The organism is Streptomyces phaeofaciens (genome assembly GCF_014648915.1).
Lineage (GTDB): Bacteria > Actinomycetota > Actinomycetes > Streptomycetales > Streptomycetaceae > Streptomyces > Streptomyces phaeofaciens.
The window spans coordinates 1-101,211 of the sequence record NZ_BMSA01000032.1; the positions used below are offsets into that span (position 1 = coordinate 1).

The 101,211-nt window shown below is 71.7% G+C and carries 94 protein-coding genes and 2 riboswitches; of the genes, 62 read left to right on the plus strand and 32 right to left on the minus strand.

Annotated elements, in window-relative coordinates:
- Positions 1-121: 121 nt before the first annotated feature.
- On the plus strand, positions 122-520 hold the full coding sequence (locus IE275_RS37625; protein WP_189717169.1) for a cytochrome c oxidase subunit 4: 399 nt from the start codon (positions 122-124) through the stop codon (positions 518-520).
- A gap of 131 nt (positions 521-651) precedes the next feature.
- The gene (locus tag IE275_RS37630; RefSeq protein WP_189717170.1) at positions 652-1,908 is read left to right on the plus strand and encodes a L,D-transpeptidase; all 1,257 of its coding nucleotides are present in this window, start codon (positions 652-654) and stop codon (positions 1,906-1,908) included.
- A gap of 47 nt (positions 1,909-1,955) precedes the next feature.
- Here the strand turns inward: IE275_RS37630 and IE275_RS37635 are convergent, their stop codons facing one another.
- Entirely contained in the window at positions 1,956-2,357 is a 402-nt protein-coding gene (locus IE275_RS37635; RefSeq protein WP_189717171.1) for a response regulator, read from the minus strand.
- A 178-nt stretch (positions 2,358-2,535) separates the two neighbouring features.
- Here IE275_RS37635 and ctaE point away from each other — a divergent pair, with 178 nt between their 5' ends.
- The 6 genes from ctaE to IE275_RS37665 all read left to right on the plus strand — a co-directional run bounded on the left by ctaE (position 2,536) and on the right by IE275_RS37665 (position 9,694).
- Positions 2,536-3,156 (plus strand): aa3-type cytochrome oxidase subunit III, encoded by a 621-nt coding sequence (ctaE, locus tag IE275_RS37640; protein ID WP_189717172.1) that lies wholly within the window; start codon positions 2,536-2,538, stop codon positions 3,154-3,156.
- Between the two features lie 77 nt (positions 3,157-3,233).
- Complete coding sequence (gene qcrC / locus IE275_RS37645) at positions 3,234-4,046, plus strand: cytochrome bc1 complex diheme cytochrome c subunit (RefSeq protein ID WP_189717173.1); 813 nt, start codon at positions 3,234-3,236, stop codon at positions 4,044-4,046.
- Entirely contained in the window at positions 4,043-5,110 is a 1,068-nt protein-coding gene (gene qcrA / locus IE275_RS37650) for a cytochrome bc1 complex Rieske iron-sulfur subunit (protein ID WP_189717174.1), read from the plus strand. Before qcrC ends, qcrA begins: the two co-directional genes overlap by 4 nt.
- Positions 5,107-6,744, plus strand: a complete 1,638-nt coding sequence (gene qcrB, locus IE275_RS37655; RefSeq protein ID WP_189717175.1) for a cytochrome bc1 complex cytochrome b subunit — start codon at positions 5,107-5,109, stop codon at positions 6,742-6,744. Before qcrA ends, qcrB begins: the two co-directional genes overlap by 4 nt.
- A gap of 141 nt (positions 6,745-6,885) precedes the next feature.
- Entirely contained in the window at positions 6,886-7,950 is a 1,065-nt protein-coding gene (gene trpD, locus IE275_RS37660; protein WP_189717176.1) for an anthranilate phosphoribosyltransferase, read from the plus strand.
- Between the two features lie 75 nt (positions 7,951-8,025).
- Positions 8,026-8,142, plus strand: a riboswitch (SAM riboswitch).
- 175 nt (positions 8,143-8,317) lie between these two features.
- Positions 8,318-9,694, plus strand: coding sequence for an aminotransferase class V-fold PLP-dependent enzyme (locus tag IE275_RS37665; protein WP_189717177.1), 1,377 nt, complete (start codon positions 8,318-8,320; stop codon positions 9,692-9,694).
- 52 nt (positions 9,695-9,746) lie between these two features.
- Here the strand turns inward: IE275_RS37665 and IE275_RS37670 are convergent, their stop codons facing one another.
- Together IE275_RS37670 and IE275_RS37675 are read right to left on the minus strand one after the other, a co-directional pair.
- Complete coding sequence (locus IE275_RS37670) at positions 9,747-10,028, minus strand: Lrp/AsnC family transcriptional regulator (RefSeq protein ID WP_099928230.1); 282 nt, start codon at positions 10,026-10,028, stop codon at positions 9,747-9,749.
- On the minus strand, positions 10,025-10,753 hold the full coding sequence (locus IE275_RS37675) for a rhomboid family intramembrane serine protease (RefSeq protein ID WP_189717178.1): 729 nt from the start codon (positions 10,751-10,753) through the stop codon (positions 10,025-10,027). Before IE275_RS37675 ends, IE275_RS37670 begins: the two co-directional genes overlap by 4 nt.
- 169 nt (positions 10,754-10,922) lie before the next feature.
- Here IE275_RS37675 and IE275_RS37680 point away from each other — a divergent pair, with 169 nt between their 5' ends.
- The 5 genes from IE275_RS37680 to IE275_RS37700 all read left to right on the plus strand — a co-directional run bounded on the left by IE275_RS37680 (position 10,923) and on the right by IE275_RS37700 (position 16,317).
- The gene (locus IE275_RS37680; RefSeq protein WP_020129990.1) at positions 10,923-11,162 is read left to right on the plus strand and encodes a hypothetical protein; all 240 of its coding nucleotides are present in this window, start codon (positions 10,923-10,925) and stop codon (positions 11,160-11,162) included.
- A 71-nt stretch (positions 11,163-11,233) separates the two neighbouring features.
- Positions 11,234-12,577 carry an NYN domain-containing protein gene (locus IE275_RS37685; protein ID WP_189717179.1) on the plus strand — a complete coding sequence of 448 codons (1,344 nt, stop codon included), beginning with the start codon at positions 11,234-11,236 and terminating at the stop codon, positions 12,575-12,577.
- A gap of 212 nt (positions 12,578-12,789) precedes the next feature.
- Positions 12,790-13,830, plus strand: coding sequence for a C40 family peptidase (locus IE275_RS37690; protein WP_189717180.1), 1,041 nt, complete (start codon positions 12,790-12,792; stop codon positions 13,828-13,830).
- Positions 13,831-14,064: 234 nt separating this feature from the next.
- Entirely contained in the window at positions 14,065-15,087 is a 1,023-nt protein-coding gene (locus IE275_RS37695; protein WP_189717181.1) for a C40 family peptidase, read from the plus strand.
- Positions 15,088-15,126: 39 nt separating this feature from the next.
- On the plus strand, positions 15,127-16,317 hold the full coding sequence (locus tag IE275_RS37700; protein WP_189717182.1) for a hypothetical protein: 1,191 nt from the start codon (positions 15,127-15,129) through the stop codon (positions 16,315-16,317).
- On the opposite strand, the gene IE275_RS37705 is transcribed toward IE275_RS37700, so the two are convergent.
- Entirely contained in the window at positions 16,305-16,835 is a 531-nt protein-coding gene (locus IE275_RS37705; RefSeq protein ID WP_189717183.1) for a PadR family transcriptional regulator, read from the minus strand. The genes IE275_RS37700 and IE275_RS37705 overlap by 13 nt on opposite strands.
- Before the next feature lie 120 nt (positions 16,836-16,955).
- Between IE275_RS37705 and IE275_RS37710 the strand changes: the two genes are divergently transcribed.
- On the plus strand, positions 16,956-18,281 hold the full coding sequence (locus IE275_RS37710) for an MATE family efflux transporter (protein WP_189717184.1): 1,326 nt from the start codon (positions 16,956-16,958) through the stop codon (positions 18,279-18,281).
- Here IE275_RS37710 and IE275_RS37715 read toward each other — a convergent pair.
- Positions 18,239-19,480 carry a glycosyltransferase 87 family protein gene (locus IE275_RS37715; RefSeq protein WP_189717256.1) on the minus strand — a complete coding sequence of 414 codons (1,242 nt, stop codon included), beginning with the start codon at positions 19,478-19,480 and terminating at the stop codon, positions 18,239-18,241. The genes IE275_RS37710 and IE275_RS37715 overlap by 43 nt on opposite strands.
- 84 nt (positions 19,481-19,564) lie before the next feature.
- Between IE275_RS37715 and IE275_RS37720 the strand changes: the two genes are divergently transcribed.
- On the plus strand, positions 19,565-20,707 hold the full coding sequence (locus tag IE275_RS37720; RefSeq protein ID WP_189717185.1) for a glycosyltransferase family 4 protein: 1,143 nt from the start codon (positions 19,565-19,567) through the stop codon (positions 20,705-20,707).
- A gap of 79 nt (positions 20,708-20,786) precedes the next feature.
- Here IE275_RS37720 and IE275_RS37725 read toward each other — a convergent pair whose 3' ends face one another.
- Positions 20,787-22,583, minus strand: a complete 1,797-nt coding sequence (locus IE275_RS37725; protein ID WP_189717186.1) for an AMP-dependent synthetase/ligase — start codon at positions 22,581-22,583, stop codon at positions 20,787-20,789.
- Between the two features lie 339 nt (positions 22,584-22,922).
- On the opposite strand from IE275_RS37725, the gene IE275_RS37730 reads away from it, so the two are divergent.
- From IE275_RS37730 to IE275_RS37755, 6 genes are all read left to right on the plus strand, one after another.
- Complete coding sequence (locus IE275_RS37730) at positions 22,923-23,678, plus strand: metallophosphoesterase family protein (protein ID WP_189717257.1); 756 nt, start codon at positions 22,923-22,925, stop codon at positions 23,676-23,678.
- 132 nt (positions 23,679-23,810) lie between these two features.
- Positions 23,811-24,263, plus strand: coding sequence for an SRPBCC family protein (locus tag IE275_RS37735; RefSeq protein ID WP_189717187.1), 453 nt, complete (start codon positions 23,811-23,813; stop codon positions 24,261-24,263).
- Positions 24,264-24,332: 69 nt separating this feature from the next.
- Positions 24,333-25,496: an ArsA family ATPase gene (locus tag IE275_RS37740; protein WP_189717188.1), complete on the plus strand. Its 1,164-nt coding sequence runs from the start codon at positions 24,333-24,335 to the stop codon at positions 25,494-25,496.
- A 103-nt stretch (positions 25,497-25,599) separates the two neighbouring features.
- Positions 25,600-26,121, plus strand: coding sequence for a DUF5304 domain-containing protein (locus IE275_RS37745; protein ID WP_189717189.1), 522 nt, complete (start codon positions 25,600-25,602; stop codon positions 26,119-26,121).
- Between the two features lie 133 nt (positions 26,122-26,254).
- Positions 26,255-27,208 carry an ROK family glucokinase gene (locus tag IE275_RS37750; protein WP_189717190.1) on the plus strand — a complete coding sequence of 318 codons (954 nt, stop codon included), beginning with the start codon at positions 26,255-26,257 and terminating at the stop codon, positions 27,206-27,208.
- Between the two features lie 128 nt (positions 27,209-27,336).
- Complete coding sequence (locus IE275_RS37755; RefSeq protein WP_189717191.1) at positions 27,337-28,080, plus strand: endonuclease/exonuclease/phosphatase family protein; 744 nt, start codon at positions 27,337-27,339, stop codon at positions 28,078-28,080.
- 39 nt (positions 28,081-28,119) lie between these two features.
- Here the strand turns inward: IE275_RS37755 and IE275_RS37760 are convergent, their stop codons facing one another.
- Both IE275_RS37760 and IE275_RS37765 read right to left on the minus strand, forming a co-directional pair.
- Entirely contained in the window at positions 28,120-28,833 is a 714-nt protein-coding gene (locus IE275_RS37760; protein WP_189717192.1) for a hypothetical protein, read from the minus strand.
- Positions 28,826-29,605, minus strand: coding sequence for an alpha/beta hydrolase (locus IE275_RS37765; protein ID WP_189717193.1), 780 nt, complete (start codon positions 29,603-29,605; stop codon positions 28,826-28,828). The genes IE275_RS37760 and IE275_RS37765 overlap by 8 nt, the downstream gene beginning before the upstream one ends.
- A 160-nt stretch (positions 29,606-29,765) precedes the next feature.
- On the opposite strand from IE275_RS37765, the gene IE275_RS37770 reads away from it, so the two are divergent.
- The 5 genes from IE275_RS37770 (at position 29,766) to IE275_RS37790 (ending at position 34,600) form a co-directional block, all read left to right on the plus strand.
- The gene (locus tag IE275_RS37770; RefSeq protein WP_189717194.1) at positions 29,766-30,524 is read left to right on the plus strand and encodes a lysophospholipid acyltransferase family protein; all 759 of its coding nucleotides are present in this window, start codon (positions 29,766-29,768) and stop codon (positions 30,522-30,524) included.
- A gap of 28 nt (positions 30,525-30,552) precedes the next feature.
- Entirely contained in the window at positions 30,553-31,776 is a 1,224-nt protein-coding gene (macS, locus tag IE275_RS37775) for a MacS family sensor histidine kinase (RefSeq protein ID WP_189717195.1), read from the plus strand.
- Positions 31,773-32,450: a response regulator gene (locus IE275_RS37780; RefSeq protein WP_189717196.1), complete on the plus strand. Its 678-nt coding sequence runs from the start codon at positions 31,773-31,775 to the stop codon at positions 32,448-32,450. The genes macS and IE275_RS37780 overlap by 4 nt, the downstream gene beginning before the upstream one ends.
- 53 nt (positions 32,451-32,503) lie before the next feature.
- The gene (locus IE275_RS37785) at positions 32,504-33,532 is read left to right on the plus strand and encodes a 6-phosphofructokinase (protein ID WP_189717197.1); all 1,029 of its coding nucleotides are present in this window, start codon (positions 32,504-32,506) and stop codon (positions 33,530-33,532) included.
- A 72-nt stretch (positions 33,533-33,604) separates the two neighbouring features.
- Entirely contained in the window at positions 33,605-34,600 is a 996-nt protein-coding gene (locus IE275_RS37790; protein WP_189717198.1) for a 2-hydroxyacid dehydrogenase, read from the plus strand.
- On the opposite strand, the gene IE275_RS37795 is transcribed toward IE275_RS37790, so the two are convergent.
- Complete coding sequence (locus IE275_RS37795) at positions 34,552-36,465, minus strand: anthranilate synthase family protein (protein WP_189717199.1); 1,914 nt, start codon at positions 36,463-36,465, stop codon at positions 34,552-34,554. The two genes, IE275_RS37790 and IE275_RS37795, sit on opposite strands and share 49 nt — an antisense overlap.
- 94 nt (positions 36,466-36,559) lie before the next feature.
- Positions 36,560-36,616: a trp operon leader peptide gene (locus IE275_RS47320; protein ID WP_071528813.1), complete on the minus strand. Its 57-nt coding sequence runs from the start codon at positions 36,614-36,616 to the stop codon at positions 36,560-36,562.
- Between the two features lie 96 nt (positions 36,617-36,712).
- Here IE275_RS47320 and IE275_RS37805 point away from each other — a divergent pair, with 96 nt between their 5' ends.
- Positions 36,713-38,065 (plus strand): class II 3-deoxy-7-phosphoheptulonate synthase, encoded by a 1,353-nt coding sequence (locus tag IE275_RS37805; protein ID WP_189717200.1) that lies wholly within the window; start codon positions 36,713-36,715, stop codon positions 38,063-38,065.
- 161 nt (positions 38,066-38,226) lie between these two features.
- Positions 38,227-38,460 (plus strand): (2Fe-2S)-binding protein, encoded by a 234-nt coding sequence (locus tag IE275_RS37810; protein ID WP_189717201.1) that lies wholly within the window; start codon positions 38,227-38,229, stop codon positions 38,458-38,460.
- Between the two features lie 64 nt (positions 38,461-38,524).
- Here the strand turns inward: IE275_RS37810 and bfr are convergent, their stop codons facing one another.
- Positions 38,525-39,004: a bacterioferritin gene (gene bfr, locus IE275_RS37815; RefSeq protein WP_189717202.1), complete on the minus strand. Its 480-nt coding sequence runs from the start codon at positions 39,002-39,004 to the stop codon at positions 38,525-38,527.
- A 175-nt stretch (positions 39,005-39,179) separates the two neighbouring features.
- Here bfr and IE275_RS37820 point away from each other — a divergent pair, with 175 nt between their 5' ends.
- On the plus strand, positions 39,180-39,812 hold the full coding sequence (locus tag IE275_RS37820; RefSeq protein WP_189717203.1) for a sulfite oxidase-like oxidoreductase: 633 nt from the start codon (positions 39,180-39,182) through the stop codon (positions 39,810-39,812).
- 22 nt (positions 39,813-39,834) lie between these two features.
- Here the strand turns inward: IE275_RS37820 and IE275_RS37825 are convergent, their stop codons facing one another.
- The 6 genes from IE275_RS37825 to thiO all read right to left on the minus strand — a co-directional run bounded on the left by IE275_RS37825 (position 39,835) and on the right by thiO (position 45,589).
- On the minus strand, positions 39,835-40,341 hold the full coding sequence (locus tag IE275_RS37825; RefSeq protein ID WP_189717204.1) for a DUF4396 domain-containing protein: 507 nt from the start codon (positions 40,339-40,341) through the stop codon (positions 39,835-39,837).
- Between the two features lie 76 nt (positions 40,342-40,417).
- Positions 40,418-41,296 (minus strand): deoxyribonuclease IV, encoded by an 879-nt coding sequence (locus tag IE275_RS37830; RefSeq protein ID WP_189717205.1) that lies wholly within the window; start codon positions 41,294-41,296, stop codon positions 40,418-40,420.
- 34 nt (positions 41,297-41,330) lie between these two features.
- On the minus strand, positions 41,331-43,271 hold the full coding sequence (pknB, locus tag IE275_RS37835) for a Stk1 family PASTA domain-containing Ser/Thr kinase (protein ID WP_189717206.1): 1,941 nt from the start codon (positions 43,269-43,271) through the stop codon (positions 41,331-41,333).
- A 132-nt stretch (positions 43,272-43,403) separates the two neighbouring features.
- A complete protein-coding gene (locus IE275_RS37840; RefSeq protein ID WP_189717207.1) occupies positions 43,404-44,198 on the minus strand; it encodes a thiazole synthase in 795 nt (264 codons plus the stop codon).
- Positions 44,199-44,201: 3 nt separating this feature from the next.
- Complete coding sequence (thiS, locus tag IE275_RS37845; RefSeq protein ID WP_189717208.1) at positions 44,202-44,426, minus strand: sulfur carrier protein ThiS; 225 nt, start codon at positions 44,424-44,426, stop codon at positions 44,202-44,204.
- Positions 44,423-45,589, minus strand: coding sequence for a glycine oxidase ThiO (gene thiO / locus IE275_RS37850; protein ID WP_189717209.1), 1,167 nt, complete (start codon positions 45,587-45,589; stop codon positions 44,423-44,425). Before thiO ends, thiS begins: the two co-directional genes overlap by 4 nt.
- Positions 45,587-45,699, minus strand: a riboswitch (TPP riboswitch). (Overlaps the previous gene by 3 nt.)
- Before the next feature lie 52 nt (positions 45,700-45,751).
- Between thiO and IE275_RS37855 the strand changes: the two genes are divergently transcribed.
- From IE275_RS37855 to IE275_RS37880, 6 genes are all read left to right on the plus strand, one after another.
- On the plus strand, positions 45,752-46,102 hold the full coding sequence (locus IE275_RS37855) for an avidin-fold protein (protein ID WP_189717210.1): 351 nt from the start codon (positions 45,752-45,754) through the stop codon (positions 46,100-46,102).
- Between the two features lie 32 nt (positions 46,103-46,134).
- Positions 46,135-47,376: an NAD(P)/FAD-dependent oxidoreductase gene (locus IE275_RS37860; protein WP_268255329.1), complete on the plus strand. Its 1,242-nt coding sequence runs from the start codon at positions 46,135-46,137 to the stop codon at positions 47,374-47,376.
- Between the two features lie 97 nt (positions 47,377-47,473).
- Positions 47,474-47,839, plus strand: a complete 366-nt coding sequence (locus IE275_RS37865; RefSeq protein WP_189717211.1) for an Rv2175c family DNA-binding protein — start codon at positions 47,474-47,476, stop codon at positions 47,837-47,839.
- Between the two features lie 73 nt (positions 47,840-47,912).
- Entirely contained in the window at positions 47,913-48,560 is a 648-nt protein-coding gene (gene thiE / locus IE275_RS37870) for a thiamine phosphate synthase (RefSeq protein ID WP_189717212.1), read from the plus strand.
- Between the two features lie 127 nt (positions 48,561-48,687).
- A complete protein-coding gene (metF, locus tag IE275_RS37875; RefSeq protein ID WP_189717213.1) occupies positions 48,688-49,611 on the plus strand; it encodes a methylenetetrahydrofolate reductase [NAD(P)H] in 924 nt (307 codons plus the stop codon).
- 56 nt (positions 49,612-49,667) lie between these two features.
- The gene (locus IE275_RS37880; protein ID WP_189717214.1) at positions 49,668-50,684 is read left to right on the plus strand and encodes an SCO2102 family sporulation regulator; all 1,017 of its coding nucleotides are present in this window, start codon (positions 49,668-49,670) and stop codon (positions 50,682-50,684) included.
- An 84-nt stretch (positions 50,685-50,768) separates the two neighbouring features.
- On the opposite strand, the gene IE275_RS37885 is transcribed toward IE275_RS37880, so the two are convergent.
- The 5 genes from IE275_RS37885 to IE275_RS37905 form a co-directional block, all read right to left on the minus strand.
- Positions 50,769-52,271: a phytoene desaturase family protein gene (locus IE275_RS37885; protein WP_189717215.1), complete on the minus strand. Its 1,503-nt coding sequence runs from the start codon at positions 52,269-52,271 to the stop codon at positions 50,769-50,771.
- Between the two features lie 81 nt (positions 52,272-52,352).
- Entirely contained in the window at positions 52,353-52,967 is a 615-nt protein-coding gene (locus IE275_RS37890) for a DUF4126 domain-containing protein (RefSeq protein ID WP_189717216.1), read from the minus strand.
- A gap of 399 nt (positions 52,968-53,366) precedes the next feature.
- Complete coding sequence (locus IE275_RS37895; protein ID WP_189717217.1) at positions 53,367-53,993, minus strand: TetR/AcrR family transcriptional regulator; 627 nt, start codon at positions 53,991-53,993, stop codon at positions 53,367-53,369.
- Between the two features lie 44 nt (positions 53,994-54,037).
- Positions 54,038-56,122 carry a YhgE/Pip domain-containing protein gene (locus tag IE275_RS37900; RefSeq protein WP_189717218.1) on the minus strand — a complete coding sequence of 695 codons (2,085 nt, stop codon included), beginning with the start codon at positions 56,120-56,122 and terminating at the stop codon, positions 54,038-54,040.
- Entirely contained in the window at positions 56,094-56,996 is a 903-nt protein-coding gene (locus tag IE275_RS37905) for an ATP-binding cassette domain-containing protein (protein WP_189717219.1), read from the minus strand. The genes IE275_RS37900 and IE275_RS37905 overlap by 29 nt, the downstream gene beginning before the upstream one ends.
- A 174-nt stretch (positions 56,997-57,170) precedes the next feature.
- Here IE275_RS37905 and IE275_RS37910 point away from each other — a divergent pair, with 174 nt between their 5' ends.
- The 3 genes from IE275_RS37910 to IE275_RS37920 all read left to right on the plus strand — a co-directional run bounded on the left by IE275_RS37910 (position 57,171) and on the right by IE275_RS37920 (position 59,416).
- Positions 57,171-57,734, plus strand: coding sequence for an SAV_6107 family HEPN domain-containing protein (locus IE275_RS37910; RefSeq protein WP_189717220.1), 564 nt, complete (start codon positions 57,171-57,173; stop codon positions 57,732-57,734).
- Positions 57,735-57,911: 177 nt separating this feature from the next.
- On the plus strand, positions 57,912-58,739 hold the full coding sequence (locus IE275_RS37915) for a methyltransferase (protein WP_189717221.1): 828 nt from the start codon (positions 57,912-57,914) through the stop codon (positions 58,737-58,739).
- Between the two features lie 275 nt (positions 58,740-59,014).
- Positions 59,015-59,416, plus strand: a complete 402-nt coding sequence (locus tag IE275_RS37920; RefSeq protein ID WP_189717222.1) for an SCO2097 family morphological protein — start codon at positions 59,015-59,017, stop codon at positions 59,414-59,416.
- Between the two features lie 254 nt (positions 59,417-59,670).
- Here IE275_RS37920 and IE275_RS37925 read toward each other — a convergent pair whose 3' ends face one another.
- From IE275_RS37925 to IE275_RS37940, 4 genes are all read right to left on the minus strand, one after another.
- Entirely contained in the window at positions 59,671-62,208 is a 2,538-nt protein-coding gene (locus IE275_RS37925; protein WP_189717223.1) for a transglutaminase TgpA family protein, read from the minus strand.
- On the minus strand, positions 62,205-63,578 hold the full coding sequence (locus IE275_RS37930; RefSeq protein ID WP_189717224.1) for a DUF58 domain-containing protein: 1,374 nt from the start codon (positions 63,576-63,578) through the stop codon (positions 62,205-62,207). Before IE275_RS37930 ends, IE275_RS37925 begins: the two co-directional genes overlap by 4 nt.
- The gene (locus tag IE275_RS37935) at positions 63,578-64,606 is read right to left on the minus strand and encodes an AAA family ATPase (RefSeq protein WP_189717225.1); all 1,029 of its coding nucleotides are present in this window, start codon (positions 64,604-64,606) and stop codon (positions 63,578-63,580) included. Before IE275_RS37935 ends, IE275_RS37930 begins: the two co-directional genes overlap by 1 nt.
- 249 nt (positions 64,607-64,855) lie before the next feature.
- The gene (locus IE275_RS37940) at positions 64,856-65,464 is read right to left on the minus strand and encodes a beta-class carbonic anhydrase (RefSeq protein WP_189717226.1); all 609 of its coding nucleotides are present in this window, start codon (positions 65,462-65,464) and stop codon (positions 64,856-64,858) included.
- Between the two features lie 361 nt (positions 65,465-65,825).
- Here IE275_RS37940 and rsmH point away from each other — a divergent pair, with 361 nt between their 5' ends.
- The 16 genes from rsmH (at position 65,826) to IE275_RS38020 (ending at position 83,849) form a co-directional block, all read left to right on the plus strand.
- Complete coding sequence (gene rsmH, locus IE275_RS37945) at positions 65,826-66,827, plus strand: 16S rRNA (cytosine(1402)-N(4))-methyltransferase RsmH (RefSeq protein WP_189717227.1); 1,002 nt, start codon at positions 65,826-65,828, stop codon at positions 66,825-66,827.
- Positions 66,828-66,891: 64 nt separating this feature from the next.
- Entirely contained in the window at positions 66,892-67,452 is a 561-nt protein-coding gene (gene ftsL, locus IE275_RS37950; protein WP_189717228.1) for a cell division protein FtsL, read from the plus strand.
- A gap of 5 nt (positions 67,453-67,457) precedes the next feature.
- Positions 67,458-69,419 (plus strand): peptidoglycan D,D-transpeptidase FtsI family protein, encoded by a 1,962-nt coding sequence (locus IE275_RS37955; protein ID WP_308435754.1) that lies wholly within the window; start codon positions 67,458-67,460, stop codon positions 69,417-69,419.
- A 47-nt stretch (positions 69,420-69,466) separates the two neighbouring features.
- Positions 69,467-71,122 carry a UDP-N-acetylmuramoyl-L-alanyl-D-glutamate--2,6-diaminopimelate ligase gene (locus IE275_RS37960; RefSeq protein ID WP_373299370.1) on the plus strand — a complete coding sequence of 552 codons (1,656 nt, stop codon included), beginning with the start codon at positions 69,467-69,469 and terminating at the stop codon, positions 71,120-71,122.
- A 4-nt stretch (positions 71,123-71,126) separates the two neighbouring features.
- A complete protein-coding gene (locus IE275_RS37965; protein ID WP_189717231.1) occupies positions 71,127-72,542 on the plus strand; it encodes a UDP-N-acetylmuramoyl-tripeptide--D-alanyl-D-alanine ligase in 1,416 nt (471 codons plus the stop codon).
- The gene (gene mraY / locus IE275_RS37970) at positions 72,539-73,612 is read left to right on the plus strand and encodes a phospho-N-acetylmuramoyl-pentapeptide-transferase (protein ID WP_189717232.1); all 1,074 of its coding nucleotides are present in this window, start codon (positions 72,539-72,541) and stop codon (positions 73,610-73,612) included. The genes IE275_RS37965 and mraY overlap by 4 nt, the downstream gene beginning before the upstream one ends.
- Complete coding sequence (gene murD, locus IE275_RS37975) at positions 73,594-75,027, plus strand: UDP-N-acetylmuramoyl-L-alanine--D-glutamate ligase (RefSeq protein WP_189717233.1); 1,434 nt, start codon at positions 73,594-73,596, stop codon at positions 75,025-75,027. Before mraY ends, murD begins: the two co-directional genes overlap by 19 nt.
- A gap of 119 nt (positions 75,028-75,146) precedes the next feature.
- On the plus strand, positions 75,147-76,511 hold the full coding sequence (ftsW, locus tag IE275_RS37980) for a putative lipid II flippase FtsW (RefSeq protein ID WP_189717234.1): 1,365 nt from the start codon (positions 75,147-75,149) through the stop codon (positions 76,509-76,511).
- A gap of 6 nt (positions 76,512-76,517) precedes the next feature.
- Positions 76,518-77,615, plus strand: a complete 1,098-nt coding sequence (gene murG / locus IE275_RS37985) for an undecaprenyldiphospho-muramoylpentapeptide beta-N-acetylglucosaminyltransferase (RefSeq protein ID WP_189717235.1) — start codon at positions 76,518-76,520, stop codon at positions 77,613-77,615.
- Positions 77,616-77,652: 37 nt separating this feature from the next.
- Entirely contained in the window at positions 77,653-78,447 is a 795-nt protein-coding gene (locus IE275_RS37990) for a cell division protein FtsQ/DivIB (protein ID WP_189717236.1), read from the plus strand.
- A 278-nt stretch (positions 78,448-78,725) separates the two neighbouring features.
- Entirely contained in the window at positions 78,726-79,922 is a 1,197-nt protein-coding gene (gene ftsZ, locus IE275_RS37995; protein ID WP_189717237.1) for a cell division protein FtsZ, read from the plus strand.
- Positions 79,919-80,647: a peptidoglycan editing factor PgeF gene (gene pgeF / locus IE275_RS38000; protein ID WP_189717238.1), complete on the plus strand. Its 729-nt coding sequence runs from the start codon at positions 79,919-79,921 to the stop codon at positions 80,645-80,647. Before ftsZ ends, pgeF begins: the two co-directional genes overlap by 4 nt.
- Before the next feature lie 5 nt (positions 80,648-80,652).
- Entirely contained in the window at positions 80,653-81,372 is a 720-nt protein-coding gene (locus tag IE275_RS38005; RefSeq protein WP_189717239.1) for a YggS family pyridoxal phosphate-dependent enzyme, read from the plus strand.
- Positions 81,373-81,500: 128 nt separating this feature from the next.
- A complete protein-coding gene (locus IE275_RS38010; protein ID WP_189717240.1) occupies positions 81,501-82,142 on the plus strand; it encodes a cell division protein SepF in 642 nt (213 codons plus the stop codon).
- A gap of 62 nt (positions 82,143-82,204) precedes the next feature.
- Positions 82,205-82,489, plus strand: coding sequence for a YggT family protein (locus tag IE275_RS38015; RefSeq protein ID WP_030794121.1), 285 nt, complete (start codon positions 82,205-82,207; stop codon positions 82,487-82,489).
- A 52-nt stretch (positions 82,490-82,541) separates the two neighbouring features.
- Complete coding sequence (locus tag IE275_RS38020; protein WP_189717241.1) at positions 82,542-83,849, plus strand: DivIVA domain-containing protein; 1,308 nt, start codon at positions 82,542-82,544, stop codon at positions 83,847-83,849.
- Between the two features lie 175 nt (positions 83,850-84,024).
- Here the strand turns inward: IE275_RS38020 and ileS are convergent, their stop codons facing one another.
- Positions 84,025-87,156 carry an isoleucine--tRNA ligase gene (gene ileS, locus IE275_RS38025; RefSeq protein WP_189717242.1) on the minus strand — a complete coding sequence of 1,044 codons (3,132 nt, stop codon included), beginning with the start codon at positions 87,154-87,156 and terminating at the stop codon, positions 84,025-84,027.
- 603 nt (positions 87,157-87,759) lie between these two features.
- Between ileS and IE275_RS38030 the strand changes: the two genes are divergently transcribed.
- The 6 genes from IE275_RS38030 (at position 87,760) to IE275_RS38055 (ending at position 93,612) form a co-directional block, all read left to right on the plus strand.
- On the plus strand, positions 87,760-88,923 hold the full coding sequence (locus IE275_RS38030) for a TraR/DksA family transcriptional regulator (RefSeq protein ID WP_189717243.1): 1,164 nt from the start codon (positions 87,760-87,762) through the stop codon (positions 88,921-88,923).
- A gap of 67 nt (positions 88,924-88,990) precedes the next feature.
- On the plus strand, positions 88,991-89,590 hold the full coding sequence (gene lspA, locus IE275_RS38035) for a signal peptidase II (RefSeq protein WP_189717244.1): 600 nt from the start codon (positions 88,991-88,993) through the stop codon (positions 89,588-89,590).
- 64 nt (positions 89,591-89,654) lie between these two features.
- Entirely contained in the window at positions 89,655-90,599 is a 945-nt protein-coding gene (locus IE275_RS38040) for an RluA family pseudouridine synthase (protein WP_189717245.1), read from the plus strand.
- The gene (locus IE275_RS38045; RefSeq protein WP_189717246.1) at positions 90,596-91,072 is read left to right on the plus strand and encodes a GNAT family N-acetyltransferase; all 477 of its coding nucleotides are present in this window, start codon (positions 90,596-90,598) and stop codon (positions 91,070-91,072) included. The genes IE275_RS38040 and IE275_RS38045 overlap by 4 nt, the downstream gene beginning before the upstream one ends.
- Positions 91,073-91,141: 69 nt before the next feature.
- The gene (locus IE275_RS38050) at positions 91,142-92,728 is read left to right on the plus strand and encodes a Na+/H+ antiporter (protein WP_189717247.1); all 1,587 of its coding nucleotides are present in this window, start codon (positions 91,142-91,144) and stop codon (positions 92,726-92,728) included.
- Between the two features lie 143 nt (positions 92,729-92,871).
- The gene (locus IE275_RS38055) at positions 92,872-93,612 is read left to right on the plus strand and encodes an SDR family NAD(P)-dependent oxidoreductase (protein WP_189717248.1); all 741 of its coding nucleotides are present in this window, start codon (positions 92,872-92,874) and stop codon (positions 93,610-93,612) included.
- Positions 93,613-93,615: 3 nt separating this feature from the next.
- On the opposite strand, the gene IE275_RS38060 is transcribed toward IE275_RS38055, so the two are convergent.
- A complete protein-coding gene (locus IE275_RS38060; protein ID WP_189717249.1) occupies positions 93,616-94,731 on the minus strand; it encodes a mechanosensitive ion channel family protein in 1,116 nt (371 codons plus the stop codon).
- A 98-nt stretch (positions 94,732-94,829) separates the two neighbouring features.
- On the opposite strand from IE275_RS38060, the gene IE275_RS38065 reads away from it, so the two are divergent.
- Positions 94,830-95,399, plus strand: coding sequence for a dienelactone hydrolase family protein (locus tag IE275_RS38065; RefSeq protein WP_189717250.1), 570 nt, complete (start codon positions 94,830-94,832; stop codon positions 95,397-95,399).
- A 64-nt stretch (positions 95,400-95,463) separates the two neighbouring features.
- On the opposite strand, the gene IE275_RS38070 is transcribed toward IE275_RS38065, so the two are convergent.
- The 4 genes from IE275_RS38070 to IE275_RS38085 all read right to left on the minus strand — a co-directional run bounded on the left by IE275_RS38070 (position 95,464) and on the right by IE275_RS38085 (position 100,320).
- On the minus strand, positions 95,464-97,143 hold the full coding sequence (locus IE275_RS38070; protein ID WP_189717251.1) for an alkaline phosphatase D family protein: 1,680 nt from the start codon (positions 97,141-97,143) through the stop codon (positions 95,464-95,466).
- A 152-nt stretch (positions 97,144-97,295) separates the two neighbouring features.
- Complete coding sequence (locus IE275_RS38075) at positions 97,296-98,135, minus strand: thioredoxin domain-containing protein (RefSeq protein ID WP_189717252.1); 840 nt, start codon at positions 98,133-98,135, stop codon at positions 97,296-97,298.
- A 98-nt stretch (positions 98,136-98,233) separates the two neighbouring features.
- Positions 98,234-98,926 (minus strand): hypothetical protein, encoded by a 693-nt coding sequence (locus tag IE275_RS38080; protein WP_189717253.1) that lies wholly within the window; start codon positions 98,924-98,926, stop codon positions 98,234-98,236.
- A gap of 68 nt (positions 98,927-98,994) precedes the next feature.
- Entirely contained in the window at positions 98,995-100,320 is a 1,326-nt protein-coding gene (locus IE275_RS38085) for a DUF2252 domain-containing protein (RefSeq protein WP_189717254.1), read from the minus strand.
- 203 nt (positions 100,321-100,523) lie between these two features.
- Between IE275_RS38085 and IE275_RS38090 the strand changes: the two genes are divergently transcribed.
- A partial coding sequence (locus IE275_RS38090; protein ID WP_189717255.1) for a PHP domain-containing protein occupies positions 100,524-101,211 on the plus strand: 688 nt, incomplete at its 3' end.

Below are 101,211 nucleotides of genomic sequence, written 5' to 3' on the forward strand. Positions count from 1 at the left end.
TGCCGCGGATCCGCAGTGAATCCCCGGCCTTCGACCTGCACCACCCCGAGATCGCGGCGCTCGAGCAGCTGGAGCACGCCGGTCCCGCCGGTGCCATCTCGGGCAGCAAGGAGGCCGGCAAGTGAAGATCCAGGGCAAGATGTTCATCTGGCTGAGCGTCTTCGTCCTCGCCATGGCGGTCGTCTATGGCGTGTGGTCGAAGGAGCCGGCCGGCACCACGGCCCTCTTCCTGGCCTTCGGCCTGTGCATCATGGTCGGCTTCTACCTGGGCTTCACCGCCCGGCGGGTCGACACCGGTGCGCAGGACAACAAGGAGGCGGACGTCGCGGACGACGCCGGCGAGATCGGGTTCTTCAGCCCGCACAGCTGGCAGCCGCTCTCCCTGGCCGTCGGTGGCGCGATCGCCTTCCTCGGCGTGGCGGTCGGCTGGTGGCTGCTGTACTTCGCCGCCCCGATCATCATGATCGGAATCTTCGGCTGGGTCTTCGAGTACTACCGCGGTGAGAACCGCACCCAGTAGCACGCGCCGAGCGCACTGGAGCCCGGACACTCCGTCACGGAGGGTCCGGGCTCCGTCTTTTGCCGCAATGTGTGTCCTCCATCCGTGGCGCCCAGCGCGCCGCTGTTGACGTGGCTCCCTAGCGTGAAGTCATGAGCCACTCACCCCGCCCCCGCACCGTTGTCGGCTGCACATTGCTGGTGACCGCACTGGTCGCGGGCGTCAACGCCTGCGGCTCGGACGACAACCCCCTGGCCGCCCGGCCCTACGACGCGACCGAGCTGATCTCCTTCAACGGGCCCGAGGACGAAGGCCGCAAGGCCGACCCGGACAAGCCCCTGGAGATCACCACCGCGGACTCCGACGACCGCATCACGGACGTCATCGCCGTGGACGCGGACGGCCGCTACGTGGCCGGCGAACTCTCCGCCGACGGCAGCCGCTGGCACAGCACCGAGCCGCTGGCCGCCGAGGCCCACTACACGGTCCGGGTGAGCACCGAGGACGACGGCGGAGCCCCCGGCCGCCGGGTCGTGGCCTTCGACACCGGCCGGCCCACGGGCAAGAAGCGTCTGACGGTGGAGTTCGGCCCGGAGACGGGCGAGTACGGCGTCGGCCAGCCCGTCACCGCCAAGCTGAGCGAGCCCGTCAAGGACCCCGCCCAGCGGGCCGTCGTCGAACGGGGCCTCAAGGTCGGCTCCGCGCCCGCCGTGCAGGGCGCCTGGTACTGGGTGGACGACAAGGAACTCCACTACCGGCCCAAGGAGTACTGGCCCGCCCACGCCACCGTCCGCGTCCACAGCAACCTGGACGGCATCAAGATCGGCGACCGGCTGTGGGGCAGCCGGACCAAGGACCTCGAACTCTCCATCGGGGACCGGGTCGTCGCGGTCACGGACGCCTCCGCCCACTCGATGACGGTCTACCGCAACGACGAGGCGATCAACACCATCCCCGTCACCACCGGCAAGCCCGGCTTCGAGACCCGCAACGGCGTCAAGGTCGTCCTGGGCAAGGAGTACTTCGTACGGATGCGCGGCACCACCATCGGCATCGCCGAGGGTTCGGACGACTCGTACGACCTCGACGTCTACTACGCCACCCGGGTCACCTGGAGCGGCGAGTACGTCCACGCGGCCCCCTGGAGCGTCGGCTCCCAGGGGTACGAGAACGTCAGCCACGGCTGCACCGGGATGAGCACGTCCAACGCGGCCTGGTTCTTCCGTACCGTCCGCCGTGGCGACGTCGTCAAGGTGGTCAACAGCTACGGCCGCACGATGGAGACCTTCGGCAACGGCTTCGGCGACTGGAACGTCGACTGGAAGAAGTGGACGACGGGCAGCGCCCTGACGAACACCCGGCAGGTGGTCCACCAGGACACGGCGACGCTGCAACCCGCGGCCGTGTGACCCCGGTCAGAGGCCCCGGGAGGCCTCCGACCGCCCCTGGAGGCCCCTCAGGCGCTCTGGAGCCTCTTCTGGCGCAACAGGGAGGCCAGTGCCTCCGCGAACTCCACCGGGTCCACCGGCAGCGTCACAGCGGCGTCCGCACGGCTCCACGTGGCGAGCCACGCGTCCTGAGGCCGGCCGATCAGCAGCAGCACCGGCGGGCACTGGAAGACCTCGTCCTTGATCTGACGGCACAGCCCCATGCCCCCCATGGGCGCGGCCTCGCCGTCCAGGACGACGACGTCGATGCCGCCCCTGTCCAGCTCGCGCACGACCGCCGCGTGCGTGGCGCACTCCAGGAACTCCACCACGGGCACATCGGGAGCCGGCCGGCGGCCGGTGGCCAGCCGTACCTGCTCGCGGGTGTTGGAGTCGTCGCTGTAGACCAGCACCGTGGCGGTCGCCTGCATGCTTCCTCCGTGACATCGGCGTCGTACGGACAGAACCGTTGCGGCGGATGCTACTCCCTTGAACACCTCGTCAACACCGCTTGGAACACGACTTCGATGGGCCATCCGGGCAGTACACGAGGTGCGAACACTCCGAACGGCACCCCCCGGAGTGAGGGCGGGATAAGCGACCGACATAATGTCGGTCGTGGCGACAGCAACGACAGTAGAAACCGGGCACGCGCACCCGTCGGTCAATCGGCCGAACCTCACCAGCGTCGGAACGATCATCTGGCTGAGTTCCGAGCTGATGTTCTTCGCGGCCCTCTTCGCGATGTACTTCACCCTGCGATCGGTGACGGGGGCCGAGTACTGGAAGGGACAGGCCGAGTTCCTGAACTTCCCGTTCTCGGCGACGAACACCACGATCCTGGTGCTCTCCTCGCTCACCTGCCAGCTCGGCGTGTTCGCCGCCGAGCGCGGTGACGTGAAGAAGCTCCGGGGCTGGTTCATCGTCACCTTCATCATGGGTGCGATCTTCATCGGCGGTCAGGTGTACGAGTACACCGAGCTGGTCAAGAAGGACGGGCTCTCGCTCTCCTCCGGCCCGTACGGCTCGGCGTTCTACCTGACCACCGGTTTCCACGGCCTGCACGTGACGGGCGGCCTCATCGCCTTCCTGCTGGTCCTCGGTCGCACCTACGCGGCCAAGAGGTTCACCCACGAGCAGGCGACCGCCGCGATCGTCGTGTCCTACTACTGGCACTTCGTCGATGTCGTCTGGATCGGCCTCTTCGCCACGATCTACATGATCAAGTAGTCGGGACCGTTCTCCGCGCCGAAGAGGCGCACATCCCAGAAGCATCGACGCAGAAGATCCTGACACCGGGGTAATCCGTGAAAAAGCTCTCCGCACGACGACGCCATCCGCTGGCGGCGCTCGTCGTCCTACTCCTCGCGCTGGCGTGCACGGGGGGGCTGTACGCCGCGTTCGCGCCCGCGAGCAAGGCGCAGGCAGATGAAACCGCCCAGTCCCTGGCCATCGAAGAGGGCAAGAAGCTCTACGCCGTAGGCTGCGCCAGCTGCCACGGCACCGGCGGTCAGGGCAGCTCCGACGGTCCGAGCCTGGTCGGCGTGGGCGCCGCGGCCGTCGACTTCCAGGTCGGTACCGGCCGGATGCCGGCCGCGACCTCCCAGGGCGCCCAGGTGCCGAAGAAGAAGGTCATCTACACGCAGGCGCAGATCGACCAGCTGGCCGCGTACATCGCCTCCCTGGGTGCCGGCCCGACCGTCCCCACCGAGGCCGAGTACGGCCCGGAGGGTGCCGACATCGCCAAGGGTGGCGACCTGTTCCGCACCAACTGCGCGCAGTGCCACAACTTCACCGGCAAGGGTGGCGCCCTCACCAACGGCAAGTACGCGCCGGACCTCGAGGACGTGGACCCGAAGCACATCTACGAGGCCATGCAGACCGGCCCGCAGAACATGCCCTCCTTCCCCGACACGACGCTGTCGGAGCAGAACAAGAAGGACATCATCGCGTACCTGCACGCGGTCAACAGTGACGAGACGGTGAACCCGGGCGGTCTGGAGCTGGGTGGCCTCGGCCCCGTCAGTGAAGGCCTGTTCGCCTGGATCTTCGGCCTCGGCGCACTGATCGCGGTCGCCGTCTGGGTCGCCGCTCGGACCGCAAAGGCCAAGAAGTCATGAGTAGCCAAGACATTCCAGAAGAGAACGTGCCCGCTGAGCGGGACGCCCACGAAGGCGCGCACGGCGCGGTTTCCGTCGCGGACGAGAAGAACCCGTTCGCCGACCCCGGCCTGCCGCCCCACGAGCACCGGATCCAGGACATCGACGAGCGGGCCGCCAAGCGGTCCGAGCGTGCGGTCGCGTTCCTGTTCACGGTGTCGATGCTCGCCACTGTCGGCTTCATCGCGTCCTACGTGACGATCCCGGCCGACAGGTCGATCTTCGTGTTCCCGATCGGTCATCTCAGCGCGCTGAACTTCGCGCTGGGTCTGACGCTGGGCACGGCGCTGTTCACCATCGGCGCCGGCGCGGTCCACTGGGCCCGCACCCTGATGTCCGACGTCGAGGTCGCCGACGATCGTCACCCGATCGCGGCGCCTCCCGAGGTGCGCGCGAAGGTCCACGCGGACTTCAAGGCGGGTGCCACGGAGTCGGCGATCGGCCGTCGCAAGCTGATCCGGAACACGATGTTCGGCGCGCTCACCCTGGTGCCGCTCTCCGGTGTCGTGCTGCTGCGCGACCTCGGTCCGCTGCCCGAGGACAAGCTGCGTCACACGCTGTGGGCCAAGGGCAAGCTCCTCGTCAACATGAACACCGACGAGCCGCTGCGTCCCTCGGACGTCGCCGTCGGTTCGCTCACCTTCTGCAAGCCCGAGGGCCTGGAGGAGCACGACGAGGACTTCCAGAACGAGATCGCCAAGGCGGCCCTGATGATCGTCCGGCTCCAGCCGGACGACATCAAGGACAAGCAGGAACTCGAGTGGTCCCACGAGGGCATCGTGGCCTACTCGAAGATCTGCACCCACGTCGGCTGCCCGATCTCGCTGTACGAGCAGCAGACGCACCACGTCCTGTGCCCCTGCCACCAGTCCACCTTCGACCTCTCCGACGGCGCCAAGGTCATCTTCGGCCCGGCCGGTCACGCCCTGCCGCAGCTGCGCATCGGCGTGAACGACGAGGGCTACCTCGAGGCGCTCGGCGACTTCGAAGAGCCCGTCGGTCCTGCTTTCTGGGAGCGCGGATGAGCACGACAGAGACCACCGAGTCCCGCGAACGCGGGAAGGCGCCGGCCGGCGAACGCATCGCCGACTGGGCCGACGGCCGGCTGGGGATCTACTCCCTGGCCAAGGCCAACATGCGCAAGATCTTCCCCGACCACTGGTCGTTCATGCTGGGCGAGGTCTGCCTCTACAGCTTCCTGATCATCATCCTGACGGGTGTGTATCTGACGCTGTTCTTCCACCCGTCGATGAACGAGGTGGAGTACCACGGCAGCTACGTCCCGCTCCAGGGACAGCTGATGTCCGAGGCGTTCAGCTCGACCCTGCACATCTCCTTCGACGTGCGCGGCGGTCTGCTCATCCGGCAGATCCACCACTGGGCGGCGCTGATCTTCCTCGCCGGCATGTTCGTGCACATGATGCGCGTGTTCTTCACGGGCGCGTTCCGCAAGCCGCGTGAGATCAACTGGCTGTTCGGCTTCCTGCTGTTCGTCCTGGGCATGTTCACCGGTTTCACCGGTTACTCGCTCCCGGACGACCTGCTCTCCGGCACCGGTGTCCGCTTCACCCAGGGCGCCATCCTGTCGATGCCGATCGTCGGCACGTACATCTCGATGTTCCTGTTCGGCGGGGAGTTCCCGGGCCACGACTTCGTGGCGCGGTTCTACTCGATCCACATCCTGCTGCTGCCGGGCATCATGCTCGGCCTGGTCGTGGGCCACCTGATCCTGGTCTTCTACCACAAGCACACGCAGTTCGCGGGCCCCGGCAAGAGCAACAAGAACGTCGTCGGCATGCCGCTGCTGCCGGTGTACATGGCCAAGGCCGGAGGCTTCTTCTTCCTGGTCTTCGGTGTCATCGCGGTGATCTCCGCGATCACGCAGATCAACCCGGTCTGGGCGATCGGCCCCTACCGTCCGGACCAGGTGTCCACCGGCGCCCAGCCCGACTGGTACATGGGCTTCGCCGAGGGTCTGATCCGCTTCATGCCGGGCTGGGAGATCAACCTCTGGGGCCACACGCTGGTCCTGGGCGTGTTCATCCCGCTGGTGCTGTTCGGTGTCGTCCTCGCGGCGCTGGCGGCCTACCCGTTCATCGAGTCGTGGATCACCGGCGACAAGCGCGAGCACCACATCCTGGACCGTCCGCGCAACGCGCCGACCCGGACCGCGCTGGGCGTCGCCTGGGTCACGATGTACATGATCACGCTGGTGGGCGGCGGCAACGACCTGTGGGCCACGCACTTCCACCTGTCGATCAACTCGATCACCTGGTTCGTCCGGATCTTCTTCTTCGTCGGACCGGTCATCGCGTACATCCTCACCAAGCGGATCTGCCTCGGCCTTCAGCGCCGGGACCGGGACAAGGTGCTGCACGGTCGGGAGACCGGCACCATCAAGCGCCTGCCGCACGGTGAGTTCATCGAGATCCACGAGCCGCTCTCCCAGGAGCAGCTGCACACGCTCACGGCCCACGAGCAGTACGAGCCGGCCGCGATCGGTGCCACCGTCGACGAGAACGGTGTCGAGCGCAAGGTGAAGGGTTCCGAGAAGCTGCGCGCCAAGATCAGTGACGCGTACTTCGGCGAGGACCAGCAGATCCCGAAGCCGTCCGTCGAGGAGTACAAGGAGATCACGAGCGGCCACGGCCACCACTGATCGCCAGGCGTCGCCACGCCTTGAGTGAAGGGCCCCGTCCGGTCTTCGGACGGGGCCCTTCGCCGTGCCGTGCGGCTGGATAGGGTGGGATCACACTCTTCTCCGAGTCCCCACTCGGTCGTACGACACCCAGGAGCGGCTATGAGCGCTGTGACCCCCGCTGGAGGCGACACCGCGGCGGGCCGTTCCTGGCCCGCCCTGCTGAACGGCCTGCTGGCCGGCCAGGACCTGTCGGCGGACGACACGGCCTGGGCGATGGACCTGATGATGCGCGGCGAGGCGACCGACGCGCAGATCGCGGGCTTCGCGGTGGCACTGCGGGCCAAGGGCGAGACGGTCGCGGAGATCAACGGGCTCGTGCGGACGATGTACGAGCACGCCAACCTGATCGAGGTGCCGGGCCGGACCGTCGACATCGTCGGCACCGGCGGCGACGGCGCCAAGACGGTGAACATCTCCACGATGTCGTCGATCGTGGTGGCCGGCACCGGCGCGAAGGTCGTCAAGCACGGCAACCGCGCCGCGTCCTCCGCGTCCGGCGCCTCGGACGTCCTGGAGAAGCTGGGCGTCAATCTGGAGCTGACGCCGAAGCGGGTGGCCGAGGTCGCCGAGGAGGCCGGGATCACCTTCTGCTTCGCCATCAAGTTCCATCCGGCGCTGCGTCATGTGGGCGCCGCGCGCGGCCAGTTGGGCATCCGTACGGTGTTCAACGCACTCGGCCCGCTGACCAACCCGGCGAAGGTGAGAGCGCAGGCGGTGGGGGTCGCCGACCCGCGCATGGCGCCCATCGTCGCCGGTGTGTTCGCCGAGCGCGGCCACTCCTCGCTCGTCTTCCGCGGCGACGACGGCTTCGACGAGCTGACCACCACCGCCACCTCCCGGGTGTGGGTCGTGCGCGACGGCGAGGTCGTCGCGGAGACCTTCGACCCGCGGGACGTCGGCATCGAGCTGGTCCCGGTGGAGGCCCTGCGCGGCGGGGACCCGTCGTACAACGCGGAGGTCGCGCGGCGGCTGCTGGAGGGCGAGCCGGGCCCGGTGCGGGACGCCGTCCTGCTGAACTCCGCGGCGGCCCTCGTGGCCCTCGACCCGGGCGCGGGGACGCTGACCGAGGAGATCGGCGCCGGCATGGCGCGCGCGGCCGAGTCCATCGACTCGGGCGCGGCCAGAGCGGCGCTGGAGCGCTGGGTGGCGGCCAGCAACGCGTAGGGCCTGTCGTCGGACGTCCCGCGATCCGGACACGGGTTGCGGGACGGCGATCACGTCCCGTAAGTTTTTGCACCAGGTCATGAGTGACAGTCATGAGGCCCCGGCCGACTGTCCGGCAACCCTCCGTCCGTGGCGGGGTGCCCCGGGTGAAGACCAGGCCGTGGACAGCAAGGTCCACGGCAAGCGCGGACCCCTCACGCCTTTCGAGTAGGCACAGCCCAGGGGTCCTGGTCATCGAGGGAGCCTTCTGTGAGCAAGCGAATGCGATAGGGCGCCGAGCCCCGCCTCCGCACACCCTTTTCCTTTTCCCGCGCCGTCGACGCATCGTCCGGCGTGTGATCTCGCCTGCCTCTCACAGGAGTTCGTCATGTCCGTCTCCACCGCTGCCACCGACCAGACCGTTTGTGCCCCGCTGCCCGTTCTGGGCCGGGATGTCACCGTCCCGCTCGTCACCGGTGGCGAGGTCACCTACGCCGCCCTCGACTACGCGGCCAGCGCCCCCGCCCTCCAGCGCGTCTGGGACGACGTGGCGGCCTACGCCCCGTACTACGGCAGCGTCCACCGCGGTGCCGGCTACCTCTCCCAGCTCTCCACGGACCTCTTCGAGAACGCCCGCGCGACGGTCGCGGAGTTCCTCGACTGCCGGGCCGACGACCAGGTGGTCTTCACCCGCGCCACCACCGACTCCCTGAACCTGCTAGCCCGGGCCCTGCCCGCCGGCTGCGAGGTCTTCGTCTTCGAGACCGAGCACCACGCCTCGCTGCTGCCCTGGAAGGACGCCCGGGTCACCTACCTCGACGCCCCCCGCACCCCGCAGCAGGCCGTCCGCACCCTGGAGGAGGCCCTCGCCGCCCGCACTGTGCCGATCGAGGGGGGCCACGGCCCCGCCCTGGTCTGCGTGACCGGCGCCTCCAACGTCACCGGCGAGCTGTGGCCGGTACGGGAGCTGGCGGCGGCCGCGCACGCCCACGGTGCCCGGATCGTCCTGGACGCGGCCCAGCTGGCCCCCCACCACCCGGTGTCCGTCCGTGACCTCGACGTCGACTGGGTCGCCTTCTCCGGCCACAAGCTGTACGCGCCCTTCGGCGCAGGCGTCCTGGCCGGCCGCGCCGACTGGCTGCGCGAGGCCGACCCGTACCTCGCGGGCGGCGGCGCCAGCCGCCGGGTCACCCGGCGCGAGGACGGGGGAGTGGACGTGGAGTGGCACGAGAGCGCGGCCCGCCACGAGGCCGGCTCCCCGAACGTGATCGGCGCCTACTCCATCGCGTCGGCCTGCAAGGCGCTCACCGAGGCGGGCTTCGACACGCTGGTGGCCCGCGAGCGGTACCTGATCGAGAAGGTGCGCACGGGCCTCGCCGAGGTCCCGGCGGTCCGCGTCCTGTCGCTCTTCGGCGACGACGCCCCCCGGGTCGGGGTGATCTCCTTCGTCGTCGAGGGCTGGAACAGCTCCCACTTCGCCGCCGCGCTCTCCGCCGAGTACGGCATCGGCGTCCGCGACGGCCTCTTCTGCGCCCACCCGCTGGTCCGCACCCTGCTGGGCGGCGCCCCCGAGAACCAGGGCGAGTGCGGCGCCCCCGAGGCGGCCCCGGGCGAGAAGTCCCTCAACGCCATCCGGGTGAGCTTCGGCGCCGGCACCCCCGACGAGCACGTGGACCGTTTCGTCACGGCGGTGCGCGAACTGGTGACCGAGGGTGCGCGGTGGACGTACCGGACGCAGGACGGCCGCTGCGTCCCGGCGGTCTGAGAGGCCGTTGCGCCGGGGGCGGTGCGGCCGTGCGTGGGCGGTGCCGCTTCGGTCAGGAGTCCAGACCGATGGCGAACGCCGCCTCCAGGTCGTGCTGCGAGTACGTACGGAACGCGACGTGCGTGTCCGTGGCCTCCACGCCGGGGATCTTGCTGATGCTGCCGGGGATCACGTCGGCCAGGTCCTCGTGCTGCTTCACCCGCACCATGGCGATCAGGTCGTAGGTCCCGGTGACCGAGAAGACCTCGCTCACGCTCTCCAGCGAGGCGATCCGCTCGGCGATCTCGGGGATCCGGTCCACGCTGGTCTTGATGAGGACGATCGCGGTGATCACGGCTGGTTCTCTCCCTCGGGAGCCGGAGCTGGGGCGGCCTTCACTCTAGCCGCAGGTCGAAAACGCGCCCACGCGTAGCCGAAGCCCAGTCCGAAGCCCACCAGATGCGCCAGATACGCCACCCCGGGCCCCTGGGGCGCCCGCCCCGCCGCCACCCACTGGAGCGCCGCCCAGAAGGGCAGCACGATCCACGCGGGGAACCGCAGCGGCAGGAAGAACAGGAACGGCAGAAGACTGGTCACCCGCGCCCCGGGGAACAGGTACAGAAACGCGCCCAGTACCGCGGAGATCGCCCCCGACGCTCCGACCAGTGAGGACGGCGACTCGGCGTTGGCGGCGGCGTACCCCAGCAGCGCGAGGTAGCCGCAGCCGACGTAGAAGAGCGTGAACTGGACGCGGCCCATCCGTTCCTCGGTCATCGCGCCGAAGACGAAGAGGAAGAGCGTGTTGCCCAGGAGGTGCACCCAGCTGCCGTGGATGAACAAGGCCGTCGCCGGGGTCAGGGCGGCCTCCGGGGAGCCCTCGAAGAGGTCGACCGGGATCACGCCCCAGCGCCGGAAGTAGGCCCGCTGCGCGGCGAGCAGCCCGTCGCCGGAGCCGTACGCCGGATTCAGGCCCGCGGCCGGGCCGGTCAGGAAGATCACACAGCACAGGGCGATCAGCGCGTGGGTCACCGGAGCCCTCCGGAACGCGCTGCCGACGGGTCCGCTCCAGTCGCCGATCATGGACACAGAGCATGACGTAACGGGACGCAACTGCCCGTACCGCCTCGCCGCCCTGGACGGATGGGCGGCGACTACCCGCCAGGCCGTAGGGTTACGAGCCATACGCGGCGGGGAGTCTCCGGCGCGACGCCCTCGCAAGACCGACACTAGAAAGAAGCGGACAGTCACCATGACGGTTCCCCTGCCGACCGCCGCGACGCGGTGGCGCTGCACCCTCTGCGGCAATCTCACCCGGTTCGACGTGACGCGCTCGTCGAAGGTCGTCGAGTACGTCCACCTCGACCTGGCGGGAGAGCCCAAGGTGGAGGAGCGCGAGGTGGTCAGTGAGACCATCGAGTCGGTGCGGTGCCGCTGGTGCAACGCCGTGGACCAGGTGGAACTCGTGGATCGGCCGGGCGCCGGCTCCTGACCATGGGGGTCCCCCCGCTCGAGCGAAGTCGAGAGTGGGGGAGGGCCCCGGACAGTATTGGGGTGTGACGGATGGTGGAGAGCGCAGGCGGGGGGCCGGGCGACGGCGCCGCCGAGATGCTCGACCGTCCGCTGCCCGACGGCGTGCGCCGACGGGTCGTACAGATCGTCTCCGACGGCTTCGGCGGGCTGACCGTCGGTGAACTGCCCGCACAATTGCGGCAGTACGCCCGGTTCGCCCCGAATCGCCGGGCCAAGTTCGCGGGCAACGCGATGGCGGCGGCCCTGGAGACCGATCCGCTGTTCCGGCAGCGCATCGCCGAGAAGTTCAGAGAGGCCCAGCCGGAACTCTCCGGCGCCCTCGACTCCGGCTCGCCGACCCCGGCCGCGGACCCGCTCGACGTGGCGGCCGCGGCCTACGTACTGCGGCCCACCGGCTGGGTGAAGCTGGTGACCGCGGCCGGCGAGGAGGCCCAGCGGGCGGACGCCGAGCGGGCCGACGAGGAGAGCCGGGCCGAACTGGAGCGGCTGCGCGAGGAACTGGACCGGGCCCGCGAGCACACCCGGACGGACACCGAGCGGCTGCGCGCCGAGCTGGACGCGGCGAAGAAGGAGGCGGAATCCCTTCACCGCAAGCTGCGTTCGGCCCTCAGTGACGTGAAGCGCGGCGAGGCGGCCCTGCGCAGGATCCAGGCCGAGATCGAGTCGGTGCGCACCGAGGGGCAGGCGCAGGTGTCGTCCGCCGAGAGCGAGTCGCGGCGGCTGAAGGCGCGGCTCGGGGAGGCCGAGGCCGCCCTGGAGGCCGCTCGCCGGGCGGCCCGTGAGGGGCGCAGCGTCGAGGACATGCGGGTACGGCTGCTGCTGGACACCGTGCTCGACGCGGCCCAGGGGCTGCGTCGCGAGCTGGCGTTGCCGCCGGTGTCGGTGCGGCCGGCGGAGACCGTCGACGCGGTCGAACCGGGCCGGATGACGCCCAAGGACATCGCCGCGCGCGCCCTGTCGGAGAACGATCCGGCCATTCTCGATCAGTTGCTCGCGCTGCCCCAGGCGCATCTCGTGGTCGACGGCTACAACGTCACCAAGACCGGCTATCCGCAGATGCCGCTGGAGAAGCAGCGGCTGCGGCTGCTGGGGCAGCTCTCCCAGCTCGCCGCGCAGACCGGCGCCGAGGTCACCTGTGTCTTCGACGGGGCCGAGCTGGCCGCTCCGGTGCTGCTCGCGCCGCCGCGCGGGGTGCGGGTGCTGTTCTCCAAGCCGGGTGTGACCGCCGACGAGCTGATCCGCCAGCTGGTGCGGGCCGAGCCGCCGGGCCGGCCGGTGATCGTCGCCTCGACCGACCGCGAGGTGGCCGACGGCGTCGCCAAGGCCGGTGCCCGACCCGTGGCTTCCGCGGTACTTCTGAAGCGGCTGTCCTGAAGGTCGAAGTTGCAGGTTTAATGCCCGAATTGGCGGGATCGTCACGCAACGTAGTGTCAACCCTGCATCACCACCGGTGAGTTGCGGGAAAAAACTGCGTCGCGTGATGCGATTTTTGCCCCTGGGGATTTGAACTGATCACAGCTGGGTCACTAAGGTCTGGTGCTCGAACCTCCACACGGGTGATCACCCAAAAGAAGGAGCCCGTCTCCGTGGCGTCCCACCGTCGACCGAAGCAGCCGAGTCGCACTCGCGTGACCGTGCTGACCACCGCAGCCGCCGCTGCCGTCGCCCTCAGCGCCCAGGCCGCCAACGCGGCACCGAGCGAGAAGCTCAGCAAGGACGAGGTCAAGACGAAGGTCGACAAGCTCTACGAAGAGGCGGAGCAGGCCACCGAGAAGCTCAACGGGGCCACCGAGAAGCAGGAGAAGCTCCAGAAGGAGATCTCCACCATCCAGGACAACGTCGCCCGCGGCCAGGAGGAGCTCAACGAGCTGCGCGACTCCATGGGCCTGGCGGCGGCCGCGCAGTACCGCACCGGCACCATCGACTCCTCCCTCCAGCTCTTCCTGTCGTCGAACCCGGACGACTACCTGGACAAGGCGTCCACCGCGGACCAGCTCAGCGCCCAGCAGGTCGAGTCGCTGAAGAAGATCCAGGAGAAGCAGCGCGAGCTCGCGCAGGACCGCGCCGAGGCCTCCGACAAGCTCAAGGACCTCGCCTCCACGCGGACCGAGCTGGGCAAGAAGAAGAAGGAAGTCCAGGGCAAGCTCGCCGAGGCGCAGAAGCTGCTCAACTCCCTGACGGCCAAGGAGAAGGCCGAGCTGGCCGCCGAGCAGGACCGCGCCAACCGCTCCTCCTCCGAGCGCGTCGACCTCGGTGACACCGGGTCCGCCTCCAGCCGTGCCGCCGCCGCGTTCAGCGCCGCCCAGTCCAAGCTCGGCACCCCGTACGTCTACGGCGCCACCGGCCCGTCCTCCTTCGACTGCTCGGGCCTCACCTCCTGGGCCTACGCCCAGGCCGGCGTCGCGATCCCGCGCACCTCCGAGTCGCAGACGACCATCGGCACGAAGATCTACTCGACGAGCGACCTCCAGGTCGGCGACCTGGTCTTCTTCTTCAACGACCTGCACCACGTCGGCCTGTACGCCGGCAACGGCCAGATCATCCACGCGCCGCGCACCGGCACCGTCGTCCGGTACGAGTCGATGTCCACCATCGGTGGCCCGTTCATGTTCGGCGTCCGCGTCTGACCCGGATTCCCGCGAGGGGGTCCCTCACCCCCACGGGTCCGTTCCAAGATCAGGACACGACACCGCCCGAACGGGCGAATTACGACACCCCGAAGTGACCCCACGCCCCGCCGGTGACCTGCGTCAGCGGCGGGGCGTCACTGTGCGTGCCCTCCCGAGGTCTTTGGTCACCCCCTGGACACGGGGCTACTGTCTGCCGCGTTTCGTCAGCCAGTGGGAGGAGCGCGGCTTCCTGTGGGGTCTCATCGCCGCCTTGCACCGTCCGGGTTCGACCGGGGCGCCGGCAGCGCCCTGTGCGTGCTGTCCGCCGCGGCCGCCGCTCTCGGCGCCCTGTCCGCCGTACCGGCCACGGCCGCTCCGCACGACGACACCCGGGCCGAGGTGGACCGGCTCTACGAGGAGGCCGAGCAGGCCACCGAGGCGTACAACAAGGCCGGCGAGCTTGCCGGCACCCTGCGCGAGCAGGTCGGCGATGCCCGGGACGCCATCGCCCGGCAGCAGGCGCGCGTCAACGACCTGCGGGAGGAGCTCGGTTCGCTGGCGGGCGCGCAGTACCGCTCAGGGGGCCTCGACCCGTCCCTGGAGCTGCTGTTCTCCGACGACCCGGACGACTACCTCGACAAGGCGTCCGTCCTCGACCGCATCACCGCCCACCAGGCCGGTGAACTCCTGGAACTCAAGGGCGCCCTGCGCGAACTCGCCCAGGACCGGGCCGAGGCCGCGGGCAAGCTCGCCGAGCTGGAGAAGAGCCGCAAGGCCGTGGTGAGCCACAAGCGCAGCGTCGAGCGCAAGCTCGCCAGGGCCCGGCAGCTGCTCAACTCCCTGGCGCCCGCGGAGCGGGCCGCCTACGACCGGGCCTCCCGCTCCGGCCGCTCCGCCATGTCCGGCCCCGAGGGCGCGGTTGCGGCCTCGGGCCGGGCGGCCGCCGCGCTCGCCGCCGCCCGTTCCGCGCTCGGCAGGCCGTACGTCTGGGGCGCCAACGGCCCCTCCGGCTTCGACTGTTCGGGCCTGGTGCAGTGGTCGTACGGGCAGGCCGGGGTCTCCCTGCCGCGCACCTCGCAGGCCCAGGCCCACGCGGGACGGCGGGTGCCGCTCTCCCAGGCCCGGCCCGGCGACATCGTCACCTACCGCTCCGACGCCAGCCATGTCGGCATGTACGTCGGCGACGGCCAGGTCATCCACGCCCCCTACCCGGGCGCGCCGGTGCGCTACGACCCGGTCGGGATGATGCCGGTCTCCTCGGTGACCAGGCCCTGACCGGCGCCCGGCCGGGCGGGGCGCCGTACGATCGGGAGGATGGCTGGTCACAGGCGGGTGCGCGGATCCGGGGTGGTGGCGCTCTGTCTGCTGCTCGTCGCCCTGGTGTCCTGCGGCGGCCGGCCCACGACCCAGAGCGCGCGGGCCGAGGTCCAGGCGGTGCTCGACCGGCGGGCGGCCGCCGTCCTCGGCCACGACGCCCGCGCCTACGCGGCCACCGGCACCGCCATCCCCTACGCGCGCCTGCGGGCCGTACCGCTGGCTGCCTGGTCGTACCGGGTGACCGCGGTGCGCCGCGACGGCGACACCGCGAGCGCCGACGCCGAGCTGAGCTACCGCGTCGAGGGCTACGACAAGGCCCCGGTGACCACCGGCCGCACCCTGCGGCTCGCCCTGGACACGGGCGGGCGGTGGTCGGTGACCTCCGAGCAGCCCGCGCGGGAGGCCGGCGAACAGCTGTGGGACCAGGGCCAGGTGATCGCGGTGCGCGGGGCGCACAGTCTCGTGCTCGGGGCCGGGCAGGGCGAGGAGCGGCTGCGGGAGTTCGCGGAGCTGGCGGACGGCGCGGTGCCGGCGGTGTCGGCGGCCTGGGGCACCGGCTGGGCCGGGCATGTCGTCGTCCTCGTCCCGAAGTCGCTCCGGGACATGGCGGGGCTGCTCGGCTCGCCCGCCTCCTCCTACCGGGGCATCGCCGCCGTCACCACCGGGGAGACCGGCGGCGGGACCGGGGCGCCCGCCGACCGGATCGTGGTCAATCCCGAGGCCTACGCCATGCTCGGCCAGACCGGCCGGCAGGTCGTCATCACCCACGAGACCACCCACGTGGCCACCCGTGCCCACACCAACGCCGCCACCCCGCTGTGGCTGTCCGAGGGGTACGCGGACTGGGTCGGCTACCGCGAGACCGGCCGCACCCCCCTCCAGGCCGCCTCCGAACTCCGGAGCGCTCTGGCCCGGGGGGAGCTGCCGGCGGGGCTGCCCACCGACGAGGACTTCGGTTTCTCCGGTGACTCGGGCCGGCTGGCCCGGGCGTACGAGGGTGGCTGGCTGGCCTGCCGGATGATCGCCGAGCGGTGGGGCGAGGTGCGCCTTGACGCGTTCTACCGGGCCGTGGGGGCGCACCAGGAGCGGCCGGGGGCGGTCGAGGGCGCCCTGAAGAGCGTGCTGGGCACCTCGACGGCGGACTTCACGGCGGACTGGCGGGCGTATCTGACGGATCAGCTCGGCTGAGCCAGCACGTCGAGGGCCTCCTGGAGCCAGGCCCGCTCGGCTTCGCCGGTCGCCCGCGCCACCCGCAGCATGCCCTGCCGGAACAGGTCCCCGGTCTCCTCCGCCCGTACGGGCCTGCCGTCGTCGTAGAAGAAGCTGGTGGGCGTCAGCAGGAAGTCCAGCCGGCGGCGCAGGACGGCCGCCTGTTCCTCCCGGTCGGGCAGGTGCCGCAGGAACGCCAGGACCGTGTTGAAGCGGACCTGGTCGGTGATCTCGGCCTGTCCGGGGTGGCGGAGCCGCTCCAGCAGGTCCTCGCGGCCCAGGTCGGTGAGCGACAGCACCCGGCGCGGGGCCGCGCTCGCGCCCTGTTCGGTGTGCTGGTCGAGCTTGCCCGCGGCGACCAGACGGGTGAGGGCGGGGTAGAGCGCGCCGTCGCTGACCGGGCGGACATGGCCGGTCAGCGCCTTGAGGCGCTCCTTCAGCTCGTAGCCGTGCAGGGGCTCCTCGGCGAGGAAGCCGAGGATCGACAGCTCCAGCATGGTTCTCCCTTGCGGTCGGCGATATGCCCATGCTACCTCTTATCGAGCTACCTCGAATAGAGGTACCTCTGTGCGAGGTACTTCGCGGAGAGGCGGCCCGACACGAGGGGGATCACCGTCATGGACCGTCACCGCGCGCAGCTCGTCTCGCTCGCCCGCCCCGTCTACTGGTCGCTGCTCGCCTCGGTCGCCGCCGGGATCATCAACACCGTCTGGGTCTCCCGGCTCGGCGGCCCGGCGGTCGCCGCCGTCGCGGTCGCCACCAACACCGAGAACGTGCTGCTCGGCGTCGCCCTGGTCTTCGCCTCCGGGACCACCGTGCTGGTCGCGCACGCCCGGGGCGCCCGGGACCCGGGGGCCGTGCGCGCGGCCGTACGGGGTGGCTGGGCGCTGTGCGCGGTGGTCACACCCGTGGTCGCGGCCGGCGGATACCTGCTGCGCGAGCCGCTCGCCCGGCTCGTCCTGGGCGGCGACGGCGGCCCGGCGCTGCCGCTCGCGGTCTCCTACTTCGCGATCTCGATGCCGGGCACGGCCGTCTTCCTGGTCCAGCAGCTCGTCGACGGCCTTCTCAAGGGCACCGGCGACACCCGCACCCCGATGCGCCTCGCCCTCCTCGCGAACGGCCTGATCCTGCTCTGCGACCCCCTCCTCATCCACCTCCACGGCGTCCGGGGCGCCGCCGCCTCCACCGTGCTGTGCCGGTGCGTGGCCCTGGCGGCGGGACTGGTCGCGCTGCGCCGCAACGCCCTGCTGCGGTCCGCGTCCCGGGCGGTGCCCGCCGCCGCCCGCGCCGCCTCGCTGCGCAGCACCCTGACCACCGGGCTGCCCATGTCCGCAGACTTCACCCTGCGCCAGGCCGGGGCGCTCGCCCTGGTGGCCGTGGTGGCCCGGCTCGGGGTGACGGCCGTGGCCGCGTACGCGATCGCCTACAAGGTCATGTACGTGGCGACCATGGCCTTCTACGCGGTGCGCCAGGCCGCCGCCATCCACACCGCGCACACCCGGGGCGAGGGGCGGGAGGAACGCCGGGCGATCGGACGGCAGGCCGTGACCGTGTCGGCAACGGCCGGGCTCGCCGCCGCCGTCCTGCTGGCCGTCACGGCCCCCTGGATCATGGCGGCCTTCGGCGCCGGGCCCGCCGTGGCCCACCAGGGCGTGCTGTTCCTGCGCTGCGTCGGACCGTATCTGCTGCTGATGGCCGGGTTCATCTCCCTCGGCGGGGTCTTCGAGGGGAGCGGCGGAGCGCCGGTGCTGCTGCGGGTGACCGTGCTCGGCACCGCCGTCCAGCTGCCGCTCGCGTACGCGCTGTCGGGGCTCGGGCTGCCGGGGGTGTGCCTGGCGCTGGCGCTCGCGATGGGGGCGCAGTGCGCGGTCGTGGGGGTGGTCCTGCGGCGGACGTGGCGTCAGGAGGGCGAGGCGGCCCGCTCGCTGGTACGGGCGGCGTGACCGGGCACGGGCGCGGGGACGTCCCCGGGCACGGTCGAGCGCCACAGCCGCAGCGCCGCCGTGAGCGCGGCGGCCACCAGCAGGCCGTTGCGCAGGAAGAGCAGGCCGACGCCGAGCGGGGTGCTCGCCACCACGTCCGCGAACCACACCGGGAACTCCAGGACCGTCACCGGGCACGCGGCCAGCACCAGCACGGCCGGCAGGGTCATCCGGCTCCCGCGACGGCACAGGCAGACCGCCGCGAGGCCGATCAGCCACACGAGGTACTGGGGGCTGATCACCCGGCTGGTGACGGTGAACAGCAGCACCGCCGTGAACGCGGCCTCCGCGAGGGTGTGCGGCCCGAACCGGCGCGCGCTCAGCCGCCACAGCAGCAGCCAGCCGAACGCGACCGCGCTCAGCCCGAGGGCCGCGTCGCTCACCACGTCCACGTACGGGCCGAGGAACTCCACCGAGCCGTAGTGCAGCAGCACCTCGCCGTCCCAGCCGAACCACCGGGCCCCGTGCAGGACGAGCGCGCCCAGCGACTCCACCTCGGTGCCCCGGTCGCGCTGGAAGGCGAGGAACGCGAACGCGCCGGGCATGGTGAGCGCGAACACGGCGCACAGGGCCCCGGCCGTCACCGCCGCCGCGGCCCACGCCCGGCGGCGCACCGCGCCTGCGAGCAGCAGCACCGGCCACACCTTCAGCAGCGCGGCCAGGCCCGTCAGCGCGCCCATCAGCCGGGGGTGCCGGGCGCCCGCGACCAGCGCGGCCACCGCCACGGCGGTCACCATCACGTCGTAGCGGGCGTAGACGGTCGGGCCGAGCAGCGGAACGCCCGCCACCCACATCCAGGCGCCGCGCGGCGAGCGGCCGGGGCGCACGCCTCCCGCGTACCGCAGCAGCGTCAGCACGGCCAGGTCGGCGAGGAAGGCGAGGACGAAGAACGCCGACGCGTAGTCGAGGAAGGGCAGCAGGGCGGGGGAGAGGACCGCGAGGGCGGCGGCCGGCGGGTACTGCCAGGTGACGTCCGCCTGCGGGAACGCCCCGGTGCGCAGCACCTCGTACCAGCCCCGGTAGACGACCGACACGTCGGTCGTCACGTCCGGGCCGGGGAAGACGAACACCTTGAGGACGAAGAGCAGCAGCACGAGGCGGGTCACGCCCCAGGCCGTCAGGAGCCGGGCCGGCGACGGTCCCGCGTGCTTCGTCGTCATGCTCATGAGGCTCATGGTTGCCCGCGGGGCTGTGAGCCGCCGCCCGGCGCGGCTGTGAGCGGCGTTTGGATAGGGTCGGCTGCGATGCACAAGACCCTGATCGTGACCAACGACTTCCCGCCCCGCCCCGGCGGCATCCAGGCGTTCCTGCACAACATGGCGCTCCGCCTCGACCCCGACCGGCTGGTCGTCTACGCCTCGACCTGGAAGCGGTCCCGGGAGGGCATCGAGGCGACGGCCGCGTTCGACGCCGAGCAGCCCTTCACCGTCGTCAGGGACCGGACGACGATGCTGCTGCCGACGCCGGGGGCCACCCGGCGGGCCGTGGCCCTGCTGCGGGAGCACGGGTGCACGTCGGTGTGGTTCGGGGCGGCCGCGCCGCTCGGGCTGATGGCGCCCGCGCTGCGCAGGGCCGGCGCCGAACGGCTGGTGGCCACCACCCACGGGCACGAGGCCGGCTGGGCGCAACTGCCCGCGTCCCGGCAGCTGCTGGGCCGGATCGGGCAGACCACGGACACGATCACCTACCTGGGCGAGTACACCCGCTCACGGATCGCGACCGCGCTGAGCGCCGAGGCCGCCGGGCGGATGGTGCAACTGCCGCCGGGCGTCGACGAGAAGACCTTCCACCCCGGCTCGGGCGGCGACGAGGTGCGCGCCCGGCTCGGGCTGACCGACCGGCCGGTCGTCGTGTGCGTCTCGCGGCTGGTGCCGCGCAAGGGCCAGGACACGCTGATCCTGGCCATGCCCCGGATCCTGGCCGCCGAGCCGGACACCGTGCTGCTGATCGTCGGCGGCGGACCGTACGAGCGGGACCTGCGCCGGCTGGCCCACGAGACGGGGGTCGCGGACTCCGTACGCTTCACGGGCGCCGTCCCCTGGGCCGAACTGCCCGCCCACTACGGCGCCGGGGACGTCTTCGCGATGCCGTGCCGGACCCGGCGGGGCGGCCTGGACGTCGAGGGGCTCGGGATCGTCTACCTGGAGGCGTCGGCGACCGGACTGCCCGTCGTCGCCGGGGACTCCGGCGGCGCGCCCGACGCCGTGCTCGACGGCGAGACCGGCTGGGTCGTGCGCGGCGGCTCCCCGGCCGACGCCGCCGAACGCATCGTCGCCCTCCTCGGGGACGCCGAACTGCGCCGGAGGATGGGGGAGCGGGGCCGGAGCTGGGTCGAGGAGAAGTGGCGCTGGGACCTGCTGGCCGAGAAGCTGCGCACCCTCCTCTGATCCCGGCCGCCGACGCCGCGGACGCAGGAAGGCGCGGGTCCTCGTGGAGGAACCGCGCCTTCGTACGTCGTACCGGGGACTACTTGGCGTAGATCGCCTCGATCTCCGTCGCGTAGTCCTTCGCCACGACGTTGCGCTTGAGCTTCAGCGACGGCGTGAGATGGCCCGAGTCCTCCGAGAACTGGGCGGAGAGGATCCGGAACTTCCGCACCGATTCCGCCTTCGACACCGCGGCGTTGCCGTCGTCGATCGCCGACTGGATGGCGGACACCAGGTCCGCGTCGTCCCGCAGCGACGCCGCGGTGGAGTCCGCGGGCTTGCCGTGGTCGGCGGCCCAACGGCCCAGGAACTCCTCGTCGATGGTGACCAGCGCGCCCACGAACGGCCGCCCGTCGCCCACCACCATGCACTCCGCGACCAGCGCGTGCGCCCGGATCCGGTCCTCGATCACCGCGGGGGCGACGTTCTTGCCGCCCGCCGTGACGATGATCTCCTTCTTGCGGCCGGTGATCCGGAGGTAGCCGTCCTCGTCGAGGGTGCCGATGTCACCGGTGTGGAACCAGCCGTCGGCCAGCGCCTCCGCGGTCGCGCCCGGGTTGTTCCGGTACTCCTTGAACAGGTGCTCGCCGTGCAGCAGCACCTCGCCGTCGTCCGCGATCCGCACCACCGAGCCCGGCAGCGGCTGCCCGACCGTGCCGATCTTCTGCCGGTCCCACGGGTTGAAGGCGGTCGCCGCGCAGGACTCCGTCAGGCCGTAGCCCTCCAGGACGGTGAAGCCGATGCCGCGGAAGAAGTGGCCGAGCCGCTCGCCCAGCGGGGCGCCGCCCGAGATCGCGTACTCGCCGCGGCCGCCGAGCACCGCGCGCAGCTTGCTGTAGACCAGCTTGTCGAAGACCTTGTGCTTGATCTTCAGACCGAGGGACGGGCCGGACGGCAGGTCCAGCGCCTTGCTGTACGCGATCGCGGTGTCCGCCGCCTTGTCGAAGATCGCGCCCTTGCCGTCGGCCTGCGCCTTCGCGCGGGCCGAGTTGTAGACCTTCTCGAAGACCCGCGGCACGCCCAGGATCAGCGTCGGCCGGAAGGACGCCAGCTCGTCCGTGAGGTTCTTGATGTCCGGGACCGTGCCCAGCTTGATCGGCGCCATCATCGGGGCGATCTGCACCAGCCGGCCGAACACGTGCGCCAGCGGAAGGAAGAGCAGCACGCTGCACTCGCCCGTACGGAACAGCGGACGCAGCCGCTCCACGACGTTCCCGCACTCGGCGAAGAAGCTGCGGTGGGTGAGCACGCAGCCCTTGGGCCGGCCGGTCGTGCCCGAGGTGTAGACGATGGTCGCCGGGTCGTCGGCCTTGGCCAGCGAGCTGCGCTCCTCGACCGTGGCGTCGGAGACGTCCTTGCCGAGCCGCCCGAGCTCCTCGACGCCACCGCCCTCGATCTGCCAGACGTGCTTCAGCGCCGGCAGCGAGTCCCGCACCGACTCCACGGCGGCCGTGTGGCCGTCCAGCTCCACGACGACGGCGGTCGCGCCCGAGTCGGAGAGGATCCACTGCACCTGCTCCGGCGAGCTGGTCTCGTACACCGGCACGGTGACGCCGCCCGCGCACCAGATCGCGAAGTCGAGCAGCGTCCACTCGTAGCGGGTGCGCGACATCAGGCCGACCCGGTCGCCCGGCTGGACACCGGAGGCGATGAGGCCCTTGGCGGCGGCGTGCACCTCGGCCAGGAAGGCCGTCGCCGTCACGTCCTGCCAGACGCCACCCGCCTTGCGCGCGATGACGGCGACGTCGGGATGCTGCGCGGCGTTTCTGCGGACGATGTCGGTCAGATTGCCGTCCGCAGGGACCTCGTACAAAGCCGGAAGGCTGAACTCGCGCAAGACTGCTGCTCCTCATAGGGCGCCGGCGCCACGACGTTGTGTGATGCGACGGTGCGGTCCAAGGCTCGGGCTGGTGCTCAGACACTTCGGTCGTTGAAATCCTGAGCATGACTGGACTGCCCGGACGTTACCCGCCGGTATGGCTTCTTCGACAGGGGGGTCCGGCGAGATGTTCGCTGCGTCACACAGACTGGTGTTTCCTCGCGCACAGTAGTCCACCCCTTTACTAACTGGCCAGTAACCGCTATTTCTGCCGCCACTGTTCACGTATGCCGCACACGCCTACGCTTGATCGACATGGCATCCACACCGTCCGGAAACCGCCGGAACCGCGTCCATGTGGTCAGTGACGTCCACGGCAACGCCCGTGACCTGGCCCGGGCCGGGGACGGCGCCGACGCGTTGATCTGTCTGGGCGACCTCGTCCTCTTCCTCGACTACGCCGACCACTCCCGCGGCATCTTCCCCGACCTCTTCGGCGTGGAGAACGCGGACCGGATCGTGGAGCTGCGCACGGCCCGCCGCTTCACGGAGGCCCGCGAACTCGGCGCCCGGCTCTGGGGCGGCATCGACGGCGACCGCTTCACCGTGATCGAACGGGCGGTGCGCAAGCAGTACGCCGAGATGTTCCCGGCCTTCCCGACCCCGACGTACGCCACCTACGGCAACGTCGACATGCCGCAGCTGTGGCGCGAGTACGCCGGAGCGGGCACCACCGTCCTGGACGGCGAGCGCGTGGAGATCGGCGGCCGGGTCTTCGGCTTCGTCGGCGGCGGCCTGCGAACCCCCATGCGCACCCCGTACGAGATCAGCGACGAGGAGTACGCCGCCAAGATAGAGGCCGTCGGCGAGGTCGACGTGCTGTGCACCCACATCCCGCCGGAGGTCCCGGAACTCGTCTACGACACCGTCGCGCGCCGCTTCGAACGGGGCAGCCGCGCCCTGCTGGACGCCATCCGCCGCACCCGCCCGCGCTACTCCCTCTTCGGCCACGTCCACCAGCCGCTGGCCCGGCGGATGCGGATCGGGGCCACCGAGTGCGTCAACGTGGGGCACTTCGCCGGGAGCGGTACGCCGTGGGTGCTGGAGTGGTGACCCGACGACGACCCGACGCCGGGTGAAGTCGGCTGGTCGGGCGCGCGGTAGCCTTCACGCTGCACACACGTGCGCACGCAGGCAGACGCGCACGGTGACCTTTACCGGCCCGCATCCGGAGGAGCCACGGCGATGGCGGAACACACCAGCTCGAGCATCACGATCGAGGCGGCACCGGCCGACGTCATGGCGGTCATCGCCGACTTCGCCCGCTACCCCGACTGGACCGGCGAGGTGAAGCAGGCCGAGGTCCTCAAGGAGGACGGGCAGGGCCGCGCCGAGCAGGTCCGCCTGGTCATGGACGCGGGCGCCATCAAGGACGACCAGGTCCTCGGCTACACCTGGACCGGCGACCACGAGGTGTCCTGGACGCTGGTGAAGTCCCAGATGCTGCGCCAGCTCGACGGCTCCTACCTCCTCAAGCCGGCCGGCGCGGGCGCCACCGAGGTCACCTACCAGCTGACCGTCGACGTCAAGATCCCCATGCTGGGCATGATCAAGCGCAAGGCGGAGAAGGTCATCATCGACCGGGCGCTGGCGGGGCTGAAGAAGCGGGTGGAGTCCAAGGGGTCGAAGGACCTGTAGCCGCCCCGCCCGCGGCGCCGGGCGGCGCCCGGCCCGCCCGCACCCCCGCCGACGGTACGGTTCACCCTCATGCGCACCATCCTGATCACCGGCCCTGGCGGCAGCGGACGTACGACCCTCGCGGCGGCCACCGCGCTGGCGGCGGCGAGCGGCGGCACGAGGACCCTCGTCCTCGGCGCCGACCGTACCGACAGCCTCGGCGCCGCGCTCGGCGTGGCGACCGGGCCCAAGCCGGTGGAGGCCGCCCCGGGCCTCACCGCCTGGCGGCCCGACGCCGCCGCCGGCTTCCGCGACGACCTCGCCGCCTTCCAGGAGCGTGCCACCGGCGTCCTCGACCTGCTCGGCGCCTCCCGGCTCGACCCCGAAGAGGTCACCCCCCTCCCCGGCGCCGAGGAGCTGACCCTGCTGCGCGCGCTGCGGGACGCCGCCCTCACCGAGGCCCACGACCTGCTCGTCGTCGACCTCCCGCCCACCCCGCAGGCCCTCGCCCTGCTCGCCCTCCCCGAGGAACTCCGCCGCTATCTGCGCCGGCTCCTCCCGCCGGAACGCCAGGCCGCCCGCGCCCTGCGCCCCGTCCTGGGCCGCCTCGCCGGCATCCCCCTGCCCGCCGAGTGGCTGTACGAGACGTCCACCCGGTGGGACCTGGAGCTGGCCGCCGTGGAGGCCGTCCTCGCCGACCGGCACACCGCCGTACGGCTCGTCGCCGAACCGGGGCCGGCCGGGGCCGACGCCGTCCGGGACGCCCGGCTCGGCCTCGCCCTGCGCGGCCTGCCCGTCGAGTCCCTGGTCGCCAACCGCGTCCTGCCCGAGGGAGCCGACGGCGACGGCCCGCTCGGCCGGCTCGTCGCCCAGCAGCGCAAGACCCTGGAGGAGTGGGGCGGGGCACGGACCGTCGCCCACCTCGGGCACGACCCGCGCGGCGCCGACGACCTCGCGGCGCTCGGCGTGCCCGCCGTCAACCGGGACACCTCCCCGGTCGAGTGGCCGATCGCCGACCGGCTGGCGGCGGACGGCGTGCTCGTCTGGCACATCCCGCTGCCCGGCGCCATACGCGAGGAGCTGGACCTGATCCGGCGCGGCGACGAACTCGTGGTCACCGCCGGTCCCTTCCGCCGCATCGTCGCCCTGCCCTCCGCCCTGCGCCGCTGCACCGTCGACGGCGCCGCCCTGCGCGACGGGGAGCTGTGCGTACGGTTCGCGCCGGATCCCGCCCTGTGGCCGCGGACCACATGAACCGGATACCGCCGTTCGGGTACCGTCGTAGGGACGAGCCGTCATCGGGCGTCCGCACGGGGCGCCGTACCAGGCGACCGTCAGGAGTCACCGGGAGTCCGTCATGAGCGAAGAGCGCCTCACGCCCGACGCCGCCGGGGAAGAGGCCGTCGACGAGGAGCTTCGCGCCACCGACGCCGACGCCTGGGCCACCGCCTGCGCCGAGGATCTCGAGCGCGAGAAGGCCCGGCGCCGGTCCGAGGAGGGCCGGCCGCCCGGCTCGGCCGCCGAGGAACTGCGCAAACTCGTCGACGCCGTCACCGACAAGCTCTCCGGCATCCAGTCCCCGCTGCTCGGCGCGGTCGCCGGACCCGCCGCCCAGCAGGTGGTCCGCCAGGTCGTCCAGCAGGCCAGGGCCGCCGTCGAGCCGGTCATGGAGCGCAACCCCGACGTCTTCGACCACCTCGCGGCGGCCGGCAGCGAACTGCTCGCCGCGTACCGCTCCGCGGTCCAGCAGCAGGAACAGCGCTGGACCGGCGGCGGCGACCGGCGCCCGCGGGACACCCGGGACCTCGACGACGGGGGCGAGGGGCGCGACGACCGGGGCGAGGACCCCGGTCCCGGTCAGCGCATCGACTTGGACTGAGGGTCCCCTCGAGCACCTGCCGCCAGGTTCCCGCCTGCCCGCAGGGGCCGCCCTCCGGGCGGACGACGGGAACCTGCGGCAGGTGCTCGGGTACGGTTGGCCGTAGCGGGGCTCGACCGAAACTGAGGGATTCATGGGACTCACCATCGGCGTCGACATCGGCGGCACGAAGATTGCGGCCGGCGTGGTCGACGAGGAAGGCAATATCCTCTCGACCTTCAAGGTGCCGACCCCGACCACGCCCGAGGCCATCGTGGACGCCATCGCCTCGGCGGTGGAGGGCGCGCGCGCCGGCCACGAGATCGTCGGCGTGGGCATCGGAGCGGCCGGTTACGTCAACCGGCAGCGTTCCACCGTCTACTTCGCACCCAACATCGACTGGCGCAACGAGCCGCTCAAGGAGAAGGTCGAGGCGCGCGTCGGCCTCCCGGTCGTCGTGGAGAACGACGCCAACGCCGCCGCCTGGGGCGAGTACAAGTTCGGCGCGGGCAAGGGCCACCGCAACGTCATCTGCATCACCCTCGGCACCGGCCTCGGCGGCGGCATCATCATCGGCAACAAGCTGCGCCGCGGCCACTTCGGCGTCGCCGCCGAGTTCGGCCACATCCGCATGGTGCCCGACGGCCTGCTGTGCGGCTGCGGCTCCCAGGGCTGCTGGGAGCAGTACGCCTCCGGCCGCGCCCTCGTGCGCTACGCCAAGCAGCGCGCCAACGCCACCCCCGAGCGCGCCGAGGCCCTGCTGGGCCTGGGCGACGGCACCCCGGACGGCATCGAGGGCAAGCACATCTCCATGGCCGCCCGCCAGGGCGACCCGGTCGCCGTCGACTCCTACCGTGAGCTGGCCCGCTGGGCCGGAGCGGGCCTCGCCGACCTCGCCTCCCTCTTCGACCCGTCCGCCTTCATCGTCGGCGGCGGCCTCTCCGACGAGGGGGACCTGGTCCTCGACCCGATCCGCAAGTCGTACAAGCGCTGGCTGGTCGGCGGCAACTGGCGCCCGGTGGCCGACGTGATCGCGGCCCAGCTGGGCAACAAGGCGGGCCTGGTCGGCGCGGCGGACCTCGCCCGGGAGCCCGACCCGGTCATGTAAGGGTCCCGCGGCGGGACGGGAACACATGCGCTGATCCGAGGGGCGCGGGGAAACGCGCGACAAGCCACGCACAACGGGCGGTCGCGCACAAGCCTCGCGCCCCCGCTCATGGGCGTACATTGATCCACATGACGCCGCTCCCCAACTCCCGCACCGAGCCCGACGGTTCGGCGGTCATCCGCGTCCTCGGCTACAACATCCGCTCGATGCGGGACGACACCGCCGCGCTCGCCCGCGTCCTCACCGCCTGCGCCCCGGACCTGGTCCTCGTCCAGGAGGCCCCGATCTTCTTCCGCTGGCGCAAGAAGCTGGCCCGCCTGGCCGCCGCCTCCGGCCTGGTGGTCCTCACCGGCGGCGGCACCGCCGCCGGCCCCGCGATCCTGTGCTCGCTGCGCGCCACCGTCGAACGCACCGAGGACGTACTGCTGCCGCTCACCCCCGGACAGCACCGGCGGGGCCTGGCCACCGCGGTCGTGCGCTTCGCCGGTGTCCGGTTCGGTGTCCTCAGCTGCCATCTGAGCCTGGAGCGCCGGGAGCGCCACGCGCAGGGCGGCATGCTGCTCGACCGGCTCGCCGGGATGGGGGTGGAGCACGCGATCGCGGGCGGCGACCTCAACGAGCGGCCCGACGGACCCACCTTCGCCCGCCTGGCCACCGGCCTCCAGGACTGCCGTACGGCCGCCCCCTGGGGTGCCGAGCACACCTTCCCGGCCACGGCGCCGGACCGCCGGATCGACGCGGTCTTCGCGACCAAGGGCGTGGAGGTGCTCGGCTGCGGGGTACCGGCCGGACTGCCCGGGGTCACCGAGAGCGACCTGAGGGCGGCCACGGACCACCTTCCGGTCCTGGCCGCCCTCAGAATTCCCGCCTGAACCACGCGTGGACCGCGCCTGAAGACGCCTGGACCGCGCCTAGACCACGGCTCCCCGCCCGGGGTCCCCGTCGTCCTCGTCGTCCGGCCGCATCCGCATCACCAGCGTGGCGAAGCCGCCGAGGAAGCCGCCGATGGAGATCGTGGTGAGCCACCAGGTCATGTCCCAGCCGAGCAGTATCGCGAGCAGCAGCAGGACCGGCCCGCCGATCACACCGAGCCAGGCGAACTTGGCGGTGGTGTCGGCGGCGGGCAGCGGGGGCGGCTCCGGCGGCACGAAGTGCCCCTCGTCATCGTCGTCGAAGTCCTCGTCGGACGGCTCGGGCGGCGTGTAGTCGCGCGGGCCGACGCCGGGCGCGAAGGAGATGGAGCTGCCCAGCGGTTTGGCCGGTTTCCTCTCCTCGACGGGTTCCTCGACGGGTGTCTCGCCCCTGTCCTCGCCCCGGTCCTCACGAGCTTCCTCGCCGGTGCCGGACTTCGTGCGGGATTCCTTGCCCGGCTCCGTGCCCGGCGCCCCGGACCCGTCGTCGTCGGCCGGGACCGGCGGCAGGGCCAGGTCCTCGATCGACCGGAAGGGCTTGGCGCCCGGCGGGTCCGGCGGCTCCTCGCCGTACCCCGCGACGATCGCCGCCCACGCGGCCGCCTCGTCGAAGGGGACGTTCTGCTCCTCCGGCTCGTGGCCCTCCCGGGCGTCCGGACCGTCCCGCTCGTCCCGGTTCTCCCGGTCCTCGCGGTCGGAGTCGTGCTCAGCCACCTACGGCCGTCCCTTCCTTGCCGACACTGGGCGCGATCCGGGCGATGAACGCGTAGCTCTCCTCGAAGATCCGGTCCGCATCGTGGTCCAACGTTGCCACGTGGTAGCTCTGTTCCAGCAGGATCTCGGTCACGTCCGCCGACGACACCCGGCTCAGGATCCGGGCCGAGTCGGCGGCCGGCACCACATGGTCCTGGGTGCTGCGCAGCAGCAGCAGCGGCTGGGTGACCTGCGGCAGCTCGCCGTCGACCTGCCGGAAGAGGACGCGCAGCGAGTGCGCCGCGTGCAGCGGCACCCGCTCGTACCCCGTCTCCAGGGCGCCCGCCTTGGCGATGTCGCTCACGATCCCCCGCGTCGACCTGACGAGATGGCGGGCCACCGGAAGGGCGTACGCGGACAGGCCGTGCACCTTGTTCGCCGGGTTGACGACGATCACGCCCTCGACCCCCGCGCCGTGCTTCGCGGCCAGCCGCAGCGCCAGGGTGCCGCCCATCGACAGCCCCGCCACGAACACCCGGGAGCAGCGGGCGCGCAGGGCGCGCAGCTCGCGGTCCACCTCCGCGTACCAGTCGGTCCAGCCGGTGACGGCCATGTCCTCCCAGCGGGTGCCGTGCCCCGGCAGCAGCGGCAGGGAGACGGTGAGCCCGCGCCCGGCCAGATACCGGGCCCACGGGCGCAGCGACTGGGGGGAACCGGTGAAGCCGTGACAGAGGAGGACACCGACCTCCCCGCCCTCGTGGCGGTACGGCTCGGCTCCAGGAAGGACCGGCACTTCGGTCTCCTGTCCGTGAGAAATGGGGGAACGCGTCCAGGGTCTGCTTCACCGTACGCGACGGCACTGACACCGACCAGGCCCGTCGGGCTCATCGGCGCCACTCCGGGTTAAGGTCTGATCTACACATACAGGAGGCACTCGGTTGTTGTACGGCGCGATGAAGGTCGCTATCGGAGGACCGCTGAAGGTCACCTTCAGACCCTGGGTGGAGGGGCTGGAGTACATCCCCGCCGAGGGCCCCGCGATCCTCGCGAGCAACCACCTGTCCTTCTCCGACTCGTTCTTCCTGCCCGCGATCCTGGACCGCAAGGTCACCTTCATCGCGAAGGCCGAGTACTTCACCACGCCCGGGGTGAAGGGCCGGCTCACGGCGGCCTTCTTCAAGGGCGTCGGCCAGCTCCCGGTGGACCGCTCCGGGGCGCGCGGCGCCGGTGAGGCCGCGATCAAGAGCGGGATAGACGTCCTGGAGCGCGGCGAGCTGTTCGGTATCTATCCGGAGGGCACACGTTCCCCGGACGGCCGCCTCTACCGCGGCAAGCCCGGCGGTCTCGCGCGGGTGGCCCTGGCCACCGGGGCGCCCGTGATCCCGGTCGCCATGATCGACACGGAGAAGATCCAGCCGCCGGGGAAGGTCCTGCCGAAGGTGATGCGGCCCGGCATCCGCATCGGCAAGCCGCTGGACTTCAGCCGCTACCAGGGCATGGACCACGACCGTTTCGTCCTGCGGGCGCTGACCGACGAGGTCATGTACGAGATCATGAAGCTCTCCGGGCAGGAGTACGTCGACATGTACGCGACCGCCGCCAAGCGGCAGATCGCGGAGGCGACGAAGGCCGAGAAGGAAGCCGGCAAGGCCGCGAAGGCGGCCCTCGCGCAGGCCGAGAAGGACCAGGCGAAGAAGGAACACGAGCAGTAGTCCGGGGGCGGGCGCGGCGGGGGGACGGATGGCCAGGCGCGAGAGAGTCATGAGGATGTCGGTCGAGCTGCCGCTGTGGCGCGCGCTCGCCGGCTACCGGGTGCTGACGATGCTGTACGCGGTGGGCCTGTCCGCCTTCGCCTGGGACGACTACGACCGGCCCGGCCTCGCCATCGGCTACTACGCCGTCCTGTTCGTCTGGACGCTCGCCACCCTGCCCCGGGTGCAGAGCGCGACGGCCTGCACCAAGCGCTTCCTCGCCGCCGACCTGGCCGTCGCGCTCGTCGGCATCGTCCTGACCCCGCTGGCCGTGAGCGACCAGCACATCCAGGACGGCGGGCCCACCCTGCCCTCGATATGGACGGCCGGTTCGGTCCTCGCGTTCGCCATCAAGGGCGGCTGGCGCTGGGCCGCGTTCGCCTCCACGCCCGTCGCCGTCGCCAACCTGGTCGAGCGCGGCCACCCGGCCCGCGACACCGTCCACAACGTGATCCTGGTCTGGGTCGCCTCCATCGCCATCGGGTACGTCGTCGAGGTCGCCCGCGCCTCCGAGCGCACCCTGGCCCGCGCCCTGGAGATCGAGGCCGCCACCCGGGAGCGGGAGCGGCTCGCCCGGGACATCCACGACGGTGTGCTCCAGGTGCTGGCGATGGTGCAGCGCCGGGGCGCGGTCCTCGGCGGCGAGGCGGCCGAGCTGGGCCGGATGGCCGGGGAGCAGGAGGTCGCGCTGCGCACCCTGGTCTCCGGCGGGCTGGTGCCGCTCTCCCGGGTGTCGGAGGACGCCGCCGAGGGGGCGCTGGTCCGCGCCGTCGAGGAACCGGACGACGACCCGGGCCACGGCCCCGTGGACCTGCGCCTCCTGCTGGCGCCGTTCGCCGCCGCCCGGGTCAGCCTCGCCGAACCGGGTGCCCCGGTGCCGCTGCCGCCCGCAGCCGCGCGGGAGCTGGCCGCGGCCGTCGGGGCCGCGCTGGACAACGTCCGCAGGCACGCCGGTGAGGACGCCCGCGCCTGGATCCTGGTCGAGGACGAGCCCGACACGGTGATCGTCACCGTGCGGGACGACGGGCCGGGCATCCCCGAGGGCCGGCTCGCGCAGGCCGAGGGCGAGGGGCGGCTGGGGGTGGCGCTCTCCATCCGGGGGCGGCTGCGCGATCTCGGCGGCAGCGCCGAACTGATCTCGGTCCCGGGGCAGGGCACGGAGGTCGAGCTGACAGTACCGAAGGTCTTGCGGGGGAAGGCGGAACAGCGATGAGTGAACAGCGGGATCCGATCAGGGTCATGGTGGTCGACGACCACCCCATGTGGCGCGACGCGGTCGCCCGGGACCTGGCCGAGTCCGGTTTCGACGTGGTCGCCACCGCCGGCGACGGCGAGCAGGCCGTGCGCCGGGCCAGGGCCGCCACGCCCGACGTCCTCGTGCTGGACCTGAACCTGCCCGCGAAGCCCGGCGTCCAGGTGTGCAAGGAGGTCGTCGGCGCGAATCCGGCGCTGCGGGTCCTGGTGCTGTCCGCGAGCGGTGAGCACGCCGATGTGCTGGAGGCGGTGAAGTCCGGGGCGACCGGCTATCTGCTGAAGTCGGCGTCCACGGAGGAGCTGCTGGACGCGGTGCGCCGCACGGCGGTCGGCGACCCGGTGTTCACTCCGGGCCTGGCCGGCCTGGTTCTCGGCGAGTACCGCCGGCTGGCGTCGGACCCGGGCCCGGCGGCCGGTGCCGACGAGCCGGACGCGCCCCGGCTGACGGACCGTGAGACCGAGGTGCTGCGCCTGGTCGCCAAGGGGCTGAGCTACAAGCAGATCGCGGAACGGCTGGTCATCTCCCACCGCACGGTGCAGAACCACGTCCAGAACACGCTGGGCAAGCTTCAGCTGCACAACCGGGTGGAGCTGGTCCGGTACGCCATAGAGCGCGGCCTCGACGACGAGTGAGACGCGCGCCACACTGACCCTTCGTCAGGCAACCGCGGCGAAGGGACTTTTCCATGCGCGTCGGAGTACTGACCGGGGGCGGCGACTGCCCCGGCCTCAACGCCGTCATCCGGGCCGTCGTCCGCAAGGGCGTCCAGGAGTACGGTCATGAGTTCGTCGGCTTCCGGGACGGCTGGCGGGGTCCGCTCGAAGGGCGTTCCGTCCGCCTCGACATCCCGGCCGTGCGCGGCATCCTGCCCCGCGGCGGCACGATCCTCGGCTCCTCGCGGACCAACCCCCTCAAGGAGGAGGACGGCGTCCGCCGGATCAAGGACACCCTCGCGCGCCAGGAGATCGGCGCGCTCGTCACGATCGGCGGCGAGGACACCCTCGGGGTCGCCGCCCGCCTCAGCGGCGAGTACGGCGTGCCCTGTGTCGGCGTGCCGAAGACGATCGACAACGACCTGTCCGCCACCGACTACACGTTCGGCTTCGACACCGCCGTCGGCATCGCCACGGAGGCCATCGACCGGCTGCACACCACCGCCGAGTCCCATATGCGGGTCCTGGTGGTCGAGGTGATGGGCCGTCACGCCGGCTGGATCGCCCTGCACTCGGGCCTGGCCGGCGGGGCCAATGTCATCCTCATCCCCGAGCAGCGCTTCGACATCGACCGGGTGTGCGGCTGGGTGACCTCCCGCTTCCGGGCCTCGTACGCGCCGATCGTGGTGGTCGCCGAGGGTGCCATGCCGAAGGACGGCGACCTGGTGCTCAAGGACGGTTCGCTGGACTCCTTCGGGCATGTCCGGCTCTCCGGTGTGGGGGAGTGGCTGGCCAAGGAGATCGAGCGGCGCACCGGGAAGGAGGCCCGCACCACCGTCCTCGGGCACGTCCAGCGCGGCGGCACCCCCAGCGCCTTCGACCGCTGGCTCGCCACCCGCTTCGGTCTGCACGCCGTCGACGCCGTCCACGAGGGAGACTTCGGCACGATGGTCGCCCTGCGCGGCACGGACATCGTGCGGGTGCCGATCGCGGAGGCGACCGCGCGGCTGAAGACCGTGGACCCGGGGCTGTACGCGGAGGTGGGCGTGTTCTTCGGGTGACCACCCGTGCGCGGGCCCGCCCCGTATAGTCGCCAAGACCGGACAAAACAACCCAATCCCCCGGAGAGCCCCGTGGAGATCCTCGCCTTCGGCGTCCAGGCCGACGAGAAGCCCCTGATCGAGCAGGGCTTCGCCGGACACCACGAGGTCCGCTGCCTCGACGTCTTCCTGAGCGAGGACACCGCGCCCATCGCGGCCGGCTACGAGGCCGTCTCCACCAGCGTCAACGCCGTCCTCGACAGCCGTGTCCTCCAGATCCTCGCGGACGGCGGGACCCGGATGATCGCCCAGCGCTCCACCGGCTTCAACAACATCGACCTGGACATGGCCGGGCGCCTCGGCCTCACGGTGGCCCGGGTGTCGTACTACTCGCCGTACTCGGTCGCCGAGTTCGCCTGGACCCTCGCCATGGCCGTCAACCGCAAGGTCGTCCGCGCCTCCATCCGCACCCGCGACTTCGACTTCCGGCTCGACGGGCTGATGGGCCGGGACATGCACGGGCGGACGGTCGGGGTGCTGGGCACCGGCAAGATCGGCGAGGCGTTCGCCCGGATCGCCCACGGCTTCGGCATGCGCCTGCTCGGCTGGGACATCGCCGAGAACCCCGCCTGCATGGAACTCGGCATGAAGTACGTCACCAAGGACCACCTCCTCGCCGAGGCCGACCTGGTCACCCTGCACGTGCCCCTGATGCCCGAGACCCTGCGTCTCCTCGACGCGCCCGCCCTCAGGACCATGAAGGACGACGCGATCCTGGTGAACTCCAGCCGCGGCGGCCTGATCGACACCGCGGCCCTCGTCGCCGAACTGCGCGAGGGCCGCTTCACGGGCGTCGGCCTCGACGTCTACGAGGCGGAGGCGGGCCTGTTCTACGTCGACCGGTCCCTGGAGGCCGTCGACGACGACACCCTGGCCCGCCTCGTCACCTTCCCGAACGTCCTGGTCACCTCCCACCAGGCGTACTACACCGAGGACGCCGTCGGCCAGATCATCGACGCCACCGTGAAGAACGTCCTCGACTACACGGCCGGCCGCCGCTCGGAGAACGTGCTCGTGCCGCGCACCTGACCCACCAGCTCCCGCACCACCGACGCCCCGTTCAGCGTCAGCACCGACTCCGGATGGAACTGCACCCCGGCGAACCCCGGTCCCCGCAGCGCGTGCACCTCCCCGTTCGCCGCCCGGCTCACCTCCACGCCGTGCGCCGCCAGCTCGGCCGCCGCCTCGTCGTCGCACCGCGCCACGAAACTGTTGTAGAACCCGACGGTCTCCGCCCGCCCGAACAGGTCAACGACCGTCTGCGCCCCCTGGTACGGCACCTCCTTGCGGACGATGTCCAGCCCCAGCTCCGCCGCGATCAGCTCGTGCCCGAGGCAGACGCCGAGGACACCGTGCCGGTGCTCCCGGATCACCCGGGCGGCCAGCTCCCGCAGGAACCGCATCTTCGGGTCGGCGAGATCACCGGGGTCGCCGGGGCCGGGGCCCAGCACGACCGGCCCCTCGTGCGCGAGCACCGCCGCCCGCAGCCCCGGCTCGTCGTAGCGCCGGACGCTCACCTCCAGGCCGCTCGACCGCAGCATGTGCGCGAGCATCGCCGTGAAGGTGTCCTCGCCGTCGACGACCAGCGCATGCCCCTCGTGCCCCTCGTGCCCATCCAGGATGTTGGTCCGCTCCTGCATCCGCAGCCAGAACGGCGCCAGCGACGCCCGCCGCCCGTCCAGCGCGGCCCGCACCCGGGGATCGTCGGCCAGCCGGGGCCCGGTGTGCTCCGCCCGGGGCCGGCCCGGCCGTACGCCCAGCGCCGCCAGCACACCGGCCGCCTTCGCATGGGTCTCCGCCACCTCGCCCGCCGGGTCCGACCCCCGCACCAGCGTGGCGCCCACCGGCACCCGCAGCCGGCCCGCCGTGTCGATGTCGGCGGTCCGGATGAGGATGGGGGAGTCCAGGGTCTGGGCGCCGCCGGAGTCGCGACCGAGAAGGGCGAGCGCGCCCGCGTAGTAGCCGCGTCCCACACCGTCCCGCCCGAGGGGCTCGTACCGCTCGATGACCCGGCACGCGTTCTGCACCGGCGATCCGGTCACCGTGGCGGCGAACATGGTCTCCCTCAGCACCTCCCGCACATCCAGCGAGGACTGCCCGCGCAGCTCGTACTCGGTGTGCGCGAGGTGGGCCATCTCCTTCAGCCGGGGCCCGATCACCACCCCGCCCATGTCACCGACCGTGCACATCATCTTGAGCTCCTCGTCGACGACCATCGACAGCTCCTCGATCTCCTTGCCGTCCGCGAGGAAGCCGAGCAGATGCTCCGGGGTGGGGCCTTCGGCCGGATAGCGGTACGTCCCGCTGATCGGGTTCATCACGACCGTCCCGCCCGACATCCGCACATGCACCTCGGGGCTGGCGCCGACCAGCGTCCTGTCCCCCGTGTGCACGACAAAGGTCCAGTACGCGCCCCGCTCGCCCTCGAGGAGCCGCCGGAAGAGCGCGAGGGCGTCCTTGCGGGAGAACCCGGGGATCTCTCCCTCGTACGTCCGCCGGATGACGAAGTTCGCGCCCTCGCCCCGGCCGATCTCGTCCCGCAGCACCCGGCCGACGATCTCCCCGTACTCCTCGTCGGCGACGTCGAAGCCGCCGCCCTCGACGCGCACCTCGTGCGCGGGGAGCTGCGCCAGCGCCGTCGCGAGCGGGATCTCGTACCGCTCCTCGGGCGTGAGCACGCTGAGCGGGGTGCCGTCGTCGCGGACGTCGAAGCCGCGCTCGCGGATCTGCCGGAAGGGGACGAGCGCGAGGCACTCGTCGGGCAGCTCGGCGAGGCGGTCGTGGGTGGTGACCGGCCCGAGGAGGAGTTCCACCGTGTTCCCGTCGTGGCCGGGGCCGCGGCGGCGGAGCAGGGCGAAGGGGCGGGGATCGTCGAGGAGGTCGAGCAGCTGCATGGGTCCGTCTTCCTTCGTGGATGGGAGGAACGGACCCGGAAAACACCGAAGGCCGCCCCTCGGGCGGCCTTCGCGAAGTCGTGCGTACGCGCAGTCAGTGGGCCGCCGGATGAGCGGTCCACCACCAGTTCTGGGTCGAATGCGCGAACATGCGACGCACCCTACCCCACGCGCACCTGAGCGGGAGTGCGTCTCACCTGTCGAGCCGTGGGCGGACGACGCGACACGACCCCGTAATGTTGAGTGCGTGACCGTGAACGCTAAGACCGGCCCGAGCGCCGGCAACACCTGGCGAGACCTGCCCGCGGCGCAGCAGCCCGAGTACCCCGACACCGAGGCTCTGCGCGCAGTCGTTGCGGAGCTGGAGTCGTATCCGCCGCTCGTCTTCGCGGGCGAGTGCGACCAGCTGCGCGCCCGGATGGCGGCTGTCGCCAAGGGAGAGGCGTTCCTCCTCCAGGGCGGCGACTGCGCCGAGGCCTTCGACGCGGTGTCGGCCGACCACATCCGCAACAAGCTCAAGACCCTGCTCCAGATGGGCGCCGTGCTGACGTACGCCGCGTCCGTGCCCGTGGTGAAGGTGGGCCGGATCGCCGGCCAGTACTCCAAGCCGCGCTCCAAGGGGACCGAGACCCGCGACGGCGTGACCCTGCCGACGTACCGGGGCGACTCGGTCAACGGGTTCGACTTCGACGAGAAGTCCCGGATCCCGGACCCGCAGCGCCTGAAGCGCATGTACCACGCCTCGGCCTCCACGCTGAACCTGGTCCGCGCCTTCACCACCGGCGGCTACGCCGACCTGCGCCAGGTGCACGCCTGGAACCAGGACTTCGTGAAGTCGTCCCCCTCCGGCCAGCGCTACGAGCAGCTGGCGCGCGAGATCGACAACGCGCTGAACTTCATGCGGGCCTGCGGGACCGACCCGGAGGAGTTCAAGACCGTCGAGTTCTTCTCCTCGCACGAGGCGCTGCTGCTCGACTACGAGGCGGCGCTGACCCGCGTGGACTCCCGCACCGGCCAGCTGTACGACGTCTCCGGCCACATGGTGTGGATCGGTGAGCGCACCCGGCAGCTGGACCACGCCCACATCGAGTTCGCCTCGCGGATCCGTAACCCGATCGGCATCAAGCTCGGCCCGACGACCACGGCCGAGGAGGCGCTCCAGTACATCGAGCGCCTCGACCCCGACCGTGAGCCCGGCCGGCTGACCTTCATCGTCCGGATGGGCGCCGACAAGGTCCGCGACAAGCTGCCGGAGCTGGTGGAGAAGGTCACCGCCTCGGGCGCGACCGTCGCCTGGGTCACCGACCCGATGCACGGCAACACCTTCGAGGCGGCCTCGGGCCACAAGACCCGCCGCTTCGACGACGTCCTCGACGAGGTCAAGGGATTCTTCGAGGTCCACAAGGCCCTCGGCACCCACCCCGGCGGCATCCACGTCGAGCTGACCGGTGACGATGTCACCGAGTGCGTGGGCGGCGGCGACGAGATCTTCGTCGACGACCTCCACCAGCGCTACGAGACGGCCTGCGACCCGCGGCTGAACCGCAGCCAGTCCCTCGACCTGGCGTTCCTCGTCGCGGAGATGTACCGGGACCAGTAAGGGGCCCGACAGGGTCGCACCTGTCACCGGACCACGGAGTGGGGCGCGGATCACATACGATCCGCGCCCCACTCCACTTTTACGGTTCCTATGAGCCGGGTAAGGTTAGGTTAGCCTCACCGATCAAGCGGGACGGCAACAGATATCGATCCCGGCGGGAGGTGGACCGCGTGTACGTGTGCAGTTGTTTCGGTGTCACCGAGAAGCAGGTCAAGCAGCACGCGGAGAACGGCGCCTGCACTCCCCGCCAGATAGCCTCCGCCTGCAAGGCCGGCACGGACTGCGGGTCCTGTGTACGCCGGATCCAGGCGATCCTCGGCCGGGGCGCGTGCCCGCGCCGGGAGCTGGCCGACCAGGGCCAGCCCGTTCTCTCGGAACTGGAAGAGGCGGCTTAGCCCCTCTGTTCCCGGCCGCCGTTCTGGGCCGTGGTTCTGGGCCGGCGTTCCCGGCCGTCCGGTCCTAGCTCTCCGGCTGCTCGATGAGCTGGGCGATGTAGAGGGCCTCGCCGAGCTTCTCCACCAGCTCCAGCTGGGTGTCGAGGTAGTCGATGTGGTGCTCCTCGTCCTCGAGGATCGACTCGAAGATGTTCGCGGACGTGATGTCGCCCTTCTCGCGCATCACCTTGATCCCGCGCTTGAGGCGGTCGATCGCCTCCACCTCGATCTGGCGGTCCGCCTCGAACATCTCCTTGACGGTCTGGCCCACGCGCACGTGGAAGAGCCGCTGGTAGTTCGGCAGCCCGTCCAGGAACAGGATCCGGTCGGTGAGCACCTCCGCGTGCTTCATCTCGTCGAACGACTCGTGCCGCGTGTACTTCGCCAGCTTCGTCCAGCCGAAGTTGTCCTGCATCTTGGCGTGGAGGAAGTACTGGTTGATCGCGGTGAGCTCGCCGGTGAGCTGCTCGTTGAGGAATTCGATGACCTCGGGGTCGCCCTGCATCGCAGAGGCTCCTTCCACGTGGGGAATTCGGGAGGTTGCCGCCGCATGATTTCACCGGTGCCGAAGATCGTCCAGTAAGTGCGTACTTAGTAAGTTAGTCCATACTTAGTAGTAGTTGCCCGATTCCGGATATGGCTGGTCATGTGCACCGCTCCGGGTCTGTCAGGATGGAGCCATGGGTCAGCCGGTGGAGCGCACAACGGGAGAAGCAGCAGCGTCAGAGCTTCCGCCGGGACAGCGCCTCCAGCGAGGCTGGCCGGTCACCCACTACGGTCCGGTGCCCAAGTTCCGGCCGGAACGCTGGGAGTTCAGGGTCTTCGGCGCCACCGCCGACGGTGACAAGCGCTGTTGGAATCATGAGGAGTTCACCGCCCTGCCGTACACCACGGTCGTGGCCGATCTGCACTGCGTGACGAAGTTCAGCATGCTCGGCGCGGAGTGGGGCGGGGTTCCGGCCCGTACGGTTCTGGACATCGCCCCGCCCGCCGCCGACGTCACCCATGTGATGGTGTGGGCGGAGTACGGCTTCAGCTCCAATCTGCGCCTCGCGGACTTCGCCTCCGAGCGCACGATTTTCGCCACCCACAAGGACGGCGAACTGCTCACCGCCGAACACGGCTTCCCGGTGCGTCTGGTCGTCCCCCACCTCTACGCCTGGAAAGGGCCCAAGTGGGTCCGCGGCGTCGAGTACATGACCGACGACCGCCGCGGTTTCTGGGAGGAGCGCGGCTACCACAACGTCGGCGACCCCTGGAAGGAACAGCGGTACTCCTACCAGGAAGAGCCCGGGGACGGCCCCGAGCTCTGAGCGTTCCTGGTGTGCGCGCCGGTCAGTGGTGGTACTGGTGCACCACCGCGTGGCCCCTGCCGCGGCCGATCATCCACTTGTTGACCGGCGTGGTGAGGACGAAGGCGACGGCCAGCGAGATCGCCAGCGCGCCCCAGAACAGCGCGTCGCCCAGCCCCGCGTCCATCGCCCCCGGCCACAGCACGATCACGCCGTTGTCGACCAGTTCCATCACGGCGATCGACAGGGTGTCCGCGGCCAGCGCCACCCGCACCGCCGCCCGCAGGCCGACGCCCGCCTTCAGGACGCCGCGCAGGGTGAGCGCGTAACCGAAGAAGAAGGCGAGGGCGACGGCCAGGACCAGTGTGGCCGTGTTGCCCCAGCCCAGGGCGGTGCCGACGACCATGCCGAGCACCTCGCCGATGGCGCAGCCGGTGAGGCAGTGGAGGGTCGCCCGTACGGCCGTGGCCCAGCCGTTCGCCGACGCCGTTCCCGGGTCGTGGTGCTGGTGCTGGTGGTGAGCGTGTGTGTCGTGCGCCTCGTGCTGCATGCGTGCCCCCAATGCCAGGTGACGGTTCCTGCGCTCAGCAGGAACCGTATACCCCCCAGGGGTATTCCCGTGCGGGTTACGCGTCGCGGAGTTTCTTCAGCCGCTCCACGTCCGCCGCATGGCCCTCCTTGCCGCCGGGCGTCTCGATGATCAGCGGTACGCCCGCGGTCGCCGGGTGCGTCATCAGCGCACGGAACGGGTCCTCGCCGATGTGACCGGCGCCGATGTTCTCGTGCCGGTCCTTGTGGGCGCCCACCACGTCCTTGGAGTCGTTGGCGTGGATCAGCTTCAGCCGGCCCTCGCCGACCGTGTCCACCAGCAGGTCGAGGGTCTCGTGCATGCCCGACGGGCCGGTCAGGTCGTGCCCGGCCGCGAAGATGTGACAGGTGTCGAGACAGACGCCGAGCTTCGGATGGGCGTCCAGCGCCTCGAAGTACGGCCCGAAGTCCCAGGTGCGGGAGCAGAGCGAGGAGCCCTGGCCGGCGGTCGACTCCAGGAGCAGGAACGGATCGTCGTCATGGGTCAGCTCGTCCAGCAGCGGCAGCAGATACTCCCGGACCTGCTTCAGCGCCACCGACCGCTCCCGCCCGCCCGTCGCGCTCCCCGTGTGCACGACCACGCCCAGCGCGCCGATCTCCCGCCCCCGGCGCAGCGAGTGCCGCAGCGACTCCACCGACCGCTCCACCGTGGCCTCGGTGTGCGACCCGAAGTTGATCAGATAGGGCGCGTGCACGTACGCCGGGATCGTCCGCTCCGCGCAGGCCGCCCGGAACGCCTCGTCCTGCGCCGGGTTGCCCACCGGGGTGGCCCAGCCGCGCGGGTTGGCGACGAAGACCTGGACCGTCTCGGCCTTCAGATCCTGGGCGTACGTCAGCCCGACGGAGTGCAGACCACCGGCCACCGGGACATGGCCGCCGACGGGATTGCGGGAGGGGAAGGGGCGCTCGGGACTCACCCGCTCAGGGTGTCATGCCCCGGCGCCCGCCCCGTCACCGGATGGTGATCGTGATCGTCGACCCCTTGGGCACCGACTCGCCGGCCGCCGCGGACTGGCTCTTGACGGTGTCGCCGAACAGGCCGAGCAGCCCGCGGTCCTCGTCCACCGAGAAGCCGGCCGCCTCCAGCTCCGCAGTCGCGTCGTCCACGCTGTCCCCGACCACGTCCGGGACCTCGACCAGCTCCGGGCCCTTGGACAGCGTCAGCGTCACCGTGTCGCCCTCGCCGAGCTGTGCGCCCTCCTGCGGCGACTGGGCCGCGACCTGCCCCTTGTCGAACTCGGAGTTGATCTCCTTGGACGCGACCTCGACCTGGAAGCCGGCCTCCTCCAGCTCCGCCCGCGCGTCGTCCAGGTCGTCGCCGGTGACGTCCGGGACGTCCAGCGCGGGGCCCTTGCTGACCACGAGGGCGACCGCCGAGCCCGCGCGCCGCTCGGTGCCCGCCTCGGGCCCGGAGCTGATCACGAAGCCCTTGAGGACGTCGTCGCTGAACTCCTTGGTGACCAGCCCGGGCTGTAGGCCGTCCGCCTTCAGCCGCTCCTTGGCCTTGTCCAGCCGGGTGCCCTTCAGGTCGGGCACCTTCACCGTCTGAGGGCCGTCCGAGACGACCAGGGTCACCGAGTCGTTCTTGCGGATCCGGGCACCGGGCTCGGGGTCCGTCTCGATGACCGTGCCGCGCTTCACGGTGTCGCTGTACCGGTGCTCGACCGAGCCGACCTCCAGCCCGGCCGCCTCCAGCCGCTGCTCCGCCCGCTGCTGGGTCTGGGTGAGCACCGCCGGGACCTTGGTGAACTGGCCGGAATTGATGTACCAGACGCCGGCGCCCACACCGAACACCAGCAGGAGGGCGGCGACCAGCGCGACCACCCCGCGCCCGGGGCGGAACGGACCGCGCCGGGGCGGCGGGGGCGGAGGGCTCCGGAAGCGGGAGGTGCGGTTCATCGCGCCCTCGCCGCCGTCGGGCTCGTCCTCGTTCACCGGCAGGGGCCGCGGCACGGTCAGCGAGCGCGGGATGACGCTCGTACGGTCCTCGGTGGCGTCGTGCTCCGCGGAGCGGGCCTGCGGCGGCAGCGCGTCCAGCTGCTCCTCGGTGAGCGCGGCGCGGGCCTCCCGCACCTGCCCGAGCAGCGCCACCGCGTCGTGCGGGCGGACGGCCGGCGTGCGGGCGGTGGCCGAGGCCACGACCTGGTCCAGCTCGTACGCCAGACCGGGCACGATCGACGACGGCGCCGGCACGTCCTCGTGGAGATGCTTGTAGAGCACGATCGCGGGGGAGTCGCCGTCGTGCGGCTTCTCTCCGGTGAGCATCTCGTAGAACACGACACCGCACGCGTACACGTCGACCCGGGCGTCGGCCGTGCCGGGCGTCTCGATCTGCTCGGGCGCGAGATACGCGACGGTCCCGAGGACGGCCCCGGTCGTGCTGGTCACCGTGTCCACGGACCGGACCAGCCCGAAGTCGGCGACCTTGACCCGGCCGTCGTCCCCTATCAGCACGTTCTCCGGCTTCATGTCCCGGTGCACGAACCCGGCCCGGTGCGCGGCGCCGAGCGCGGCCAGCACGGGCTCCAGGATGTCGAGCGCGGCCCGCGGCTGGAGCGCCCCGCGATCGCGCAGGACGTCACGCAGCGTGCAGCCGGCGATGTACTCCATGGCCAGGTACACGTACGACCTGTCGGTGCCCTGGTCGAAGACCTGCACGACGTTGGGGTGCGCGAGGCGGGCGACGGACTTGGCCTCGCGGATGAACCGCTCGACGAAGGTGCCGTCGGCGGCGAGGCCCGGATGCATCACCTTGAGCGCGAGCACACGGTCGAGGCGGGTGTCCACGGCCCGATAGACCGTGGCCATCCCGCCGACCGCGATCCGCGCGTCGACGCGATACCGACCGTCGAGCACCTGCCCGACCAGAGGGTCATGAAGGGTCGTGTCCACGCAGCGAGTCTACGAGCCACCACCGACACACCCCCCGCTCCCACCCCATCGGAGCAGGACTGAAGCCGAGCTGTGACGCGGGCACGGCACAGTCCGGCGCGGGACCGGGGGAGGGGCGGGGCCGGGCCGGGGTCAGAAGGCCGGGCGTTCCGGGTCCAGGGCGGCCAGGCCCTCCTCGGGGGACGACGCCCGCGCGAACCAGCGGCGGGGGATCCGGCCCGCCAGACGGGCCAGCCGCCCCGCCTCGACCCCGGCCCGCATGGCCAGCGCCATCCGCACGGGATCCTGGGCCCGGGTCACCGCCGAGGCCAGCATCACCCCCGCACACCCCAGCTCCATCGCCAGCGCCACGTCCGACGCCGTACCGGCCCCCGCGTCCAGGATCACCGGCACGCGCGCGTGCTCGACGATCAGCTCGAAGTTGTGCGGGTTGCGGATCCCCAGCCCGGACCCGATCGGGGAGCCCAGCGGCATCACCGCCGCACAGCCCACGTCCTCCAGCTTCCGGGCCAGCACCGGGTCGTCGTTCGTGTACGGCAGCACCGTGAACCCGTCGTCCACCAGCGTCTCCGCCGCCTCCAGCAGCTCCACCGGATCCGGCAGCAGGGTCCGCTCGTCGGCGATGACCTCCAGCTTCACCAGGGAGGTCCCGAGCGCCTCCCGCGCCAGCCGCGCCGTCAGCACCGCCTCCCCGGCCGTGAAGCATCCCGCCGTGTTCGGCAGCACCCGGACGCCGAGCCGTTCGAGGACCGACAGCACCGAACCGTGCACCTCGGGGTTCACGCGCCGCATCGCGACCGTCGTCAGCTCGGTCCCGGACGCGACCAGCGCCCGCTCCAGCACGTCCAGGCTCGGCGCGCCCCCGGTGCCCATGATCAGCCGGGAGGAGAACGTCGTGCCCCCGAGCAGGAAGGGATCGTCCGCCATGGCTCAGCCCCCCTGGACCGCGGTGAGGACTTCCACCCGGTCGCCGTCGGAAAGCGCCGTGGCGGACCACCGCGCGCGCGGGACGACGGTCTCGTTGAGCGCGGCGGCCACCCCGGAGGGGGCCGGCGTCAGGGACCGTACGACGCTGTCGAGCGCCGTGCCGGAAGCGACCTCGCGCCGCTCCCCGTTGACCGAGATGGTGACCGAGCCGGTGACCGGGACGCTCATGCGGGCTGCTCCAGGAGTGCGGCGGCGCGAAAGCGCCGGGGCGTGAAGGGACGGGCCTCGGCGGGGAGTTCGCCGGTGGTGAGGGCGTGCGCCAGCGCGTCGCCGGTCACCGGTGTCAGCAGGACACCGTTGCGGTAGTGGCCGGTCGCCAGGAGCAGACCGTCCAGCTCCGTCGGCCCGAGCAGCGGCGCGTTGTCCGGGGAGCCGGGACGCAGTCCCGCGCGGGTCTCCGTCAGCGGCAGTTCGGTGATCCCGGGGACCAGTTCGTGCGCGTCGCGCAGCAGTTCGTACACGCCGCCCGCAGTTACCGTCGTGTCCCAGCCCAGCTCCTCACTGGTCGCGCCGACGACCAGCTCGCCGTTCTCGCGCGGCACCAGGTAGACCTGGCTGCCCCGCACCACGGCCCGCACGGTGCGGTGCAGGAACGGCGCGTACCGCGGCGGCACGGTCAGTCGCAGCACCTGCCCCTTCACCGGCCGCACGGGCGGCAGGACATGCTCCGGGACGCCCGCGAGCCGCCCGCTCAGGCTGCCGCCCGCCAGCACCACCTGCCCGGCCGCCAGCGCCGTGCCGTCGCCCGTGACCACGCCCGAGGCCCGCCCGCCGGTGACGGACAGCCGCTCGGCCCACGCGCGGTGGAAGACCACCCCCGCCCGCTCGCAGGCGGCGACCAGCGCCGCGGAGAGCCGCCGCGGATCGATCTGGTGGTCGCCGTCCACCCGGAGCCCGCCGCGCACGCACGGCGCGAGCATCGGCTCGAGCCGTCGGCACTCCCGCCCCGACAGCCAGTGCGACTCCAGCCCCGACCGCGCCTGGAGCGCGTGCAGTTCGCGCAGGTGCGCCCGGTCGTCGGTGTCCAGCGCGACCGCGAGCGTGCCGCACCGGCGGTAGCCGAGGTCGTGGCCGGTCAGCTCGGTCAGCTCCGCCACGAAGTCCGGGTAGCGGCGTGCCGAGGCCAGGTTGAGGCCGAGCAGCGTCTGCTCGCCGTGGTGCAGTTCCGTGACGGCGGCCAGCATCCCGGCCGCCACCTGGGCGGCCCCGCCGCCCGGTTCGGGGTCCACGACCGCCGTGACGCAGCCGCGCTGCGCGGCCCGCCAGGCCGTGACGAGACCGATGATCCCGCCCCCCACGACGAGGACGTCTGCTGTTGGTGTACGCGACATGGGCGTCCAGCCCCTCCCTTCGCCGGCATGACCCGGATCAGGTTCGTACGGTCGGAGGCCGGCCAGCCTCCCTCTCAGCCCGGTCCGTCCGGGCTCCCGCGAGTGCTCTACGTTGGCCACCCTAGCCGGACGCCGTATGTCTCAGTAAGGGAGCCTCCGCCCGTGCCCAGCTCGCTCGACGGTCTCGTCCTCGCCCCGGTCGCCGACCAGGCCCCCGGCCAGGTCGGCACCCGCACCCGCTTCACGTACCACGAGCGGGAGGGGGTGGTCTGGGCCGACTACGCGGGCGGCGACGTCGTACGCGGGCATCTGGTGGGTACCCGGGAGGGGAACCGGCTGGACTTCCGGTACGTGCAGCTCAAGCGGGACGGGTCCACGTCCTCGGGGCACTGCGTGTCGACGGTCGTGGAGCTGCCGGACGGGCGGCTGCGACTGGAGGAGACGTGGGCATGGGAGTCCCAGGCGGGCACCGGCACGAGCGTGGTGGAGCAGGTCACCGAGCACGACGGCTGACTGACGATCCGTCAGTTGTCTATGGTGATCAGGTGAGCGAGCAGAAGCGGGACGAGGACAGGGCGGCGGGGCGGCGTGTGGTCGTGGCCGGCGCGGGCATGGCCGGGGTGCAGACCGCGGTCGCCCTGCGCGAGCGGGGATTCGACGGCACGGTGACCCTGATCGGCGCCGAACCCCACCAGCCCTACGACCGGCCCCCGCTCTCCAAGGCCGTGCTGCTCGGCAAGGCCGAGGGCTCCGCCTTCGACGTCGACTTCGAGGGCCTCGGCATCGAGCTGGTCCTCGGCCGCGAGGTCGTCGGCCTGCGCCCCGCCGACCACGAACTGGACACCGAGTCCGGCCCCGTCCCCTACGACGTCCTCGTCGTCGCCACCGGCGCCGAACCGATCCGGCTGCCCGGCGCCGAGGGCGTGCCCGGGGTCCATCTGCTGCGCACCCTGGACGACGCGGAGCGGCTGCGGCCGGTCCTCGCCCGGCAGCACGACGTCGTGGTCGTCGGCGCCGGCTGGATCGGCGCGGAGTTCGCCACCGCCGCGCGCGAGGCCGGCTGCGCGGTCACCGTCGTCGAGGCCGCCGACCGGCCGCTCGCCGGCGCCCTGCCCGCCGAGGTCGCCGCCCCCATGACCGCCTGGTACGCCGACAGCGGCGCCGTGCTGCGCACCCACGCGCGCGTGGCCCGGGTCGAGCCCGGATCGGTCGTCCTGGACGACGGCTCGCGGCTGCCCGCGGGCGCCGTGGTGGTCGGCATCGGGGCCCGCCCCGCCACCGGCTGGCTGGCCGGCTCCGGCGTCGAGCTCGGCGCGCACGGAGAGGTGGTCGCCGACGCCTCCCTGCGCACCTCGGTGCCGGACGTGTACGCGGTCGGCGACTGCGCCTCCTTCCCCTCGGGGCGGTACGGCGAGCGCCTTCTCGTCCATCACTGGGACAACGCCCTCCAGGGCCCGCGCACGGTCGCCGCGAACATCCTGGGTGCCACCACCGGCACGCCCCCGGCGGTCTACGACCCGGTTCCGTACTTCTGGTCCGAGCAGTTCGGCCGCTTCGTCCAGTACGCCGGCCACCACGCCGCCGCCGACACCGTCCTGTGGCGGGGCGACCCGGCGGGTCCGGCCTGGACGGTCTGCTGGCTGCGCGGCGACCGCCTGGTCGCCCTGCTGGCCGTCGGCCGCCCGCGCGACCTCGCCCAGGGCAGGCGTCTGATCGAGTCGGCCACCCGGATGGACCCCCGGCTCCTCACGGACCCGGCCAGACCGCTGAAGGCGGCGACGGTCTAGGGGGTGTCCCGGCCGTGTCCGGGGAACGGGCCAGCGGAGCGGCCCGCGGGGGGTGGCCCGGCTTCCGGCTGTCGGTGGCAGATGGCAGGCTTGTCCTGTGACCGAGATTGACGCAAAGACCGATGCTCTCGTCCCCGCCTGGCTCACCCTGCCGGACATCGCGGAGATGCTCGACGTGGACGTGACCCGCGTCCGGCAGCTGGTCAAGGAGGGCCAGATCATCGCCGTACGCCGTGGTGAGAACCGCGCGCTGCACGTTCCCGCCGCCTTCATCGACGAGGACAAGGTGGTCAAGGGCCTCACCGGGACCCTGACCCTCCTGCGGGACGACGGCTTCACGGACGAAGAGATGCTGGAGTGGCTCTTCACCCCCGACCCGAGCCTGCCCGGTACGCCCGCGCAGGCCCTGAGCGAGAATCGCGGCACGGAGGTGAAGCGCCGGGCCCAGGCGCTCGCCGTCTGACCCGCAGATTCGACCAGTGATCCGGCGTGCGGGGGCTCGTTCCCGCACGCCACCGCCCCGGGGGGACACCCGCATGCCCGACACCGCCCGCGCCCGCCTCGCCGACGCCCGGCTCTACCTCTGCACGGACGCCCGCACCCGCCAGGGCGACCTGCCGGAATTCCTGGACGCGGTCCTCGCGGCCGGTGTCGACATCGTGCAGCTGCGGGACAAGGGCATGGAGGCGGCCGAGGAGCTGGAGCACCTGAAGGTGTTCGCCGACGCCTGCGCCCGGCACGGCCGGCTGCTCGCGGTCAACGACCGCGCGGACGTCGCCCATGCCGCCGGCGCCGGCGTGCTCCACCTCGGCCAGGGCGACCTGCCGGTCCCCGCGGCCCGCGCCGTCCTCGGCGACGATGTCCTGATAGGGCGCTCCACGCACGCCGAGGCGGAGGTGGAGGCCGCCGCCGTCCAGGAGGGCGTGGACTACTTCTGCACCGGCCCCTGCTGGCCCACCCCCACCAAGCCCGGCCGGCACGCCCCGGGCCTCGGCCTGGTCCGCCACACGGCCTCCCTCGGCACCGACCGCCCCTGGTTCGCCATCGGCGGCATCGACCTCGGCAACCTCGACGAGGTGCTGGAGGCCGGCGCCCGCCGGGTGGTGGTCGTCCGGGCGATCACGGAGGCGGACGACCCCGGAGCGGCCACCGCCGAGTTCGCCGGGCGGCTGCGGAAGGCGTAGGCGTCGTCGCCGGCCGGGGGCCGGTTTCGGCCGGAGGGTGTCCGAAGGGTGGACAACAGGCCGACAATTCGGGCAAATATCCGAGATCTGGTTGGGTCACCCGCCGACCCCTGACTAACCTGCGGGTATGGCCCTCGGAACCGCATCGACCAGGACCGACCGCGCACGCACCGTGCGCGACATCCTGGCCACCGGCAAGACGACGTACTCGTTCGAGTTCTACGCGCCGAAGACGCCCAAGGGCGAGCGGAGTCTGTGGAACGCGCTCCGCAGGGTCGAGGCGGTCGCCCCCGACTTCGTCTCGGTCACCTACGGTGCCGGCGGCACTACCCGGGCGACCACGGTCAAGGAGACGCAGCAGATCGTCGTCGACACCACCCTGACCCCGGTGGCCCATCTCACCGCCGTCGACCACTCCATCGCCGAGCTGCGCAACATCATCGGCCAGTACGCCGACGCCGGGATCCGCAACATGCTCGCGGTGCGCGGCGACCCGCCGGGCGACCCGATGGGCGCCTGGGTCCCGCACCCGCGGGGCCTCACCTACGCCGCCGAGCTGGTCCGGCTCATCAAGGAGTCGGGCGACTTCTGCGTGGGCGTCGCGGCATTCCCCGAGATGCACCCGCGCTCCAGCGAGTGGGACACGGACGTCGCGCACTTCGTCGACAAGTGCCGGGCCGGCGCCGACTACGCGATCACCCAGATGTTCTTCCAGCCCGAGTCGTACCTGCGGCTGCGCGACCGGGTGGCGGCGGCCGGCTGTGACACCCCGGTCATCCCCGAGATCCTGCCGGTGACGAGTGTGAAGATGCTGGAGAGGCTGCCGAAGCTCAGCAACGCGCACTTCCCCGCGGAGTTGAAAGAGCGGATCCTCACAGCCAAAGAGGATCCGGCCACTGTACGCTCGTTGGGAATCGAGTTCGCCACGGAGTTCTGCGCTCGGCTGCTGGCCGAGGGAGTGCCCGGACTGCACTTCATCACGCTCAACAACTCCACGGCGACGCTGGAAATCTACGAGAACCTGGGCCTGCACCACCCACCTCAGGCCTAGACCGGTCGCACCGACATGAGACACACTGCGTAGCGGCCACTGTGAGAGGGGCGTACATGGGCTGGACGGTCCTCTACATCGCGTTCGGCATCGTCGCGTTGTGGCTGCTGGGCGAGGTCCTGCTTCAGTACAAGGCACGGCTGCGCTGGCGGCTGCTGGCGTTCGGCGGCTTCCTGGGCGTCGTCCTCGGTGTCCTGATCCCGTCGGTCGTCGTCATCGGACTGGGCGCGGCCGCCTTCGCGGTCGGCCAGACCTACGTCACGCTGTCGTTCCGCCGCGGCTTCGCCGAGGGCTGGGCCGTACGCCGCGGGGGCGACGAGAACGACGACGAGACCGCCGGGCCCCTGCCCAAGCGCCGCCGCGGCAAGGCCGAGCGCCAGGACTCCGAGGCCGACGACCTGGAGCAGGGCGAGGCCGGCTACGCCGACGGCGGGGAGCCGCCGTACAACGGCGACGGCATGGGATTCGGCCGGGACAAGAGCGCCTACCCCGACGACGACTACGACCGCGACGACGTGTTCACGCCCGCCGGCCGCGGCACCCAGGCCTCCGAGGCCGAGTCCACCGCCGTCTACGAGCCGACGCCCATGCCCGACGACACCGGCTCCTACGGCATATACAGCGACACCGCCTACGCCGGTGCCACCGGCCAGCCCCAGGACCAGTACGCGACGGCCGCCCAGGGCAGCGCCGACCAGACCTACGGCTACGACGGCTACACCGGGTACAACCAGCAGCAGTACGGCTACGACGCCACCGGCGAACAGCAGTACGCGGCCTACTCCGACCCGTACATCGGCACCCAGACCTACGGCGGGGGCTCCTACGACGCCGGCTACGGCCAGCAGCAGTACGGGCAGCAGGGCTACGGCCAGGACCAGTACGCGACCGGCGGCTACGGCGAGACCCCGGCCGGCGGTGTCTGGGTCCCGCAGCAGCGCAGCACCGACGACCAGTTCGGCGGCGAACTCCCGCCCGAGCAGTCCTACCCGTACCAGGGCGAAGGACAGCAGGGGCAGCAGGGGCAGCAAGGACAGGGCAACGGGTACGACGAGCAGCAGTACCGCTTCTGACCCGCTCCACAGCACTCCGCCGGCCGCGGTGACGACCGGCGGTCCGGCGGTTCTCCGGCGCCGGTGCCGGCGTCCGTCACCGGCTCACTGAGAGCCCCGGAACTCCGGCCCCTCCACGATCAGTCCGGCCACCAGCGCGCCCGACATGCCCGCGTGCGGCAGCCCGCCCCCGGGGTGCGACCAGCCGCCGACGGTGAACAGTCCGTCCAGCCCCGTGACGCTCGCCGGGTGCAGCAGCCGGCCCCCGGCCGCGGCCAGCGCCGGTGCCGGCACCGCCCCGCCCGTAACGCCCGTCTCCGCCGCGATGTCGGCGGGGGTGCGCACCTCACGCCACAGGACGCGGTCGCGGAGACCGGGCACTGCACGCTCGGCGACGGCGACCAGTGCGTCCGCGTGCGCGTCGGACGTCCGCGCCCCGGCCGGGACCACGGCGGTGAGCGTCACCGTCTCGTGCCCGGCGTCCGGCACCAGCGCGGGGTCGCCGGGCCGCAGCACCGTGACCGTCGGCCGCGCGGGCACCCCGGGAGCCGTACCGAACAGGCTCTCCAGTTCGCCGTCACGGTCCTCGCTGTGCACCACCGTCCGGTGCGCGGTGCCCTCCGGCCGGCCGCCGCGCAGCGCGAGCAGCACCGTCAGCCGGCTGGGCATACCCCGCTGGGGCGGGACCTCGCCCTCGCCCCGCGCGGGAAGCCCGTCGGCGCTCCCGGGGGCGATCACGATGTCGGCCTCCACGACCTCGCCTCCCCCGGAGCCCGAAGCCCGGGAGGTGCCCCCGGCCAGTTCCACACCCGCCACCCGGCCGTCCTTCTCCAGGATCCGGGTGACGTCCGCGCCGAAGACGAACTCGACCCGGCGCGCCAGGCACCGCTCGTACAGGGCACGGGCCAGCTCCCGCAGCCCGCCGCGCACGTACCACATGCCGAAGGCGTGCTCCATGTACGGCAGCACCGCCGCGCTCGCCGGGGCGACCCGCGGATCGAGGCCGTACGCGAGCGCGTGCCCCTCCAGCAGGGCGGCGAGCCGGGGGTCGCGCAGCTCCCAGGCGCCGACCTCGGCGAGCGTGCCGGCCCTGCGGGTGCGCAGCAGACGTTTGTGGGGCACCGCCGGGTAGGGCTCACGGCCTGCCAGCACCGGCCAGTCGGGCCACAGGGGCTCCTCCAGGAGCGGCCTGCGGGTGCGGTCCCAGGTCTCGCGGGCCCGGACCAGGAAGTCGCCCCAGCGCTGCCCGGCGCCCGCCCCCAGCGTGTCGTCCAGCGCCGCGACCACGCCCGCGCGCGAGGCGTTCGGCAGGGACACCGCGGTGCCGTCCGCGAACACGTGCCGGGCGGACGGGTCGACCTGGACCAGTTCGACGCAGGACTCCAGCGGCTCCTTGCCGGTCTTCACGAACAGATCGCGGTAGACCGCGGGGAGCGGGAGCAGCCCCGGGCCGGTGTCGAAGGCGAAGCCGTCCCGTTCGAAACGGCGCAGCGCGCCGCCGTACGTCTCCGTACGCTCGTACACCGCCACCCGGTGGCCCGCGACGGCCAGCCGGGCGGCGGCCGCCAGCGCGCCCGTCCCGGCGCCGATCACCGCAATCCGTGCCATGCCCGCGACTTTATCGGCCGCCACCGACAGTCCGGCCCCCGGCCGGTACGACGGGACCGGACGCCCTGTGCGGGCGGGACGTCAGCCCGGTGGGGCGTCCGGATGCCGGGTCAGCCGACGTTCCTCCCGGCGCTGGGCCCTGCGGCGCAGGAAGCGGCGGATCCGGGAGACCAGGAAGTACAGGACCACGAGCCCGGCCAGCAGCAGCACGCCCGCGATGACGGCCGCGGCCCCCGGGTGGAACATCGCGAACGTCACGATCCCGGCGACCCCGAGATCCTCGGCCAGGCTCACGACCACGTTGCTGAGGGGCTCCGGCGAGGTGTTGACCGCCATCCGTGTGCCCGCCTTGACGGTGTGGCTGGCCAGCGCGGTCGAACCGCCGAGCAGGCCCGCCGCCACGTCGGAGAGCGAGCCGCTCTGCCCGGCGAGCAGGGCCCCGACCCAGGCACCGGCGGCCGGCCGGATCAGGGTGTGCACGGAGTCCCAGGCCGAGTCGACGTACGGGATCTTGTCGGCGACGGCCTCGCACAGGAACAGCACGGCCGCCACGATCAGCACCTCGGGGCGCTGAAGGGTCTGCGGGACGTCGTCGCTCAGACCGGCCGCGCCGAACAGGCCGAGCAGCAGCACCACCGCGTAGGCGTTGACGCCACTGGCCCAGCCGCTCGTGAAGACCAGGGGGAGTACGGACACGGACGCGATCGTAACCAGTCGGACGGACGGCGTCCTGGGGTTGAGCCCTCAGGTCTGAGTACACGTACCTAGGGTGCGAGTTGAGTACGCGCGCGGATGGGGGGCGACCTGCGCGAACGGAAGAGTGGAGGCACGGAGAAGGGGCGCGGCTCCGGCACCGGCGACACGGGGCGCCGGAACGGAGCGGCCCTCGATCCGCTCCTTCCGCCGACACGCTCGGCGGGAGCGAGGCACGGGGGGAACCCCGGGGGAGCGACCGAGCGGGGGACGACGGGGGAGCAGGGGAGGGGAACGGGGGGAACGGGGGGAACGGGGAAGCGCCGGTTCGTGGTGGCCCGCGGGGGACGCGGCCACGGCGAACCGGCGCTCTCCTGTGTTCCGGCGCCTGTGGGAGCCGCCCTACCGGTGGCCGCTCACCCGGCCCTGGAGCAGCCGGGACAGCGCCGCGTGGACGTCGTCCAGCGAGCGCTCCGGCTGGAAGGCCTGCCAGTCCAGGGCCGCCACCAGCACCATCCCGACCAGCGCGGCCGCGGTCAGCTGGACGTCGATCTCGTCGCTGAACTCGCCGTTCGCCACGCCGTCGCGCAGGACGCCCTCGACGACCGCCACCGCCTCCTGGCGCACCACCATGAGGGTGGACTGCCAGGCCCGGTTGGTGCGCCACAGCTCGGCCACGTACAGCTGGGTGAAGGACGGGTAGCGCTCGATGAAGACGAGACCCGCGCGGATCATCGCGTCCAGGGCGTCGACCTTGCCGCGGCCCTCCCGGTCCGCGCGTTCGGCGGCGTCCCGCAGGGAGGCGGTGAGGAGACCCACGCCGTGCCGCAGCAACTCCTCGAAGAGGACCGACTTGCTCGCGAAGTTGTAGTAGACCGTGCCCTTCGCGACGCCGGCCCGTTCGGCGATCTCGTCCACCGTGGTGGCGGAGAACCCCTGCTCGGCGATGAGTGTGACGGCCGCCTCGTAGAGCTTCTGCCGAGTGGCCTCGCGACGGGTGCGGCCGCCCGAGGTGGTGCTGCTTTCCATGGTCCCGATTGTCACAGGAACCCGGGCCCGCGGATGCCGGATCTTCACAGGCTCAGCTCCGGGTGCAGCCGGTCCAGGGTCCACACCTGGCGGCGGCGGGCCGACAGGGCGGTCAGCGCGAGGGCGCCGGCCGTGAACGCGACGAGCACCGCGCACGCGTACCCCACCGGTTCCAGCCCGCCGCCCGTGATCAGCCTGCGGAGCGCCTCGACGACGTAACTCATCGGCAGGTAGGGGTGGATGGCGTTGAAGAAGCCGGGGCTGGTCTGCACGGGGTAGGTGCCGCCCGCGGAGGTCAGCTGGAGCATCAGCAGGGCGAGGACGAGGATCCGGCCGGCCGCGCCGAAGCGTGCGTTGAGCCACTGCACGAGGGCCGCGAAACACGCCGTCACCAGGAACAGGAAGCCCACCGTCCCGGCCGCCCGCGCCATCTCCAGGCCGATCGCCCAGTGCAGCACCGCCATCAGGGCCGTGGTCTGGAGCACCCCGATCGCCACCACCGGCAGCCAGCCCGCCAGCGCGATCCGCCAGGCCGAGGCGCCCGCGGCGAGCGCGCGCCGGTTCATCGGCGCGATCAGCATGTACGCCACCATGGCGCCCACCCACAGCGACAGCGGGATGAAGTACGGGGCGAAACCGGTGCCGTAGTTGGGCGCCTTGTGCAGGTCCCTGGAGACCAGCTGGACGGGGTCGGCCATGACGGCGGTGCGCGCGTCGCGCGCGTCCTCGTCGTAGTCGGGGATCTGGGCGGCGCCGTCGTGCAGACCGCCGGCGAGCTTCCCGGAGCCGTCGACCAGCTTGAACATGCCCCCGTTGAGGTCCTCGGCGCCGGTCTTGAGCCTGCCGACGCCCTCGTTCAGGTCACCGGCCCCGGTGTCGGCGGTGCCGAGCCCGGTGTGCAGCTTCTTCGCGCCCTTGGCGACCTTCGCGGCGCCCGTGTTGAGGGCGTTGACCTTCTCCACGGCGTCGTCGAGGTCCTCGGAGAGGTACGGGGCGTGGTCGGCGAGGGCCTGGGCCTGCTCCTGGAGGGTGCCGAGATTGGTGCGGAGCGTCTTGAGGTCACCGTCCTGGTCGGTGATCAGCGTGTTCACGTCGTCGGCGACGGTCGCCACGTCGGCGGCGGAGTCCCGGGCCTTCTTCAGGTCCGTGCAGGCGGGGTCGGCCAGGATCTGGTCCTCGCAGCGCGCGAGGTAGACGGCCGCGAGGGTGTCCGCGGCGGTGTGGGCGCCCTCGGCGGCGGTCGGAGCCGTCTTGACGAGGGTCTCCAGATGGCTGTCGACCACCTCGGCGGAGTCGGCGACCAGCTGGGCCGTGTCCCCGATGGTCTTCTCGTTGTCCTCCAGGAAGGGCCCCAGGTTGCCGGCGAACCCGTTGACCTTGTCGGCCAGCGCCTGGGTGCCGTCCGCGACCTGCTGCGAGCCGTCCTGGAGGTCACCGGCCCCGGAGTCGAGCTTCTTCAGCCCCTTGGACAGCTTCCCGCTGCCCTTCTTGGCGTCCTTCAGCCCGTCGGCGAGGTCCTTGGAGCCCTTCTCGGCCTTCCCGATGCCGCCCGTGAGGTCGTCGGCGCCGTCCGCGGCCTCCGCGGTCGCGCCGTGGATGTCGGAGAACGAGATGAACATCTTGTCGAGGAAGGACCGCGACGCCTTGGTGGAGGCGGCCGTGCGCACCTCGCTGAAGACCGTCCGGGAGATCTGTCCGACGATGTAGTTGTTCGCGTCGTTCGTGCGCACCTGGAGGGCGCCGGTCTCGGGGGAGTCGCCCGCACTGGAGGCGATACGCCTGCTGAAGTCGGCCGGCATGGTCAGCGACAGGTAGTACGTGCCGTCCTCCACACCCGCGCGTGCCTGTGCGGCGCTCACCTCGTGCCAGTCGAAGACCTCGCTGTCGCGCAGCCCTTCGGTGATGTCGTCACCGGCGCTGAGCTTCTTCCCGTCGGCGGTCGCCCCCCGGTCGTCGTTCACCAGGGCCACGGGGATGCGGTCGAGCCGGCCGTACGGGTCCCAGAACGACCACAGGTACAGCGCGCCGTACAGCAGGGGCAGCAGCAGGAGCGCGACGAGCGCGGCCCGCGGCAGCTTCCCCCTGCCGAAGCGGCGCAGCTCAAGCGCGGCCAGTTTCGGCGAGCGCATCGGCCTTCTCCTCTTCGTGCGCGTCGGGGTCTTCGTCGACGGAGGGCTTTCGGCCGTCGACGTGGTCGGGGTGCTTGCCGGCCTCGGTGGTCTCGGTGGCCTCGGCGGGCTCGGTGGCTTCGGGGTGCTCGCCGTCCTCGGGCTCGGGTTCGGCCTCGGGTTCGTCGGCCTTCGGCCCCGGCCGGTCGCCCGGCCGGGTGGACAGCCCGAGGGCCCCTTCGGGGGCCTCGGCGCAGACCGCCAGGACGGTGGTGCCGGACCCGGCGATCGACGCCAGGAGGTCCCAGACCTCGGCGCGTTCGGCCGCGGACAGCTTCAGATCGGTGTCGTCGACCCCGAGCAGCCGCGGCCGCCCGATGAGCGCCAGGGCCACCGACAGCCGCAGCGCCTCGATCCGCTCCAGATCGCGCACGGCGGTCCGGGTGCCCTTGGGCAGGGTCTCGCGGTCGAGTCCGGCGGCGGCGAGCGCGGTGTCGATACGCAGCCTCGCCTCCGTCGCCCGTTCCGCGCGCGGGCGCAGCAGCTCCCGTACGGAGGCGCCGAAGCGCCGTTGGAGCAGCGCCCGTTCGTGCAGGTGCTCGCCGACCGTGAGGGCCGGGTCGAGGTCGGTGACGCCGGCGACGTGCGCGAGCGCGCTGAAGCGGCGCACGGCCGCCAACTGCTTCGGCAGCCGTGCGTCGCCCACGGCCGCCGTCCCTTCGGTGGCCTTCATACGGCCGGTGAGCGCGAGCAGCAGGCTCGTACGGCCCGAGCCGGACGGTCCTTCGATCGCGATCAGCGAGCCTTCCGGTGCGTCGAGGCCGATTCCCCGGAAGGCCCATCCACGCGGGCCTTCGAGGCCGAGGCCCTCGGCTGCGATGCGGACGCCGCCCACAGCTCCCCCTGAGTGTCACTTTTTGAACTGACTGGTCAGTGCAAAAACTAGCCCGAACTTTCGATCGAGGCAAAAGCCCAGGTCAGAACGGATTGTCAGTGGCATACCTCACGATGGGCACATACGGCACCACCGGACAGTGCGTGCCGTCACCCAGACGACAGGAGGTTCGTCATGGCCAGCTACCACGCAGCCGCCGCCCACCGGCGCCGCGCCACCGGCCCTGCCCCCTCACTGACCGGCCCGGCGAGCGACGTCCACCCGGTGCTGCGCCGCACCACGGCCCCGCCCGCCGCCCTCGACCTGCTCGCCCAGGCCCGCGCCGGACTGGACGAGGCCACCGCCCTCGACACCCCCAACGAGCGCTACGCCATCGCCCACCTCGCCGCCCTGCGCACCGCCGCCGCCGTCCTCGCGGCGCGGGGCCGCCCCGACCCCTCGCCCCGACGGCGGGCGCGCATCCGGAGCGCCTGGGAAGTGCTCCCCGAGATAGCGCCCGAGCTGACCGAGTGGAGCGCGCTGTTCGCCTCCGGGGCCCGGCGCCGCGCCCGGGCGGAGGCGGGCATCAAGGGCGCGGCCAGCCGCCGGGACGCCGACGACCTGATCCGCGACGTGGCGATGTTCGTCCGCCTCGTCGAACGCATGCTGGTCCTCCAGCCCGTCCTGCCCCAGCCACGCCAGGACGGGGACGGAGCGGACGGCTCCGACGGCGGACGCGCCATGCCGGACGCGGGCTGACCGGCGGCGGGCGGCCGCCCACGGCGACGACCGGGTGATGACCGGGTACGGCGGCGGAGGCAATAGGGTGGAAGACGCCTGAAGCCTTCCCGCCACCCTTGCCCAGCCCGGGGCCCGGAAGGCACCCCGTTCGCTCCGCCGCGCAAGAGGCGGTGCCGCGCCGAGGAGTCAACTGCCGTGCCGGACCCGATGCGCCCGCCCGTCTCCCACCACCACCCTCAAACGGCGTCGCTGAGCTCCGGCCCCTTTCGCCCCCGCGCCTCTCTCCGTACCGCCGTGGTCTGGGAGGTCCTCCAGGACGCCCTCGAAGCCCGGGTCAAGGCCACCGGTCGCGAGACGCTGGACGTGCTCGACACCGGCGGTGGCAGCGGCAACTTCGCGGTGCCCGTCGCCCGCCTCGGACACCGGGTCACCGTCGTCGACCCCAGCCCCAACGCGCTGTTCGCCCTGGAGCGCCGCACCGCCGAGGCCGGGGTCGCCGACCGCGTCCGGGGCGTCCAGGGCGACGCCCACGGCCTCTTCGACGTGGTCGAGCGCGGCGGCTACGACGCCGTCCTGTGCCACGGCGTCCTGGAGTACGTCGACGACCCCGCCGAGGGCGTCCGCAACGCGGTGGCGGCCCTGCGCCCCGAGGGTGTCCTCAGCCTCCTCGCCGCCGGTCTCGGCGGGGCCGTGCTCGCCCGGGCCCTCGCCGGCCACTTCAAGGAGGCCCGGCAGGCCCTCTCCGACCCGGACGGCCGCTGGGGCACCGGCGACCCCGTGCCGCGCCGCTTCACCGCCGAGCAGCTCACCGCCCTGGTCGAGGGCGCGGGCCTGCGGGTCGGCGCCGTGCACGGTGTACGGATCTTCGCCGACCTCGTCCCCGGGGTGCTCGTGGACACCGAGCCCGGCGCCCTGGAGGCCCTGCTGAAGCTGGAGGAGGCCGCCGCCGAACTCCCCGCGTTCCACTCCGTGGCCACTCAGCTCCATGTGCTCGGTGAGACTCGGGGGACCGACGAGGCCTGAGTCTCTCCTGGGGTGCGCCGCTGATCAGGGACTTGGCCGCACATGGAGTACGCCACAGGCCCCCCGTTCGGGCGTAGTGCGCCGTATGATCGAGGGAGACCGCCCGGCATGACGGGTCGGCCGCTGGGGAATGGAAACTTCAGCGAGCCGGGACGTCCATGGCGGGCTCCGGTTGGCCAATTGGCGTAGAGGGGCGGGTTTCACGGGGGCGATTCCCTGCCTATCCTGAAGGGACCCCCAAGTCGCCCCGGCGACTGCACGATGAGGAGGACTCCGTGCCGCTCTCGGAGCACGAGCAGCGCATGCTCGAGCAGATGGAGCGAGCGCTGTACGCCGAAGATCCCAAGTTCGCGTCGGCGCTCGAGGGAAGCGGGCTGCGCACGTACACCCGGCGGCGGGTCTACCAGGCGGTCGCGGGCTTCCTCATGGGTATCGCGCTCCTCATGGCCGGTATGGTCGCCAAGCAGGTCTGGCTCAGTGTGGTGGGCTTCCTGGTGATGCTGGGGTGCGCCGTGCTCGCCGTGACCGGCTGGCGCAAGGCCCCCAAACCGGGTGAACAGTCCGCCGGCGGTGCGTCGCACACGCACGGTCAGGCCCGGCAGAAGCGCTCCATGATGGACCGAATCGAGCAGCGCTGGCAGCGCCGCCGTGACGAGCAGGGTGGCCAGGGCCACTGACACCGTCCCGGGGCAGCACGCCATAGCCGCGTCCAGATGTCCGTGAGGGGGTGACCGCCTTCGGGTGGTCACCCCCTCACGCATGCCCTGCGCACCCCGCACGCACGTGCCGTGCCTCTCGTCTCCCGTCGCGGCTGCTGCCTGCCGACTGCCGACTGCTGCCCGCAGGCTGCTGCCCGCCGGCCTCGCGCCTCGCGCCGGTGCAGACCGGCGCGAGGCGACACGAGGACTCAGCCGCTCAGGTGCTCAGGTGCTCAGCCGCTCTGTTGGCCGCTCGGCCGGCGGACCAGCGTCACCAGGCGGGCCGCCCAGGCCGGCGTCTTCAGCCGGGCCGCCCAGGATGCCTTGAGGGCCGTCCAGCGGTCCGCGAGATCCCAGACCGCACGCACGGCCGAGCGCGGGGCGACGACCGCCCGGATCCGGGTGGTCCGGCTGACCCTCGCCCGCAGGGCCGCCCGTACCGCGCGCACCTCGTCGGCCAGGCCGGCCTCGGCCCGCGGCTGCGGGGCGAACAGCACCTGCTCCACGGCACCGGCCACCCGGTGCACCGAGCGGCTCACCGAGGCGTCCAGCTCCCCGAGCCGGACGATCCGCTCCGCCGCGCGACGCGGGGTCAGCGCCTCGTCCGGCTCGATGCCGTAGTCCCAGGCGGTGTCCGTCAGCTCGCGCCAGACCGCCAGCACATGGGCGACGGCCGCCTCGCCGGCCTCCCGCGCCGGCACGTCCAGCCGCACCGCCCCACCGGGACCGTCCGTCCGCAGGCCGTCCTCGCCCTCGCCACTCCCGCGGCGGCCCGGGGGTGCCGCGCCGGCCGCGGACCCGGTGTGCCGGGCCGACGCCAGCCGCACCGACCGCCGTCTCAGCCGCCACAGCATCGGCAGCAGCGGGACGGCCAGTGCCGCCGCCCCCAGCAGCGTCCACCCGGCGATCGCGTACCACGGGGTGCCACCGCCGCCCTGGTCCACCTCGTCCAGCGGCAGCACGGCGGCGCAGGCCTCGGCCTCCTTCTTGTCCGCGGCCGCGCAGCTCGTGCTCGCCGAGGGCGCGGCCGACGGCTCGGCGCCCGCCGAGCTGGAGGCCTCGGGCACCTCGGGAACGACTTGGCCCGAGGTGTCCGGCAGGGTGTACGTGGGCGTCGTACCGCGCGTCGGCGTGGGCTCGAAGCGGGTCCAGCCCACGCCCTCGAAGTACAGCTCCGGCCAGGCGTGCGCGTCCTTCAGGGACACCGCGACCGAGCCGTCCGCCTGCGGCGAGCCCGGCGCGAAGCCCACCGCGACCCGGGCCGGTATGCCCAGCGTGCGGGCCATCGCCGCCATCGCGAACGAGTAGTGGACGCAGAAGCCCTGCTTGTCCCGCAGGAAGCGGGCGATCGCGTCGGGCCCGGAGCCGACCTCGACCTCGGTGTCGTACTCGAAGCCGCCGGTCACCGCGAAGTAGTCCTGGAGCTTGACCGCTCGCTCGTAGTCGCTCGTGGCGCCCTTGGTGATCTGGCGGGCCCGCTGAGCCACCACCGACGGGAGGGAGTCCGGCACCTCGGTGTAGTTGTCGCGGATCGTGCTGGGCGCCTCGGACGCGGAGGCCAGCTGCTCCGCCGTCGGCTGCACGTCGAGGCTCTTCACCTCGTAGCTCTTGCCGCTGGTCTTCTGGCCGTGGTCGCCGACCAGCGTCATACCGACCGGTTCGTACCGCCAGTTGCCCTCGATCCGCACACTGCTCGGCGGGTACGGCATCGGCAGCCAGTCCTGCGCGTACCCGTTGGCGGCGACGACCCGGGTGGTGATCACGGTGCGCTTGATGTCGGGGCTCAGACCGCTGGGCGTCGGGAACTCGTCCGGCACGGCGACGATGTGGCGCTTCTGCGGCTTCCAGGTGGTGCCGTCGAAGTCGTCCAGGGACACGATCCGCAGATACATGTCCGAGGTGTTGGTGGAGTTCGTGCGCAGGGTCAGGACCGTGCGGTCCTCGTCCACGTTCAGGCTGTCGCGGAGCGAGACCAGGGGGTTGACCGCGGAGATCGTGCCCCCGCTGCCGTTGCCCGCGCCGACGCCGGCGCCCGTGCCGTCCAGCAGGCCGCCCTGGATGGCCGGCAGCGGCAGCAGCGGCACCACCAGGGCGACGCCCAGGGCGGCCATGCCGATCCGCCGGCCGGTGCGCACGGGTGCCACCGGACCGCTCGGCTCGCCCGGGGAGCGCGCGACCCCGCCGAAGACCCGGCCCCACTGCGAGAGCCGCTCCCGGCCCTCGGCCAGCAGCAGCATCAGATAGCCGGCCGCGGCGACCAGGAACCACAGCCAGTCGGCGCCCCCGTCGGCCAGGCCCGCGGCCACCGAGTACAGCGCGAGCAGCGGCAGGCCGGCCGGGGCCGCGTTGCGGTAGGTCACCGCGAGGGTGTCCACCGCCAGCCCGATCACCAGCACGCCGCCGATCACCATCAGCCGGATGCCGTCGGAGAGCGGGGCCGGGATGGCGTACCGGGTCACGTCGTCGGCGCCCGCCTGGAACAGGTCGCCGAAGTGCCCGAAGGCCTCCGGGCCGGGGACCAGGCCGATCAGGGCGTGCTCCCGGGCGAAGACCAGCGTCAGCAGCATCAGGGTGACCAGCGCCTGGACGGCCACCGTCAGCGGCCGGGCCAGCGGAACCCGGCGCGCGGCGGCGCCCACCCCGGACTGGATCGCCAGCAGGAAGGCCGCCTGGAGGAGCCAGGTGGCCGGGTCGACCAGGGGCAGCAGGGTGCACGAGGCCATCAGCGTGGCCGCCGCCGAGCACAGCGTCAGTCTCGCCCGCCCGCTCACGATCCCGCCTCCCTGCCGTAGGTACCGCCCGCGGTCACGATGCCCGCGCGCTCCCGGTCGGCCTGGCGCCACAGCTCGCTCAGCGAGACGCCCCGTGGCACGCTCAGGGCCGTCCAGCCCGCCTCGCGCAGCATGCGCAGCCGCTCCTCCTGCCGGTTGATCGGATCGGGGAGGCCGTTCGGTTCACGCCCCCACGCGTCGGTGTCCAGCAGGAAGGCGACCGCGCCCCCGCTGCGCTGGCGCATCTTCGCGGCCACCGCCGCCTGCTCCTCGTCGATGTCGCCGAGGACGGCCACGAGCAGCCCCTCGTTGCCGCCGCGCAGCACGTCGTAGGCGCGGGACAGGCCGGAGCCGTCGGAGTGGTCGACCACCGCCAGGGTGTCCATCATCAGGCCGGCCGCGTCGGCCGACCCGTCGCCGCCTCCGGCGAACCCGTCGGCGCCCTCGCCGGGCACCGAGGCGCCGGTGTCCGTGAGCAGCCGCACGGAGAAACCCCGTTCCAGCATGTGCACCAGCACGGACGCGGCGGCCGAGACCGCCCACTCGAAGGACGAGTCGGGGCCGGCGCCGTCGTAGGCCACGGCACGGGTGTCCAGCAGGACCGTGCACCGGGAGCGCTGTGGCTGCTCCTCGCGGCGCACCATCAGCTCGCCGTAGCGGGCGGTCAGGCGCCAGTGCACCCGGCGCAGGTCGTCGCCGTAGCGGTAGCCGCGCGGGATCACGTCGTCCTCGCCGGCCAGTGCCAGCGAGCGCTGCCGTCCGTCGCCGTACCCCTTGGCCTCGCCGCCGAGGCGGACCGGGGGCAGCGCCTCCACGCGCGGGATCACGGTCAGGGTGTCGTACGTCGAGAAGGACCTGGTCAGCTCGCACATGCCGAACGGGTCGTTCAGGCGCAGCTGGAGCGGGCCCAGCGGGTAGCGGCCGCGCAGGTCGGAGCGGACCCGGTAGGACACCTCGCGGCGGCCGCCCGCCTCGACGCGGTCGAGGACGAAGCGGGGGCGCGGGCCGAGGACGTACGGCACCCGGTCCTGGAGCATCAGCAGGCCGGTGGGCAGCCGCGAGACGTTGTCCATCCGCAGATGGACGCGGGCCTCGCTGCCGGAGGGCACCCGTGCGGGGGAGAGCCGGCGGCTGCCGGCCACCCGGTAGCGGGTGCGGTAGACGACGGCCGCGCAGATCAGCGGCAGGGCGGCCAGCAGCAGCCCGACCCGCAGCAGATCGGGCTGGCCGAGCACGTACGCGCAGATGGCGGCGGCGATGCCGGCGGCCAGGAAGGAGCGCCCTCGGGTGGTCAGACCGGCCAGGGCGGTACGGGCGGCGCCCTTGTCGCCGCTGCCGGCCTCCGGCTGCCCGGTCCCCCCGGCGGTCATCACAGCCTCCGGGGCGGCCGCTGGCCGAACGGCTCCGTGGCCACGCCGTAGGCGTGCTGCTGGGGACCCGCGGGCACCGGGGTGCGCTGGAGGATCTCCTCGACGACCTGCTCGGCCGTACGGCGGTTGAGCTGGGCCTGCGCGGTGGGCAGCAGACGGTGGGCGAGGACGGCCACGGCGAGGTTCTGCACGTCGTCCGGCAGGGCGTAGTCGCGGCCGCCGAGGGCGGCGGAGGCCTTCGCCGCGCGCAGCAGGTGCAGCGTCGCGCGCGGCGAGGCGCCGAGTCTGAGGTCCGGGTGGGTGCGGGTGGCGGAGACCAGGTCGACCGCGTACCGCTTGACCGAGTCGGCGACATGGACACCGCGGACGGCGTCGATCAGCTTCACGATCTCGTGCGCGTGGGCCACCGGCTGGAGGTCGTCCAGCGGGCTGGCCCCGCCGTGCACGTCGAGCATCTGCAGCTCGGCCTCGGCGCTCGGGTAGCCGATGGAGACCCGGGCCATGAAGCGGTCGCGCTGGGCCTCCGGCAGCGGGTAGGTGCCCTCCATCTCCACCGGGTTCTGCGTGGCCACCACCATGAACGGGCTGGGCAGCTCGTACGTCTGCCCGTCGATGGTGACCTGGCGCTCCTCCAGGGACTCCAGCAGCGCCGACTGGGTCTTGGGCGAGGCGCGGTTGATCTCGTCGCCGATCACGATCTGCGAGAAGATCGCGCCCGGCTTGAACTCGAAGTCACGGCGCTGCTGGTCCCAGATGGACACGCCCGTGATGTCCGAGGGAAGCAGGTCGGGCGTGAACTGGATACGGCGCACCGAGCAGTCGATGGACCGTGCCAGCGCCTTCGCCAGCATCGTCTTGCCGACGCCGGGGACATCCTCGATCAGAAGATGCCCCTCGGCGAGCAGCACGGTCAGCGAAAGCCGTACGACCTCGGGCTTGCCCTCGATCACTCCCTCCACCGAACTGCGGACACGCTCCACAGTGGCGGTCAGATCTGTGAGGCTCGCTCGCTCGTCATAGGTCGTCACCCGGCCCTCCTCGGCCCCGTTACTCTTCCGGGCCGACGCTCATGCCTGCGGACCGGCCCACCCCGAATCACGTGCGCCACCCGGGAAATGTTCGGAGTGGCGTCACCACCGCATTCTTGCTGCCGTTACCGATTCGTGTCACTCGCCTGTGGACAACTGCCCGCGATATGTCGGCTCTATGGGTATTTGGGCACCCGGGAACCGGAAATCAACAGCAAACCGACAGCGGTCGTCGGCGCCTGCGGAAGGTCACGCGGGGTCGATCTCCCGCAGCAGACCCGTCTTCACGTCGAAGACGAAGCCTCGCACATCGTCGGTGTGCAGCAGGAACGGCGAAGTGCGCACGCGCTGCATCGACTGCCGGATGTCCTGGTCGACGTCCCGGAAGGCCTCGACGGCCCAGGCCGGGCGCTGGCCGACCTCCATCTCCAGCTCGGTGCGGAAGTCCTCGGTGATCGCCTCCAGACCGCAGCCGGTGTGGTGGATGAGGACGATGCTGCGGGTGCCCAGCTTGCGCTGGCTGATCGTGAGCGACCGGATCACGTCGTCGGTGACCACGCCGCCGGCGTTGCGGATCGTATGGCAGTCGCCCAGTTCCAGGCCGAGCGCGGCGTGCAGGTCGAGACGGGCGTCCATGCAGGCCACGACGGCCACGTGCAGTACGGGGCGGGCGTCCATGCCGGGGTCGGTGAAGGCGGCCGCGTACCGCTCGTTGGCGTCGACGAGCCGGTCGGTCACCGTGCCGCCGCGTATGGCGCCTTCGGATTCGGTGGGTACGGATGCGGAAGTCGTCATAACCATGACGGTACTGGTCACGGCCGTTCGGGTCCTGCTGTGAGAAGGGAAAAAGACCGTCATCACGGCGTGTTTGTGAGGTAAGCCACAAGACTGAGTGCGAGCGCCCGAGGGGGTGATTTCCCGTCGTCCGCCGCTTCACCGCCGGGCCGGGCCGCCACGCGCAGGCCGGTTGATTGACCGCGAGACACCGTGGACTAAAGTGACGCGAAGCGGGAGGCCACGATCTCCCCGCTGGACTGAATTCCCGTGAGACCCCGGTGCGACTGCCGGAGATCTCCCCGCGTGCGCGGCGCGTACGTACGGCTCGGCCTCCTCCCGCTCCCGGTCGGCTGACGCTTCCGGCGCCGGCAGGACCTCCCCTCGCGAGAGGGCGGGGACCCGGCGGTGCGTCTCTCCGCAGGATCTGAGAGGCCCCGGAGAAATGGTGCGCGAAGCGCATGCGAATGAGGGTGGTGGCGGGCGACAGGCGGGACAGAGCCGGCACGTCCCGGTGATGCTCCAGCGGTGCCTGGACCTGCTGGCCCCCGCCCTCCAGCGGCCCGGAGCGGTCGTCGTCGACTGCACCCTCGGCCTCGGCGGACACAGCGAGGCCCTCCTGACGCGATTCCCCGAGGCCCACCTGGTCGCCCTCGACCGCGACAAGGAGGCCCTGCGGCTCTCCGGCGAACGCCTGGCCCCCTTCGGTGAGCGCGCGACCCTGGTGCACGCGGTCTACGACGAGCTGCCCGACGTCCTCGAACGGCTCGGCATCGCGCGCGTGCAGGGCGTCCTGTTCGACCTCGGCGTCTCGTCCATGCAGCTCGACGAGGCCGACCGGGGCTTCGCCTACGCCCAGGACGCACCGCTCGACATGCGCATGGACCAGACGACCGGCATCAGCGCCGCCGAGGTCCTCAACACCTACCCGCCCGGCGAACTGGTGCGGATCCTGCGCGCGTACGGCGAGGAGAAGCAGGCCAAGCGGATCGTCTCGGCGATCGTGCGCGAGCGCGAGAAGGAGCCGTTCGACCACAGCGCGCGGCTGGTCGAGCTGATCCGCAACGCCCTTCCCCAGGCCGCCAAGCGCACCGGCGGCAACCCGGCCAAGCGCACCTTCCAGGCACTGCGCATCGAGGTCAACGGCGAACTGTCCGTGCTGGAGCGGGCCATCCCGGCCGCCGTCGGGGCGATCGACGTGGGCGGGCGGATCGCCGTCCTGTCGTACCACTCGCTGGAGGACCGGCTGGTCAAGCAGGTGTTCGCGGCGGGCGCCGCCAACACCGCGCCGCCCGGGCTGCCGGTGGTCCCCGAGCGCTACCAGCCCCGGCTCAAGCTGCTCACCCGCGGTGCCGAACTTCCCACCGAGGAGGAGGTCGCCGAGAACCGGCGGGCCGCCCCGGCCCGGCTGCGCGGGGCCGAGCGCATCAGGGAGTCCATCGAATGAACCGGGTGAGGCGGGCGCGGGCGAGGTGGGCACAGGCGGGACAAACGGAGCCAGGGGAGGGTGCGTGAGCAGGAAACCCGAACTGAGAGGGCGGGCGGCCCGACTCGCGCGCCTGCTGCCCGCCGGTCCGCGCCGGGCGGCCCGCACCCCGTTCGTCCTCCTCGTCGTCCTGCTCCTCGGCGGCGGCCTCATCGGGCTGCTCGTGCTGAACTCCGCGCTCAGCGAGGGCTCCTTCAGGATGGACGACCTCCAGCGGGACACCAAGGGCCTCACCGACGAGGAACAGGCGCTGCAGCGGGACATCGACTCCTACTCCGCGCCCGACGCGCTTCAGCGCCGGGCCCGTGAACTCGGCATGGTCCCCGGCGGCGACCCGGCCTTCCTGGACCCGGACGGCACCGTGAAGGGCGTCCCGTCGGCCGCCGCGCAGCCCACGCAGGACGCCGCGGCGATCGTCCGGCCGCCCGAGGCCATCCCGCTCACCGGGCCGACGCAGGCGGCGCCGTCGCCCGCGGCGTCGACCTTCCCGGCCGTGCCGCCCGTCACGCCGGTACCCGCCGCCCCGCTCGCGCGGAGCACGGCCTTCGTTCCGACCGCAGCCACCCCCACGACCCCCGGCAGGTGACGGAAGTGTCCGACAGGGAACCGCCGCGCCGGCGTGTGCCCGGCCCCGCCCGGCCCTCCCGCCCGGCATCCGCCCAGCGGCGCCCGGGGCCCGGCGCCCGCCCCGGCCGCCGTCCGGTCCCGCCCCGGCCCGCCGCCCCGAACGTGATCCGGCTCGGCAGCCCCCGCCCCCGGCTGCGCCTGGTCGGCCTCGCCCTCGCCCTGGTGATGATCGCCTTCGTCGTACGGCTGCTCCAGGTGCAGGCCGTCGACGCGAGCACGTACGCCGCCAAGGCCGAGCAGAACCGGTACGTCGGCCAGGTGCTGGCCGCCGAGCGCGGCGAGATCACCGACCGCAGCGGGGTCGCCCTCGCCAGCAGCGAGGACGCCTACGACATCACCGCCGACCCCACGATGTTCAACCGCGCGACCCTGAAGATCGACGACGGCCCCGAGCAGGCGGCCGCGCTGCTCGCGCCGATCCTCGGCCAGGACCAGTCGACGCTGGTCGGGAAGCTGCGTCCGAAGGACAGCGCGGCGCGCTACGCCAAGCTCGCCAGCCGGCAGACCCCGCAGGTCTGGAAGCAGATCAAGGACCTGAAGTCGGCGCTCACCGCCAAGGAGGGCGCCGACGGCGGCACGGTCAACGTCCTCGCGGGTGTCTTCTCCGTCCCCAGCAGCAAGCGGGTCTACCCCAACGGCGATCTCGCCGCCGCCGTGCTGGGCTGGGTCAACGCCGAGGGCAAGGGCGGCGGCGGCATCGAGCAGCAGCTGAACGCGACCCTGGCCGGCAAGGACGGCAAGATCCGTTACGCCCAGTCCGGCGGCCGTCAGGTGCCCACCGCCGGCTCCACCGAGACGCCCGCCGTGCCCGGTTCGGACATAGAGCTGACCCTCGACCGGGACATCCAGTGGGCGGCGCAGAACGCCATCACCGAGCAGGTCGAGAAGTCCAAGGCGGACCGCGGCTACGTCGTCGTCCAGGACACCCGCACCGGCGAGATCCTCGCCATGGCCAACTCGCCCGGCTTCGACCCCAACGACCTCACCGAGGCGAACCCGGACGCCCTGGGAAACGCGGCCCTCCAGGACGCCTACGAGCCCGGCTCCACCGCCAAGATCATGTCGATGGCGGCCGTTCTGGAGGAGAACGTCGCCACGCCGCTCACCCGGGTCACGGTGCCCAACCGGCTGCACCGCGGCGACCGGCTCTTCAAGGACGACATCGACCACCCGACCTGGTATCTCACGCTCAACGGCGTTCTCGCCAAGTCCAGCAACATCGGCACGATCCTGGCCACCGGCGAACTGGGCAAGACCCAGGCCGAGGCCAACCGGGTGCTCTCCTCCTACCTGCGCAAGTTCGGCCTCGGCAGCTACACGGGCGTCGGCTTCCCCGGCGAGACGAAGGGCATCCTCGCAGCCCCGGGCGACTGGTCGACCTCGCAGCAGTACACGATTCCTTTCGGCCAGGGCGTGTCCCTCAACGCGCTCCAGGCGGCCTCCGTCTACTCGACGATCGCCAACGGCGGCGTCCGTATCGAGCCGACCCTGGTGCGCGGCACCCAGGGCCCCGACGGGCGCTTCACCCCGGCCGCCGCACCCAAGAAGAGCAGGGTCGTCAGCGCGAAGACGGCGAAGACCCTCGCCCGGATGCTGGAGTCGGTGGTGGACGACCGGGAGGGCACCGGCACCAAGGCGCGCATTCCCGGCTACCGCGTGGCGGGCAAGACCGGTACCGCCAACCGGGTGGATCCGGCCACCGGCAAGTACAAGGGCTACACCTCGTCGTTCGCCGGGTTCGCGCCCGCGGACAATCCTCGCGTCACCGTCTACTGCGCCATCCAGAACGCCACCGAGGGCAGCTACTTCGGCGGCCAGATCTGCGGCCCCATCTTCAAGCAGGTCATGGAGTTCGCCCTGAAGACCCTCCAGGTCCCGCCCACCGGGACGAAGTCCGCCAGCCTCCCGGTCACCTTCGCCCCCTGAGATCCCCGTCCGTCAGTGTTCAGCGTCGAACCAGCCAGGAACAGCCCGTGACCATGATCACTCCCGACCCCGGGAACGCAAGCCCGCCCGCAGACTCGCTTCGCCCGCAGGCGGGTGCGCCCGGTACGCTCACCGCCGTGCCACACGCTGATCAGTCCCAAACCACCCAGAAGGGCGCTTCCGTGACCTATCCGGGACCGCCGCGACCGGCCCAGGTATCCGCCACACCCCTCGCGGAGCTCGCCGATCAGCTGGGTGCCGCCGTCGCGGAGAACGCCGCCGCCGTCACGGGCATCACCCATGACTCGCGCGCCGTCCGCCCCGGCGACCTGTACGCAGCCCTGCCGGGCGCCCGCCTGCACGGCGCCGATTTCGCCACCCAGGCCGCGGGCCTGGGCGCGGTCGCCGTCCTTACCGACCCCACCGGCGCCGAGCGCGCCGCCGCGACCGGGCTGCCGGTCCTGGTGGCCGACGACCCGCGCGCGCGGATGGGTGAGCTGGCGGCCACGATCTACGGCCGGCCCGGACGGGACCTGCTCCAGATCGGCATCACCGGCACCTCCGGCAAGACCACCACCGCCTACCTCGTCGAGGGCGGTCTGGGCGCCACGCGCCCCACCGGTCTGATCGGCACGGTCGAGACCCGCATCGGTGACGAGCGCATCAAGTCCGAGCGCACCACCCCCGAGGCCACCGACCTCCAGGCCCTGTTCGGCGTGATGCGCGAGCGCGGCGTCGAGGCGGTCGCGATGGAGGTCTCCAGCCACGCGCTGGTCCTCGGCCGGGTCGACGGCTGTGTCTTCGACGTCGCCGTCTTCAACAACCTCAGCCCGGAACACATGGAGTTCCACTCCGGCATGGAGGACTACTTCCAGGCCAAGGCGCAGCTGTTCACCCCCGAACGCAGCCGCCTCGGCGTGGTCAACCTCGACGACGAGTACGGCCGCCGGCTCGCCCGCGAGGCCGGCGTCCCGGTCGTCACCTTCTCCGCCGAGGGCCACCCCGACGCCGACTGGCGCGCGGTGGACGTCCACATCGGCCCGATGGACGCCACGTTCACGGTGCTCGGCCCGGACGGGGTGCGCGTCGCCGCCAGATCCCCGCTGCCCGGCCCCTTCAACGTGGCCAACACCCTCGCGGCGATCACCGCCCTGGCCGCCGCGGGCCTCGACCCGCAGACCGCCGCCGACGGCGTCGCCGCCGTCCCGGGCGTGCCGGGCCGGCTGGAGCGGGTGGACGCCGGCCAGCCGTATCTCGCCGTCGTCGACTACGCGCACAAGACGGACGCCGTCGAATCGGTGCTCAAGGCGCTGCGCAAGGTCACCAAGGGCCGGCTGCACGTCGTCCTCGGCTGCGGCGGCGACCGGGACCGCACCAAACGCGCGCCGATGGGCGCCGCCGCGGCCCGGCTCGCCGACATCGCCGTACTGACCTCCGACAACCCCCGCTCCGAGGACCCGCTGGCGATCCTGGCGGCCATGCTCGAGGGCGCGGCGTCCGTGCCCGCGCACGAGCGCGGCGAGGTCCTCCTGTTCGAGGACCGGGCCGCCGCGATCGCCGCCGCCGTGGCCCGCGCGCACGCGGGGGACACGGTGCTGGTCGCGGGCAAGGGCCACGAGCAGGGCCAGGACATCGCCGGGGTGGTCCGTCCGTTCGACGACCGCCAGGTGCTTCGCGAAGCTATCCAGCAGACCCAGGGATGAACTTGTGATCGCCCTCTCCCTCGCCGAGATCGCAGCAGTCGTCGGCGGGCAGACGTACGACATACCGGATCCGTCCGCGAAGGTCACCGGACCGGTCGTCCGGGACTCCCGCGAGGTGGTGCCCGGAAGCCTCTTCGTCGCCTTCGCCGGCGAGCGGGTGGACGGCCACGACTTCGCGGCAGCGGTCGTCGAGGCGGGCGCGGCGGCCGTACTGGCCTCGCGCCCCGTCGGCGTCCCCGCGATCGTCGTGGACGACGTCCAGGCCGCGCTGGGCGCCCTCGCCCGGCACGTCGTGACGAAGCTCGGCGCGACCCTCGTCGCGCTCACCGGCTCGGCCGGCAAGACCAGCACCAAGGACCTCATCGCCCAGGTGCTCCGGCGCAAGGCGCCCACCGTCTTCACGCCCGGTTCGCTCAACAACGAGATCGGGCTGCCGCTGACCGCCCTGTCCGCCACCGAGGAGACACAGTTCCTCGTGCTGGAGATGGGTGCCCGCGGCATCGGTCACATCCGCTACCTCGCCGATCTGACGCCCCCGAGGATCGGCCTCGTCCTCAACGTCGGCACCGCCCACATCGGCGAGTTCGGCGGTCGTGAACAGATCGCACAGGCAAAGGGCGAACTGGTCGAGTCCCTGCCCGCGGCGGCCGACGGCGGCGCCGCGATCCTCAACGCGGACGACCCCTTGGTCCGGGCCATGGCCTCCCGTACGAAGGCGAAGGTGGTCCTTTTCGGAGAGTCCGGCGAAGCGGACGTTCGGGCGGAGAACGTACGACTCACGGACAGCGGACAGCCCTCCTTCAGCCTTCACACACCCTCCGGGTGCAGTGATGTGACCATGCGCCTGTACGGTGAGCACCACGTGTCGAACGCGCTCGCCGCGGCCGCCGTCGCCCATGAGCTGGGGATGTCCGTAACTGAGATCGCCACCGCGCTCTCCGAGGCGGGCTCCCTCTCCCGCTGGCGGATGGAGGTCACCGAGCGCCCGGACGGCGTGACGATCGTCAACGACGCCTACAACGCGAACCCCGAGTCCATGCGAGCGGCCCTGCGCGCGCTGGCGGCGATGGGCACGGGGCGGCGGACCTGGGCGGTGCTCGGCAAGATGGCCGAGCTCGGGGACGAGGCGCTCGCCGAGCACGACGCGGTCGGACGGCTCGCCGTCCGGCTCAATGTCGGCAAGCTCGTCGCCGTCGGGGGCAGGGAAGCCTCCTGGCTGCAACTGGGCGCATATAACGAGGGTTCGTGGGGTGAGGAGTCGGTGCACGTGTCCGACGCACAGGCGGCGGTCGACCTGTTGCGCAGCGAGTTGCGCCCGGGGGACGTCGTACTCGTGAAGGCGTCCCGTTCGGTCGGTCTCGAGAGCGTCGCGCAGGCGCTGCTCGCGACCGGAGCCGAGGGTGAGGTCGCTGCCCGATGATGAAGCAGATCCTGTTCGCGGGTGTCATCGGTCTCTTCCTGACGCTGATCGGCACCCCGTTGCTGATCAAGCTGCTGGCGCGCAAGGGCTACGGCCAGTACATCCGGGACGACGGCCCGCGCGAGCACGCCAGCAAGCGCGGTACGCCGACCATGGGCGGTATCGCCTTCATCCTGGCGACGATCGCCGCGTACTTCCTGTCGAAGGTCATCACCGGCAAGCCGCCGACCTACTCCGGTCTGCTGGTGCTCGGCCTGATGTTCGGCATGGGCATGGTCGGCTTCCTGGACGACTACATCAAGATCGTCAAGCGGCGTTCGCTGGGTCTGCGGGCCAAGGCCAAGATGGCGGGGCAGCTGCTCGTCGGCATCACCTTCGCCGTGCTCTCGCTCCAGTTCGCGGACGCCCGTGACAACACCCCGGCCTCCACGAAGCTGTCGTTCATCACGGACTTCGGCTGGACGATCGGCCCCGTGCTGTTCGTCATCTGGGCGCTGTTCATGATCCTCGCGATGTCCAACGGCGTGAACCTGACGGACGGTCTGGACGGACTCGCCACCGGCGCCTCCGTCCTCGTCTTCGGCGCGTACACGTTCATCGGCGTCTGGCAGTACCAGGAGTCCTGCGCCAACGCCAAGACGCTGACCAACCCCAACGCCTGCTACGAGGTGCGCGACCCGCTCGACCTCGCGGTCGTCTCGGCCGCGCTGATGGGCGCCTGCCTGGGCTTCCTGTGGTGGAACACGTCGCCGGCCAAGATCTTCATGGGCGACACCGGTTCGCTCGCGCTCGGCGGTGTCCTCACGGGCCTGGCCATCTGCTCCCGCACGGAGCTGCTGGTGGCCATCATGGGCGGTCTGTTCGTCCTCATCACCATGTCGGTGGTCATCCAGGTCGGTTCGTTCCGGCTGACCGGCAAGCGTGTCTTCCGCATGGCACCGCTCCAGCACCACTTCGAACTCAAGGGCTGGTCCGAAGTCCTTGTCGTGGTCCGCTTCTGGATCATCCAGGGCATCTGTGTGATCGTCGGACTGGGTCTCTTCTACGCGGGATGGGCAGCAGACAAGTGACCGACTGGCAGGGGAAGAACGTCACCGTCGCCGGGCTCGGCGTCTCCGGCATCCCGGCGGCCAAGGTGCTGCACGGGCTCGGCGCGAAGGTCACCGTCGTCAACGACGGCGACGACGCACGCGCGCGTGAGCAGGCCGCCGAACTGGAGGCGCTCGGTGTCACCGTGCGCCTCGGCGACGGGGCGACCCTGCCCGAAGGCACCGAACTCATCGTCACCGCACCCGGCTGGAAGCCGGACAAGCCGCTCTTCACGGCGGCCGCCGAGGCCGGGGTGCCGGTCTGGGGCGACGTGGAGCTGGCCTGGCGCCTGCGCGGCCTGGACGGCAGAGAAGCGGCCCCCTGGCTCTGCGTCACCGGCACCAACGGCAAGACGACCACCACCCAGATGCTGGCCTCGATCCTGGAGGCCGCCGGACTGCGCACGGCAGCCGTCGGCAACATCGGCGTCTCGCTGCTCGACGCGGTCCTCGGCGAGGAGCCGTACGACGTCCTGGCCGTGGAACTGTCGAGCTACCAGCTGCACTGGGCGCCCTCCCTGCGCGCCCACTCCGCCACCGTCCTCAACCTCGCCCCCGACCACCTCGACTGGCACGGCTCCATGGAGGCGTACGCCAGGGACAAGGGCCGGATCTACGAGGGCAATCGGGTCGCCTGCGTCTACAACGTCGCCGACAAGGCCACCGAGGACCTGGTGCGCGAGGCGGACGTCGAGGAGGGCTGCCGGGCCATCGGCTTCACCCTCGGCGCCCCGGGCCCGTCCCAACTCGGTGTCGTGGACGGCATCCTGGTCGACCGCGCCTTCGTCGAGAACCGGCAGAAGAACGCCCAGGAGCTCGCCGAGGTCTCCGACGTGAATCCGCCGGCCCCGCACAACATCGCCAACGCCCTGGCCGCGGCGGCCCTCGCCCGCGCCTTCGGCGTGCCTCCCCAGGCCGTACGGGACGGCCTGCGGGCCTTCACCCCGGACGCCCACCGCATCGCCCACGTGGCGGACGTGGACGGGGTGGCGTACATCGACGACTCCAAGGCCACCAACACCCACGCGGCGGAAGCCTCGTTGGCGGCCTACGAGTCGATCGTGTGGATCGCCGGCGGACTGGCCAAGGGCGCCACCTTCGACGAGCTGGTCGCCAAGTCGGCGAAGCGGCTGCGCGGGGCGGTCCTCATCGGCGCCGACCGCGCGCTGATCCGCGAAGCCCTGGCGCGACACGCCCCCGAGGTACCCGTCGTCGACCTCGACCGGACCGACACTGGGGCGATGCTCGCGGCTGTCCAGGAGGCCCGGCGCCTCGCCGGTGAAGGCGACACGGTGCTGCTGGCCCCGGCCTGCGCCTCCATGGACATGTTCGTCAACTACAACCAGCGCGGTGACGCGTTCGCCCAGGCGGTGCGCGAACTCGGCGCGGGTGCCTGACGGCGGGTCCCCGGCCGCGACGGTTGCTCCAGGACCCTTGGAGGGACGCGTGACTCGGATGTGGCCGGCTTCTCGTCGGCGGCCGTGCGGGGTGCCCGCCGGCCGGGCGGTGCGCAGCGATGCCCGGTAGCCGCACCGGCGGCAGGCCGCCCGCCCAGCGGACGGTCCGCCGGCCCGCCACCCCGCGGCCCGGGCGCGACAACCCCGTGCTGCGGCTCTATCTCCGGGCCCGCAAGGCCTGGGACCGGCCGCTGACCGCCTACTACCTGATCCTCGGCGGCAGCCTGCTGGTCACCGTGCTGGGTCTGGTGATGGTGTACTCGGCCTCCCAGATCACCGCGCTCCAGAAGTCGCTGCCGGGCTCCTTCTTCTTCCGCAAACAGCTGCTGGCCGCCTCCATCGGCGCCGGGCTGCTGCTGGCCGCCTCCCGGATGCCGGTGAAACTGCACCGGGCGCTGGCCTACCCGATCCTCGCGGGCGCCGTCTTCCTGATGGCCCTGGTGCAGGTGCCCGGGATAGGGATGGCGGTCAACGGCAACCAGAACTGGATCTCGCTCGGCGGCTCCTTCCAGATCCAGCCCAGCGAGTTCGGCAAGCTCGCCCTGGTGCTCTGGGGCGCCGACCTGCTCGCCCGCAAGCAGGACAAGAAGCTGCTGGCCCAGTGGAAACACATGCTGGTGCCGCTGGTGCCGGTCTCCTTCATGCTGCTCGGGCTGATCATGCTGGGCGGCGACATGGGCACGGCGATCATCCTGACGGCGATCCTGTTCGGCCTGCTCTGGCTGGCCGGCGCGCCGACCAGGCTGTTCGCCGGCGTGCTCGCGGTCGCTGCCACGATCGGCGTGATCCTCATCAAGACCAGCCCGAACCGCATGGCCCGGCTCCAGTGCATCGGCGCCACCGACCCCGGTCCGGGCGACGCCTGCTGGCAGGCCGTGCACGGTATCTACGCCCTGGCCTCCGGCGGGATCTTCGGCTCCGGGCTCGGTGCGAGTGTGGAGAAATGGGGGCAACTCCCCGAGGCGCACACCGACTTCATCTTCGCCGTCACCGGTGAGGAACTGGGCCTGGCGGGGACGCTGTCGGTGCTCGCCCTGTTCGCGGCTCTAGGCTATGCGGGTATCCGCGTGGCCGGACGCACGGAGGACCCCTTCGTGAGGTATGCCGCGGGAGGCGTGACCACCTGGATCACCGCTCAGGCAGTGATCAACATCGGTGCGGTGCTCGGCCTGCTGCCGATCGCCGGTGTCCCCCTCCCGCTGTTCTCGTACGGGGGGTCCGCCCTGCTGCCGACCATGTTCGCCATCGGGCTGCTGATCGCCTTCGCACGCGACGAGCCCGCTGCGCGGGCGGCGCTTGCGATGCGGCACCCCCGATTTGGTAGAAAGCGGGGGGCTGGGGGCTCCGGGATGGTTCGGAGCCCCCGGAGATGGAACACGATGAGACGGCGTGCCTCGGCGGCGCGCTCGTCCGGAGAGCGGTGAATTTCGGTGCATGTCGTACTCGCTGGTGGGGGGACCGCCGGCCACATCGAGCCCGCGCTCGCCCTCGCGGACGCCCTGCGCAGGCAGGACCCCACCGTGGGGATCACGGCCCTGGGCACCGAGCGCGGACTGGAGACCACGCTCGTTCCGCAGCGCGGCTACGAGCTCGCGCTGATCCCGGCCGTACCGCTGCCGCGCAAGCCCACGCCCGAGCTGATCACCGTCCCGGGCCGGCTGCGTGGCACGATCAAGGCCGCCGAGCAGATCCTGGAGCGCACCAAGGCCGACGCCGTCGTCGGTTTCGGCGGTTACGTGGCCCTGCCCGGCTATCTCGCCGCCAAGCGCCTCGGTGTGCCGATCGTCGTCCACGAGGCCAACGCCCGGCCCGGACTGGCCAACAAGATCGGCTCCCGGTACGCCGCCCGGGTCGCCGTCTCCACGCCCGACAGCAAGCTGAGGGACGCCCGGTACATCGGCATCCCGCTGCGCCGCACCATCGCCACCCTCGACCGCGCCGCCGCGCGCCCCGAGGCCCGCGCGATGTTCGGTCTGGACCCCAACCTGCCGACGCTGCTGGTCTCCGGCGGCTCGCAGGGCGCCCGCCGCCTCAACGAGGTCGTCCAGCAGGTCGCGCCCTGGCTCCAGCAGGCCGGCATCCAGATCCTGCACGCGGTCGGCCCCAAGAACGAACTGCCGCACGTCCAGCAGATGCCGGGAATGCCCCCCTACATCCCGGTACCGTACCTGGAGCGCATGGACCTCGCGTACGCCGCCGCCGACATGATGCTCTGCCGTGCGGGCGCGATGACCGTCGCCGAGCTCTCCGCCGTCGGGCTCCCGGCCGCCTACGTCCCGCTGCCCATCGGCAACGGCGAACAGCGGCTCAACGCCCAGCCGGTGGTCAAGGCCGGCGGCGGGCTGCTCGTCGACGACGCCGAACTGACCCCCGACTGGGTCCGGGAGAGCGTCCTGCCGGTGCTCGCCAACCCGCACCGGCTGTACGAGATGTCCCGCGCCGCCAGCGAGTTCGGCCGCAGGGACGCCGACGACCTGCTCGTCGGCATGGTGTACGAGGCGATCGCCGCGAGTCGCGCGCAGCGTTAGACACGGTTTCTTCCGTGTGAGCGAAAGGGCAGGGAGCGTGGCCGGATCCGCCACCGCCGAGCGCGGTGCACGCCAGCAGGAGTCGTCCGGCCCGCCCCTGGTCCGGAGGCTGGGCCCACGCCGGCTTCGGGTGATCGTCATCCTGCTGCTGGCCGTACTCCTGCTCGGCGCGGGCGGCGTCTGGGCGTTGTACGGCTCGCAGTGGCTGCGCGTCGACCACGTCTCGGTCTCCGGCACCGACGTGCTGACGCCGGACGAGGTCCGCGCCGCCGCCGCCGTACCGGTCGGATCGCCGCTCGTCTCCGTCGACACCGACGCGATCGAGGCACGTCTGCGACGCGAACTGCCGCGTATCGACCAGGTGGACGTGGTGCGTTCCTGGCCCGACGGAATTGGCTTGAAAGTGACCGAACGTCAACCGGTTCTTCTGGTGCGAAAAGGGTCGAACTTCGTAGAAGTCGACGACGAAGGCGTCCGTTTCGCCACGGTTTCCGAAGCCCCGAGGAATGTGCCGCTCCTGGAATTGGCGCTCCCCTCGTCGGGTTCGACCGCCGCCAGCCTGCGGCGCTTCGGCGAGGACCGGCTGGTGCGCGAGGCGGTGCGGGCCGCCCGCGACATTCCGGACGCGGTCGCACGGCGCACCCGCGCCCTCAAGGTCAGTTCCTACGACGACATCTCGCTGGAACTGAGCGACGGCCGCACGGTCGCCTGGGGAAGTGCCGAGAAGGGCGCCCAGAAGGGCCGTACACTCAGCGCTCTCATGAAAGCCTCCCCGGCTGCGCGGCACTTCGATGTCAGCGCTCCCACGGCTCCTGCGTCATCGGGGAGTTGACGCACATCAGCGCAGGCCAGCACCCTGGTTGGGCAGTGACATGGCTGATCACATAGGGTGAAAAGAAAAACGGGAGGTTCGGCGTGTTCGTTGAACGGGCGCCACTTGTCGACTTAGTGTCCTGTTCAGAAGACTCCAAGGAACGGACACACTGGTAACCCTAAACTTCAGCGTTAGGGTTCGGGTCGGCGAAACGGACCGTCCCATTCGGCATCAGTCGTCGGATTCGCACCACTTGCGAGGCGGCGACACGTAACTCGAGGCGAGAGGCCTTCGACGTGGCAGCACCGCAGAACTACCTCGCAGTCATCAAAGTCATCGGTGTCGGCGGCGGTGGTGTCAATGCCATCAACCGGATGATCGAGGTCGGTCTCAAGGGCGTCGAGTTCATCGCCATCAACACGGACGCGCAGGCGCTGTTGATGAGCGATGCCGACGTCAAGCTCGACGTCGGCCGTGAACTGACCCGGGGACTCGGCGCCGGCGCCAACCCGGCCGTCGGCCGCAAGGCCGCCGAGGACCACCGCGAGGAGATCGAGGAGGTCCTCAAGGGGGCCGACATGGTCTTCGTGACCGCCGGCGAGGGCGGCGGCACCGGCACCGGTGGCGCGCCCGTCGTGGCCAACATCGCGCGCAACCTCGGCGCCCTCACCATCGGCGTGGTCACCCGCCCGTTCACCTTCGAGGGCCGGCGCCGCGCCAACCAGGCGGAGGACGGCATCGCCGAACTCCGCGAAGAGGTCGACACCCTCATCGTCATCCCCAACGACCGGCTGCTGTCCATCTCGGACCGCCAGGTCTCGGTGCTGGACGCCTTCAAGTCGGCCGACCAGGTCCTTCTCTCCGGTGTCCAGGGCATCACCGACCTGATCACCACCCCCGGTCTGATCAACCTCGACTTCGCCGACGTCAAGTCGGTCATGTCCGAGGCCGGCTCGGCCCTCATGGGCATCGGCTCGGCCCGCGGCGACGACCGCGCGGTGGCCGCCGCCGAGATGGCGATCTCCTCGCCGCTCCTCGAGGCCTCCATCGACGGCGCCCGGGGCGTGCTGCTCTCCATCTCCGGCGGCTCCGACCTCGGCCTGTTCGAGATCAACGAGGCCGCCCAGCTGGTCAGCGAGGCAGCTCACCCCGAGGCCAACATCATCTTCGGTGCGGTCATCGACGACGCGCTCGGCGACGAGGTCCGGGTCACGGTGATCGCGGCAGGCTTCGACGGCGGTCAGCCCCCGGCCCGCCGGGACAACGTCCTCGGCTCGGCCTCGGGCACCGCCCGCCGCGAGGAGCCCGCCCCGGTACGGCAGCCCGAGAGCCGCCCGTCCTTCGGCTCCCTCGGCAGCGTCACGCCGAAGGAGGAGCCGGCGCCGGCCCCCGAGCCGGTGGCCGACCTCCCGGTCTCCCCGCCGGTGCCGCCGTCGCGGACCTACTCGGACAGCGCGGCCGAGGAGCTGGACGTGCCGGACTTCCTGAAGTGATAGGACGGCGCGAGAACGTGGGCGGCGCCCACTTCGCCTTCACCGACCGGTGGGGCGGGGTGAGCGCCGCTCCGTATGAGGAGCTCAACCTGGGCGGCGCGGTCGGCGACGACCCCGAGGCCGTCCGCGCCAACCGGGAACTGGCCGCCAAGTCGCTGGGTCTGGACCCGGCGCGGGTGGTCTGGATGAACCAGGTGCACGGCGCCGATGTCGCCGAGGTCGAGGGGCCGTGGGCCACCCGGCGGACCCCGGAGGTCGACGGACTGGTCACCGCGACGCGCGGGCTCGCGCTCGCCGTGCTGACCGCCGACTGCGTGCCGGTCCTGCTGGCCGACCCGGTCGCCGGGGTGGTCGCCGCGGCGCACGCCGGACGGCCCGGCATGATCAAGGGGATCGTGCCCGCCGCGGTCGACGCCATGACGTCGCTCGGCGCCGACCCCGCCCGGATCGTCGCCCGCACCGGACCCTCCGTGTGCGGCCGGTGCTACGAGGTGCCGGAGGCGATGCGCGCCGAGGTCGCCGCGCTGGAGCCGGCGGCGCACGCCGAGACGAGCTGGGGCACTCCCGCGGTGGACGTCGCCGCCGGAGTGCACGCGCAGCTCGACCGGCTCGGGGTGGGCGACCGGGAGCAGTCGCCGGTGTGCACGCTGGAGTCGGACGATCACTTCTCGTACCGCCGCGACCGCTCCACGGGGCGACTCGCGGGATATGTCTGGCTGGACTGATGGACATGACGGACCGTAGGGACGAACTCGCCGGAAACCTGGCGAAGGTGGAGGAGCGCATCGCCCGCGCGTGCGCGGCCGCCGGGCGCCGGCGGGAGGAGGTGACCCTCATCGTGGTCACCAAGACCTACCCGGCGAGCGATGTGCGGATCCTGGCGGAACTCGGCGTGCGGCACGTCGCCGAGAACAAGGACCAGGACGCCGCGCCGAAGGCCGCGGAGTGTTCGGATCTGCCTCTCCGGTGGCACTTCGTCGGCCAGTTGCAGACCAACAAGGCACGATCCGTGGTCGGATACGCGGACTTCGTGCAGTCCGTCGACCGTTCCCGGCTGGTGACCTCGCTGTCGAAGGAGGCCGTGCGCGCCGGGCGCGAGGTCGGCTGTCTCGTCCAGGTCGCGCTCGACGCGGGCGAGAGCGGACGCGGGGAGCGGGGCGGCGTGGGGCCGGGCGGGGTCGCGGAGTTGGCGGATCTCGTGGCCGGCGCGCCGGGACTGCGGCTCGACGGACTGATGACCGTCGCACCGCTGACCGGGGAGTACGCGGGGCGCCAACAGGCGGCCTTCGAGCGGTTGATGGTTTTGTCGACTGACCTGCGCCGAGCCCATCCGGCTGCGAACATGGTGTCCGCGGGGATGAGTGCGGACCTCGAGGAGGCCGTGGCGGCCGGGGCGACACATGTGCGCGTCGGCACTGCGGTACTCGGAGTCCGCCCCCGGCTCGGGTAACGTCGCCAGGAAGTCGGACCACAGCAGAAAATATGGTCATTACCGCCGAAAGGCGGACACAAGGGCCACGTGGATCGCGGGACTTGGCAGTCGGAAGCCGATCCACCACAGAGCGGAGGACTCAGAGCATGGCCGGCGCGATGCGCAAGATGGCGGTCTACCTCGGCCTCGTGGAGGACGATGGGTACGACGGCCGGGGATTCGACCCCGATGACGACTTCGAACCCGAGCTCGACCCTGAGCCCGAGCGGGACCATCGGCGACACGAGCCGTCCCACCAGTCACATGCGGCACATCAGTCCCAAAGGGACGAAGAAGTGCGTATCGTGCAGCCACCCGCTCCGCGTGAGCCTGTGGCGCGATCCACTTCGCCCATCGCGGAATCCGGGCGTCCGGCGCGCATCGCGCCCGTGGCATCCATCACACAAGAACGTCAGTCCCTGGAGAAGAACGCACCGGTGATCATGCCCAAGGTCGTGTCGGAACGAGAGCCGTACCGGATCACCACCCTCCACCCCCGGACCTACAACGAGGCCCGTACCATCGGGGAACACTTCCGTGAGGGCACCCCGGTGATCATGAATCTGACTGAGATGGATGACACAGACGCGAAGCGACTTGTCGACTTTGCGGCCGGTTTGGTGTTTGGTCTTCACGGCAGCATCGAGCGGGTGACGCAGAAGGTGTTCCTGTTGTCGCCTGCTAACGTCGATGTCACGGCGGAGGACAAGGCCCGCATCGCAGAGGGCGGGTTCTTCAACCAAAGCTGAGACGCACGATCGGAAACAGCAGTACAGAGCAGTAGGAAACAGGGGAGAGGGAAGCACCGAACATGAGCGTGGTCCTGGATGTCGTTCGCATCGCGCTGATGGTGTTCCTTCTGGTGCTCATCTTCAGGTTGGTCATGGACTACGTCTTCCAGTTCGCCCGCTCGTGGCAACCCGGCAAGGCGATGGTGGTCGTTCTGGAGGCCACCTACACTGTCACTGATCCACCGCTCAAGCTTCTGCGGCGAGTTATTCCGCCGCTGCGTCTCGGGGGCGTGGCGCTCGACCTGTCCTTCTTCGTACTGATGATCATCGTCTACATCCTGATCTCGATCGTGAGCCGGCTGTGAGCGATGTGAACTACCGTCTTGCCGATGCCGACGACTACGTTGAGGTGAAGAGATGCCGTTGACCCCCGAGGACGTGCGGAACAAGCAGTTCACGACCGTCCGCCTCCGAGAAGGCTATGACGAGGACGAGGTCGATGCCTTCCTCGATGAGGTCGAAGCCGAACTGACGCGACTGCTCCGCGAGAACGAGGACCTGCGCGCCAAACTGGCCGCGGCCACGCGTGCTGCTGCCCAGAACCAGCAGAACATGCGCAAGCCTCCGGAGCAGGACCAGCAGCAGGGCGGCGGTATGCCGCCGCAGGGGATGCCCCAGCAGGGCATGCCTCAGCAGGGCATGCCTCAGCAGGGCATGCCCCCGCAGGGAATGCCGCAGCAGGGCATGCGCGGTCCGGGCGCTCCGGTACCCGCCGGCATATCGGGCCCGCCGCAGCAGCAGATGGGTGGCCCCATGGGTGGCCCGCCCCAGCTGCCGAGCGGTGCGCCGCAGCTGCCCGCCGGCCCCGGTGGTGGCCAGGGCGGTCAGCAGGGCCAGGGCCCGATGGGTCAGGGTCCGATGGGCCAGGGCCCGATGGGTCAGGGTCCGATGGGCCAGGGCCCCATGGGCCAGGGTCCGATGGGCCAGGGCCCCATGGGCCAGGGTCCGATGGGGCAGGGCCCCATGGGCGGTCCGCCCCAGATGCAGCAGCAGATGGGTGGCCCGATGGGTGGCCCGATGGGCGGCCCCATGGGCGGTCCGATGGGCGGCCCCGGTCAGGGCCCCGGCGGCGACAGTGCCGCCCGTGTCCTCTCGCTGGCCCAGCAGACCGCCGACCAGGCGATCGCCGAGGCCCGCTCCGAGGCCAACAAGATCGTCGGCGAGGCCCGCAGCCGCGCCGAGGGTCTCGAGCGTGACGCCCGTGCCAAGGCCGACGCCCTGGAGCGGGACGCACAGGAGAAGCACCGCGTCGCCATGGGCTCCCTGGAGTCCGCCCGCGCGACGCTGGAGCGCAAGGTCGAGGACCTGCGCGGCTTCGAGCGCGAGTACCGTACGCGCCTGAAGTCGTACCTCGAGTCGCAGCTGCGTCAGCTGGAGACCCAGGCGGACGACTCGCTCGCCCCGCCGCGCACTCCTGCCGCGGCCTCCCTGCCGCCGTCCCCGGCGCCTTCCATGGCTCCGGCCGGTGCGAGTGCCCCGTCCTACGGCGCGGGTGCGCCGGGCATGGGTGCTCCGAGCCCGGCCGCGCCGTCCTACGGCGGGCAGCAGCAGATGTCGCCGGCCATGACTCAGCCGATGGCGCCGGTGCGTCCGCAGGGTCCCTCCCCGATGGGCCAGGCTCCCTCGCCGATGCGTGGCTTCCTCATCGACGAGGACGACAACTGACGGCCAGTAGTACGCCTTAGGCGTCGGCAGCGTTCAAAGGGCGGGCCCCGGATTCCGATCCGGGGTCCCGCCCTTTTTACGCGTGTTGACGACGGTGACGGTGGATCACACCGTGACCGGCGACGACCGAGGGCCCGGCCCCCCTGGGGGAGCCGGGCCCTCGGTGTGCCGGGAGCTACGCCTTGCGCAGGCGGAACGTCAGCGTCAGACCCTCGTCCGAGAACGGGGTGCCGTAGGTGTCGTCCGCCTCGCCCTGGGCGAAGTCCGTGGCGAGGACCTCGTCGGAGATCAGGGCCGAGTGGCCGGCCAGGGCGTCGACGGTGGCCGGGTCGGTCGCGGTCCAGCGGAGCGCGATGCGGTCGGCGACGTCGAGGCCGCTGTTCTTGCGGGCCTCCTGGATCAGCCGGATCGCGTCCCGGGCGAGGCCCGCGCGGCGCAGCTCCTCGGTGATCTCCAGGTCGAGGGCGACCGTGGCGCCGGAGTCGGAGGCGACCGACCAGCCCTCGCGCGGGGTCTCCGTGATGATCACCTCGTCCGGGGCCAGGGTGACCGTCTCGCCGTCGATCTCGACCGACGCCGTGCCCTCGCGCAGGGCGAGGGAGAGCGCGGCCGCGTCGGCGTTCGCGACGGCCTTCGCCACGTCCTGGACGCGCTTGCCGAACCGCTTGCCCAGGGCGCGGAAGTTGGCCTTGGCGGTGGTGTCGACCAGGCTGCCGCCGACCTCGGAGAGGGACGCCAGGGACTCGACGTTCAGCTCCTCCGTGATCTGCGTGTGCAGCTCGGGGGAGAGGGCGTCGAAGCCGGTGGCCGCGATGAGCGCCCGCTGGAGCGGCTGGCGGGTCTTGACACCCGACTCCGCGCGCGTGGCGCGGCCCAGCTCGACCAGACGGCGGACCAGGACCATCTGCTTCGACAGCTCCGGGTCGATCGCCGCGAGGTCCGCCTCCGGCCAGGAGGCCAGGTGGACGGATTCCGGGGCGCCCGGGGTGACGGGCAGGATCAGGTCCTGCCAGACCCGCTCGGTGATGAACGGGGTCAGCGGGGCCATCAGCTTGGTGACCGTCTCCACGACCTCGTGCAGGGTGCGCAGCGCCGCCTTGTCGCCCTGCCAGAAGCGGCGGCGGGAGCGGCGCACGTACCAGTTGCTGAGGTCGTCGACGAACGCGGACAGCAGCTTGCCGGCGCGCTGGGTGTCGTACGCCTCCAGAGCCTGCGTCACCTGGTCGGTGAGCGCGTTCAGTTCGGACAGCAGCCAGCGGTCCAGGACCGGGCGGTCGGCCGGGGCCGGGTCGGCCTCGGAGGGCGCCCAGCCGGAGGTGCGGGCGTACAGGGCCTGGAAGGCGACCGTGTTCCAGTAGGTGAGGAGCGTCTTGCGGACGACCTCCTGGATGGTGTTGTGGCCCACCCGGCGGGCCGCCCAGGGGGAGCCGCCGGCCGCCATGAACCAGCGGACCGCGTCGGCGCCGTGCTGGTCCATCAGCGGGATCGGCTGGAGGATGTTGCCCAGGTGCTTGGACATCTTGCGGCCGTCCTCGGCGAGGATGTGGCCGAGGCAGACCACGTTCTCGTACGAGGACTTGTCGAAGACCAGGGTGCCGACCGCCATCAGCGTGTAGAACCAGCCGCGGGTCTGGTCGATGGCCTCGGAGATGAACTGCGCCGGGTAGCGGGACTCGAACAGGTCCTTGTTCTTGTACGGGTAGCCCCACTGCGCGAACGGCATGGAACCCGAGTCGTACCAGGCGTCGATGACCTCGGGCACGCGCGTGGCCGTCTTCGCGCACTGGGGGCAGGCGAAGGTGACGTCGTCGATGAACGGCCGGTGCGGGTCCAGTGCGGACTGGTCGGTGCCGGTCAGCTCGGACAGTTCCGCGCGGGAGCCGACGACGGTGAGGTGGTCGTCCTCGCAGCGCCAGATCGGCAGCGGGGTGCCCCAGTAGCGGCTGCGGGACAGCGCCCAGTCGATGTTGTTGTTCAGCCAGTCGCCGAAGCGGCCGTGCTTGACCGTGTCGGGGAACCAGTTGGTCTTCTCGTTCTCCTGGAGGAGGCGGTCCTTGACGGCCGTCGTGCGGATGTACCAGGACGGCTGCGCGTAGTAGAGGAGCGCGGTGTGGCAGCGCCAGCAGTGCGGGTAGCTGTGCTCGTACGGGATGTGCCGGAAGAGGAGGCCGCGCTGCTGGAGGTCCTCGGTGAGCTGTTCGTCCGCCTTCTTGAAGAAGACGCCGCCGACCATCGGGACGGACTCCTCGAAGGTGCCGTCGGGGCGGACCGGGTTGACCACCGGCAGGCCGTAGGAGCGGCAGACCTTGAGGTCGTCCTCACCGAAGGCGGGGGACTGGTGGACCAGACCCGTGCCGTCCTCGGTGGTGACGTACTCGGCGTTCACCACGTAGTGCGCGGGCTCCGGGAACTCCACGAGCTCGAACGGACGTTGATAGGTCCAGCGCTCCATCTCGGCGCCGGTGAAGGTCTCGCCGGTGGGCTCCCAGCCCTCGCCGAGCGCCTTGGCGAGCAGCGGCTCGGCGACGACGAGCTTCTCCTGGCCGTCGGTGGCGACGACGTAGGTGACCTCGGGGTGCGCCGCGACGGCCGTGTTGGACACCAGGGTCCAGGGGGTCGTCGTCCACACCAGGAGCGCGGCCTGGCCGGCGAGCGGACCGGAGGTGAGCGGGAAACGGACGTACACGGACGGGTCGACGACCGTCTCGTAGCCCTGAGCCAGCTCGTGGTCGGAGAGGCCGGTGCCGCAGCGGGGGCACCAGGGGGCGACGCGATGGTCCTGGACCAGCAGACCCTTGTTGAAGATCTCCTTGAGCGACCACCAGACCGACTCGATGTACTCGGGGTCCATCGTGACGTAGGCGTCGTCGAGGTCGACCCAGTAGCCCATGCGGGTCGTCAGCTCGGTGAAGGCGTCGGTGTGGCGCAGTACGGACTCGCGGCACCGGGCGTTGAAGTCGGCGATGCCGTAGGCCTCGATGTCCTTCTTGCCGCTGAAGCCCAGCTCCTTCTCGACCGCCAGCTCCACCGGGAGGCCGTGGCAGTCCCAGCCGGCCTTGCGGGCCACGTGGTAGCCGCGCATGGTGCGGAAGCGGGGGAAGACGTCCTTGAAGACGCGTGCCTCGATGTGGTGGGCGCCGGGCATGCCGTTGGCGGTGGGCGGGCCCTCGTAGAACACCCATTCGGGGCGCCCCTCGGACTGCTCCAGGCTCTTGGCAAAGATCTTCTGCTCGCGCCAGAAGTCGAGCACGGCGTGCTCGAGGGCGGGCAGGTCGACCTGGGCGGGCACCTGGCGGTACTGCGTCATCGATCTTCCTCCGGCGGACGTACTGCCTTCCGTCGGAGGGACGAGAGCCGTCTTGCCTGTCTACGCCGTGTGCGGCGCGCTCCCGCGGTACCACCCTCCTTGGCCCGCCGGTGCTCCGTACGCTCCGGTGAGCCCCCTCATTGGGGTCGCGATGCCGGTTCTACCGCCCCTCGCGGGGCCTTCTTCCGGCGGCTCCGGGGTGATCTTCGCGTCGCGCTCGCCCCCGGGCTTCCACCGTCCCCGGGTCGCTCTGGGCTGCGTACGCCGCTACTCGTCCCCATCCATGCTTTTCGCTCCGCCCAGTGTACGGCGCCGGGCGGACAGTGGCCGACCGGTTTACGGGGCCCTCGGGCGCGGGGTGCGGACGGGTCCGGAATGACCCGATTGGAGGTGTTCCTGGAGGGAACCCGTGTTCGGATCCCCGGGCGGTCGGCCGGGCGGATTACCCGGCGGGGAGCTGGGCACAACGCAGGCAGGCTTGCCGCGCGACGTGCGCGGGGCGGGCGATTCGGGCGGTGTGCCCCGTTGCCGCGGACCTCGTGTCGATTTATCGTCCCAGCACGATTCGCGAGCGAGATCACAGTATGTGAAGGGGCCGCGGCCATGGCGAAGAAGACCGCCGTACAGCAGCCGGCGTCCGGTCGGTCCACGGGTGCCTCCGGCGGTGGCGCGGCCAAGGACGCCAAGGCTGTGGGCGGGAAGAAGAGCGCTCGCGCGGCAGGCATCGCGCGAGCCGCCGACTCGGTGCCGACCGGGCGCGCGGCAGGCGATTTCGGGAAGGGCGAGGCAGAGGAGGTCGGGTCCGGCGACACGGTGGCCGGGGAGGCGGCGGCGGAGAGAACGGCCGCCAAGAAGGCCGCCGGGCGGAAAACGGCGGGCAAGAAGGCCGCAGCCAAGAAAAGCGCAGCCAAGAAGACCGCTGCCAAGAAATCCGCTGCCAAGAAGGCCCCTGTGAAGGAGGCCCCTGTGAAGGAGGCCCCCGCCCGGAGCGCCGCAGCCGAGAAGGCCGCTGCCGTGAAGGCGACCGCCGGGAAACCGGCGGTCAAGAAGGCGGCGGCCGGGAAAGCGGCGGCCAAGGCGGCCCCGGCCGAGAAGACGGCCGCCGGGGAGGCGGCCGCGGGGAAAACGGCCGCCCGGAAGGCGGTCGCCAAGAAGGCGCCCGCCAAGAAAGCAGCCGTCACCGGGAAGGACGGCGGCGCCGAGGGCGTGGCCGCGGCGAGGGCGGGAAAGAAGAGCACGGCCAAGAAGGTGGGCGCGGCCTCGGCCGCGGAGCAGACGGGAGCCACGACAGTGGTTGCGAAGAAGACTCCAGGCACGGCCACGGCGGCGAAGACCGCCGTCCCCAAGGCACGCCTCGCCGCGGTGGAGCCCGGCGAGCTCGCGGTGCGCCCCGGTGAGGAACCCTGGACGCCCGAGGAGGTCGAGGAGGCGCGCGCCGAGCTCCAGTCCGAGCAGGCACGGCTGCACGCGGAGCTGGCCTCGTCCGAGACGGCCCTGGCGGGCCTGATGCGCGACTCGGGGGACGGCGCGGGCGACGACCAGGCGGACACCGGGACCAAGAACATCACCCGGGAGCACGAGTTGGCGCTGGCCGCCAACGCCCGCGAGATGCTGATCCAGACCGAGCACGCCCTGGAGCGGCTGGACGCGGGCACCTACGGCCTGTGCGAGAACTGCGGCAACGCCATCGGCAAGGCCAGGATGCAGGCCTTCCCCCGGGCCACACTGTGTGTCGAGTGCAAGCAGAAGCAGGAGCGGAGGTACTGATCACGGCGAGGTCGGGAGGCGTGTCGTACCCTCGTCCTCAGTCAGGTACCTAGGTTGAGGGACTCACGTGGCAGAGGCGGAGCGCATCATCGGTACGCCGGATACTCCAGAGTCGGCGGGAGCCGAACCGGAGCAGTCCTCCGGCGCGGACGGGCAGCAGAGCGCCGAGGCCCGGCCCCGGGGCAGGCGCCGGATCGCCGTGCTGTTCGCGGTGGCCGTGTTCGCGTACGCCCTCGACCTGATCAGCAAGATGATCGTGGTCGCCAAGCTGGAGCATCATCCGCCGATCGAGATCGTCGGGGACTGGCTGCGGTTCGAGGCCATCCGCAACGCCGGTGCGGCCTTCGGCTTCGGCGAGGCCTTCACGATCATCTTCACGGTGATCGCGGCGGCCGTGATCGTCGTGATCGCGCGGCTGGCCCGCAAGCTGTACAGCCTGCCCTGGGCGATCGCGCTGGGCCTGCTGCTGGGCGGCGCGCTGGGCAACCTGACCGACCGGATCTTCCGCTCGCCGGGCGTCTTCGAGGGTGCGGTGGTGGACTTCATCGCGCCGAAGCACTTCGCGGTCTTCAACCTCGCGGACTCGGCGATCGTCTGCGGCGGCATCCTGATCGTGCTGCTGTCCTTCAAGGGCCTGGACCCGGACGGGACCGTCCACAAGGACTGAGAGGCCGGGAGGCCGGGAGGGGCTTGTTGACGGGGCGGTCCCCGGTGTCCTGCATACTCGACGGGTGAGCACGATTCCCGAGATCCGTACCCTGCCCGTGCCGGACGGCCTGGAGGGCGAGCGCGTCGACGCCGCCATCTCCCGCATGTTCGGCTTCTCCCGCACCAAGGCCGCGGAGCTCGCCGCGGCGGGGAAGGTCTCGGTCGACGGCTCGGTGGTCGGCAAGTCCGAGCGGGTGCACGGCGGGGCCTGGCTCGAGGTCGAGATGCCCCAGGCGCCCGCGCCGGTGCAGATCGTCGCCGAGCCGGTCGAGGGCATGGAGATCGTGCACGACGACGACGACGTGGTCGTGATCGTCAAGCCGGTCGGCGTGGCGGCGCACCCCTCGCCCGGCTGGAGCGGCCCCACGGTGATCGGCGGTCTGGCCGCGGCCGGCTACCGCATCTCCACCTCCGGTGCCGCCGAGCGTCAGGGCATCGTGCACCGGCTCGACGTCGGCACCTCCGGTCTGATGACCGTCGCCAAGTCGGAGCGGGCGTACACCTCGCTCAAGCGGCAGTTCAAGGAGCGCACGGTCGACAAGCGCTACCACACCCTGGTCCAGGGCCACCCGGACCCGACCAGCGGCACCATCGACGCCCCCATCGGCCGCCATCCGAACCACGACTACAAGTGGGCGGTCACGGCGGAGGGCAAGCCGTCGGTCACGCACTACGACCTGATCGAGGCGTTCCGCTCCGCCTCCCTGCTGGACGTGAAGCTGGAGACCGGCCGTACGCACCAGATCCGCGTCCACATGGCCGCCCATCGCCACCCTTGCGTCGGCGACCTCACCTACGGAGCCGACCCGACGCTCGCCAAGCGTCTGCGGCTGACCCGGCAGTGGCTGCACGCGGTGCGGCTGGGCTTCGAGCACCCCGGCGACGGGGAGTGGGTGGAGTTCGCCAGCGACTACCCGGCCGACCTCCAGCAGGCCCTGGACCAGGTCCGCGAGGAGACGTACGGGTGAGCGGCACGCGCGCGTACACGGTCCGGGTCGCCGAGGACCCCGCCGACCTGGAGGCGTGCTTCGCGGTGCGCAAGGAGGTCTTCGTCCGGGAGCAGGGCGTCCCGGAGGACCTGGAGTACGACGCGTACGACGCCGGCGCGCTGCATGTGCTGGCGGTCCGGGAGGACGGCGTACCGCTGGGGACCGGGCGGCTGCTGTACGGCGCCGAGGTGGCCGCGGAGAAGACCGGCGGGGATCCGTCCGTCGGGTCGCTCGGGCGGCTCGCCGTGACGCGCGAGGCGCGCGGTCTCGGCGTCGGGGTCGCGCTGGTGCGGGCCATCGAGGAGGCCGCACACGCGCGTGGCCTCGCGGCGGTGGACCTGCACGCGCAGACGCAGGCACTGGGGTTCTACGAGCGGCTGGGGTACGCGGCGTACGGCCCCGAGGAGCTGGAGGCGGGGATTCCGCATCGCTCCATGCGGCGTTCTCTTTAGCGGGGCGCGGCGCGTGCGACGCTGGACATCCGGATGTTCTTGATCGTCTAGATGCCCGGAGCGCCGCCCGTGGATCAGTTGGCCCTGCTGTTCGTGCTGTTGCTCGGGGCTGTGGTGAGCGTCCCGGTCGGGGATCGTTTCGGGTTGCCGTCGCCGGTCCTGATGACCCTGCTGGGGATCGTCCTCGCGGTACTCGAATTCGTGCCCAACGTGGACATCCCGCCCGACCTGATCCTGCCGCTGGTGCTGCCGCCGCTGCTCTACGCGGCCGTACGGCGCACCTCGTGGCGGCAGTTCACGGCCAACAAACGGCCGATCTTCCTGCTGGCCGTGGCCCTGGTGTTCGTCACGACGGTCTGTGTGGCCGCGGTGGCCCACGCGGTGGTGCCCGGGCTGCCCCTGGCCGCGGCCGTCGCCCTGGGGGCCCTGGTGGCGCCGCCCGACCCGGTGGCCGCGACCGCCGTCGCCGGGCAGCTGGGGCTGCCGCGCCGGCTCGTCTCCATCCTGGAGGGCGAGGGGCTGTTCAACGACGTCACCGCCATCGTGCTGTACCACGTGGCGATCGCCGCCGCCGTCAGCGGGGAGTTCATGCCCGCCGAGGCCGCGCTCGAACTGGTGCTGTCCGCCGTGGTCGCGGTCGCCGTCGGGATCGGGCTCGGGTGGGGCGCCAACCGGCTGCTCGACCTCCTCGGGGACGCGACCCTCCAGATCGGGCTGACCCTGCTGGTGCCGTACGCGGCGTACGTGCTGGCCGAGGAGCTGCACGGGTCCGGTGTACTGGCCGTGCTGACGTGCGCGCTCTTCCTCGCCGAGTACGCGACCGACCCCGACGACGTGCTGACCCGGCTCGCCGGGCACGCCTTCTGGGACATCGTCGACACCCTGGTGACCGGGGTCGCGTTCGGACTCATCGGCCTCGAACTGCACAACGCCCTTCGTACGGCGTCCGGGCGGTGGGGCGAGATGCTCGGCTGGGCGGGGATCGTGGTGGCCGTGGTGGTCGTCGTACGGCTGGTGTGGCTGCTGCCGGCGACCTGGCTGACGAAACGGCTGCACGCGCGGCGGGACTACGACGAGGACATCCCGATGAGCTGGCGGGAGACCGTGATCATGTGGTGGTCCGGGATGCGGGGCGTGGCGTCGGTGGCGCTGGCGCTCGCGATCCCGCTGCGCACGGACGCGGGGGACCCTTTCCCGGACCGGGACGAGATCGTCTTCATCGCCTTCGGGGTGATCATGGGGACGCTGGTGGTGCAGGGGCTGACGCTGCCGTGGCTGGTGAAACGGCTGGGGGTACAGGCCGACAGCGAGCGGGAGAAGGCGTTCGAGCACGAACTGGCGGTGCGGGCGGCGAAGGCGGCGAAACGGCGGCTGCGGGAGATCGAGGCGGTGGAGGAGCTGCCGGAGGAGCTGTCCGAGCAGCTGCTGCGGCGGGCGTTCGAGATCGGGGTGCGGATCAGCCCGGAGCTGGGCGAGGAGGAGCGGCGCGAGGGCCACGACCAGCGGGTGCGCAGGCTCAAGCGGGTGCGGCGGATCCAGGGGGAGATGATGAGCGCGGCACGGCACGAGGTGCTGGCGGCGCGGGGCGAGGTGGGGGCGGATCCGGAGGTGGTGGACCGGGTGCTGCGGCAGCTGGACGTCCGCAGCCTTCGGTGAGTCTCGCCTGTGCGCACCGCCCGCGTGCGGCGGGGCGAGCGGCCGGCCGGTCTGCGTGGCTGCCCGCCGTCGGTGGCTCTCCCCGCGTGGCAGTCGTGTGAACGGGCGCCCCCTTCACCCGTCACCCTCGCTAGCCTCGGATCATGGCACGCAATGTGGTGATCAGCGGTGGTGGTACGGGGATCGGGCTCGCGACGGCGCACGCCTTCGCGGCCGACGGGGACCGGGTGCTGTTGCTCGGACGGCGGGCGGAGGTGCTGGAGAAGGCCGGGGTCGAGGGAGCCCTGAGCCACGCCGCCGACCTCGGTGACCCGGCCGCAGTGCGGGGGGTCGCCCGGTTCGTCGCGCAGGAGTTCGGGACCGTCGACGTGCTGGTGCACGGCGCCGGTGGAACCGGGCGGCTGGAACCGCCGAGCGACAGTGACGACCCGCTCGACCGGATCGCCCACGACTGGACGGTCAACTTCCGGATCAACACCCTCTCCGCCGCCCTGCTCACCGAGGCGCTGAAGGACCGGCTCGCCTCCCCGGGCGGGCGGATCCTGTTCGTCGGCTCGATCGCCGCCTACCGGGGGTCCGGCAGCGGGGCGTACGCCGGGGCCAAGGCCGCGCTGCACCCGTACGCCCATGACCTGGCCCGGGAGTTGGGGCCGCGCGGTGTCACCGTGAACGTCGTCGCGCCCGGCTATGTCGAGGACACCGGGTTCTTCGGTGAGGCCATCGACCCGGCCCGGCGGGAGCGGCTCATCGACGAGACCTCCACCGGGCGGGCCGGGACGCCCGGCGACGTCGCCGCCACCCTGCACTGGCTGGCCTCGCCCGGCGCCGGGCACGTCACCTCGCAGATCATCCAGGTCAACGGGGGCGCCGAGCGGGGCCACTGACGGTCAGCGGCCGCTCGTCCGCGGCGGCTCGTGGGCGCGGCGGGACGCTCCGTCGGGGGAGGGCGCCGGGCCGGGGACCCGGCCCGGGGGCAGCGCCGCGTCCGCCGTGTTGACCCGTGGGAGCGCGTACGGGTGCTCCTTCGCCAGCCAGCGGACCATCTGCTCGCGGACCGTCACCCGCACCTTCCAGATGTCGTCGGCGTCCTTCGCCGTCACCAGGGCCCGCACCTGCATGGTGTTCGGGGTGGTGTCCGTGACGTCCAGACCGCAGGCGCGGCCGTCCCAGGCCGGGCACTCGCGCAGGATGTCGCGCAGCTTCTCGCGCATCGCCTCCACCGGGGCGGTGTGGTCGACGTGCCAGTAGACGATGCCGGTCATCTGCGGGGTGCCGCGCGACCAGTTCTCGAACGGCTTCGACGTGAAGTACGACACCGGCATGGTGATCCGGCGTTCGTCCCAGGTGCGGACCGTCAGGAAGGTCAGCGTGATCTCCTCGACCGTGCCCCACTCGCCGTCCACCACGACCGTGTCGCCGATGCGGACCATGTCGCCGAAGGCGATCTGGAGCCCGGCGAACATGTTGCTCAGGGTCGACTGGGCGGCCACACCGGCGACGATGCCGAGGATGCCGGCCGAGGCCAGCAGCGAGGCGCCCGCCGCCCGCATCGCCGGGAACGTCAGCAGCATCGCCGCCACCGCCACCACCCCGACGACGGCCGCCACCACCCGCATGATCAGCGACACCTGGGTCCGCACCCGCCGTACCCGGGCCGGATCGCGGTGCACGCGCGCGTAGCGCGAGTACGTGGTCTCGACGACCGCCGCGACGATCCTGAGGACCAGCCAGGCCGCCGAGCCGATCAGCACCAGGGTGAGGGTCCGGCCTATACCGACCCGGTGGTCCTGGAGCAGTTGCGCCTTGTCGTAGGACCCTCTCAGCAGTGCCGCGCACAGCACCAGCTGGTACGGGACGCGGCCACGGCGCAGCAGACCCCACAGGGGGGTCTCCGGATGCCGTCCGTCGGCCTTGCGCAGCAGAAGGTCGGTGGCCCAGCCGATGAGCAGTGTCAGTACGACCGAGCCGCCGACCACGATCACGGGTCGGAGCAGGTTCTCCATGCCAACGAACGTAACCGGGACCGCGGGGCCTTGAACATGTGAGTTCTGTGCAGAGACGTGCGCACGGCGTTGTCGGTGCAGGCTGGCACCATGGGCGCATGAACATCATGCTCTTTCACTCGACCTTCGGTCTGCGGCCCGCGGTGCTCGCGGCGGCGGACCGGCTGCGTGCCGCCGGGCACGAGGTGTGGACCCCGGACCTCTTCGGGGGACGCACGTTCGGCACGGTCGAGGAGGGCATGGCCCACAACGAGGAGATCGGCAAGGACGAGCTGCTGAGGAGAGCCGTGCTGGCCGCCGCTCCCTACTCGGAGAGAGGGCTGGTGTACGCCGGGTTCTCGCTGGGGGCGTCGATCGCGCAGACCCTCGCCCTCGGCGACGACAAGGCCCGGGGCCTGCTGCTCCTGCACGGCACCTCCGACCTCGCGCCGAACGCCTCGGTGGACGGGCTGCCGGTGCAGCTGCACGTGGCCGAGCCGGACCCGTTCGAGACGGACGACTGGCTGAGCGCCTGGTACCTCCAGATGGGCAGGGCGGGCGCCGACGTGGAGATCTACCGGTACACGGGCGCCGGTCACCTCTACACCGACCCCGACCTGCCCGACTACGACGAGGAGGCCGCCGAGGCCACCTGGCGGGTGGCCCTCGGCTTCCTCGAGACGCTCTAGACGGGCCCGGAGCGGATCAGCTCCTCACCGAATCGGCTCCTCACCGGCTCAGCTCCTCACCGGCTCAGACCGGGTCGTAGGTGCGCTCCACCTTCTGCGTGCCGCTGCGCGTGCGGTACGAGCGGTACCAGGAGGAGGTCGCGGTGGCCTTGGTGCGGTCGGACACCACGTAGTAGTCCATCTGCGCGCGCTCGGCCGTGACGTCCAGGACGCCGTAGCCGTGGCGGTCGGTGTCCACCCAGTGCACGTGCCGGTTGGCGGCCCGGATGATCGGGGAGGCGACGGCGGTGAGGGTGCCCTCGGGGACCTTCACGATGTCGTCCAGGTTGTCCGAGGTCACGGAGGTGACCACGAACTCCGTGGCGGCCGAGGCGGACAGCGGGTAGGTACCGGCGTCCACGGGGACGTCGTTGGCCCACGCCATGTGGATGTCACCGGTCAGGAAGACGGTGTTGCCGATGGCGTTCGAGCGCAGATGGGCCAGGAGTTCGCGGCGGTCGTCGGTGTAGCCGTCCCACTGGTCGGTGTTGAGGGCGATGCCCTCCTGTGGTAGGCCGAGCAGCTTGGCGAGCGGCTTGAACAGGTCCGCGGAGAGCGAGCCGATGGCGAACGGCGAGATCATCACCGAGTTGCCGACCAGCCGCCAGGTGGTGTCGGAGGACTTCAGCCCGGCCTTCAGCCAGTCCAGCTGGGCCCGGCCGGTGAGGGTGCGGTCCGGGTCGTCGACGGTGCCCTTGCCGACACCGACCTGCTGGGAGCGGAAGGAGCGCAGGTCCAGCAGGGAGAGGTCGGCGAGCTTGCCGAAGCGCAGCCGCCGGTAGGTGGTGCCGGCGATCGCCGGGCGGACCGGCATCCACTCGAAGTAGGCCTGCTTGGCGGCCGCCTGACGGGCCGCCCAGGTGCCCTCGGCGCCCTCGGTGTGGTTCTCCGCGCCGCCCGACCAGGCGTCGTTGGCGATCTCGTGGTCGTCCCAGATCGCGACGACCGGCGCCTTGCCGTGCAGGGCCTGGAGATCCGGGTCCGTCTTGTACTTCCCGTGCCGGGTGCGGTAGTCGGCGAGCGTGAGGACCTCGTGGGTGGGCGAGGTCTGCCGCACGACGGTGCCGCGGGTGCCGTACTCGCCCGTGCCGTACTCGTAGATGTAGTCGCCGAGATGGAGCCAGGCGTCCAGGTCGCCGCGCGCCGCGAGATGGCGGTACGGCGAGAAGTAGCCGGCCTCCCAGCTGGCGCAGGAGACCACGCCGAAGCGCAGGCCCGCGACGGCCGCGTCCGCCGCCGGCGCGGTGCGGGTGCGCGCCGCCGGGGAGTCGGTGCCGCCCGCGGAGAAGCGGAACCAGTAGTCGGTGGCCGGGGCCAGGCCCCGGACGTCGGCCTTGACGGTGTGGTCGGAGGCGGCGGTCGCGGTGAGCGAGCCCCGGGCCACAACGTCCGTCAGCGCCTTGTCCCGGGCGACGATCCAGCTGACCTCGGTGTCCGGGCCGAGCCCGGAGCCGGGGGTCGCCTCGGCGGTCGGCGTGACCCGGGTCCACAGCAGGACGCCGTCGGGCAGCGGGTCGCCGGAGGCGAGGCCGTGCAGGAAGAGGGGGGCCTCGGCGGCCCGGGCCGGGAAGGCGGCGGCGAGCGGGCCGGCCAGCACGGCGGTGGCGGCCGCGGCCTTGAGGGCCGTACGGCGGCGCGGCGACAGCGAGTTGGGGCGAGCCGCCGGGGTGTCGGCGCTCTCGGACGATCTGTATCGACTGGTCACGGGCGATCAGATTACTGACCAGTACGACGAAAGAGCAGGCGAACTCGTAAAAGTTCGCCTGCTCTTCGCACGGCCGTCGGTCCGGCCGGTGTTCCGCACGCGCGGCGGTCACCGCGGGGGCGCCGCGGTGACCGCCGCGAGGTGCCGGTCGGTCAGCCCTTCAGGGCCGCGTCGACGACCTCGTTGAACTCGTCGACCGTCATCGGCTGGTTGCCGGCCGAGGTGACGAGCTTCTTGCCGTCCATGACGAAGCTCGGGGTGCCGGTCACGTCTTCCTTGTTGGTGTCGAACGTCTTGGACATGGCCAGCGCCCAGGCGTCGTACGTGCCGTTCTTGACGTCGTTCTGGAACGCCTTGTTGTTCTTCAGCGCCGAGACGGTGTTCGCGACCTCGATGAGGTAGTCGTCGCTCTTGAACTTGTCGTCGGTCTCCTCGGGGTGCCACTTCGCCGAGTACAGGGCGGTCTTGTACTCGGCGAACGCCTCGGTGCTGACGTTGAGCGCGGCGCCCATGGCGCTCATCGCGTTCTTGGAGCCCTCGCCGTTGGAGCCGATCTTCCCCTGGCCGAGGGAGTCGCCGTCGAGGAACGTGCCACCGATGTACTGGATCTTGAACTTGCCGTCCTCGACGTCCTTGTCGACGGTCGTGCCGACGACCTGCTCGAACTGGGCGCAGACGGGGCAGCGCGGGTCCTCGTAGACCTTGAGGGTCTTCTTGGCGGTGCTCTTGCCGATCGTCACCGTCGTGCCGTTGGTGCCCGTGGTGTTGGCCGGAGCGACGACCTTGTCGCTCTTGGCCTCCTCCCAGTAGCTCGGCTTGTTGGCCTGGACGACGGCGTAACCTATGCCGCCCGCCGCGGCCAGGACGCCGATCGCCGAGGCGGCGACGATGACCTGGCGCTTGGCCTTGGCCCGCTTGGCCTGACGCTCGCGTTCGACGCGCAGCCGCTCCCGGGCCGCCGTCTTCGCCGCCTGGGTGTTCCGCTTGCTCATGTCGGTGATCTCCATCGAGGACGCGCACAGTCGTGCGCGGGGGATACGTGTAGGGGACTGCTCGTGCTCCGTGGCCGTTCCTGTGGAACGGGTGACGCTCAGGCGAGGGCGGCCGGACGCGGCGGACCGCGGCGCCCCAGGGAGTGCGCGAGGAGCAGGGTCCGGGAGGTCGCCGTACGGTGCGCGGGCCGCGGCAGGCGGCGGGCCGCCGGGGCGCGTCGTACGGTCACCGAGGCCACGGCCGTCAGCAGCGGCCGGAAGGTGGTCGCGCCGGCCGCCCGCAGCAGCTGGGCCAGGGCCCGCTCGCCCCGGCGCAGCCAGGCGGCCGCGATCAGGCCGACGCAGAGATGGGCGCCCAGCAGCAGCCAGGCGGTGGCCGGGTCGGCGTGGGCGAGCAGCCCGCCGAGCCGGGCGGGGTCGGTACCGGTGACCTGGGCCAGCGGGGTGCCGACCCGGGTGCCGTCGCCGCACAGCACGTCCCAGCCGACGGAGGCCAGCGGCCCGGCGACCGGGCCGCCGGCACGGCCGTAACAGACGTGCTGGCCGGTGGTGAAGACCGTGTCCGCCGCCAGCTCCAGCGGGATCAGCAGGGCGGCGATCCGCCCGAAGCCCCGCTCGCGGCCGGCGAGGGCGTACGCGAGGAGGAACACGGCGGCCGCGACGGCGGCCACCGTGTTGAGCGGCAGCGGGGCCCGGGACAGCAGGACGTGCGACGCGGTGCTGAGCGTCACGACGAGTGCCGTGAACAGCGCCGCGCGTACGGCTCTGAGGCGGGTCCCGGATATGTCCATAGCAGCAGAGAGTGTGTCACGCGCTCCTGTAGGAGACCCCTAAAGGCCCGCTGTGAGAAAGCGGACCGTTAGAGACCCGGAATCCGGCCGTTGCGGAACAGGTCCACGAAGATCTGGTGGTCCGCACGCGCGCGTGCGCCGTAGCTGTGCGCGAAGTCGACCAGCAGCGGCGCGAAGCCCTCTTCGTCGGCGGCGAGGGCGGCGTCGATGGCACGCTCCGTGGAGAACGGCACCAGGGACTCGCCGGAGGTGTCGTCCGCCGCGGCGTGCATGGTGGCCGTGGCCCGGCCCAGGTCGGCGACGACGCCGGCGATCTCGTCCAGGTCGTCGATGTCGCCCCAGTCCAGGTCGACCGCGTACGGGGAGACCTCGGCGACCAGCTGGCCCGCGCCGTCCAGCTCGGTCCAGCCGAGCCACGGGTCGGCGTGCTGCTGCAGCGCGCGCTGGGAGATCACCGTGCGGTGGCCCTCGTGCCGGAAGTACTCACGGATCGCCGGGTCGGTGATGTGCCGGGAGACGGCCGGGGTCTGGGCCTGCTTGATGTAGATCACGACGTCGTTCTCCAGGGCGTCGCTGTGGCCCTCCAGGAGGATGTTGTACGACGGGAGGCCGGCCGAGCCGATGCCGATGCCGCGCCGCCCGACGACGTCCTTCACCCGGTAGGAGTCGGGACGGGCCAGGGAGGTCTCCGGCAGCGTCTCCAGATAGCCGTCGAAGGCGGCGAGCACCTTGTAGCGGGTGGCCGCGTCCAGCTCGATGGAGCCGCCGCCGGGCGCGAAGCGGCGCTCGAAGTCACGGATCTCGGTCATCGAGTCCAGCAGACCGAAGCGGGTGAGCGAGCGGGCGTCACGCAGCGCGTCCAGCAGGGGGCCCTGCGTGGTCTCCAGGGTGAAGGGCGGCACCTCGTCGCTCTTGGCGCCGGTGGCCAGGGCGTGGATGCGCTCGCGGTACGCGCCCGCGTACACCTCCACCAGCTCGGTGATCTGGTCGTCGCCGAGCGCCTTCGCGTACCCGATGAGGGCGATCGAGGCGGAGAAGCGCTTGAGGTCCCAGGTGAAGGGGCCGACGTACGCCTCGTCGAAGTCGTTGACGTTGAAGATCAGCCGGCCGGTGGCGTCCATGTACGTGCCGAAGTTCTCCGCGTGCAGGTCGCCGTGGATCCACACGCGCGCGGTGCGCTCGTCCAGGAACGGACCGCCGCGCTTCTCCTCGTCGAGGTCGTGGTAGAAGAGGGCCGCCGTGCCCCGGTAGAACGCGAACGCCGAGGCCGCCATCTTCCGGAACTTCACGCGGAACGCGGCCGGGTCGGCGGCCAGGAGCTCGCCGAACGCGGTGTCGAAGACGGCGAGGATCTCCTCGCCGCGAGGCTCGTCGTTGAGCTGCGGAACCGACATCGCTGGGTGCCTCCTGGTGCATGACATGTACGACAGCGTTTCTGTCGTCTCCAACGGGCGGAGCCGGGCGAAAGTGCCCGCGACCCCGCTGTGAAGGTACGCGGGGGAGACCCGCGAGTGTCAGTGGCGAGGCATAGACTTCGACGCTGACCCCCGGACTGTCCGCCCCCCTGTCGTCGAGTGTTTCCCTTGGAGGCCACGCCGTGTCGAAGCCGCCGTTCACGCACCTGCACGTCCACACCCAGTACTCGCTGCTGGACGGTGCCGCGCGGCTGAAGGACATGTTCAACGCGTGCAACGAGATGGGCATGACCCATATCGCCATGTCCGACCACGGCAACCTCCACGGGGCGTATGACTTCTTCCACACCGCGAAGAAGGCCGGAGTCACCCCGATCATCGGGATCGAGGCGTATGTCGCCCCCGAGTCGCGGCGCAACAAGCGCAAGATCCAGTGGGGCCAGCCGCACCAGAAGCGGGACGACGTCTCCGGTTCCGGCGGCTACACCCACAAGACGATCTGGGCGGCGAACGCGACGGGCCTGCACAACCTCTTCCGGCTCTCCTCGGACGCGTACGCCGAGGGCTGGCTCCAGAAGTGGCCCCGGATGGACAAGGAGACCATCTCCCAGTGGTCCGAGGGACTCATTGCCTCCACCGGCTGCCCCTCCGGCGAGCTCCAGACCCGGCTGCGCCTCGGCCACCACGACGAGGCCCTCAAGGCGGCCGCCGACTACCAGGACATCTTCGGCAAGGACCGCTACTTCCTGGAGCTGATGGACCACGGCATCGAGATCGAGCGCCGGGTCCGTGACGGCCTCCTCGACATCGGCAGGAAGCTCGGCATCCCGCCGCTGGTGACGAACGACTCGCACTACACGTACGCGCACG

Excerpts from the sequence above, each read along its gene's own strand:
- IE275_RS38005 (WP_189717239.1), top strand. The coding sequence starts at position 80,653 with ATGACGGACCGTAGGGACGAACTCGCCGGAAACCTGGCGAAGGTGGAG.
- ileS (WP_189717242.1), bottom strand. The coding sequence starts at position 87,156 with ATGACGCAGTACCGCCAGGTGCCCGCCCAGGTCGACCTGCCCGCCCTC.
- IE275_RS38065 (WP_189717250.1), top strand. The coding sequence starts at position 94,830 with ATGAACATCATGCTCTTTCACTCGACCTTCGGTCTGCGGCCCGCGGTG.
- IE275_RS38085 (WP_189717254.1), bottom strand. The coding sequence starts at position 100,320 with ATGTCGGTTCCGCAGCTCAACGACGAGCCTCGCGGCGAGGAGATCCTC.
- IE275_RS37630 (WP_189717170.1), top strand. The coding sequence starts at position 652 with ATGAGCCACTCACCCCGCCCCCGCACCGTTGTCGGCTGCACATTGCTG.
- IE275_RS37910 (WP_189717220.1), top strand. The coding sequence starts at position 57,171 with ATGGCCAGCTACCACGCAGCCGCCGCCCACCGGCGCCGCGCCACCGGC.
- IE275_RS38080 (WP_189717253.1), bottom strand. The coding sequence starts at position 98,926 with ATGGACATATCCGGGACCCGCCTCAGAGCCGTACGCGCGGCGCTGTTC.
- IE275_RS37735 (WP_189717187.1), top strand. The coding sequence starts at position 23,811 with ATGGCGGAACACACCAGCTCGAGCATCACGATCGAGGCGGCACCGGCC.
- IE275_RS38020 (WP_189717241.1), top strand. The coding sequence starts at position 82,542 with ATGCCGTTGACCCCCGAGGACGTGCGGAACAAGCAGTTCACGACCGTC.
- IE275_RS37940 (WP_189717226.1), bottom strand. The coding sequence starts at position 65,464 with ATGACGGTCTTTTTCCCTTCTCACAGCAGGACCCGAACGGCCGTGACC.
- thiO (WP_189717209.1), bottom strand. The coding sequence starts at position 45,589 with ATGTCGCGTACACCAACAGCAGACGTCCTCGTCGTGGGGGGCGGGATC.
- qcrA (WP_189717174.1), top strand. The coding sequence starts at position 4,043 with ATGAGTAGCCAAGACATTCCAGAAGAGAACGTGCCCGCTGAGCGGGAC.
- IE275_RS37700 (WP_189717182.1), top strand. The coding sequence starts at position 15,127 with ATGGCTGGTCACAGGCGGGTGCGCGGATCCGGGGTGGTGGCGCTCTGT.
- thiS (WP_189717208.1), bottom strand. The coding sequence starts at position 44,426 with ATGAGCGTCCCGGTCACCGGCTCGGTCACCATCTCGGTCAACGGGGAG.
- qcrB (WP_189717175.1), top strand. The coding sequence starts at position 5,107 with ATGAGCACGACAGAGACCACCGAGTCCCGCGAACGCGGGAAGGCGCCG.
- IE275_RS37820 (WP_189717203.1), top strand. The coding sequence starts at position 39,180 with ATGGGTCAGCCGGTGGAGCGCACAACGGGAGAAGCAGCAGCGTCAGAG.
- metF (WP_189717213.1), top strand. The coding sequence starts at position 48,688 with ATGGCCCTCGGAACCGCATCGACCAGGACCGACCGCGCACGCACCGTG.
- IE275_RS37750 (WP_189717190.1), top strand. The coding sequence starts at position 26,255 with ATGGGACTCACCATCGGCGTCGACATCGGCGGCACGAAGATTGCGGCC.
- murD (WP_189717233.1), top strand. The coding sequence starts at position 73,594 with ATGGGCAGCAGACAAGTGACCGACTGGCAGGGGAAGAACGTCACCGTC.
- IE275_RS38015 (WP_030794121.1), top strand. The coding sequence starts at position 82,205 with ATGAGCGTGGTCCTGGATGTCGTTCGCATCGCGCTGATGGTGTTCCTT.
- IE275_RS37755 (WP_189717191.1), top strand. The coding sequence starts at position 27,337 with ATGACGCCGCTCCCCAACTCCCGCACCGAGCCCGACGGTTCGGCGGTC.
- IE275_RS38055 (WP_189717248.1), top strand. The coding sequence starts at position 92,872 with ATGGCACGCAATGTGGTGATCAGCGGTGGTGGTACGGGGATCGGGCTC.
- IE275_RS37895 (WP_189717217.1), bottom strand. The coding sequence starts at position 53,993 with ATGGAAAGCAGCACCACCTCGGGCGGCCGCACCCGTCGCGAGGCCACT.
- IE275_RS37900 (WP_189717218.1), bottom strand. The coding sequence starts at position 56,122 with ATGCGCTCGCCGAAACTGGCCGCGCTTGAGCTGCGCCGCTTCGGCAGG.
- IE275_RS37665 (WP_189717177.1), top strand. The coding sequence starts at position 8,318 with ATGTCCGTCTCCACCGCTGCCACCGACCAGACCGTTTGTGCCCCGCTG.
- ctaE (WP_189717172.1), top strand. The coding sequence starts at position 2,536 with ATGTCGGTCGTGGCGACAGCAACGACAGTAGAAACCGGGCACGCGCAC.
- IE275_RS37780 (WP_189717196.1), top strand. The coding sequence starts at position 31,773 with ATGAGTGAACAGCGGGATCCGATCAGGGTCATGGTGGTCGACGACCAC.
- IE275_RS37720 (WP_189717185.1), top strand. The coding sequence starts at position 19,565 with ATGCACAAGACCCTGATCGTGACCAACGACTTCCCGCCCCGCCCCGGC.
- mraY (WP_189717232.1), top strand. The coding sequence starts at position 72,539 with ATGATGAAGCAGATCCTGTTCGCGGGTGTCATCGGTCTCTTCCTGACG.
- thiE (WP_189717212.1), top strand. The coding sequence starts at position 47,913 with ATGCCCGACACCGCCCGCGCCCGCCTCGCCGACGCCCGGCTCTACCTC.
- IE275_RS37930 (WP_189717224.1), bottom strand. The coding sequence starts at position 63,578 with ATGACCGCCGGGGGGACCGGGCAGCCGGAGGCCGGCAGCGGCGACAAG.
- IE275_RS37635 (WP_189717171.1), bottom strand. The coding sequence starts at position 2,357 with ATGCAGGCGACCGCCACGGTGCTGGTCTACAGCGACGACTCCAACACC.
- IE275_RS37885 (WP_189717215.1), bottom strand. The coding sequence starts at position 52,271 with ATGGCACGGATTGCGGTGATCGGCGCCGGGACGGGCGCGCTGGCGGCC.
- trpD (WP_189717176.1), top strand. The coding sequence starts at position 6,886 with ATGAGCGCTGTGACCCCCGCTGGAGGCGACACCGCGGCGGGCCGTTCC.
- IE275_RS37740 (WP_189717188.1), top strand. The coding sequence starts at position 24,333 with ATGCGCACCATCCTGATCACCGGCCCTGGCGGCAGCGGACGTACGACC.
- IE275_RS37825 (WP_189717204.1), bottom strand. The coding sequence starts at position 40,341 with ATGCAGCACGAGGCGCACGACACACACGCTCACCACCAGCACCAGCAC.
- ftsW (WP_189717234.1), top strand. The coding sequence starts at position 75,147 with ATGCCCGGTAGCCGCACCGGCGGCAGGCCGCCCGCCCAGCGGACGGTC.
- IE275_RS37840 (WP_189717207.1), bottom strand. The coding sequence starts at position 44,198 with ATGGCGGACGATCCCTTCCTGCTCGGGGGCACGACGTTCTCCTCCCGG.
- IE275_RS37770 (WP_189717194.1), top strand. The coding sequence starts at position 29,766 with ATGAAGGTCGCTATCGGAGGACCGCTGAAGGTCACCTTCAGACCCTGG.
- IE275_RS37880 (WP_189717214.1), top strand. The coding sequence starts at position 49,668 with ATGGGCTGGACGGTCCTCTACATCGCGTTCGGCATCGTCGCGTTGTGG.
- IE275_RS37785 (WP_189717197.1), top strand. The coding sequence starts at position 32,504 with ATGCGCGTCGGAGTACTGACCGGGGGCGGCGACTGCCCCGGCCTCAAC.
- IE275_RS37705 (WP_189717183.1), bottom strand. The coding sequence starts at position 16,835 with ATGCTGGAGCTGTCGATCCTCGGCTTCCTCGCCGAGGAGCCCCTGCAC.
- IE275_RS37715 (WP_189717256.1), bottom strand. The coding sequence starts at position 19,480 with ATGACGACGAAGCACGCGGGACCGTCGCCGGCCCGGCTCCTGACGGCC.
- IE275_RS37745 (WP_189717189.1), top strand. The coding sequence starts at position 25,600 with ATGAGCGAAGAGCGCCTCACGCCCGACGCCGCCGGGGAAGAGGCCGTC.
- IE275_RS38010 (WP_189717240.1), top strand. The coding sequence starts at position 81,501 with ATGGCCGGCGCGATGCGCAAGATGGCGGTCTACCTCGGCCTCGTGGAG.
- rsmH (WP_189717227.1), top strand. The coding sequence starts at position 65,826 with ATGGTGCGCGAAGCGCATGCGAATGAGGGTGGTGGCGGGCGACAGGCG.
- macS (WP_189717195.1), top strand. The coding sequence starts at position 30,553 with ATGGCCAGGCGCGAGAGAGTCATGAGGATGTCGGTCGAGCTGCCGCTG.
- IE275_RS37795 (WP_189717199.1), bottom strand. The coding sequence starts at position 36,465 with ATGCAGCTGCTCGACCTCCTCGACGATCCCCGCCCCTTCGCCCTGCTC.
- IE275_RS37685 (WP_189717179.1), top strand. The coding sequence starts at position 11,234 with ATGGTGGAGAGCGCAGGCGGGGGGCCGGGCGACGGCGCCGCCGAGATG.
- IE275_RS38060 (WP_189717249.1), bottom strand. The coding sequence starts at position 94,731 with ATGGAGAACCTGCTCCGACCCGTGATCGTGGTCGGCGGCTCGGTCGTA.
- IE275_RS37675 (WP_189717178.1), bottom strand. The coding sequence starts at position 10,753 with ATGATCGGCGACTGGAGCGGACCCGTCGGCAGCGCGTTCCGGAGGGCT.
- bfr (WP_189717202.1), bottom strand. The coding sequence starts at position 39,004 with ATGCAGGGCGACCCCGAGGTCATCGAATTCCTCAACGAGCAGCTCACC.
- IE275_RS37710 (WP_189717184.1), top strand. The coding sequence starts at position 16,956 with ATGGACCGTCACCGCGCGCAGCTCGTCTCGCTCGCCCGCCCCGTCTAC.
- IE275_RS38030 (WP_189717243.1), top strand. The coding sequence starts at position 87,760 with ATGGCGAAGAAGACCGCCGTACAGCAGCCGGCGTCCGGTCGGTCCACG.
- IE275_RS37680 (WP_020129990.1), top strand. The coding sequence starts at position 10,923 with ATGACGGTTCCCCTGCCGACCGCCGCGACGCGGTGGCGCTGCACCCTC.
- IE275_RS38075 (WP_189717252.1), bottom strand. The coding sequence starts at position 98,135 with ATGAGCAAGCGGAACACCCAGGCGGCGAAGACGGCGGCCCGGGAGCGG.